At 64.2% G+C, this 114034-nt stretch carries 110 protein-coding genes, 3 tRNA genes and 1 pseudogene (2 of these 114 cut by a window edge); 65 read left to right on the top strand and 49 right to left on the bottom strand.

Annotation, left to right across the window (positions count from 1 at the left end; genetic code table 11):
• Positions 1–152: the start of a tyrosine--tRNA ligase gene (gene tyrS / locus U0023_RS21575; RefSeq protein ID WP_009490942.1), read on the bottom strand. It extends 1111 nt beyond the left edge of the window; only the first 152 of its 1263 coding nucleotides appear in the window; its start codon is at positions 150–152; its stop codon lies off the left edge, out of view.
• 82 nt (positions 153–234) lie between these two features.
• Positions 235–903 carry an alpha/beta hydrolase gene (locus U0023_RS21570; RefSeq protein WP_009490943.1) on the bottom strand — a complete coding sequence of 223 codons (669 nt, stop codon included), beginning with the start codon at positions 901–903 and terminating at the stop codon, positions 235–237.
• 234 nt (positions 904–1137) lie between these two features.
• Between U0023_RS21570 and U0023_RS21565 the strand changes: the two genes are divergently transcribed.
• From U0023_RS21565 to U0023_RS21540, 6 genes are all read left to right on the top strand, one after another.
• Positions 1138–2310, top strand: coding sequence for a cysteine desulfurase family protein (locus U0023_RS21565; RefSeq protein ID WP_009490944.1), 1173 nt, complete (start codon positions 1138–1140; stop codon positions 2308–2310).
• Between the two features lie 69 nt (positions 2311–2379).
• Positions 2380–3852: a Fe-S cluster assembly protein SufB gene (gene sufB / locus U0023_RS21560; protein ID WP_009490945.1), complete on the top strand. Its 1473-nt coding sequence runs from the start codon at positions 2380–2382 to the stop codon at positions 3850–3852.
• Positions 3853–3986: 134 nt separating this feature from the next.
• Positions 3987–4739 (top strand): Fe-S cluster assembly ATPase SufC, encoded by a 753-nt coding sequence (sufC, locus tag U0023_RS21555; RefSeq protein WP_009490946.1) that lies wholly within the window; start codon positions 3987–3989, stop codon positions 4737–4739.
• A 1-nt stretch (position 4740) separates the two neighbouring features.
• Positions 4741–6054 carry a Fe-S cluster assembly protein SufD gene (gene sufD / locus U0023_RS21550; RefSeq protein WP_009490947.1) on the top strand — a complete coding sequence of 438 codons (1314 nt, stop codon included), beginning with the start codon at positions 4741–4743 and terminating at the stop codon, positions 6052–6054.
• A gap of 118 nt (positions 6055–6172) precedes the next feature.
• Complete coding sequence (locus tag U0023_RS21545; protein ID WP_009490948.1) at positions 6173–7408, top strand: cysteine desulfurase; 1236 nt, start codon at positions 6173–6175, stop codon at positions 7406–7408.
• 19 nt (positions 7409–7427) lie between these two features.
• On the top strand, positions 7428–7802 hold the full coding sequence (locus U0023_RS21540) for an SUF system Fe-S cluster assembly protein (RefSeq protein WP_040638363.1): 375 nt from the start codon (positions 7428–7430) through the stop codon (positions 7800–7802).
• A 164-nt stretch (positions 7803–7966) separates the two neighbouring features.
• Here the strand turns inward: U0023_RS21540 and U0023_RS21535 are convergent.
• Positions 7967–8707, bottom strand: a pseudogene (locus tag U0023_RS21535) (SDR family oxidoreductase); the annotation flags it as partial.
• A 212-nt stretch (positions 8708–8919) separates the two neighbouring features.
• On the opposite strand from U0023_RS21535, the gene U0023_RS21530 reads away from it, so the two are divergent.
• Positions 8920–10143, top strand: coding sequence for an FAD-dependent oxidoreductase (locus tag U0023_RS21530; RefSeq protein WP_009490951.1), 1224 nt, complete (start codon positions 8920–8922; stop codon positions 10141–10143).
• Here U0023_RS21530 and ybaL read toward each other — a convergent pair.
• Positions 10042–11907: a YbaL family putative K(+) efflux transporter gene (gene ybaL / locus U0023_RS21525; RefSeq protein ID WP_009490952.1), complete on the bottom strand. Its 1866-nt coding sequence runs from the start codon at positions 11905–11907 to the stop codon at positions 10042–10044. The two genes, U0023_RS21530 and ybaL, sit on opposite strands and share 102 nt — an antisense overlap.
• A gap of 170 nt (positions 11908–12077) precedes the next feature.
• On the opposite strand from ybaL, the gene U0023_RS21520 reads away from it, so the two are divergent.
• Together U0023_RS21520 and U0023_RS21515 are read left to right on the top strand one after the other, a co-directional pair.
• Positions 12078–12458, top strand: a complete 381-nt coding sequence (locus U0023_RS21520; protein ID WP_009490953.1) for a HesB/IscA family protein — start codon at positions 12078–12080, stop codon at positions 12456–12458.
• Between the two features lie 18 nt (positions 12459–12476).
• Positions 12477–12860, top strand: a complete 384-nt coding sequence (locus tag U0023_RS21515; RefSeq protein ID WP_009490954.1) for a TfoX/Sxy family protein — start codon at positions 12477–12479, stop codon at positions 12858–12860.
• Here U0023_RS21515 and U0023_RS21510 read toward each other — a convergent pair.
• Positions 12853–14361 (bottom strand): DEAD/DEAH box helicase, encoded by a 1509-nt coding sequence (locus U0023_RS21510; RefSeq protein ID WP_009490955.1) that lies wholly within the window; start codon positions 14359–14361, stop codon positions 12853–12855. The genes U0023_RS21515 and U0023_RS21510 overlap by 8 nt on opposite strands.
• Positions 14362–14549: 188 nt before the next feature.
• Between U0023_RS21510 and U0023_RS21505 the strand changes: the two genes are divergently transcribed.
• The 3 genes from U0023_RS21505 to U0023_RS21495 all read left to right on the top strand — a co-directional run bounded on the left by U0023_RS21505 (position 14550) and on the right by U0023_RS21495 (position 16641).
• Positions 14550–15248, top strand: a complete 699-nt coding sequence (locus U0023_RS21505) for an alpha/beta fold hydrolase (RefSeq protein ID WP_009490956.1) — start codon at positions 14550–14552, stop codon at positions 15246–15248.
• A gap of 310 nt (positions 15249–15558) precedes the next feature.
• Positions 15559–16209, top strand: a complete 651-nt coding sequence (locus U0023_RS21500) for an outer membrane protein (protein ID WP_009490957.1) — start codon at positions 15559–15561, stop codon at positions 16207–16209.
• 81 nt (positions 16210–16290) lie between these two features.
• Entirely contained in the window at positions 16291–16641 is a 351-nt protein-coding gene (locus U0023_RS21495) for a VOC family protein (protein ID WP_009490958.1), read from the top strand.
• 143 nt (positions 16642–16784) lie between these two features.
• Here U0023_RS21495 and U0023_RS21490 read toward each other — a convergent pair whose 3' ends face one another.
• The 3 genes from U0023_RS21490 to U0023_RS21480 all read right to left on the bottom strand — a co-directional run bounded on the left by U0023_RS21490 (position 16785) and on the right by U0023_RS21480 (position 19235).
• Complete coding sequence (locus U0023_RS21490; RefSeq protein WP_009490959.1) at positions 16785–17237, bottom strand: DUF6790 family protein; 453 nt, start codon at positions 17235–17237, stop codon at positions 16785–16787.
• A 180-nt stretch (positions 17238–17417) separates the two neighbouring features.
• Complete coding sequence (gene glnA / locus U0023_RS21485) at positions 17418–18827, bottom strand: type I glutamate--ammonia ligase (protein ID WP_009490960.1); 1410 nt, start codon at positions 18825–18827, stop codon at positions 17418–17420.
• Between the two features lie 69 nt (positions 18828–18896).
• Entirely contained in the window at positions 18897–19235 is a 339-nt protein-coding gene (locus U0023_RS21480; RefSeq protein ID WP_009490961.1) for a P-II family nitrogen regulator, read from the bottom strand.
• A 178-nt stretch (positions 19236–19413) separates the two neighbouring features.
• Here U0023_RS21480 and U0023_RS21475 point away from each other — a divergent pair, with 178 nt between their 5' ends.
• On the top strand, positions 19414–20901 hold the full coding sequence (locus U0023_RS21475; protein ID WP_009490962.1) for a bifunctional ADP-dependent NAD(P)H-hydrate dehydratase/NAD(P)H-hydrate epimerase: 1488 nt from the start codon (positions 19414–19416) through the stop codon (positions 20899–20901).
• Here U0023_RS21475 and U0023_RS21470 read toward each other — a convergent pair.
• Positions 20894–22267 carry a multicopper oxidase family protein gene (locus tag U0023_RS21470; protein ID WP_009490963.1) on the bottom strand — a complete coding sequence of 458 codons (1374 nt, stop codon included), beginning with the start codon at positions 22265–22267 and terminating at the stop codon, positions 20894–20896. The genes U0023_RS21475 and U0023_RS21470 overlap by 8 nt on opposite strands.
• 171 nt (positions 22268–22438) lie before the next feature.
• Between U0023_RS21470 and U0023_RS21465 the strand changes: the two genes are divergently transcribed.
• From U0023_RS21465 to U0023_RS21435, 7 genes are all read left to right on the top strand, one after another.
• A tRNA-Leu gene (locus U0023_RS21465) sits at positions 22439–22523 on the top strand.
• Positions 22524–22633: 110 nt separating this feature from the next.
• Positions 22634–24001: a trigger factor gene (tig, locus tag U0023_RS21460; protein ID WP_009490964.1), complete on the top strand. Its 1368-nt coding sequence runs from the start codon at positions 22634–22636 to the stop codon at positions 23999–24001.
• 76 nt (positions 24002–24077) lie between these two features.
• Positions 24078–24710 (top strand): ATP-dependent Clp protease proteolytic subunit, encoded by a 633-nt coding sequence (locus U0023_RS21455; protein ID WP_009490965.1) that lies wholly within the window; start codon positions 24078–24080, stop codon positions 24708–24710.
• Between the two features lie 220 nt (positions 24711–24930).
• Complete coding sequence (gene clpX / locus U0023_RS21450) at positions 24931–26199, top strand: ATP-dependent Clp protease ATP-binding subunit ClpX (RefSeq protein ID WP_009490966.1); 1269 nt, start codon at positions 24931–24933, stop codon at positions 26197–26199.
• Positions 26200–26428: 229 nt separating this feature from the next.
• Positions 26429–28855, top strand: a complete 2427-nt coding sequence (gene lon, locus U0023_RS21445) for an endopeptidase La (protein WP_009490968.1) — start codon at positions 26429–26431, stop codon at positions 28853–28855.
• 196 nt (positions 28856–29051) lie between these two features.
• Positions 29052–29330, top strand: a complete 279-nt coding sequence (locus U0023_RS21440; RefSeq protein ID WP_009490969.1) for an HU family DNA-binding protein — start codon at positions 29052–29054, stop codon at positions 29328–29330.
• An 82-nt stretch (positions 29331–29412) separates the two neighbouring features.
• Positions 29413–29488: transfer RNA gene (locus tag U0023_RS21435), tRNA-Val, on the top strand.
• 35 nt (positions 29489–29523) lie between these two features.
• Here the strand turns inward: U0023_RS21435 and U0023_RS21430 are convergent.
• The 6 genes from U0023_RS21430 to U0023_RS21405 form a co-directional block, all read right to left on the bottom strand.
• Positions 29524–30105, bottom strand: coding sequence for a DUF1003 domain-containing protein (locus tag U0023_RS21430; RefSeq protein ID WP_083861351.1), 582 nt, complete (start codon positions 30103–30105; stop codon positions 29524–29526).
• Positions 30106–30439: 334 nt separating this feature from the next.
• A tRNA-Pro gene (locus U0023_RS21425) sits at positions 30440–30517 on the bottom strand.
• Positions 30518–30661: 144 nt separating this feature from the next.
• On the bottom strand, positions 30662–30877 hold the full coding sequence (locus U0023_RS21420; protein WP_009490971.1) for a hypothetical protein: 216 nt from the start codon (positions 30875–30877) through the stop codon (positions 30662–30664).
• A gap of 295 nt (positions 30878–31172) precedes the next feature.
• Positions 31173–31526: a lysozyme inhibitor LprI family protein gene (locus U0023_RS21415; RefSeq protein WP_009490972.1), complete on the bottom strand. Its 354-nt coding sequence runs from the start codon at positions 31524–31526 to the stop codon at positions 31173–31175.
• 206 nt (positions 31527–31732) lie between these two features.
• A complete protein-coding gene (locus U0023_RS21410) occupies positions 31733–32389 on the bottom strand; it encodes a LysE family translocator (protein WP_009490973.1) in 657 nt (218 codons plus the stop codon).
• Between the two features lie 66 nt (positions 32390–32455).
• Positions 32456–33421, bottom strand: a complete 966-nt coding sequence (locus U0023_RS21405) for a threonine ammonia-lyase (protein ID WP_009490974.1) — start codon at positions 33419–33421, stop codon at positions 32456–32458.
• A 183-nt stretch (positions 33422–33604) separates the two neighbouring features.
• Between U0023_RS21405 and argE the strand changes: the two genes are divergently transcribed.
• From argE to U0023_RS21360, 9 genes are all read left to right on the top strand, one after another.
• The gene (gene argE, locus U0023_RS21400; protein ID WP_009490975.1) at positions 33605–34759 is read left to right on the top strand and encodes an acetylornithine deacetylase; all 1155 of its coding nucleotides are present in this window, start codon (positions 33605–33607) and stop codon (positions 34757–34759) included.
• A 196-nt stretch (positions 34760–34955) separates the two neighbouring features.
• The gene (locus U0023_RS21395) at positions 34956–36509 is read left to right on the top strand and encodes an ABC transporter substrate-binding protein (RefSeq protein WP_407667420.1); all 1554 of its coding nucleotides are present in this window, start codon (positions 34956–34958) and stop codon (positions 36507–36509) included.
• A gap of 107 nt (positions 36510–36616) precedes the next feature.
• Positions 36617–37597, top strand: coding sequence for an ABC transporter permease (locus U0023_RS21390; RefSeq protein WP_009490977.1), 981 nt, complete (start codon positions 36617–36619; stop codon positions 37595–37597).
• Between the two features lie 10 nt (positions 37598–37607).
• On the top strand, positions 37608–38561 hold the full coding sequence (locus tag U0023_RS21385) for an ABC transporter permease (RefSeq protein ID WP_009490978.1): 954 nt from the start codon (positions 37608–37610) through the stop codon (positions 38559–38561).
• Positions 38562–38572: 11 nt separating this feature from the next.
• Positions 38573–39565, top strand: a complete 993-nt coding sequence (locus tag U0023_RS21380) for an ABC transporter ATP-binding protein (protein WP_009490979.1) — start codon at positions 38573–38575, stop codon at positions 39563–39565.
• Between the two features lie 38 nt (positions 39566–39603).
• Complete coding sequence (locus tag U0023_RS21375) at positions 39604–40566, top strand: ABC transporter ATP-binding protein (protein ID WP_052600505.1); 963 nt, start codon at positions 39604–39606, stop codon at positions 40564–40566.
• Between the two features lie 216 nt (positions 40567–40782).
• Positions 40783–41721, top strand: coding sequence for a bifunctional helix-turn-helix transcriptional regulator/GNAT family N-acetyltransferase (locus U0023_RS21370; RefSeq protein WP_009490981.1), 939 nt, complete (start codon positions 40783–40785; stop codon positions 41719–41721).
• Entirely contained in the window at positions 41718–42605 is an 888-nt protein-coding gene (locus U0023_RS21365) for a DMT family transporter (RefSeq protein WP_210160997.1), read from the top strand. The genes U0023_RS21370 and U0023_RS21365 overlap by 4 nt, the downstream gene beginning before the upstream one ends.
• Positions 42606–42871: 266 nt before the next feature.
• Positions 42872–43309: a hypothetical protein gene (locus U0023_RS21360; protein WP_009490983.1), complete on the top strand. Its 438-nt coding sequence runs from the start codon at positions 42872–42874 to the stop codon at positions 43307–43309.
• 120 nt (positions 43310–43429) lie between these two features.
• Here U0023_RS21360 and U0023_RS21355 read toward each other — a convergent pair whose 3' ends face one another.
• Both U0023_RS21355 and U0023_RS21350 read right to left on the bottom strand, forming a co-directional pair.
• Positions 43430–45706, bottom strand: coding sequence for a CDC48 family AAA ATPase (locus tag U0023_RS21355; RefSeq protein ID WP_040638257.1), 2277 nt, complete (start codon positions 45704–45706; stop codon positions 43430–43432).
• Between the two features lie 168 nt (positions 45707–45874).
• Positions 45875–46387, bottom strand: a complete 513-nt coding sequence (locus tag U0023_RS21350) for a bZIP transcription factor (protein WP_009490985.1) — start codon at positions 46385–46387, stop codon at positions 45875–45877.
• A 131-nt stretch (positions 46388–46518) separates the two neighbouring features.
• On the opposite strand from U0023_RS21350, the gene U0023_RS21345 reads away from it, so the two are divergent.
• Entirely contained in the window at positions 46519–47292 is a 774-nt protein-coding gene (locus U0023_RS21345) for an extensin-like domain-containing protein (RefSeq protein ID WP_009490986.1), read from the top strand.
• 65 nt (positions 47293–47357) lie between these two features.
• The gene (locus U0023_RS21340) at positions 47358–48347 is read left to right on the top strand and encodes a L,D-transpeptidase family protein (RefSeq protein ID WP_009490987.1); all 990 of its coding nucleotides are present in this window, start codon (positions 47358–47360) and stop codon (positions 48345–48347) included.
• 63 nt (positions 48348–48410) lie between these two features.
• Here U0023_RS21340 and U0023_RS21335 read toward each other — a convergent pair whose 3' ends face one another.
• Positions 48411–50186, bottom strand: coding sequence for an HWE histidine kinase domain-containing protein (locus U0023_RS21335; RefSeq protein WP_052600485.1), 1776 nt, complete (start codon positions 50184–50186; stop codon positions 48411–48413).
• A gap of 462 nt (positions 50187–50648) precedes the next feature.
• Between U0023_RS21335 and U0023_RS21330 the strand changes: the two genes are divergently transcribed.
• Positions 50649–51218 (top strand): NADPH-dependent FMN reductase, encoded by a 570-nt coding sequence (locus tag U0023_RS21330; RefSeq protein WP_009490989.1) that lies wholly within the window; start codon positions 50649–50651, stop codon positions 51216–51218.
• Between the two features lie 135 nt (positions 51219–51353).
• Here U0023_RS21330 and U0023_RS21325 read toward each other — a convergent pair whose 3' ends face one another.
• The 3 genes from U0023_RS21325 to U0023_RS21315 all read right to left on the bottom strand — a co-directional run bounded on the left by U0023_RS21325 (position 51354) and on the right by U0023_RS21315 (position 53825).
• Positions 51354–52529 (bottom strand): GNAT family N-acetyltransferase, encoded by a 1176-nt coding sequence (locus U0023_RS21325; protein ID WP_009490990.1) that lies wholly within the window; start codon positions 52527–52529, stop codon positions 51354–51356.
• Positions 52530–52605: 76 nt separating this feature from the next.
• Positions 52606–53358 (bottom strand): glycerophosphodiester phosphodiesterase family protein, encoded by a 753-nt coding sequence (locus U0023_RS21320; protein ID WP_009490991.1) that lies wholly within the window; start codon positions 53356–53358, stop codon positions 52606–52608.
• Positions 53355–53825: a RidA family protein gene (locus U0023_RS21315; protein WP_009490992.1), complete on the bottom strand. Its 471-nt coding sequence runs from the start codon at positions 53823–53825 to the stop codon at positions 53355–53357. Before U0023_RS21315 ends, U0023_RS21320 begins: the two co-directional genes overlap by 4 nt.
• A gap of 125 nt (positions 53826–53950) precedes the next feature.
• On the opposite strand from U0023_RS21315, the gene U0023_RS21310 reads away from it, so the two are divergent.
• Positions 53951–54790, top strand: a complete 840-nt coding sequence (locus U0023_RS21310; protein ID WP_009490993.1) for a cell envelope integrity EipB family protein — start codon at positions 53951–53953, stop codon at positions 54788–54790.
• Between the two features lies 1 nt (position 54791).
• Here the strand turns inward: U0023_RS21310 and U0023_RS21305 are convergent, their stop codons facing one another.
• Positions 54792–56060 (bottom strand): DNA polymerase IV, encoded by a 1269-nt coding sequence (locus tag U0023_RS21305; protein WP_009490994.1) that lies wholly within the window; start codon positions 56058–56060, stop codon positions 54792–54794.
• Positions 56061–56072: 12 nt separating this feature from the next.
• Positions 56073–56363, bottom strand: a complete 291-nt coding sequence (locus U0023_RS21300; RefSeq protein ID WP_009490995.1) for a DUF3572 domain-containing protein — start codon at positions 56361–56363, stop codon at positions 56073–56075.
• Between the two features lie 100 nt (positions 56364–56463).
• Here U0023_RS21300 and U0023_RS21295 point away from each other — a divergent pair, with 100 nt between their 5' ends.
• A complete protein-coding gene (locus U0023_RS21295; protein WP_009490997.1) occupies positions 56464–56835 on the top strand; it encodes a response regulator in 372 nt (123 codons plus the stop codon).
• Positions 56836–57472: 637 nt separating this feature from the next.
• Positions 57473–59314, top strand: coding sequence for an adenine deaminase (locus U0023_RS21290; RefSeq protein ID WP_009490998.1), 1842 nt, complete (start codon positions 57473–57475; stop codon positions 59312–59314).
• Between the two features lie 4 nt (positions 59315–59318).
• Here U0023_RS21290 and U0023_RS21285 read toward each other — a convergent pair whose 3' ends face one another.
• Both U0023_RS21285 and U0023_RS21280 read right to left on the bottom strand, forming a co-directional pair.
• Complete coding sequence (locus U0023_RS21285) at positions 59319–60455, bottom strand: FUSC family protein (RefSeq protein ID WP_009490999.1); 1137 nt, start codon at positions 60453–60455, stop codon at positions 59319–59321.
• A 74-nt stretch (positions 60456–60529) separates the two neighbouring features.
• Positions 60530–60712: a hypothetical protein gene (locus tag U0023_RS21280; RefSeq protein WP_009491000.1), complete on the bottom strand. Its 183-nt coding sequence runs from the start codon at positions 60710–60712 to the stop codon at positions 60530–60532.
• A gap of 166 nt (positions 60713–60878) precedes the next feature.
• On the opposite strand from U0023_RS21280, the gene U0023_RS21275 reads away from it, so the two are divergent.
• The 3 genes from U0023_RS21275 to U0023_RS21265 all read left to right on the top strand — a co-directional run bounded on the left by U0023_RS21275 (position 60879) and on the right by U0023_RS21265 (position 62617).
• Positions 60879–61145, top strand: coding sequence for a hypothetical protein (locus U0023_RS21275; RefSeq protein ID WP_009491001.1), 267 nt, complete (start codon positions 60879–60881; stop codon positions 61143–61145).
• 79 nt (positions 61146–61224) lie between these two features.
• Complete coding sequence (locus U0023_RS21270) at positions 61225–61860, top strand: SGNH/GDSL hydrolase family protein (protein WP_009491002.1); 636 nt, start codon at positions 61225–61227, stop codon at positions 61858–61860.
• Between the two features lie 184 nt (positions 61861–62044).
• Entirely contained in the window at positions 62045–62617 is a 573-nt protein-coding gene (locus tag U0023_RS21265; RefSeq protein ID WP_009491003.1) for a hypothetical protein, read from the top strand.
• Between the two features lie 102 nt (positions 62618–62719).
• On the opposite strand, the gene rpmG is transcribed toward U0023_RS21265, so the two are convergent.
• The 5 genes from rpmG to parE form a co-directional block, all read right to left on the bottom strand.
• Complete coding sequence (rpmG, locus tag U0023_RS21260) at positions 62720–62887, bottom strand: 50S ribosomal protein L33 (RefSeq protein WP_009491004.1); 168 nt, start codon at positions 62885–62887, stop codon at positions 62720–62722.
• 202 nt (positions 62888–63089) lie between these two features.
• Positions 63090–63815, bottom strand: coding sequence for an NUDIX hydrolase (locus tag U0023_RS21255; protein WP_040638258.1), 726 nt, complete (start codon positions 63813–63815; stop codon positions 63090–63092).
• Positions 63793–64275, bottom strand: a complete 483-nt coding sequence (locus U0023_RS21250) for a DUF983 domain-containing protein (protein ID WP_009491006.1) — start codon at positions 64273–64275, stop codon at positions 63793–63795. Before U0023_RS21250 ends, U0023_RS21255 begins: the two co-directional genes overlap by 23 nt.
• An 18-nt stretch (positions 64276–64293) precedes the next feature.
• Complete coding sequence (rnr, locus tag U0023_RS21245; RefSeq protein WP_040638259.1) at positions 64294–66618, bottom strand: ribonuclease R; 2325 nt, start codon at positions 66616–66618, stop codon at positions 64294–64296.
• 404 nt (positions 66619–67022) lie between these two features.
• A complete protein-coding gene (gene parE / locus U0023_RS21240; RefSeq protein WP_009491008.1) occupies positions 67023–69083 on the bottom strand; it encodes a DNA topoisomerase IV subunit B in 2061 nt (686 codons plus the stop codon).
• A 243-nt stretch (positions 69084–69326) separates the two neighbouring features.
• Between parE and U0023_RS21235 the strand changes: the two genes are divergently transcribed.
• Positions 69327–69515: a hypothetical protein gene (locus U0023_RS21235; RefSeq protein ID WP_040638260.1), complete on the top strand. Its 189-nt coding sequence runs from the start codon at positions 69327–69329 to the stop codon at positions 69513–69515.
• On the opposite strand, the gene U0023_RS21230 is transcribed toward U0023_RS21235, so the two are convergent.
• The 3 genes from U0023_RS21230 to U0023_RS21220 form a co-directional block, all read right to left on the bottom strand.
• On the bottom strand, positions 69516–70010 hold the full coding sequence (locus U0023_RS21230) for an MgtC/SapB family protein (RefSeq protein ID WP_009491010.1): 495 nt from the start codon (positions 70008–70010) through the stop codon (positions 69516–69518). It abuts the gene before it with no gap.
• Positions 70011–70015: 5 nt separating this feature from the next.
• Complete coding sequence (gene topA / locus U0023_RS21225) at positions 70016–72709, bottom strand: type I DNA topoisomerase (protein WP_009491011.1); 2694 nt, start codon at positions 72707–72709, stop codon at positions 70016–70018.
• A 137-nt stretch (positions 72710–72846) separates the two neighbouring features.
• A complete protein-coding gene (locus U0023_RS21220) occupies positions 72847–74484 on the bottom strand; it encodes an isovaleryl-CoA dehydrogenase (RefSeq protein ID WP_009491012.1) in 1638 nt (545 codons plus the stop codon).
• A gap of 154 nt (positions 74485–74638) precedes the next feature.
• Here U0023_RS21220 and U0023_RS21215 point away from each other — a divergent pair, with 154 nt between their 5' ends.
• The 4 genes from U0023_RS21215 to dprA are packed head-to-tail and all read left to right on the top strand — an operon-like array spanning position 74639 to position 78691.
• Complete coding sequence (locus U0023_RS21215) at positions 74639–75586, top strand: aspartate carbamoyltransferase catalytic subunit (protein WP_009491013.1); 948 nt, start codon at positions 74639–74641, stop codon at positions 75584–75586.
• Between the two features lie 8 nt (positions 75587–75594).
• A complete protein-coding gene (locus U0023_RS21210; RefSeq protein ID WP_009491014.1) occupies positions 75595–76887 on the top strand; it encodes a dihydroorotase in 1293 nt (430 codons plus the stop codon).
• A gap of 10 nt (positions 76888–76897) precedes the next feature.
• Positions 76898–77500: a glycerol-3-phosphate 1-O-acyltransferase PlsY gene (gene plsY, locus U0023_RS21205; RefSeq protein ID WP_009491015.1), complete on the top strand. Its 603-nt coding sequence runs from the start codon at positions 76898–76900 to the stop codon at positions 77498–77500.
• Between the two features lie 3 nt (positions 77501–77503).
• Positions 77504–78691, top strand: a complete 1188-nt coding sequence (dprA, locus tag U0023_RS21200; RefSeq protein ID WP_009491016.1) for a DNA-processing protein DprA — start codon at positions 77504–77506, stop codon at positions 78689–78691.
• Between the two features lie 171 nt (positions 78692–78862).
• Here the strand turns inward: dprA and U0023_RS21195 are convergent, their stop codons facing one another.
• Positions 78863–79105 (bottom strand): hypothetical protein, encoded by a 243-nt coding sequence (locus U0023_RS21195; protein ID WP_009491017.1) that lies wholly within the window; start codon positions 79103–79105, stop codon positions 78863–78865.
• A 287-nt stretch (positions 79106–79392) separates the two neighbouring features.
• On the opposite strand from U0023_RS21195, the gene arfB reads away from it, so the two are divergent.
• Positions 79393–79815 (top strand): alternative ribosome rescue aminoacyl-tRNA hydrolase ArfB, encoded by a 423-nt coding sequence (gene arfB / locus U0023_RS21190; RefSeq protein ID WP_009491018.1) that lies wholly within the window; start codon positions 79393–79395, stop codon positions 79813–79815.
• A gap of 4 nt (positions 79816–79819) precedes the next feature.
• Here arfB and U0023_RS21185 read toward each other — a convergent pair whose 3' ends face one another.
• The 3 genes from U0023_RS21185 to epmA all read right to left on the bottom strand — a co-directional run bounded on the left by U0023_RS21185 (position 79820) and on the right by epmA (position 82373).
• Positions 79820–80179: a hypothetical protein gene (locus tag U0023_RS21185; RefSeq protein WP_009491019.1), complete on the bottom strand. Its 360-nt coding sequence runs from the start codon at positions 80177–80179 to the stop codon at positions 79820–79822.
• A gap of 95 nt (positions 80180–80274) precedes the next feature.
• The gene (locus U0023_RS21180; protein WP_009491020.1) at positions 80275–81324 is read right to left on the bottom strand and encodes a lysine-2,3-aminomutase-like protein; all 1050 of its coding nucleotides are present in this window, start codon (positions 81322–81324) and stop codon (positions 80275–80277) included.
• Positions 81321–82373 carry an EF-P lysine aminoacylase EpmA gene (epmA, locus tag U0023_RS21175; protein WP_040638373.1) on the bottom strand — a complete coding sequence of 351 codons (1053 nt, stop codon included), beginning with the start codon at positions 82371–82373 and terminating at the stop codon, positions 81321–81323. Before epmA ends, U0023_RS21180 begins: the two co-directional genes overlap by 4 nt.
• A 154-nt stretch (positions 82374–82527) precedes the next feature.
• On the opposite strand from epmA, the gene efp reads away from it, so the two are divergent.
• From efp to U0023_RS21145, 6 genes are all read left to right on the top strand, one after another.
• Entirely contained in the window at positions 82528–83094 is a 567-nt protein-coding gene (efp, locus tag U0023_RS21170; RefSeq protein ID WP_040638261.1) for an elongation factor P, read from the top strand.
• Between the two features lie 199 nt (positions 83095–83293).
• Positions 83294–84478, top strand: a complete 1185-nt coding sequence (locus tag U0023_RS21165; RefSeq protein ID WP_009491023.1) for an aminotransferase — start codon at positions 83294–83296, stop codon at positions 84476–84478.
• Between the two features lie 81 nt (positions 84479–84559).
• Positions 84560–85708: a Ppx/GppA phosphatase family protein gene (locus U0023_RS21160; RefSeq protein ID WP_009491024.1), complete on the top strand. Its 1149-nt coding sequence runs from the start codon at positions 84560–84562 to the stop codon at positions 85706–85708.
• A complete protein-coding gene (locus U0023_RS21155) occupies positions 85705–86403 on the top strand; it encodes an RlmE family RNA methyltransferase (protein ID WP_009491025.1) in 699 nt (232 codons plus the stop codon). The genes U0023_RS21160 and U0023_RS21155 overlap by 4 nt, the downstream gene beginning before the upstream one ends.
• A 40-nt stretch (positions 86404–86443) precedes the next feature.
• Positions 86444–87379, top strand: a complete 936-nt coding sequence (locus tag U0023_RS21150) for a Gfo/Idh/MocA family protein (protein WP_009491026.1) — start codon at positions 86444–86446, stop codon at positions 87377–87379.
• Positions 87380–87514: 135 nt separating this feature from the next.
• Positions 87515–88024: a hypothetical protein gene (locus U0023_RS21145; RefSeq protein ID WP_040638375.1), complete on the top strand. Its 510-nt coding sequence runs from the start codon at positions 87515–87517 to the stop codon at positions 88022–88024.
• Positions 88025–88092: 68 nt separating this feature from the next.
• Here the strand turns inward: U0023_RS21145 and U0023_RS21140 are convergent, their stop codons facing one another.
• Together U0023_RS21140 and U0023_RS21135 are read right to left on the bottom strand one after the other, a co-directional pair.
• Entirely contained in the window at positions 88093–88950 is an 858-nt protein-coding gene (locus U0023_RS21140) for a dienelactone hydrolase family protein (protein WP_009491028.1), read from the bottom strand.
• A 60-nt stretch (positions 88951–89010) separates the two neighbouring features.
• A complete protein-coding gene (locus U0023_RS21135; protein WP_009491029.1) occupies positions 89011–90447 on the bottom strand; it encodes a DHA2 family efflux MFS transporter permease subunit in 1437 nt (478 codons plus the stop codon).
• A gap of 174 nt (positions 90448–90621) precedes the next feature.
• On the opposite strand from U0023_RS21135, the gene guaB reads away from it, so the two are divergent.
• Both guaB and U0023_RS21125 read left to right on the top strand, forming a co-directional pair.
• Positions 90622–92115, top strand: coding sequence for an IMP dehydrogenase (gene guaB / locus U0023_RS21130; protein ID WP_009491030.1), 1494 nt, complete (start codon positions 90622–90624; stop codon positions 92113–92115).
• Positions 92116–92136: 21 nt separating this feature from the next.
• Positions 92137–92568, top strand: coding sequence for an MAPEG family protein (locus U0023_RS21125; protein WP_009491031.1), 432 nt, complete (start codon positions 92137–92139; stop codon positions 92566–92568).
• Between the two features lie 116 nt (positions 92569–92684).
• Here U0023_RS21125 and U0023_RS21120 read toward each other — a convergent pair whose 3' ends face one another.
• Entirely contained in the window at positions 92685–92834 is a 150-nt protein-coding gene (locus U0023_RS21120) for a hypothetical protein (protein WP_009491032.1), read from the bottom strand.
• Positions 92835–92956: 122 nt separating this feature from the next.
• Between U0023_RS21120 and U0023_RS21115 the strand changes: the two genes are divergently transcribed.
• Genes U0023_RS21115 through U0023_RS21105 form a run of 3 tightly spaced genes read left to right on the top strand, consistent with a single transcriptional unit; the run spans position 92957 to position 96216 of the window.
• Positions 92957–94255, top strand: a complete 1299-nt coding sequence (locus U0023_RS21115; RefSeq protein ID WP_009491033.1) for an RsmB/NOP family class I SAM-dependent RNA methyltransferase — start codon at positions 92957–92959, stop codon at positions 94253–94255.
• Positions 94256–94308: 53 nt separating this feature from the next.
• On the top strand, positions 94309–95865 hold the full coding sequence (guaA, locus tag U0023_RS21110; protein ID WP_009491034.1) for a glutamine-hydrolyzing GMP synthase: 1557 nt from the start codon (positions 94309–94311) through the stop codon (positions 95863–95865).
• Between the two features lie 3 nt (positions 95866–95868).
• Positions 95869–96216, top strand: a complete 348-nt coding sequence (locus U0023_RS21105; protein ID WP_009491035.1) for an ArsC family reductase — start codon at positions 95869–95871, stop codon at positions 96214–96216.
• A gap of 167 nt (positions 96217–96383) precedes the next feature.
• On the opposite strand, the gene U0023_RS21100 is transcribed toward U0023_RS21105, so the two are convergent.
• A complete protein-coding gene (locus U0023_RS21100; protein ID WP_009491036.1) occupies positions 96384–98279 on the bottom strand; it encodes a TRAP transporter large permease in 1896 nt (631 codons plus the stop codon).
• Between the two features lie 39 nt (positions 98280–98318).
• A complete protein-coding gene (locus U0023_RS21095; RefSeq protein ID WP_009491037.1) occupies positions 98319–98942 on the bottom strand; it encodes a TRAP transporter small permease subunit in 624 nt (207 codons plus the stop codon).
• A gap of 288 nt (positions 98943–99230) precedes the next feature.
• Here U0023_RS21095 and U0023_RS21090 point away from each other — a divergent pair, with 288 nt between their 5' ends.
• The 3 genes from U0023_RS21090 to der all read left to right on the top strand — a co-directional run bounded on the left by U0023_RS21090 (position 99231) and on the right by der (position 101958).
• Entirely contained in the window at positions 99231–99821 is a 591-nt protein-coding gene (locus U0023_RS21090; protein WP_009491038.1) for an NnrU family protein, read from the top strand.
• A gap of 102 nt (positions 99822–99923) precedes the next feature.
• Entirely contained in the window at positions 99924–100598 is a 675-nt protein-coding gene (locus U0023_RS21085) for a tetratricopeptide repeat protein (protein ID WP_009491039.1), read from the top strand.
• 13 nt (positions 100599–100611) lie between these two features.
• A complete protein-coding gene (gene der / locus U0023_RS21080; protein WP_009491040.1) occupies positions 100612–101958 on the top strand; it encodes a ribosome biogenesis GTPase Der in 1347 nt (448 codons plus the stop codon).
• Positions 101959–102017: 59 nt separating this feature from the next.
• Here der and U0023_RS21075 read toward each other — a convergent pair whose 3' ends face one another.
• A complete protein-coding gene (locus U0023_RS21075) occupies positions 102018–103070 on the bottom strand; it encodes a DUF2125 domain-containing protein (protein ID WP_009491041.1) in 1053 nt (350 codons plus the stop codon).
• Between the two features lie 72 nt (positions 103071–103142).
• On the opposite strand from U0023_RS21075, the gene U0023_RS21070 reads away from it, so the two are divergent.
• Positions 103143–103679, top strand: a complete 537-nt coding sequence (locus U0023_RS21070) for a gamma-glutamylcyclotransferase (RefSeq protein ID WP_040638262.1) — start codon at positions 103143–103145, stop codon at positions 103677–103679.
• Here U0023_RS21070 and U0023_RS21065 read toward each other — a convergent pair.
• The 5 genes from U0023_RS21065 to ftsE form a co-directional block, all read right to left on the bottom strand.
• Positions 103667–104065 carry a hypothetical protein gene (locus U0023_RS21065; RefSeq protein WP_009491043.1) on the bottom strand — a complete coding sequence of 133 codons (399 nt, stop codon included), beginning with the start codon at positions 104063–104065 and terminating at the stop codon, positions 103667–103669. The two genes, U0023_RS21070 and U0023_RS21065, sit on opposite strands and share 13 nt — an antisense overlap.
• A gap of 279 nt (positions 104066–104344) precedes the next feature.
• The gene (locus tag U0023_RS21060) at positions 104345–105112 is read right to left on the bottom strand and encodes a lysophospholipid acyltransferase family protein (protein ID WP_009491044.1); all 768 of its coding nucleotides are present in this window, start codon (positions 105110–105112) and stop codon (positions 104345–104347) included.
• Between the two features lie 73 nt (positions 105113–105185).
• Positions 105186–105965 carry a YdcF family protein gene (locus U0023_RS21055; RefSeq protein WP_009491045.1) on the bottom strand — a complete coding sequence of 260 codons (780 nt, stop codon included), beginning with the start codon at positions 105963–105965 and terminating at the stop codon, positions 105186–105188.
• 69 nt (positions 105966–106034) lie between these two features.
• Complete coding sequence (locus tag U0023_RS21050; RefSeq protein ID WP_009491046.1) at positions 106035–107009, bottom strand: cell division protein FtsX; 975 nt, start codon at positions 107007–107009, stop codon at positions 106035–106037.
• A gap of 5 nt (positions 107010–107014) precedes the next feature.
• Positions 107015–107719 carry a cell division ATP-binding protein FtsE gene (ftsE, locus tag U0023_RS21045; RefSeq protein ID WP_009491047.1) on the bottom strand — a complete coding sequence of 235 codons (705 nt, stop codon included), beginning with the start codon at positions 107717–107719 and terminating at the stop codon, positions 107015–107017.
• A 405-nt stretch (positions 107720–108124) separates the two neighbouring features.
• Here ftsE and hpt point away from each other — a divergent pair, with 405 nt between their 5' ends.
• Positions 108125–108697 (top strand): hypoxanthine phosphoribosyltransferase, encoded by a 573-nt coding sequence (gene hpt, locus U0023_RS21040; RefSeq protein WP_009491048.1) that lies wholly within the window; start codon positions 108125–108127, stop codon positions 108695–108697.
• Here the strand turns inward: hpt and U0023_RS21035 are convergent, their stop codons facing one another.
• Positions 108698–109207 carry a TspO/MBR family protein gene (locus U0023_RS21035; protein ID WP_009491049.1) on the bottom strand — a complete coding sequence of 170 codons (510 nt, stop codon included), beginning with the start codon at positions 109205–109207 and terminating at the stop codon, positions 108698–108700.
• A gap of 73 nt (positions 109208–109280) precedes the next feature.
• Between U0023_RS21035 and U0023_RS21030 the strand changes: the two genes are divergently transcribed.
• The 5 genes from U0023_RS21030 to U0023_RS21010 all read left to right on the top strand — a co-directional run.
• Positions 109281–110432 (top strand): trans-sulfuration enzyme family protein, encoded by a 1152-nt coding sequence (locus U0023_RS21030; RefSeq protein ID WP_009491050.1) that lies wholly within the window; start codon positions 109281–109283, stop codon positions 110430–110432.
• A gap of 218 nt (positions 110433–110650) precedes the next feature.
• Positions 110651–112594 carry a bifunctional 2',3'-cyclic-nucleotide 2'-phosphodiesterase/3'-nucleotidase gene (locus U0023_RS21025; RefSeq protein ID WP_009491051.1) on the top strand — a complete coding sequence of 648 codons (1944 nt, stop codon included), beginning with the start codon at positions 110651–110653 and terminating at the stop codon, positions 112592–112594.
• Positions 112595–112950: 356 nt separating this feature from the next.
• Positions 112951–113619, top strand: coding sequence for a hypothetical protein (locus U0023_RS21020; RefSeq protein ID WP_154661009.1), 669 nt, complete (start codon positions 112951–112953; stop codon positions 113617–113619).
• Positions 113620–113707: 88 nt separating this feature from the next.
• The gene (locus tag U0023_RS21015) at positions 113708–113932 is read left to right on the top strand and encodes a hypothetical protein (protein WP_009491053.1); all 225 of its coding nucleotides are present in this window, start codon (positions 113708–113710) and stop codon (positions 113930–113932) included.
• A gap of 53 nt (positions 113933–113985) precedes the next feature.
• A protein-coding gene (locus U0023_RS21010) for a hypothetical protein (RefSeq protein ID WP_009491054.1) crosses the window boundary here: on the top strand, positions 113986–114034 show its beginning. 92 nt of this gene lie beyond the right edge of the window; the window shows 49 of its 141 coding nt (coding positions 1–49); the start codon lies at positions 113986–113988; its stop codon lies off the right edge, out of view.

Raw genomic sequence — 114034 nt, 5'->3', positions numbered from 1 at the left:
ACATGGAGCGACGGGCCGGTGCAGTCGTACCCGACATAGGTCGTCAGTCGGCTCTCGAGGGCGGCCGTATCCACTCCGTCGAAATCGGAGGTCTGGTGGATGAAGCCTCGCTCGGTAAGGACCTTGAGGAATTCGGATCGGGGCGCGTTCATCGCGGCTCTCGTCTCTGATCGATCGTCTTGAGGGAAGCGGAAAGGCCAGGAGGACGATCCCGCATGGCCTTTCCCAGAGCTCTTATTCCGACGCTTCTGCCGCGGCAGCCGTCGCTCCCAGGCGCTTGTCGAGGTATTCGTCGACGGACACCATCAGCTCGTCGACCTTGCCGTCGAAGAAGTGGTTGGCGCCCTCGATGACCGCATGCTCGAGCTTGACGCCCTTCTGGGTCTTCACCTTCTCGATGACGCTGACCACGTCCTTAACCGGGGCGACCCGGTCTTCCGAGCCGTGCACGAACAGGCCGGAGGACGGGCAGGGGGCGAGGAACGAGAAATCGTAGCGGTTCGCCATGGCGGCGATCGAGATGAAGCCCTCGATTTCCGGGCGGCGCATGAGGAGCTGCATGCCGATCCAGGCGCCGAAGGACACGCCGGCGATCCAGCAGGCGCGCGCATCCGGGTTCATGGCCTGAGCCCAGTCGAGAGCCGCAGCGGCGTCAGAAAGCTCGCCCTGGCCGTGGTCGAAGGCGCCCTGGCTGCGGCCGACGCCGCGGAAGTTGAAGCGCAGGACCGAGAAGCCGCGCTTCACGAAATCATAATAGAGGTTGTAGACGATCTGGTTGTTCATCGTCCCGCCGAATTGCGGGTGCGGGTGCAGGATGATGGCGATGGGCGCGCCCTTCTCCTTGGCAGGCTGGTAACGCCCCTCGATGCGACCGGCAGGACCCGTGAAGATGACTTCAGGCATAAACGCGAACCTCTTGATCACCTCTCCTCGGAGAGGGAAAAACCCTGACACGACCTTGACTTCAGGTCGCGGATTCTCATAAAAGAACCCTTAGAATTATTCTAAAGTGTTCCAATGTTTCATCGATCCGCGCGACGACGGCTCTCGGGAGAAACACGGGACAGATGTGGTTGGGGTGCTTTAGCACGGCAACCAGGGTCGATTGCAAGAATTTCGTGAGGCCTCTGGGCAGCTATGACGTTCAGCCCGCGCACCTATCTTGATCATAACGCGACTTCGCCCCTGAGGCCGGAGGTTGCGGAGACGGTTTTGCGCGCGCTCCAGCTTCCCGGAAATGCTTCTTCCGTTCATGCCGAGGGCCGGGCCGCGCGTGCCGAAATCGAGAAGGCTCGGGACAAGGTGGCGCGCCTCGTCGGCGCCAGGGCGAAGAATGTCGTCTTCACGAGCGGCGGCACAGAAGCGGCCAACCTTGTCTTGACGCCGGGCTTCCGCCGCCTGGGGCAGGCGGGAGCGGCGAGGCTTCTGGTGGGGGCAGCCGAGCATCCCTGCGTCCTCAACGGCCATCGCTTTCCTGACGGCGACGTCGACACCATTCCAGTCGACGACCAGGGCGTCCTTGATCTCGTCTGGCTCAGGGCCCAACTGGACAAGTTCGGCGATGAGCGCGTTCTCCTCTCGATCCAGCTCGCCAACAACGAGACCGGCGTGCTGCAGCCGGTGGCGGAAGCAGCCCGGCTGGTTCACGAGCGTGGCAGCCTGATCCACACCGACGCGGTCCAGGCGGCCGGCCGGATCCCGGTCGATATCGCCGCCCTGGGGATCGATGCGATGACCCTGTCCGCCCACAAGCTCGGCGGCCCGAAGGGGATTGGGGCCCTGATTCTGGCCTCCGACCAGTTCGAGATCGGCGACAAGCTGGTCCGTGGCGGTGGGCAGGAGAAGGGTTTCAGGGCCGGCACCGAAAACGTGGCGGCCATCGCGGGCTTCGGTGCTGCGGCCGAAGGGGCGCTTGCAGACCTCGAAGACGAGGCGGAGCGGCTTCGAGGGCTGCGCGACGAGGCCGAGGCGCAGGTTCGACGGATCGCACCGGATGCACTTGTTGTGGCTTCCGCTGCGGAAAGGTTGCCTAACACCTTCGCCTTTGCCATACCCGGCCTCAAGGCCGAGACGGCACTGATCGCTTTCGATCTGGCAGGCGTGGCCCTGTCGTCCGGTTCGGCATGCTCGTCCGGAAAGGTCAAGCGATCGCATGTGCTCGACGCCATGGGCGTGGAGCCGACCCTCGCCGAGGGTGTTTTGCGTGTGAGTTTGGGGTGGTCGACCACGAAAGAGGACGTGATCCGCTTTGCGGAGGCGTGCGAAAGGGTGGTCGGCACCTTATATAAGCGGAAGGCGAGCGCGGCCTGATTGAGCCGGTTCGAATTCCTTCAGTCATCAACCCGCGGCCCTTGAAGCCGTGAGCGGTGGGAGAGACAGATGCCTGCAGTGCAGGAAACGATCGATCAGGTCCGTTTGATCGACGTCGATCAGTACAAGTACGGCTTCGAGACCGAAGTCGAGATGGAGAAGGCACCGAAGGGCCTTTCCGAGGACGTGATCCGCTTCATCTCGGCCAAGAAGGGCGAGCCGGAATGGATGCTCCAGTGGCGTCTCGACGCCTACAAGCGCTGGCTCACCATGAAGGAGCCGAGCTGGGCGCGCGTGTCGTACGACAAGATCGACTACAACGACATCTACTATTATGCGGCGCCGAAGAAGAACCCGGCCCCGAAATCCCTCGACGAGGTGGATCCGGAGATTCTCAAGACCTATGAGAAGCTCGGCATTCCGCTGCGCGAGCAGGAGATCCTGGCCGGCGTCGAGCCGGAGCGCCGGGTCGCCGTGGACGCGGTGTTCGACAGCGTCTCGGTCGCCACGACCTTCAAGGAAGAGCTCGCCAAGGCCGGCGTGATCTTCATGCCGATTTCGGAGGCCATCCGGGAATATCCGGACCTCGTGCGCCAGTATCTCGGCTCGGTCGTTCCGGTGACGGACAACTTCTTCGCCACCCTGAACTCGGCCGTGTTCACCGACGGTTCGTTCGTCTACATCCCGCCGGGCGTCCGCTGCCCGATGGAGCTGTCGACCTATTTCCGCATCAACGAGAAGAACACGGGCCAGTTCGAGCGCACCCTGATCATCGCCGACAAGGGCTCCTACGTTTCCTATCTCGAAGGCTGCACGGCGCCCAAGCGTGACGAGAACCAGCTTCACGCCGCCGTGGTCGAGCTGATCGCCCTCGACGATGCCGAGATCAAGTATTCCACGGTCCAGAACTGGTATCCGGGCGATGCCGAGGGCCGGGGCGGCATCTACAACTTCGTGACCAAGCGCGGCGATTGCCGGGGCAAGAACTCGGTCATCACCTGGACTCAGGTGGAGACGGGCTCCGCGATCACGTGGAAGTATCCGTCCTGCATCCTGCGCGGCGACAATTCGCGCGGCGAGTTCTACTCGATCGCCGTGTCGAACGGCATGCAGCAGGTCGATTCCGGCACCAAGATGATCCATCTCGGCAAGAACACCACGAGTCGGATCATTTCGAAGGGCATCGCGGCAGGCCGGTCCGAAAACACCTATCGCGGCCTCGTGTCCGCTCACCGCAAGGCGACCGGCGCGCGCAACTTCACGAACTGCGACTCGCTCCTCATCGGCAACCAATGCGGCGCGCATACGGTGCCCTACATCGAGTCGAAGAACGCCACCGCCGTGTTCGAGCACGAGGCGACCACATCGAAGATCTCCGAAGATCAGATGTTCTACTGCCAGCAGCGCGGCCTCTCTGAAGAGGAGGCGACGGCGCTCATCGTGAACGGCTTCGTGAAGGACGTCCTGCAGCAGCTCCCCATGGAGTTCGCCGTCGAGGCGCAGAAGCTGATCTCGATCTCGCTGGAAGGCTCGGTCGGTTAATCGCCACATAGCCCCTCATCCCGAGGAGCCGCCGAAGGCGGCGTCGCGAAGGACGAGGGGCGTCTCGCTGAAGTCATCCTTCGAGACGCGCGCTGGAAGCGCGCTCCTGAGGATGAGGGTTTAGGAAAATCACAATGCTCGAAATCAAGAATCTCGTCGTCCAGATCGAGGACAAGCGCATTCTCAACGGCCTCAACCTCACCGTGAACAAGGGAGAAGTGGCCGCCATCATGGGTCCGAACGGCTCCGGCAAGTCGACCCTCTCGTACGTGATCGCCGGCAAGGAGGACTACGAGGTTCTCGACGGCGAGATCCTGCTCGATGGCCAGAACCTGCTGGAGATGGAGCCGGATCAGCGCGCCGCCGCCGGCGTGTTCCTGGCCTTCCAGTATCCGCTGGAGATCCCGGGCGTCGCCTCGATGACCTTCCTGAAGGCCACCCTCAACGCCCAGCGCAAGGCGCGCGGTGAGGAGGAGCTGACCACCCCGGACTTCATCAAGCGTGTGAACGCCGCCGCCCAGCAGCTCGAGATCCCGAAGGACATGCTCAAGCGCGCCCTCAATGTCGGCTTCTCCGGCGGCGAGAAGAAGCGCATGGAAATCCTGCAGATGGCGCTGCTCCAGCCGACCTTCTGCATCCTGGACGAGACCGATTCCGGCCTCGACATCGACGCCCTGCGCATCGTGTCCGAGGGCGTGAACGCCCTGCGCTCGCCCGACCGCGCCTTCCTGGTCATCACGCACTACCAGCGCCTCCTGAACCACATCGTGCCGGATACGGTGCACGTGATGCATGCGGGCCGGATCGTGAAGACGGGCGGCAAGGAGCTGGCGCTCGAGCTCGAGGCCAACGGCTATGCCGATTACCGGGAAAGCGAGGCCGCCTGAGATGGCTGACGTGACCCTCATGAAGACGCCGGCGGAAACCGCGCTGGTGCAGGCTTTCGAGAGCGCGAAGACCGCTTTGCCCGGCAACGGGGAAGCGCGCGCTCAGGCCTTCGAGCAGTTCAACTCGCGCGGTCTTCCGCACCGCCGGGTCGAGGAGTTCAAGTACACCGACCTGCGGGCCCTCCTGCGTGAGGTCGCGCCTTTCGCCGAGGCTCCCTCGGCCGAAGAGTCCAGGACGGCTCTAGCGAATGCCAAGGCTCTTTCGGGCGTCGATGCGCTTCAGGTGCCGTTCGTGAACGGCCATTTCGTGCGCGATGCGGTGGACTTCCATAATCTTCCCGAGAACGTCGAGATCGTTCCGCTGGCGGAAGCGATGGCGAACGGTCACGAGTGGCTGTCCCGCTTGAGCCCGGTGCCGTGGGCGAACGACAACCCGGTCTACCAGCTCAACACGTCCTTCATGGCCGACGGCGTCATGATCCGCGTGGCCGGCGCCGTGGAGCGTCCGGTTCACCTGCGCTTCGTGACGGCATCGAACGCTGCAGTCGCCACGGCGACGCGCGTGCTCGTGGTCGTCGAGGAGGGCGCCTCCGTGACCCTGCTCGAAACCCACGAGAGCACCGACGGCGCCAACCACCAGCCGAACGACGTGGTGGAGATGATCGCGGGCGATCGCACCAATGTGCAGCACGTGCGCGTCAATGCCGAGGGCGACAAGGCGCTTGCCCTGTCGACGCTCGCGGCGAAGATCGGCGGCGAGGCGGTGTTCAACAGCATCAACGTGACGGCCGGTTCGGCAACCTCGCGCCATCAGGTGTTCGCCGTTCTCAACGGTGAGAACACCAACCTGCGCGTCAACGGCACGACGATGCTCAAGGGTTCGCAGCACGGCGACTCGACCCTCGTGGTCGAGCACGGGGCTCCTCATTGCGAGAGCCGCGAGCTGTTCAAAACGGTCATCGACAACGAGGCGACCGGCGTCTTCCAGGGCAAGATCATCGTTCCACATCACGCCCAGAAGACCGACGGGCGGATGATGTCGGCGGCGCTCCTCCTGGAGGAGGGCGGCTCCATGAACAACAAGCCCGAGCTCGAAATCTTCGCCGACGACGTCCAGTGCGCCCACGGCGCCACCTGCGGCCAGCTCGACGAGGACCTTCTGTTCTACCTCATGGCCCGCGGCCTGCCGAAGAAGGAGGCCGAAAGCCTCCTGGTTCAGGCCTTCCTGGGCGAGGCGCTGGAGTTCGTGGAGAACGAAGCCGTCCGCGAGGCGCTCGTCGGCACGGTCGAGGGCTGGCTGAAGGCGCGAGCATAACCCTCCTCGTCATGCCCGGCCTTGTGCCGGGCATCCACGTCCTTGCTTCGCGCCGACGTGGGAAAACGTGGGTGGCCGGGACGAGCCCGGCCATGACGGCAGAGAAACGGTTTTGGCAATGAACGCTCCAGTGAAGCCATACGACGTCGAAGCGATCCGGACGGAGTTTCCGATCCTAAGCCAGCAGGTCTATGGCAAGCCGCTCGTCTATCTCGATAACGCCGCCTCGGCCCAGAAGCCGAAAGCCGTGATCGACGCCATGGTTGACACCATGCAGACGGGCTATTCCAACGTTCATCGCGGCCTGCATTACATGGCGAACGTGGCCACCGAGGGGTTCGAGCGCGCGCGCGAAACCGTGCGGGAGTTCCTCAATGCCGGGTCCATCGACGAGATCGTGTTCACCAAATCGGCGACGGAAGCCTACAACCTGGTGGCGGATTCCTTCGGCCGGATGAACATCGGCGAGGGTGACGAGATCATCCTCTCCATCATGGAGCACCATTCCAACATCGTGCCGTGGCATTTCCTGCGCGAGCGCAAGGGCGCGGTGATCAAATGGGCTCCGGTGGACGACGAGGGCAACTTCCTCCTCGACGAGTTCGAGAAGCTTATCTCGCCGCGCACCAAGATCGTCGCCATCACGCACATGTCGAACGTGCTCGGCACCGTGACGCCCGCGAAGGAGATCATCCGCATCGCCCATTCGCATGGGGTTCCGGTGCTGATCGACGGAGCCCAGGGCGCGGTGCACCTCCAGGTGGACGTCCGCGACCTCGATGCGGATTTCTACGTCTTCACCGGCCACAAGGTCTATGGGCCCACCGGCATCGGCGTGCTCTACGGCAAGCGCGAATGGCTCGCGAAGATGCCGCCCTATTCGGGCGGCGGCGAGATGATCCGCGAGGTGAGGCAGGACGCGATCACCTACAACGACCCGCCGCACCGGTTCGAGGCGGGCACGCCCCCGATCATCGAGGCGATCGGCCTTGATGCGGCTCTGCGCTTCATGATGCAGCTTGGCCGCGAGAACATTCAGGCCCACGAGGCTGCGCTCTCGGCTTACGCCCACGAGCGCCTCGGGGCCATGAACTCGGTCCGGATCATCGGCCGCGCCAAGGGCAAGGGCGCCATCCTGGCCTTCGAGATGAAGAACGCGCATGCCCATGACGTCGCGACCATCATCGACCGTCAGGGCGTGGCCGTTCGGGCCGGCACCCATTGCGCCATGCCCTTGCTGGAGCGCTTCGGCGCGACCTCGACCTGTCGCGCCTCATTTGGCCTCTACAACACCATGCAAGAAGTCGATAAGTTGGCTGAAGCCCTGCAGAAGGCCGAAGCCCTGTTTGCTTGAGGATTGACCTGTGAACGACATGACCCCGACCCAGGATGGGCCCAACGCGCCGCAGGTGTCGCCGGGTTCGACGATTCCGCCGGAAGAGCTCGACCGCATGACGGACGACATCATCGCCGCGCTCAAGACCGTCTACGATCCGGAAATTCCCTCGGACATCTACGAACTCGGCCTGATCTACCGGGTCGATATCGACGACGACCGCAACGTGGTCATCGACATGACCTTGACCGCGCCGGGCTGTCCGGTCGCCGGCGAGATGCCCGGTTGGGTCGAGAACGCCGTCGCGGCCGTCCAGGGCGTCCAGAGCGTCAAGGTGAACATGGTCTTCGATCCGCCGTGGGATCAGAGCCGCATGTCCGACGAGGCCCGGGTCGCCCTCGACATGTGGTGAGGTCACGTTTCACGAATTCTGTTCCTTTCATGGCCGGGCTCGTCCCGGCCATGATCGTTTCACGGCTCCTCAGCGGAGCATCGAATGAGGGCGGTGGTCCTCCGCGGTGCTCTTGAGACCTTTGCCGCATCCTGAGCGCAGGGGCGCGCCCTCGTGCCCGGCATTCAGGTCCGGTTGATCGATACGCCGCCGTCGACGAGCAGGGCCGTACCCGTGGTGAAGCTCGATGCGTCAGAGGCGAGATAGAGCGCCGTGCGGGCGATCTCTTCAGGACGGGCCCTGCGCTTCAGGGCATGCAATCCCTCGACGAAGGCAAGGGCTTCCGGGGTGCTGACCCAGGCCTCCGCCAACGGCGTGTCCGTGCCGCCCGGCAAGAGCGCATTGACCCTAATACCCCGTGGCCCGAACTCGCTGGCAAGGGATTGCGTCAACCCAATCAATCCCGATTTGCTCGCGGCATAGGCCGCGACGCCCGGCATGCCTGCCGTGTAGCCGACGAATGTGGAGGTGAAGATGAGGGAGCCTCCGCCCCGGTCTAGCATGGCCGGGATCTGATGCTTGGCGCCGAGAAAAGCGCCCGTGAGATTGACCGAAAGCGTCTCGTTCCAGCCGGCAAGCGACACGTCGGGCGTAGGTGCCATTTCCCCATTCGTGCCCGCATTGTTGAACGCGATGTCGAGCCCGCCGAAACGCCCGATGGCGGTTTCGACAAGGGCCTTGGCCAGGGCTTCGTCCCGGATATCGCCGGCGACGGCGACCGCATGCCCGCCGTCGCTTTCGATCTCGGCCACGAGCGCGTCGAGCGCATCGGATCGCCGAGCGGTGGCGACGACGTTCGCACCCTCCCTGGCGAACAGTCGGGCCGTCGCATAGCCGATTCCGGAGCTTGCCCCCGTCACGATGGCGTCTTGTTCTGAAGTGTCGTCAAGGCTCGATCCTTTTCTTCCATGAGCTGACTGCTCACGGACTGGGATCTCAGATCGGGCCGGTGCTTCCGACCCGTTTCCTGCGCCCGATTTCTGTGATGATCGTGACAGCTGATTGGGTCTTAGGCGGAAAAGCGCTAGGCTTCGCAGGCGCGATGACGGTTCGGAGAATGTCTACCGGGAGATCACCCATGAACACGCCTCATCCCCCTGAAACCTTGCACACCCGCTGCTGCATCGTCGGCGGCGGGCCGGCCGGGATGATGCTGGGCTTTCTGCTGGCCCGACAGGGGATCGACGTCATGGTCCTCGAAAAGCATGCCGATTTCCTGCGGGATTTCCGCGGCGACACGATTCATCCCTCAACGCTCGAGGTCATGTATGAACTCGGCCTGCTGCAGGAGTTCCTCGCCCGGCCGCATCAGGAGACGCAGACCGTCAGCCTCGTCATCGGGGGCGAGACCTTGAAGATGGGCGACTTCTCGCATCTGCCCACGCAGTGCAAGTTCATCGCCTTCATGCCGCAATGGGACTTTCTCGACTTTCTGGCCGATCACGCGCGGGCCTACCCGCATTTCCAGCTGCGGACGCTGGCAGAGGCGACGGACCTGATCGAGGAGCAGGACAAGGTCGTGGGGGTGCGGGTTACGACCGCTGACGGGCCTCTCGATGTGCGAGCCGATCTCGTCGTCGCAGCCGACGGTCGCCGTTCCGCGCTGCGCGAGAAGGCGGGGCTCGAAGTCCTGGATCTCGGCGCGCCCATGGACGTGCTCTGGATGAGGGTGTCGAAGCTGCCGGGCGATCCCAGTCAGCTGCTCGGTCGGATCGAGGCCGGGCAGATGCTGGTGATGATCGATCGCGGCGAGTACTGGCAATGCGCCTATCTCATCCCGAAGGGAACGGTAGAGCAACTCCGACAGGAGGGGCTTGCTGCCTTCCGGGCAAAGCTCGCAGGACTGGCTCCTTTCCTTGGAAGCCGGGTCGAGGAACTGCAATCCTGGGATGAGATCAAGCTTCTGACCGTCGCCGTCGACCGGCTGAAGCAATGGTCCAAGCCTGGCCTTCTGTGCATCGGCGATGCCGCCCACGCTATGTCGCCGGCCGGCGGGGTTGGGATCAATCTCGCCATTCAGGACGCGGTCGCGACGGCCAATATCCTGGGACCCCTGCTGAAGCAGGGCGAACCGATAGGACCCGAATCTCTCGCCCTTGTGCAGAAGCGGCGCGAATGGCCGACGCGAATGACCCAGGGGTTCCAGGTTCTGCTGCAGAACCGGCTGATCGATCCGGTCCTGAAAAGCAGGAAGCCGGTCTCAGCGCCCTGGATCGTCCGCCTGCTGGCCCATTGGCCGCTCTTCCGCAGGCTGCCCGCCCGCCTGATCGGAATCGGATTCCGGCCCGAGCACGTCCGGTAGCGGCTCCTCGCCATCGGGCATGCCGTCCGCGTCCTCGACGGACGACAGGACGGGGGAGCGGGGCGCGTCGGGTACGGCCGCAAACATGGCGCGGGCGATCTCTTGCTCGCCCATCACGACCCGGGATGCGCCGTATTTCATCACGTGCTCCTCCTGGGCGTCGGAGTGAACCCGGACGATGATCGGCAGCTCCGGGTTGATCCGGCGCGCCTGTTCGACGACCTGCCCGCTCTCGAAAGCGTCGGGAATCGCCACCAGGAGGCAGCGGGCCTCCTTGAGATTGGCGGCGGCGGCCACATCGGGAGCAGCGGCGTTGCCGACGATGATGGAATGGTTGTCCCGCTGCAGTTCGGCAAGCTGGTGCTTGTTGGTCTCGATGACCAGAAAGGGCGTTCCGGAGGTCGTCAGCTTCCCCGTGATGAACTTGCCGACACGCCCGTGGCCTACGAGGACCACGTGATCCGTGAGAAGGGTCATGGGCAGTGGCTCGTCCGCAAGCGGGGCCGGCTCTTCCGGCACCACGACGGCCGCGCTCTCGGGAGCCGGTGGCTCGACCCTCGGCGCGGGAGGCTTGGCGCCCTCCCGCTTTGCCGTCCACCGGTCCAGCAGGGCGAACAGGAACGGGTTCGTCAGGATCGACAGCATGGAACCGGCCAGGATCAGGTCGCGGCCTATTTCCGGCATGAGCCCGAGGCCTACGCCCAAGCCTGCGAGAATGAAGGAGAACTCGCCGATCTGCGCGAGGCTCGCCGCAATGGTCAGCGCTGTCGCGTCCGGGTGCCGGAAGAGCCGGACGATGGCGAAGGCCGCGAGCGACTTGCCCACGACGATGATCAGGAAGGTCACGAGGACCGGCCCGAACTGGTTGATGAGAATCATCGGGTCGAACAGCATGCCGACCGAGACGAAGAAGAGGACCGCGAACGCATCGCGCAGCGGCAGGGTCTCCGAAGCGGCCTGATGGCTGAGTTCGGATTCGCTCAGCACCATGCCGGCGAAGAAGGCCCCGAGGGCGAAGGATACGCCGAACAGCTGCGCCGCTCCGAAGGCGGCGCCCAGGGCGATGGCGAGGACCGCCAGGCGGAAGAGCTCGCGCGAGCCGGTATGGGCGACGTAGTGGAGGATCCAGGGAATCACCCGTCGGCCGACGATCAGCATGACGGCCACGAAGGCGATGACCTTGCCGAGGGTCATGCCCAGCGAGACCGCGATGGACTGGAAATCGGCCGAGGCGCCGGAGGTCGCATGGGCGAAGGCGGGCAGGAGCACCAGCGTCAGGACCATGGCCAGGTCCTCGACGATCAGCCAGCCGACTGCGATATGGCCGCGCTCGGTCTCGACGAGGCGCCGTTCCTGCAGGGCGCGCAGCAGCACGACCGTACTGGCGACGGAGAGCGCCAGACCGAAGACCACGCCGGCGGTGACGCCCCACCCCATCGCCCAGGCGAGCCCCATCCCGAGAAGCGTCGCGCTGGCGATCTGGACGATGGCGCCCGGAATCGCGATGGCCTTGACGGACAGAAGATCCTTCAGCGAGAAATGAAGCCCCACGCCGAACATCAGCAGGATCACGCCGATCTCGGCGAGCTGGTTGGCAAGCCCCTGGTCCGCCACGTAGCCCGGCGTGAACGGGCCGGCGAGGACGCCGGCGAGAAGGTAGCCGATGAGCGGGGAGAGGCGGAAGCGATGGGCGATGGCGCCGAGGGTGAATGCCATCACGAGGCCGATGACGATGGTCGAGATCAGCGGCGTGTGATGCGGCATCTGCACTCCTTGGAAAGCGGGGCTTTGGGCGGGATAGATCCGATATGATCGACCGCGGCCCTCGGAGCAACCCTGAAACGGTCTCGACGTTTGCCGTTTCAGCTCTTATTTATGGCGTATGAAACTCGTTCTGCCCGGGCCTTGAACCCGGCCGTCAGGAGAGAGGGCTTATGGCACTACCCGGCTTCAAGGTCGTCACCTTGACCGACGCGGCGGCGACCCGCGTCAAGGACATCATCGGCAAGGCGGATCGCCCCATCGTGGGCGTGCGCGTCGGCGTCAAGAACGGCGGCTGCGCCGGCATGTCCTACACCATGGAATACGCTGAAAGCGTCAACCCGCTCGACGAGGTGGTCGAGGATAAGGGCGTGACGGTCCTGATCGATCCCAAGGCCGTGCTGTTCCTGCTCGGCACGGAGATGGATTTCCAGACGACCAAGATGTCGTCCCAGTTCGTGTTCAACAATCCGAACCAGACCTCGGCCTGCGGCTGCGGCGAGTCGGTCGCCATCACGCCGGCGACGCCCGCGGCCCTTCAAACGGCCAATTAGCGTAAGCGAACGCGCGCCATGGACGCCGAGGACCTTCGCGACATCTTCCGCAGCCTCGGCCCGGTCCATGTCCGCCGGATGTTCGGCGGGCAGGGGATCTACCAGGGTGAATTGATGTTCGCCCTCGTGGCTTCCGGAGAGGTCTATCTCAAGGCCGACGATGAGACGGCCGGGTTCTTCCGCGACCGGGGCTCGCGCCCCTTCGCCTATGAGACCCGGGACGGCCGCAGGAGCATCATGGGCTACTGGCTCATGCCGGAATCCGCCCTCGACGATCCCGATGAGGCGGCCGAGCTGGCCACCATGGCCGTGGCGGCTGCCCGGCGGGCGAAGTCCGCCCAGGTGCGGAAGGGCAGCCGGACCCGCAAGGCCCGGAAGGCGGCCGAGGAGACCGCTACTTAGCCTTCTTCGTCGTCACCGGCCGCATGAGGAAGGCCGGGACGTGATCGCCGAGGCCGATCACCTTCTCGTCCATGTCGTCGTCGCGGCGCGACCGTCCCTGATAGCCCCGATCCGACGAGCGCTCTTGGCGCTCTTGGCGCTCTTGGCGTTCATGACGGTCTTGGCGCTCATGACGATCCTGCCGGGGCCGGCGGTTCTCGTGCTCCTCGCGGGCAGGCTGGGCCGCGCGCGGGGCGGGGGCCTCCTCCCGCGCCTCCTCGGAGGAACCGCGGCTCTTACCTCCCGAGCGGACCTTGACCTTGCGGCCGCGCGAGCGCTCCTCGCCTCGTCCGCCGCCGCGACGGCGCGAGGAACCTTCCGAGGCCGGGCGCTCGGCGAGCGTCGGCCCTTCCCATTCGATCGGCTGGCCGATCAGCTTCTCGATGGCGGCCAGGGATTTCTCGTCGCCCGGACCCACCAGCGTGAAGGATTGACCGCTGCGTCCGGCGCGGCCCGTCCGGCCGATCCGGTGGACGTAATCCTCCGCGTGGTGCGGAATGTCGTAGTTGAACACATGGCTGACGGCCGGAATGTCCAGGCCGCGGGCCGCCACGTCGCTGGCGACCAGGATCGGCATCTCGCCGCTGCGGAAGCTGTCGAGGGCTGCCATGCGGGCGTGCTGGTCCATGTCGCCGTGAAGCGCCACGGCGTCGAAGCCGTGCTTCTGCAGGGACCGATGGAGAACCGCCACGTCGCGCTTGCGGTTGCAGAACACGATGGCATTCTGCAGGTCCGTGGCGCCCCGGATCAGCTCGCGCAGGGTCTCGCGCTTCTCGTAATCCTCGCGACCGGTCGCCACGAGGCGCTGGGTGATCGTCGAAGCCGTCGAAGCGGCGCGGGCGACCTCCACCTTCACCGGATTGTGAAGGAAGGCGTCGGCAAGGCGCTGGATCTCCGGTGGCATGGTGGCGGAGAAGAACAGGGTCTGGCGGGTGAACGGCACCAGCTTCACGATCCGCTCGATATCCGGGATGAACCCCATGTCGAGCATCCGGTCGGCCTCGTCGATCACGAGCAGCTCGACGCCGGTGAGCAGGAGCTTGCCGCGCTCGAAATGGTCGAGCAGGCGGCCCGGGGTGGCGATCAGAACGTCGACGCCCCGGGTGATCTTCGCGTCCTGGTCGCCGAAGGACACGCCGCCGATCAGCAGGGCGACGGACAGCTTGTGGTTCACGCCGTACTTGTCGAAATTCTCTTCGACCTGGGCGGCCAGCTCGCGCGTGGGCTCGAGGATCAGCGTGCGCGGCATGCGCGCCCGGGCCCGCCCGGTTTCGAGCAGGGTCAGCATCGGAAGGGTGAAGGCGGCCGTCTTGCCCGTGCCGGTCTGGGCGATGCCCAGCACATCGCGGCGGGAGAGCACGTGCGGAATGGCCTGGGCCTGGATCGGCGTCGGCTCCGTATATCCGGCGGCTGCTACGGCCTGTTGAACTTTATCGCTAAGTCCGAGTTCGGCGAACGACATGAATGCTAATTACCGTTGAGGGGCTAGGCGCGCTCTTAAGTGCCGGCCGCGCTCTACGGCAACAAACAGGCGCGAGACTGGTTTCACCTGAGGTTCTTGCTCAAGTTAAGGAGTGGCGGGACCATAGGACAAGCTATGAGCTTGTCAATCCAGGGAAACTTGCCGAGAGGCGACAAAGGAAAGTTTGAATGGTCGAAACACTCGTTCTGATTCCCGGATTGGCCTGCACGGCCCGACTCTTCGCGCCTCAGATCGCGGCTCTGTCCACGGGCTGCACCATCGTCGTGGCGGACAACGCCCAGGATGATTCGATTGCCGCGATGGCCGGTCGACTCCTTCGGGACGTGCCTGGGACATTCGCACTCGCGGGCCTCTCCATGGGCGGTTACATCGCCATGGAGGTGATGCGGCTGGCGCCGGAACGGGTGGAGCGGCTTGCCTTGCTCGATACCAGCGCGCGCCCGGACACGCCCGAAGCGAGCCGGGACCGCGAGCGGCTGATCGCCCTGGCGGAGGCCGGACGACTGGACGAGATCCATTCGGCGCTCTGGCCCCGCCTCGTCCATCCCGATCATCGGAACGACAGGGATCTCCAGGACGCCCTGGTCGGAATGATGCGGGAAACAGGTGCCGAAGCCTATATCCGCCAGCAACGGGCCATCATGGCGCGCGCCGACTCACGCCCTTCACTGCCGGGAATCGAAATTCCCACCCTGGTGCTCGTCGGGGAGGGCGATTCGATCACGCCGCCCGAGATTGCCCGGGAAATGGCCGAGATGATCGAATGGGCCTCCCTGGTCGTGGTGCCGGACGCCGGTCATATGTCGACTCTCGAGCAGCCCGACCGGGTGATTCAGGCCATGCAATTGTGGCTGAGCCGCAGTTAACCACGAATTCGCCAGATGCTTGCGAAACTCCTCGTGAGCATGGTCAACAAGTGGTTACCAAGCCTCCCGAGGGGCTGAAAAATCATCCGTGTTCTCCGTAAGTTACTGTCGATACAGGGATATTTTCAGGGACCGTCCTGGTTGAACATAGGCCCGGGACGGGTCGTCAATGCGGTCAGATCCGCCTACTTTCGGTTGCGCATGCGAAAAGCCGTGCTTCTTGTCTTAACTGTGGCAGGAAAGTGACAGACGCTGGGGCAGGTCTCAGCTACAAGCGCCTCACATCCTTCTAACAGATGGACCAAGACAAATGAAAAAGATCCTCCTCTCCTCGGTTGCCCTCCTCGGCCTCGCCTCCGGCGCTCTGGCTGCTGACCTTCCGTCCCGCCGCGCTCCGGCTCCGGTCATCGCTGCCGTTCCGGTCTTCACCTGGACCGGCTTCTACGTCGGTGTGAACGCCGGCTACGGCTGGGCTGACAGCTTCGACGTCACGCTCCCGAACGGTGCCGTGGTTCGTGCTGACAGCGAAGACGACGGCGGCTTCATCGGCGGCGCCCAGATCGGCTACAACTACCAGATCGGTTCGTTCGTTGTCGGTATCGAAGGCGACATCCAGTACGCCGACCTCGGCGGCGCGACCTACATCGTCGCTCCCGGCACGGTCGTCTCCTACGACAACAGCGACTGGTTCGGCACGGTTCGTGCTCGCGCTGGTGTGGCCTTCGATCGCGCCCTTGTCTACGCAACCGGCGGTTTCGCTTTCGCTGACAACCGCACCGGCTGGACCGTCGGCGGCGGCGTCGAGTACGCAGTCACCAACAACCTCAGCCTGAAGGTCGAAGGTCTGTACGTGAACCTGCAGGACGACGACTTCAACTTCGGTGGCATCAACTACCGCGGTGGCGACTCCGACTTCGGCGTGGTTCGTGCTGGTCTGAACTACCGCTTCGGCACCTACTAAGATCCATCGCTTCGGCGATCGAAAAGGCCCGGTGGCAACACCGGGCCTTTTTTGTTTTCGGACTTATCGAGGAGGCGATCCATGGCGGTGAGGCGGATTGTTGCGAATGTGGCGGCCGACCGGGTCGATGCCGCGAAACTCTTCTATGGCGACGTGCTTGGAATGGATGTTGCCATGGATATGGGGTGGATCATGACCTTCACCGCCGACGGCAGCATGACACCACAGATCAGCGTGATGACCGAAGGCGGATCGGGAACGGCCGTGCCTGACATCTCCATCGAAGTCGATGACCTCTCGGACGTTCATCAGAGAATGCAGGCGGCCGGATTTGCGATCGAATATGGTCCGGCATCCGAGCCGTGGGGCGTGACCCGCTTCTACGTCCGTGATCCGGTCGGACGCTTGGTCAATATCCTGGCGCATCGCTGACGAGCGCCAGGCGGGAACGGCTGGACCGCACGTTTTCTACCCATCGGCCGTGAATGGATCGACGAAATCGTTCGTTCAACTCGGGAGTGAAACGTTGGGCACGAAGCACTTCGCTTGAACGCCGAGGCAGCTCGTCGTTCGAGTCACGCGGCGGTCAGATAGAAGATTGCGATGGCTGCGATCCACAGGTCGGACGCCATGGCGATGTTCTCCGTGCCGGTCCGCTGGCGGTTGCGCAGGTGTTGCAATCCCGCGAGGCCATAGAAGACGGCGCCCACGAGGGCCGCGGGCGTTACCCAATCGGCCCAATGCACCGAGAGAAGCGCGAGCGACGCTATCGCGACATTGCCGAAGCCGAGTTCCACGACGACCTTGCGCGCATCCGGATCCTCGATCTTGAAAATCGTAGCGGCCGTAAAGGCCGGATCGAAGATCTGACGCAGCCCGGCGAGCAGGAGCCGCACGCCCACGGCCCAGAACACGAACCATTTCCCGATCAGGAACACCGGATCCTCATCGGGTGCGAGGGCATATTCGGTGCCGATCGACAGCAATGGCAGGACGATCATCGTCAGGGCAATCATGCCCGGATACATCGGCGCCTCCATCGCAGCATGGTCCTGGAGCTCGTCCGGCCGGACCAGCGGCCTGATGTTACGCGAAAGTCCGGGCCTCGCGATTCCTCTCCGGAGGTAGGCGATAAAAAAACCGGGGCTCGAGAAGAGCCCCGGTGAAGGGAGGCTGCGGTTCCGCAGCCGGGAGGAAACTGCGTCCGATTAGACGGAGTAGTACATCTGGAACTCGACCGGATGCGGGGTCATTTCGAAGCGAGCGACCTCCGTCATCTTCAGCTCGATGTAGCTGTCGATGAAGTCGTCGCTGAAGACGCCGCCGGCCTTGAGGAACGCGCGGTCCTTATCGAGGCTGGCGAGGGCTTCGCGCAAGCTGCCGCAGACCGTCGGGATCTTCTTCAGCTCGCGCGGAGGCAGATCGTAGAGATCCTTGTCCATCGCCTGGCCGGGATCGATCTTGTTCAGGATGCCGTCGAGACCGGCCATCATCAGCGCCGCGAAGGCGAGGTACGGATTGGCGGTCGGATCGGGGAAGCGAACCTCGACGCGCTTGGCCTTCGGCGAGGTCGTCCACGGAATACGGCAGGAGGCCGAACGGTTACGGGCCGAGTAGGCCAGCAGGACCGGAGCCTCGTACCCTGGGACGAGACGCTTGTAGGAGTTCGTCGACGGGTTGGTGAAGGCGTTCAGGGCCTTGGCATGCTTGATGATGCCGCCGATGTACCACAGGCATTCCTGGCTGAGGTCGGCATACTTGTTGCCGGCGAAGAGGGGCTTGCCGCCCTTCCACAGGGACTGGTGCACGTGCATGCCCGAGCCGTTGTCGCCGTAGACCGGCTTCGGCATGAAGGTGGCCGTCTTGCCGTAGGACTGAGCGACGTTGTGGATGCAGTACTTGTAGATCTGCATCTCGTCGGCGGTGCGCACGAGGGTGTTGAACTTCGTGCCGAGCTCGTGCTGGGCGGAGGCGACCTCGTGGTGGTGCTTTTCGACCGTGACGCCCATGGCCTTCATGGCGGCCAGCATTTCGCCGCGCATGTCCTGAGCGGAATCCAGCGGCGGAACCGGGAAGTAGCCGCCCTTGACCGGAATGCGGTGGCCGAGGTTGCCGCCTTCGTACGGCGTGTCGCCGTTGATCGGGAGCTCGGAGGAGTCGAGCTTGAAGCCGGTGTTGTAGGGATCGGCCATGAACTTCACGTCGTCGAACACGAAGAACTCGGCCTCGGGACCGACATAGACCGTGTCGGCGATGCCCGTGGACTGGAGATAGGCCTCGGCCTTCTTGGCGATGCCGCGCGGATCGCGGTTATAGGGCTCGCCCGTAGCCGGCTCGAGAATGTCGCAGTTGATGACCAGGGTGGAGGCCGAGAAGAACGGATCCATCTGGGCGGTCGTCGGGTCGGGCATGAGGGTCATGTCGGACTCGTTGATCGCCTTCCAGCCGGCGATGGACGAACCGTCGAACATGATGCCGTCGGCGAACATGTCCTCGTCGACCATCGAGACGTCGAAGGTCACATGCTGCCACTTGCCGCGCGGGTCGGTGAAACGGAAGTCGACGTATTGGACGTCGTTATCTTTGATCGCCTTGAGCACATCCTTGGCGGTCTGCATGATCGTCTGGTCCTCTTCTGCCCTTAGAGATAGTCCTCGGCCCTAAGGCCTTGGCTTGGGAAAGCGAGCTTAGATCGCGTCGGATCCGGTCTCGCCCGTGCGGATGCGAACGGCCTCTTCGACCGTCGAAACGAAAATCTTGCCGTCGCCGATGCGTCCGGTCTGAGCGGCCTTGCGGATCGCCTCGATGGCGCTCTCGGCCATGTCGTCGTTCAGAACGATCTCGAGCTTCACCTTGGGGAGGAAGTCCACAACGTATTCCGCGCCGCGATAGAGCTCGGTGTGGCCCTTCTGGCGGCCGAAGCCCTTCGCCTCGATCACGGTGATGCCCTGAAGGCCAACTTCCTGGAGAGCTTCTTTGACTTCATCGAGCTTGAAGGGCTTGATGATGGCTTCGATCTTCTTCATCCCGGTCAACCGTTTCGTTCGAGGTTTTGCCGCTTTTAGCACCAGCCCGGAGCGCCTTCCATGCGATCGTCGATTCAAAGTGGGCCAATCTGCCGAGTTGATGGGCATATTGTGATCAAAGTTTGTGCAGTTGCGGAAAAGCTCGCCAAATCCTCCAAAACGGGCTCATTTTGCTCCCATGACAGCCCCTGAACTCGTCCTGACCCCGTCCGAAATGAAGCAAGCCGACCTGGAAGCCATGGCGAGGGGCATTCCGGGCATCGAGCTCATGAGGCGGGCAGGGCGCGCGGTTGCCGATTCTGCCGAAAAATTAGCCTCTCCGGGCAGCAGGATCGCGGTCGTCTCCGGGCCCGGGCAGAATGGCGGCGACGGCTTCGTAGCGGCGACGATCCTGGCCGGGCGGGGCTACCGGGTGAGCCTCGGCCTTCTGGGTTCCCTCGACCGCCTGACGGGCGACGCAGCGGAAGCGGCGCGGGACTGGACGGGAGCGGTCGTGCCGATCGAGGAACTGCCCCTGCAGGAGGCGGACCTGATCGTCGACGCCCTCTTCGGAACCGGCCTGTCCCGCGATCTCGATGGCGCCACCCGGCATGCGGTCGATCGCATGAACGGATCCGGCAGGCCGATCCTGGCCGTGGATCTGCCTTCCGGCATCGACGGCGGGACAGGGGCGGTGCGCGGCATCGCGGTCAAGGCGGTCCGCACCGTGACCTTCGCGGCCCGAAAGCCCTGCCATCTCCTGATGCCGGGGCGGGCCCATGCGGGGCTTGTCGAGGTGGCGGATATCGGGATCGGACGGGACATCCTCGCGGCCAAGGGCGGCAGCCTCTTCGGCAACGACCCGGCCCTGTGGCTCGCGTCCCTGCCGCGGCCTGGCCTCTCGTCCCATAAATACGAGCGTGGCCACACCCTCGTCGCCTCCGGGGGCGCGACACGCACGGGCGCGGCGCGGCTCGCCGCCCGGGCGGCTCTCAGGATCGGCTCGGGGCTCGTCACGGTCGCATCCCCGCCGGAAGCACTCGGGGTCAATGCCGCCCACCTCACGGCCATCATGCTCAAAGGCTGCGACGGTCCCGAGGGTCTGCATGCGATCCTTCAGGATGCTCGCTTCAACGCTGTCGTCCTGGGGCCGGCGCTCGGCGTCCATGCCGGCACCCGCGCCATGGTGGCCGTCGCCGTCCAGGCGCGGCGCAATCTCGTCCTGGACGCGGATGCCCTGACCTCCTTCGAGGGGCTGGCTTCGGAGCTTCACGGGGCGTTCCGCCACGCCCCGACGGTGCTCACCCCCCATGACGGCGAATTCGCCCGGCTGTTCAAGGGGCACCCGGACATTCTCGACCCGGAATCGAAAATCGAACGCGCCCGCCGGGCCGCCGCCTATTCGGGGGCCGTGGTCCTGCTGAAGGGGGCTGACACCGTCATTGCCGCTCCAGACGGCAGGGCGGCTATCAACGCAAATGGGACGCCCTACCTGGCAACTGCCGGTTCGGGCGACACGCTCTGCGGCCTCATCGCAGGCCTCATGGCGCAGGATGTGCCAGCCTTCGAGGCGGCCTGCGCAGGCGCCTGGATCCACGGCGAGGCCGGAGCGAGCTTCGGCCCGGGTCTGATCTCGGAAGACTTGGCGGAACTGGTTCCCGGCGTCCTGCGGGGCCTGCTCAGGTAACCTCGATCCAGGTCCACATGCCGGCGTCGAACCGCTCCATCACGGTGGAGGCGAGGAGCCATCTGCCCGGATTGTCGGCCACGAAGGCGATCCGGATCGTCTTGTTTTCCGGTACTTGGACGGTATCCAGCCAGTACGGCTCCCATCCGTCGTCAAGGGGATGCAGCAGCCGAAAGGAATGGCCGTGCAGGTGCATGGGCTGGACGAACCCGGTCTCGTTCCTGAGAGCCAGCACGACCGGCGTGCCGCGCTTCACCTTGACCAGGGGCGGTCCGGATGAGGTGCCCGACGCTCCGTTGAGGGACCAGGGAACGTTGGGGGCCTTCGGGTCGCCCTTGATCACCACGTCTTTCCGGCTGGCACTCTGGAGCTTGATGGCTTCCGGGAGCTTCGGATTGGCCAGGAGCGGTGCGATCGCCGGAAGTTCCGGCTGCTTCTCTCCCGCGGTCACGATCTCGACGAGGGGCATCCCGTCGCCGATCAGGGCCATCACGGCGCCAGAAGCGCCGGGTTCCGGGGCCAGGTCGACCAGGAGGTCGTAGCGGCTCCCGGGTGCGAAGGGAAGGGAGGCCTTGAGGGGTTCGAAGGTGCTGCTCGGCTGCCCGTCGATGGCGATCACATAGGCCCTCATGCCGTCGAAGCGCAGGCGCAGGATCCGGGCATTGCAGGCATTGGCGAGCCGCAGGCGAAGGCGCCCGCCTGGCGGCGCCTCGACCCGCTGAGGCGTCGCCTTGCCGTTCACGCTGAGCCAGCTTCCGAGCCGCCCGGCAGGGGCGGTGTCCGACGGCTTCTCGAAGGGGGCAAGGGACCCGTCATCGTTCAGGCGCCAGTCGTCGACGAGCAGGGCGAGATCCCGATCCACCTGTGGAGGCTCGTGCTCCTCGACGACGAGAAGCGCCGACAGGCCACGTTCCAAGGGCTCGGCGCTGCCGCCCAGGATGCAGGGGCGGATCAGGAAGGTCCCGGCGTCGGGAGGGGTGAAGGTATAGTTCGAGCTCTCACCAGGAGCGATGGGTTTCTGAGTGAGGCCGCCGACGCCATCTATGTCGTTCGGTCCACGAACCCCGTGGAAATGCAGCGATAAGGGTTGGGGTGTCTCATTCTGGAGCGATAGCCGCACATCCGCCCCGTGCTTCATCCTGAAAACCGATGCCAGTTCATCGTTGAGGGTCCAGACACCGGCGTCCGCGCCTGCGCCAGGGAACAGGCGCCTTGAGCGGGGTTTGGCGGTGACCGTCCAGCTCAACCCATTGCCCTTCAAACCCTCCACAATGGGAGAGGACGAGGAGGTTTGGGCTCCTGCTCGCCCACTCAGTCCGATCAGCGTTGTGGCGAGGCCTGCAGCGGCGGCGCGGCGGGTGATCATGGGTGAGGCTGCCTTGAGCTGAAACTATTGAAACGGAGATACAATCTTGAACGTGAACGGCCAAGTTTGGTTGCTATCCGGCCGTACACGAACTTTTTTGATGCACTGTCTTTTAACCGTGCTATAGAGCCGCGTCCCGGAAGAGGGGTGCGCCTCGCGCGCCGCTCCCGCGCGGGCGTGGCGGAATTGGTAGACGCACTGGATTTAGGTTCCAGCGACGAAAGTTGTGGGGGTTCGAGTCCCTCCGCCCGCACCAATCCCGTCAGGGTTGGTAATCCGGAGGCTCCGAGTGGCCTGGTTGACGGCGGATGCCGCATCGGCCGGAGCCTGACAGAAATTTTCGAGTGAATGAAGGCGAACAGAACCATGCAGGTGACGGAAACACTGTCCCAAGGCTTGAAGCGAGAGTTCAAGGTCGTGCTCCCGGCCACCGAGTTGGAAGAGCGCCTGAACAGCGAATTGACGACCCTCAAGGATCGCGTGCAGATCAAGGGCTTCCGTCCCGGTAAGGTGCCGGTGGGACATCTGCGTCGGGTCTACGGCCGTTCCGTCATGGCCGACGTGCTTCAGAACGCCGTCAACGAGGCCAACCGCAAGATCGTCGAGGACAACGACCTGAAGCTCGCCAACGAGCCACAGATCCAGTTCCCCGAGAGCCAGGAAGAGGTCGAGAAGGCCATGGAAGCCAAGGGCGACCTGGCGTTCACCGTGGCCCTCGAGGTGCTGCCGGTCTTCGAGCTGGCCGACCTGTCCGACGTGTCGGTCACGAAGCCGGTGGCCGAGGTCACCGATGCCGAGATCAACGAATCGCTCGAGCGCATGGCCAAGCAGAACCGCTCCTTCGAGACGAAGGAAGGCGCTGCGGCCGATGGCGACCGGGTCGTGGTGGATTTCGTGGGCCGTATCGACGGCACGGAGTTCGAGGGTGGCAAGGGTGAGGACATCCGGGTCGAACTCGGCTCGAACACCTTCATTCCCGGCTTCGAGGATCAGCTCCTCGGCCTGAAGGCCGGCGACACCAAGCTCGTGAAGGTCACCTTCCCGGTGAACTACATGGCGGCCCATCTGGCCGGCAAGGAGGCCGAGTTCGATGTGACCGTGAAGGAAGTCGAGGCTCCCGGCGAGCTGAAGATCGACGACGAGATGGCCAAGGGCTTCGGCATGGAATCCCTGGACAAGCTCAAGGACGCGATCCGCGACGCCATCAAGCGCGACTTCGACGCCCAGTCCCGCCGCAAGGTGAAGAAGGATCTCCTCGATTCTCTCGACTCCAAGTACAGCTTCGAGCTGCCTCCGACCCTGGTCGAGCAGGAGTTCTCGGCCGTGTGGGCGCAGGTCGTCGGCGACATGAAGTCGAACAACCGGACCTTCGAGGACGAGAGCACCACGGAAGACGAGGCCAAGGCCGAGTACCGCAAGATCGCCGAGCGTCGTGTTCGCCTCGGCTTGGTCCTTGCGCAGATCGGTGAGAAGTCCGATATCAAGATTTCCGACGACGAGGTGACTCAGGCCCTCATCGAGCGGGTCCGCCAGTATCCCGGCCAGGAGCGGCAGGTTTGGGAGTTCTACCAGAAGAACCCGCAGGCCCTCGCTGAAATCCGGGCTCCTCTGTTCGAGGAGAAGGTCGTCGACCAGATCCTGTCCCAGGTGAAGGTCAACGAGGAGACCGTCTCCAAGGACGCCCTCTTCAACGACGAGGACGAGGGCGGAGAGAAAGCCGGCAAGGGCGAGTAACGCTCTCTTAAGCGTCTCGCTGCTTGCTGAAATGCACGGCCGCGCATTCGCGCGGCCGAATTGGAGCAGTGAGACAATGAGAGATCCGGTAGCGCTCTTTAACAATACGCTCGTCCCGATGGTGGTTGAGCAGTCGAACCGCGGCGAGCGCGCATTCGACATCTATTCGCGCCTTCTGCGCGAACGGATTATCTTCCTCACGGGTCCGGTTGAAGATTACTCGGCCTCGCTGATCGTGGCACAGCTTCTGTTCCTCGAGGCCGAGAACCCCAAGAAGGAAATCTCCTTCTACATCAATTCGCCCGGCGGCGTCGTGACCTCGGGCTTGTCGATCTACGACACGATGCAGTTCATCCGCTGCCCCGTCTCGACCCTCTGCGTCGGCCAGGCGGCCTCCATGGGCTCCCTCCTGCTGACGGCCGGCGAGAAGGGCATGCGCTTCGCCCTCCCGAACGCCCGCATCATGGTCCACCAGCCCTCCGGCGGCTACCAGGGCCAGGTCACGGACATCATGATCCACGCCCGCGAGAGCGAGGCCCTCAAGCGCCGCCTGAACGAGATCTATGTCGGCCATACCGGCCGGAACTACGAAGAGATCGAGCGGGCCCTCGAGCGGGACAACTTCATGACTGCCCAGGCGGCCCAGGAGTTCGGCCTCATCGACCAGGTGATCGAGAAGCGTCCCGAGCCGGCCGCCACCCCGGCTTAACCCTTAAAACCTGGGGACAAAATTCCCCGGGTGCGTCTTTTTGCCGAGTAATCTCGTTTCTATTGATCAGGCGGCCTCCGCATGATTGCATATGGATTCGGGAGCATGGCGATTTGGGCGTTCAATTCTTAGCGACGGAACATTTTGTTAGTTTCGTCGCCTATAACCTAGGAGTGTTGGGTCGGCAGGGGCTGTCCCGGCACGGATTGGAGATGTGATAATGACCAAGGCTGGCGGCAACGACTCCAAGAGTACGCTGTACTGCTCCTTCTGCGGCAAGAGCCAGCATGAGGTTCGCAAGCTGATCGCTGGCCCGACGGTTTTCATCTGCGATGAATGCGTCGAGCTGTGCATGGACATCATCCGCGAGGAGTCGAAATCGTCCCTCGTGAAGTCCCGTGACGGGGTGCCGACCCCCAAGGAAATCAGCCGCGTTCTGGATGACTACGTGATCGGCCAGGAGCACGCCAAGAAGGTGCTCTCGGTAGCGGTCCATAACCATTACAAGCGCCTAGCCCACGCGACGAAGCACAACGACGTGGAACTCGCCAAGTCCAACATCCTGCTGATCGGGCCTACCGGCTCGGGCAAGACCCTGCTTGCGCAGACCCTGGCCCGAATCCTGGACGTGCCGTTCACCATGGCGGACGCGACGACCCTGACCGAGGCGGGCTATGTCGGCGAGGACGTGGAGAACATCATCCTCAAGCTGCTCCAGGCCTCCGATTACAATGTCGAGCGGGCCCAGCGCGGCATCGTCTATATCGACGAGATCGACAAGATCTCCCGCAAGTCGGACAACCCTTCGATAACCCGCGACGTGTCGGGCGAGGGCGTGCAGCAGGCGCTCCTGAAGATCATGGAAGGCACCGTGGCCTCCGTGCCTCCCCAGGGCGGCCGCAAGCACCCTCAGCAGGAGTTCCTGCAGGTCGACACCACGAACATCCTGTTCATCTGCGGCGGCGCCTTCGCCGGGCTGGAGCGGATCATTTCCGGCCGCGGCAAGGGGACTTCGATCGGTTTCGGTGCGACCGTCCAGGCTCCCGACGACCGCCGGACGGGCGAGATCTTCCGGTCCGTCGAGCCTGAGGACCTGTTGAAATTCGGCCTCATCCCCGAATTCGTCGGTCGTCTGCCGGTTCTGGCGACCCTCGAGGATCTGGACGAGGAAGCCCTCAAGAAGATCCTCCAGGAGCCCAAGAACGCCCTGGTTAAGCAGTACCAGCGTCTCTTCGAGATGGAGAACGTGAGCCTGACCTTCCAGGACGAGGCCCTGTCCATGATCGCCCGCAAGGCGATCGAGCGGAAGACGGGCGCCCGCGGCCTGCGCTCCATCATGGAAGGAATCCTTTTGGAGACCATGTACGATCTCCCGGGGCTGGATTCCGTCGAGCAGGTGGTGATCGGGCCCGAGGTCGTGGAGGGCAAGGCCAAGCCGCTCTTCATTCACGGCGAGCGCAACGAGCAGGCCGCAAGCGCCAGCGCTTAAGGGCCGTCGGGGATCCTTCGATGAACAGAAGCGTTGCGGGCGATCTCCTTGAAACCCAGGTCCCGCAACGCCACATTGTCTCTTGCGTCGGTGCTGTCCGCTCATCGTTCGAGGGAGAGCCCGGCGTACCGGATGCAGCCCATAACAAAAGCCTGAGCATTCCGGTTATCCGTCTGGCTTCCAGCTCATCCGAGGGGATCGTCGGACGCAGTCAAAAGGATACCGTTCCATGACACAATCGAAGCCACGTCAGCCTGTCGTTCCAGGCTCGACCGGAACCTATGCGGTTCTGCCTCTGCGCGACATTGTTGTCTTCCCACACATGATCGTGCCGCTCTTCGTCGGCCGTGAGAAGTCGATCCGAGCGCTTGAGGAAGTGGTCAAGGGGGACCGTCACATTCTTCTGGCCACCCAGATCGATGCGACGGACGACGATCCGTCCACTGAAGCGATCTACAAGGTCGGGACCCTGGCCAACGTCCTGCAACTGCTGAAGCTGCCCGACGGTACCGTGAAGGTGCTGGTCGAAGGCGCGAGCCGGGCTCAGGTGAAGGCCTATACCCGCACGGACGAATACTACGAGGCCGAAGCCGAGGCGCTTCCGGATTCCCTCGGCGATCAGGTGGAGGCCGAGGCTCTCGCCCGCTCCGTCGTGTCCGAGTTCGAGAACTATGTGAAGCTGAACAAGAAGGTGTCGCCGGAGGTCGTGACCGCCGTGACCCAGATCGACGAGCCCGCGAAGCTCGCCGACACCATCGCTTCGCATCTGGCCATCAAGATCGCCGACAAGCAGGCGATCCTGGAGACGCCGACCGTCGCCCAGCGCCTGGAGAAGGTGCTCGGCATGATGGAGAGCGAGATTTCCGTCCTCCAGGTCGAGAAGCGGATTCGCACCCGCGTGAAGCGTCAGATGGAGAAGACGCAGCGCGAGTACTACCTCAACGAGCAGATGAAGGCGATCCAGAAGGAGCTCGGCGACGATGAAGGTCGCGACGAGCTGGCCGAGCTCGAGGAGAAGATCGAGAAGACCAAGTTCACGAAGGAAGCCCGCGAGAAGGCGATGGGCGAGCTGAAGAAGCTGCGCCAGATGTCGCCCATGTCGGCGGAAGCGACCGTCGTGCGCAACTATCTCGACTGGTTGCTCGGCATTCCGTGGAACCGCCGTTCGAAGATGAAGAAGGACCTCAAGGCGGCCCAGGATCTGCTCGACGCGGATCATTACGGCCTCGACAAGGTCAAGGAGCGCATCGTCGAGTACCTGGCCGTGCAGCAGCGCGCCAACAAGCTCACGGGCCCGATCCTGTGCCTCGTCGGTCCTCCGGGTGTGGGTAAGACCTCGCTCGGCAAGTCGATCGCCAAGGCTACCGGCCGCGAGTTCGTCCGCATGTCGCTCGGCGGCGTCCGGGACGAGTCGGAGATCCGTGGCCACCGTCGGACCTATATCGGCTCGATGCCCGGCAAGATCATCCAGTCGATGAGGAAGGCCAAGACATCCAACCCGCTCATCCTGCTCGACGAGATCGACAAGATGGGAATGGACTTCCGCGGCGACCCGTCGGCGGCCCTGCTCGAGGTCCTGGATCCTGAGCAGAACTCGACCTTCAACGACCATTACCTGGAAGTCGATTACGACCTATCTAACGTAATGTTCGTGACGACGGCCAACACGCTCAACATCCCGGCTCCGCTCCTCGACCGTATGGAAGTGATCCGCATCGCGGGTTACACGGAAGAGGAAAAGGCCGAGATCGCCCGCACTCACCTGATCCCCTCGGCTATGCAGAAGCACGGCCTGGCGGAGAAGGAGTGGAAGATCGGCGATGAGGCTCTGCTCATGCTGATCCGCCGCTACACCCGCGAGGCGGGCGTGCGTAACCTGGAGCGCGAGATCGCCAACCTCGTCCGCAAGGCCGTGAAGGAGATCCTGATCTCCAAGGTCAAGACGGTCGAGGTCACGACGGACAACCTGCCCGAGTTCCTCGGGCCGCCGCGCTATCGCTACGGCGAGGCCGAGACGGAGGACATGGTCGGGGCCGTCACGGGTCTGGCCTGGACCGAGGTCGGCGGCGAGCTGCTCACCATCGAAGGCATCATGATGCCGGGCAAGGGCAAGATGACCGTCACGGGCAACCTGCGTGACGTCATGAAGGAATCGATCTCGGCGGCGGCATCCTATGTCCGCTCCCGCGCTCTCGATTTCGGCGTCGAGCCGCCCCTGTTCGACCGCCGGGACATCCACGTGCACGTGCCGGAAGGCGCGACGCCCAAGGACGGCCCGTCCGCCGGTATCGCCATGGCGACCGCCATCGTCTCCGTCATCACGGCTATCCCGGTTCGCCGCGATATCGCCATGACGGGCGAGGTGACGCTGCGGGGCAGGGTGCTGCCCATCGGCGGCCTCAAGGAGAAGCTCCTGGCAGCCCTGCGCGGCGGCATCAAGAAGGTGCTGATCCCCGAGGAGAACGCCAAGGATCTGGCGGATATCCCGGCCAGCGTGAAGAACGGCCTCGAAATCGTGCCGGTCTCCATGATGGATCAGGTCCTCCAGCACGCCCTCGTGCGCATGCCGGAGCGGATCGAGTGGGATGAGGCCGCGGAGCTCAAGGCTCACAAGCGTGGCGTCGAGGACGATTCGGCCGGGGTGATCGCTCACTAAAGCCGCGTTCCTTCCGTAACGAAAGAGGCCCCTGGACCCCGGTCCAGGGGCCTCTTTTTTGATGAAAACTGCAAATAAATGCCTGATTTCAGCCACTTCGGGACTTGCGTACGGACAAGCTTTGCGCCAAACGGGTTGTCCCTGAAACGGTGGACCATTTCCTTTGCGACTGCCGTGATCACTGGAGGATAGGACTATGAATAAAGGCGAGCTCGTTGCGGCCGTCGCCGACAAGGTGGGCCTTTCGCGTGGCCAGGCTGGTGACGCGATCGACGCCGCCATCGAGGCGATCACTGGCGCTCTGAAGAAGGGCGATGAGGTCAAGATCGTCGGTTTCGGCACGTTCGTTGTGACCAACCGCGCTGCCGGCGAGGCGCGCAATCCGCGCACCGGCGAGAAGGTCAAGGTTCCCGCTTCCAAGACCCCGAAGTTCCGCGCCGGCGCGGGCCTGAAGGATGCCGTCAACGCGAAGTAATCGCTGTCCTGGCGAACTTCCCTGCTAAAGAGGGCCGACGACGCTTGCGTTGTTGGCCTTCTCTTTTTATGTCAGGTCCATCGGGCGGTTAGCTCAGTTGGTAGAGCTTCGGTTTTACACACCGCAGGTCGGGGGTTCGAGTCCCTCACCGCCCACCATTTCTCCGAGATCCCGAGCCGCGATCCCCGCGCCTTCAAGGCGAGCGGCGACTTTCGCCGTCCGTCAGCCTGTCGAGCACTTTCTCAGGCGCGACGTGTCGCTCCAATTCCTCCAGGTCCGGATCGTTTGCTTCCCTGATGCCCAGATGTGCGGCAATGGCGCGGGTCAGGGTCAGCAGGCGCGTAATCTCGTGTTCCGATAGCAGGTTTGTCTGGAGATCCAGCTCCGCGCGCCTGTCGGCCTCCGCTGCGGCGCGATTCTGGCTGATCAGCACGAAGGTCGAGAGGAAGATCGCCTCGACGGAGGCAAAGGTCGCGAGGATGACGAATGTCGGATCGAAGACCGGCCCCCCCGGAATGAGCCCGAGATTGACCGCGACCCAGCCCGCCACGAGCAGCAGGTGCACATAGACGAAAGCCATGCTGCCCGAGAAGCGGGTGATGACTTCCGCGATGCGATCCTGAAGACTCGCCTTCCGCTCCTCCTCCCGCCGCTTGTGGCGCAAGGCGTCGATATTGCGCTCAAGAACCGACGCCAGGACGCTGGGCTCGATGGGAGGAGTGCTCGGGCTCACGCGCTCCTCCTCCATTTTGTACACGGACTCGGTTTCCTTCACGGCAAGATCCTTCGTTCCCGCCCGCGGCTGGATATGAACGACTGTTGCTTCGAAGAAGTTCGGCTTCCCGTAGGACCGAAAAACACGGGCCCGCGCGATGGGCCGGAACGCCGCACCCCGGCCGATGAAACATTCCGGTCCGGATCGAGTTTGGATGTGATCCCTCCAAGGATTGCTCCTGAGACTCACCCGCTTCAGCCTCGGCTGAGGCGGGTTTTTCGTTCGGTCTACCCGCCGGGGATCGATGCTAGGCCCGCTGTCCGGAATGGAGGTTCGACAGCAAAAAGCCGGCCTTGCGGCCGGCTTGGACAACTTTCGAGCTTCAAGAAATAAATGGTCGGAGCGAGAGGATTTGAACCTCCGACCCCTAGTCCCCCAGACTAGTGCGCTAACCGGGCTGCGCTACGCTCCGACTGCCGAAAGGCTTGGTTGATCTAACTTTTAACGGCCTCTGGCGCAACCCCTGAAATCGCATGCGGCGTGGAAAGTCGCGGTCGGCGAACAACCGTAAGGAACATCTCGCACCTTCTGTGGAGACTTGGGACCGGCGGGACAGTTATTGGCGTGAGCCGGTCCAGGCTTCGACGGCTTGCTTCAAACCTTCGGGCAGGTCGGTCGCTGTTTCGATGCTGGGTGACGTGTCCCAGGAGGCAAGCTCGGACAGGAACGCCCGATACCTCTCGGTCTTCTCTTGGGTCGCGTCGAAACCTTCCGCCGGTGTGTCGTCCGGCAGGCCCGAGAAGAGGCAAAGCAGTGCGAGGATGGCGCGCATGTTTCGTCCCGTGTGGTTGACGTTAAGGAAGTGCGGCCAAGGTGGCATTTTCACGGCGGGGCAGGCGTGTGCCAAGACACTTCATCGCGGATCCCTCCCATGAGTGAGACGGAAGCTTAACCATTTCCGCGAAGATATGTAGGTTATAACGCCAGGAAGGGGTATGAGCTGTCTTGAGAGCGCCCCACGGCGCCCCCAGTGCCACAGCGCTCTCGGCAATCGCTTATCGCGTTTGCTCGACTCCTGCGTTGTTGCGCAAGACCCCGCCTCCGTGCGGGGCTTTTTGTTGGTGCGATCAGAAGGGACCCCGCTTCGCGAGGGCCTCGAACCCGCCCCTCAGCTGCAATACGCGTTCCTCATAGACTCTTCCCAGACATGCTCTGTCGCCGCCGCAGGATTCTCGCCGTTTGAGCCAGGCGACCTGCGCGTCCTCCATGTCGCCCCGCGCTCCCATGCCCAGCAGGGGCTTGAGTTGCGTATAGAGAACGGACATCTCGACATCCTGATCGTTCAGCGCCCGATCCGCGCAAACCGCTTTCTCATCGGGCGTCTCCGCCTTGGCGCAATCGAAGCTAGCGGCCCGCGCGGGCTGCCATCCGGCTGCCAGAGCAAGCGCCAGAATGGCGAAGCAGAACGAATTTCCCTTCATGGTGGCTTTCCTCGAAAGAACTCACTCTGGTGAGAGAACGGTTCCTGCCCAAGGAGGCTCCATGGAGGGCGGTACGCTTTCGAAACAGCCTTAATGAAAGGTAAGGCGAGGGACCTGGAGGTGATTCCACTTGCGAGGAATCACCTCACTTCTTTGCCGAGCCGCATTGTTTGACGGCGAACCGGGTCCACTTCGCCGAAAATGCTCTAGCGGCGCAGGGCCGAGGCGTCGCCGGACAAGGCGAGGCGAAGGCCGAGTCCCACCATGATGAGCCCGGCGCACCTCTCCTGCCAGGCGATCAGGGCGGGTCGCCGGGCGAGCCACTCACCGATCGTTCCGGTCCCGACCGCGACGGCGCCGAGAATGAAGAATCCCGAGATCTTCTGGACGCCGCCCAGGAACAGCAGCTGGGCCGTCACGGGCCATCCGTTGGCGGGATCGACGAACTGAGGAAGGAAGGCCAGCATGAACACCATGGCCTTTGGGTTGGTCAGATTGTTGATCATGCCTTGTCTTAGGGCCGCCAAGTCCGAGACGGGCTGCGGGGCCTTGCGGACGAGGCTGTGGGGGCCGAACGAACCGATCAGCAGCTTGGCTCCGAGCCACACGAGATAGGCGGCGCCGGCCCACCGAAGCAGCTCGAACGCCAGAGGCGAGGCCTTGATCAGGGACGTGACGCCCAGGGCCAGGAGAGGCAGCTGGACGAGGCCGGCCAGCAAGGTCATGCCGATGGCCGTCAGCACGGCCGTCCGCCGGCCCTGTCCCACGCCGCGACTGAGCAGGAGAACCATATCGGGGCCGGGGGCGAGCTGGAGGGCCAGCACGGCGGCATAGAATGTGAGGAAGGTCGATAGATCCGGCATGCCGTGGCCTCCGCACAGCCCCAGGGTCCGGTATGGGAGTAGGGCAGGGTGTTACGAGAACCTAATCTAGACGGATCGACGGCGCCAAGCGTCGAGATCCTCCAGGGACAGGTTGGAGCCGCAGAGCACGAGGCCGATGACGCTGTCGTCCGGCAGGGATGGGGCAACGGTCTCGGCGGCGGTCAGGACGCAGGCGGCTGCCGGCTCGCAGAGGAGCTTTTCCGTCTGGAGGAGCCAGCTCACGTCGGCGATGACCGGTTCATCGTCCACAAGCAGGATCTCGTTCAGGAAGAGCTTGGCGGCCGCGACGGTGCGATGGGTGGCGAAGGGCGCCGCGAGGGTTCGGGCGATGGAGGTCGGGCGGATCGTGACCGGCTGATCCGCCTTGAGAGCTTCCGTCATGGTCTGTGCGCCCGTCGGCTCCACGCCGTAGACCGTCAATGACGGGCGCTTCGCCTTCAGGGCGGCCGCCACGCCGGACATGAAGCCGCCGCCACCGATGGAAACGAACACATGGGTCAGGTCCGGAATGTCCTCGAGGAATTCGAGGCCGAGCGTCCCATGCCCGGCGATAATGGCCGGGTCGTCATAGGGATGCACGAAAAGCCGTCCATGGCGCTGATAATCCTCGGCCTTGGCGAAGGCTTCCGCCGCATCGTCGCAGAGTTCCACCCGGGCGCCGAACTTCGTGGTCAGATCGATGTTGAACCGGGCCGCCGTCTTCGGCATCAGGACGAGAGCATCCAGTCCGAGCGTTCCCGCTACGCGTGCAACCGCAATGGCGTGATTGCCGCCCGAGACGGTGACGAGGCCGCGACCGCGCTCCTCGGCACTGAGGGTCAGCACCTTGTTGAAGACGCCTCTCACCTTGAAGGATCCCGCAAGCTGCAGCGCCTCCATCTTCAGCGCGGTGCGCCGGCCGAGCCGAGCGGAAACATCGGCGCTTTCGTAAGCCGGAGTGCGCCTGACGCGTCCCGCGATACGGCTGCGGGCAGCTTCGATGTCGGAAAGCGTCACGTCGAATGCGGTCATGTGTGTATCCGTGGGAGCGGCGGGCGAGGTGAGAGCCGTTCGGTCGAGGCAGGCGACGGGATCATGCGAGCGGCGTCGCTGCTTCGTCAACGGGCAGGGATTGAAATAAGCGCCGATAAAACCGGCTTGACCGCGAGCTCGATAGGATCGGATGCTTACGTCTGATCCAAGGAGATGTGCCTGATGTCCCTGTCACCTCGTGAAATGCTCGCGCGTCTGGTTGCCTTCCCGAGCATTTCGACCAGCAGCAATCTCGACATCATCCATTTCTGTCGAGACTGGCTGAACAGTCACGGCGTCGAAAGCCGCATGGTCATGAGTCCGGAGGGCGACAAGGCGAACCTCTATGCCACCATCGGGCCGCAGGTGGAGGGCGGCATCGTCCTGTCCGGTCATACGGACGTGGTGCCGGTGGAAGGGCAGAACTGGACCACCGATCCTTGGACTCTCACGGAGAAGAACGGTCGCCTTTACGGTCGTGGCGCAACCGACATGAAAGGCTTCGATGCCCTCGTTCTGGCGCTGGTGCCCGAGATGGTGCGCGCACCTCTCAAGCGGCCCATTCATATCGCTCTGTCCTACGACGAGGAGATCGCCTGCCGCGGTGCACCGTCGATGGTGAAGGCAATGGCGGAGACCATCCCGGCGCCTTCCGCCGTGATCGTCGGCGAGCCCACCCGTCACGCGGTGGTGACGGGGCACAAGGCCTCCGTGCAGCTGCGCACCCAAGTGACGGGGTACGCCATCCATTCCAGCCGAATCGACCAGGGCGTGAGCGCCGTCATGAATGCGGCGCGCCTGATCGCCTGGCATGAGGACGTGATGGAGGAGAACCGGCGGAACGCGGATCCGGGCAATCCGTTCGAGCCGCCTTACACGACGCTGCATTGCGGCATGATGGCGGGCGGCAACGCCGCCAACGTGGTCTCGTCCTCCGCATGGTTCTTCAGCGACATCCGGGCGATCCCGACGGAGAGTCCCATGGATTATCTCGCCCGCTACGAGGCCTATATCCGCGAGATGATCGAGCCTCGGATGAAGGCGATCGCGCCCGACACGGGCGTCGCCGTCGAACTCATCGCCGAGGTGCCGGGGCTCAGGCCGGAAACGGACGGGGCGGCCGAGCGGCTGATGCGGCGCCTGACCGGGGACAACGGAACCCATGTGGTGTCCTACGGGACGGAGGCCGGGCTGTTCCAGCGCGTCGGCTGGTCGACGGTCGTCTGCGGGCCCGGCGACATCGCGCAGGCTCACCAGCCGGACGAATATATCGAGGTCAGCGAGTTCCAGGCCGGAGAGGCGACCCTGCGCCGTCTGATCGGCGATCTCTGTGCCTAAATGCTGAGCAAGACGGGCCAAGTCAGGGCTAGACCGTCGGCCACTTTCCTGCCTAACTTCATGCCCGACGGAAGAAACAACGGAAAATCCGGGCTTCCGACAAAAGAACATCGCGCAAAGACGCGGGACCTCCAGAGGAGAAAGACACACCATGACGATCCGTTCGAAGTTTCTCGTCGCGAGTGTTGCGACGCTCATGGCCGGCGTTGCTTTTCCGGCCATGGCCGTGACGCTGCGCTACGCAAACCAGGGCGACCTGAAGTCGCTCGATCCCTATACCCTGAACGAGACGACCACCATCGCGCATCACGGGCACGTCTATGAGGGCCTGACGAAGCGTGGAAAGGACCTGTCCATCGAGCCGGGCCTGGCGGAGCGCTGGGAGATCAGCGAGGATGGCCTGACCTGGCGGCTCTTCCTGCGCAAGAACGTGAAATTCCACAACGGCAATCCGTTCAACGCCGACGATGTGATCTTCTCCGCTGATCGTGTGCGGGCCACGGGCTCGAACTTCCAGACGCGCGTTCCCAGCGGCTCGGAATGGGTGAAGGTGGACGATTACACGGTCGACGTGAAGTTGAAGTCTCCGAACCCGATCATGAATGCCCAGTGGGATACCTGGTACATCATGGACAAGGAATGGGCGGAGGCCAATAACAGCGTGGCGCCGACCCCGGCTGCCGCGACGACTCCGAGCTTCGCGTCCCTGAATGCCAATGGGACGGGCCCTTTCAAGATCGAAAGCCACCAGCCCGGCGTGAAGACCGTCTTCAAGGTTAACAAGGATTGGTGGGGCAAGGTCGAGCACAATCTCGACGAGATCGTCTTCACTCCCATTGCCTCCGATGCCACGCGCGTCGCCGCGCTGCTCTCGGGTGAAGTGGACGTGATCGAACCGGTTCCGCTGCAGGACGTCCAGCGCGTCAACGGCACCGCCAACGCGAAGGTGCTCGCGGGCCCGGAACTGCGCACCATCTTCCTCGGATTCGACCAGACACGCGACGAACTCCTGTTCTCGAACGTGAAGGGCAAGAACCCGTTCAAGGACAAGCGCGTCCGCGAAGCCTTCTACAAGGCGATCGACATCGAGACGATCAAGTCCCGCGTCATGCGCGGCATGTCGACCCCCTCCGCCCTCATGATCGCCCCGCAGCTCTTCGCCTTCTCGAAGGATTTCGAACGGCCGAAATACGATCTCGAAGGCGCCAAGAAGCTCCTCGCCGATGCGGGATATCCGAACGGCTTCGAAGTCGGGCTGGACTGCCCGAACGACCGCTACGTGAATGACGAAGCGATCTGTCAGGCTGTCGTCAGCATGTTGGCGCGTGCCGGCGTCAAGGTGAACCTGATGTCCCAGCCGAAGGCGCAGTATTTCGGCAAGGTGCTGAAGTCGGGCAACTACAACACCTCCTTCTATCTGCTGGGCTGGACCCCCGGCACTTTCGACAGCCACAACGTGCTGTTCGACATCGAAGGTTGCCGCGACAATCCGCAATCGTCCCGTGGCGAGTCGAACCTCGGCAACTTCTGCAACAAGCAGCATGACGACCTGACCGACAAGATCCTGGTCGAGAGCAACAAGGAAAAGCGCGATCAGCTGATCAAGCAGGCCTATCAGATCACCTTCGACGAGTACGGATACATCCCGCTGCACCAGCAGGCCCTCGCCTGGGGCGTGTCGAACAAGGTGACGCTGCCGCAGCGCGCCGACAACCAGGTGCTGCTCTACTGGGCGCAGAAAAAGGAATAGTCCGCGCCTGATCGCTCGTCCCGGACAGCCTGTCGCTGTCCGGGACAGTTCTTTCGAATGTCTCGGGCAAACGTTTTGTCCGGGGCGCAGCGATCAAGAGATTGTGCATGTTCGCATTCATCATCCGGCGCGCCCTTCAAGCCATCGGCGTTCTGCTGGCCGTCGGAATCATTTCGTTCGCTATGTTCCGGTTCGCCGGGGATCCGGTGAACCAGATCGTTTCCCTCGATACTCCCGCCGCCGAACGGGAGCAGGTCCGCCGTTCCCTGGGTTTCGACGATCCCGTTCCGGTGCAGTTCGCCCGTTACCTGACACGTGCGGCCACGGGCAATTTCGGCGTGTCCTACCAATTCCGCCAGCCGGTCTCGACGCTTCTCGCGGAGCGGATGCCGGCAACGCTCGAACTCGCATTCTGCGCCACCCTCTTCGCCACGGGTTTCGGCGTGCTTATGGGCGTCTATTCCGGTCTGAAGCGGGACAGCTTCCTGGCGAAGATCTTCCAGACGGTTTCCCTCATCGGCATATCTCTCCCGACGTTCCTGATCGGCATTCTGCTGATCTACCTCTTCTCCGTCACCCTTGGATGGCTGCCGTCCTATGGGCGTGGCGACACCGTGCGGATCGGCTGGTGGACGACCGGCCTCCTCACCCTGTCGGGCTTGAAGGCGCTCATCATGCCGTCGATCACGCTGGGCCTGTTCCAGATGACTCTGATCATGCGCATCGTCCGGGCCGAGATGCTGGAAGTCCTGCGCACAGACTACATCAAGTTCGCGCGGGCGCGGGGGCTCACGACTCGGGCCATCCATTTCGGGCATGCGCTCAAGAACACCCTCGTGCCGGTCATCACCATCGTGGGCCTGCAGTTCGGCTCCGTGATCGCCTTCGCGATCATCACGGAGACCGTATTCCAGTGGCCGGGCATGGGCCTGCTGTTCGTCCAGGCCGTTCAGAACGTCGATATCCCGATCATGGCCGCCTATCTGATGCTCGTGGCACTGATCTTCGTGGCGATCAATCTCGCGGTCGATATCCTCTACACCATCGTCGATCCTCGCCTGAGGACGTCGATCCGGCAACCGGCCTGAGGAGGCGGAGATGGCGGAAGCAGTTCAAGCGGCGCCCGCGCCTCAATCGCAGCCGATGACATGGGTGGGCCGTTTCTTCGACAGCGACATCTGGGCGAGTTTCAAACGGTCGAAGCTGACGATGGCGGCAGCCTTCGTGGGGTTCCTGTTCATGGCGGCGGCCGTTCTCGCCGGCCTCGCGCCGCAGGATCCCTTCGATCCGGCGCAGCTCGACCTGCTGAACAGCCGGTTGCCGCCGCTCTGGGATGCGGAAGGGCAGGCGCCTTTCCTGCTCGGCACGGACGAGCAGGGGCGCGACATCTTCTCGGCCATCCTCTACGGCCTGCGGATCTCGCTCGCCGTCGGCTTCCTGGGCGTCGCCTTCTCGGCCACGCTCGGGATCGCGCTCGGGCTCATCGCGGGCTATGTGGGCGGCACCACGGACGCGATCATCATGCGCGTCGCCGATGTGCAGCTCACATTCCCGGCGATCCTCATTGCCCTTCTCGTGGATGGCGTGGTGAAGTCCGTGCTCGGTGGGCAGCTCGACGGCGTGACGACGTTGTCCGTCCTTGTGTTCTCCATTGGACTGAGCTTCTGGGTGCAATATGCCCGCACGGTTCGCGGCTCGGTGATGGTGGAGAAGAACAAGGACTATATCGCCGCCGCGAAGCTCATCGGCCTGCCGGCGCCGGTGATCATGTTCCGGCATGTCCTTCCGAATGTGCTCGGCCCCGTGCTCGTCATCGCCACGATCAACCTCGCGCTCGCGATCATCACGGAAGCGACCCTGTCCTTCCTCGGCACAGGCATGCCGGAAACCATGCCTTCGCTCGGCACTCTCATCCGCATCGGCAACAATTACCTATTCTCCGGTGAGTGGTGGATCATCGCCTTTCCGGGCATCGCCCTCGCGCTGCTGGTGCTCGCCATCAACCTCCTGGGTGATTGGCTGCGCGATGCGCTCAATCCGAAGCTGCGATGAGAGGATCGCTCATGACGCAACCTGTCCTCTCCGTTCGTGACCTGCGGGTCGAGTTCGTGACCCGGCGCGGGGTCCTGAAAGCCATCGACGGCATATCCTTCGACATCGCGAAGGGCGAAGTGCTCGGTGTCGTCGGCGAATCCGGCGCGGGCAAATCCGTGACGGGATCGGCCGTCATCGGCCTCATCGACCCTCCCGGGCGGATCGCCGGCGGCGAAGTCCTCCTCTCGGGGCTTCGCATCGACAATCTGCCGCCGGAGGAGATGCGCAGGGTGCGCGGCAAGCGCATCGGCATGATCTTCCAGGACCCGCTCACCAGCCTTAACCCGCTCTACCGGGTCAGCGAACAGCTTGTCGAGACCATTCGCACGCATACGAATCTCTCGTCCGCAGCCGCGAGGAAGCGTGCCATCGATCTTTTGGCCGAAGTCGGCATTCCCGCACCTGACAAGCGGATCGACAGCTACCCGCATGAATTCTCGGGCGGCATGCGCCAGCGCGTCGTCATTGCGCTGGCTCTGTGCGCCGAGCCGGAACTCATTATCGCCGACGAACCGACGACTGCCCTCGACGTCTCGGTCCAGGCGCAGATCATCGCGTTGCTGAAGCGGCTCGGCCGCGAGCACGGCACGGCCATCATGCTGGTCACGCACGACATGGGCGTGATCGCCGAAACGGCGGATCGGGTCGCCGTCATGTATGCGGGCCGAATCGCGGAGATCGGGCCCGTGCGCGAGGTGGTGCAAAACCCGCTTCATCCCTACGCAAAGGGCCTGATGGGCGCGATTCCATCCCTTGAAAGCGACACGGATCGTCTCGTGCAGATCCCCGGCTCGATGCCGCGCCTCTCGGCCATTCCGCCAGGATGCGCCTTCAACCCGCGTTGTCCCTATGTATTCGACCGCTGCCGGGTCGAACGGCCGGAGCCCGTCCAGCACAGCGATCATCGCGTCGCCTGCCATCTCTACGATCAATCTTCCGTCCGGTCGGAGGCCGTCGCGTGACCGAGAACTCTTATGTCGAAGTCAAAGACCTGCGCCGTGTGTTCGACGTTTCCAAGCCCTGGCTCAACCGAGTTCTCGAGGGCGGAGAGAAGCAATACCTGAAGGCGGTCGACGGCGTTTCCTTCAGCATCGCCAAGGGTGAGACCTTCGCTCTCGTCGGCGAATCCGGCTCGGGCAAGTCGACGGTGGCGCGGATGGTCGTCGGTCTCCTGCCGCCCACGAGCGGAGAGGTGATGATCGACGGCGTCTCCATGTCGAGCAGGGCCGCGTCTGCCGAGCGCCAGCGCCTGCGGCGCCGCATCCAGATGATCTTCCAGGACCCCTATGCAAGCCTCAACCCGCGCTGGCAGGTCGACCGCATCGTCGCCGAGCCGATCCGGGCTTTTCACCTGATCGAGAGCGAGAAGGACATCGCAGACCGGGTGGGTGAGCTCCTGTCGCTGGTCGGATTGCATCCGGCGGACGGCCGCAAATACCCGCATGAATTCTCCGGTGGTCAGCGTCAGCGCATCGCCATCGCACGCGCTCTTGCATCCAACGCGGAGTTCATCGTCTGCGACGAGCCGACCTCCGCGCTGGACGTGTCGGTCCAGGCGCAGATCCTCAACCTCATGCGCGACCTGCAGGATCGCCTCGGGCTGACCTACCTGTTCATCAGCCACAACCTCGCTGTCGTGCGCCATATGGCGAGCCGCATCGGCGTGATGTATCTCGGACGCATCGTGGAGATCTCCAATGGCCGCGAGCTCTTCGCCCATCCGAAGCATCCCTATACCCGCATGCTGCTGGATGCGGTGCCGGATATCGGGATGACCGGGCGCCAGCGCATCCCCGTGCGCGGCGAGATCCCCAACCCCATCAACCCGCCGACCGGCTGCACCTTCAACCCGCGCTGTCCCTTCGCCAACGAGCGGTGCCGGGCCGAAATCCCGCCCCTGGTCGGGGGAGTGGCCTGCCACGCAATCCATGAGGGACGTCTGGCCATCGACGCGGCTGCGTGAGCGGGACGAGCATCCGCCCCGTCATGGCCGTCCCCGGACTTGATCCGAGGATCATCTCCGGCCATCCCGGCGCTGAAAAGCGCCGTGCCTCTCCGATCGAGGCCACCGGCACAGGGCCGAACATGACGTCATGAGGCAAGTTGCAACAGGCTTTGCCGATCGCGAAAATAGTTGACTAAGTCAATAATTGGCGAGAATCTTCCGTGGGAGGCCGCCATGTCGCACATGCCGAATTTGCCCACGGACGAGCAGATCGAGAAGGTCAGAAGCTTCAACCGCTTCTACACGCGCCAAATCGGCCTTCTGAACGAGGGGTTGTTGGAGAGTGCATTCTCGCTGACGGAAGCGCGCGTGCTCTACGAACTCGCCCACCGCGACCCGGTGACGGCCGCCGATCTGGGGCGAGAGCTCGGCCTCGATGCCGGCTATCTCAGCCGCCTGCTGAAGCGGTTCGACGCAAAAGGCCTGCTTCGGCGCTCCCCCTCCAAGGATGACAGGCGCCAATTTCTCTTATCCCTGACGGAAAAGGGCCTTGCCGCATTCGCGCCGCTGAACCAGGCTTCCGCGATCCAGGTGGCCGCCATGCTGTCGGAACTCTCGTCCGGCGAGCGGGAGCAACTCGTCCAATCCATGGCCACGGTTGAACGTCTGATCGGCGATGGTTCGAGATCTGATCCTCCCTACAGCCTGCGCCCACACCGGATCGGAGATATCGGCTGGATCGCGCACCGACAGGGGCTTCTGTACGCCCAGGAATATGGTTGGGACGAAACCTTCGAGGCTTTGGTGGCTGAGATTGCCGCGGTCTTCGTCAAGAATTTCGACCCGCAATGGGAACGCTGCTGGATCGCCGAGCGGCATGGAGAGATCATCGGCAGTGTCTTTCTCGTGCGCGCTTCCGATCAGGTCGCGAAGCTCCGGCTGCTCTATGTGGAGCCTTCGGCCAGAGGGCTCGGCCTCGGCAGAAGACTGGTCGACGAGTGCATCAGCTTTGCCAAGGCGAAGGGCTACAAGACGTTGACCCTGTGGACGAACGATGTGCTCGTGGCAGCGTGCAGCATCTATCGGGCAGCGGGCTTCACGCTGGTGAAGGAAGAGGGGCATCATTCCTTCGGAAAGGATCTCGTCGGGCAGACCTGGGATCTCGCTCTGTGAGGCGCCGGGAGGCGCTTGCCCTGATGGCGGCCGCCGCGACGGGCGTTCAGGTCGGCGCCGCCATGGTGGCGACGCGCTTCGTCGTCCAGGAGATCGGCCCGGCATCGCTGGCTTTCCTGCGCTACGCCATTGCGGTTCTCTGCCTTGTTCCGCCCTTGCTGATGAGCGCGCGGGTCCGGTTCGCCGTTCGCGACCTGCTGGTCGTCATGGGGCTCGGCATCGTGCAGTTCGGGATTCTGATCGCGCTGTTGAACCTTGGGCTCCGGTTCATCCCGCCCACCCGAGCGGCGCTCCTGTTCTCGACCTTTCCACTGATGACCATGATCATCGCGGCTGTATCGGGCCGCGAGAATCTCAGCGGGACCAAAGTCGCCGGTGTTGTCCTAACGATCATCGGGGTCGGCGTGGCCCTGGGCGAGGGGCTCGCTGTGCAGAGCGCGACCGGTGAATGGCTGGGGGTTCTGCTGGTGCTCTCTGCCGCTCTGTGCGGCGCCCTGTGCTCCGTGCTGTATCGACCTTATCTCGCCCGTTACCCGACCCTGCCCGTCGGGGCTTGGGCCATGCTGGCCTCTGTGGTCTTTCTGGCGGGCCCTGCCGGAGTTGAAGGGCTCTTTACCCAGGAACTGCGCCTTGCTTCATCAGCGTGGGGCGCGGTTCTGTTCATCGGCGTGTCGAGTGGTGTCGGCTATGTCCTCTGGCTTTGGGCGCTCAAGCATACGACCCCGACCCGAGTGACGGTGTTCCTGTCGCTGAGCCCGATCACGGCGGCGCTGCTCGGTGTCTGGCTTCTCGGTGAACCGTTGACACCCGGTGTCTTGCTCGGACTCGCCGGCGTCGCGGCCGGGCTTTGGCTGGCCACCAGGCATCAGCGAAGTCCCAGGTAGCGGCAAATCGGTATCCGGCTGCGCCGAAATTTTGAATAGCTAAAGTGTATGACGATTAATAGTGCTATATTTGTAAGTAAGTATTTGAATATTTCTCGCAGGTCTTCACTCTCAAGCTTAACGTTGACGAAGCTGTGCTTTATTCATGTGCGACAATCACAACTCTGTGTGGTCCAATTACGGTTGGAAACGAATTGCTTCCCATGCGTTTAGCCTGTGTCTTGCGTGGCGAACAGCCATCCTCAATGAAAGCACTGGAGACACCGATGAAGAAGCTCGCGATTTTCGCTGGCGCTGGATTTATGGTTCTTAGCGGCATGGGTGCTGCGTTGGCGCAGTCCTCTCCGGCGATTTCCGGAACGCCCGGCTCGCTCTTCCCGGAGGCCGCTCCGCATGAGATCCGCTATTTCAACGGCGTGCCTTGCCGCACGGTGCTCGACCCAAGCAATCGAAGCTCGCGTATCCCGATCGCTTGTGCCGGTCAGGTGAGCAGCGTCGTTGCGCCGGTGGGTGGCGACGTGGTCTCGACGGGCAGCATTGCTCCCGCACCGGTTGGTCCCATGATGGTAGCTCCCGTGCCGATGGGCTCGCCCGATCCCTATGCGGCTCCGCATGAGATCCGCACGGTGAATGGCGTGCCTTGCCGGACGGTTCTGGACCCGAACACCCGGGATACCCGCATTCCCGTCGCCTGCGGCTACTAAGCCCGAAACAATCCATGAAAGGCGCGGGCGGCAACGCCCGCGCTTTTTTCATGAGAGAATCAAGAAAACCCGATGGCATAGACGGCGTGCCATCGGGTTTTTGATGGTAGCGATCCGGACCTACTCGGCCGCCTGTCTCAGCGGAAGGAAGCCGATGGACTGACGCTGAGGGCCTTCCTGCTTGAGAGTCCGCAGCATGTCCTCGTATTCCCGCTCCATTTCCGGTGTGACGGAGGGGCGGGTTTCGCGCAGAGCCTGTTCGAAATGGGCCATGGTCACGTGCTCCGCCTGGAGCGATTCCCTTAAGGCGAGAAGGCCGGCACGACGGGTGAGATCCTCGAGGTCCGCTCCTGTGAAGCGGCTTGTCCGCTCCGCAATCGCATCGAGATCCACGTCCGGGCCGAGCGGCATCGCCTTGGTGTGGATCCCCAGGATATGGCGACGTCCCTGCGCATCGGGAACCGGGACGTAGATCAACTCGTCGAAACGCCCCGGGCGGAGCAGGGCCGGGTCTATGAGGTTCGGTCTGTTCGTGGCCGCCATGACGACGACGCCCTGCAACTCCTCGAGGCCGTCCATTTCCGCCAGGATCGTGTTGACGACCCTCTCCGTCACCGCAGGCTCGCCCAGGCCGCCGCCGCGGACCGGAGCAAGGGAGTCGATCTCATCGATGAAGATCACGGTCGGCGCGACCTGACGGGCCCGGGCGAAGAGGCGGGACACCTGCTGCTCGGATTCGCCATACCATTTCGAAAGAAGGTCGGAGGATTTCGTCGCCACGAAATTGGCCTGGGCCTCACGGGCGACGGCTTTCGCCAAAAGCGTCTTGCCGGTGCCGGGAGGCCCGAACAGGAGAAATCCCTTGGCCGGGCGAATGCCGAGGCGGCGGAAGGATTCCGGGCTCTTGAGAGGCAGTTCCACCCCCTCGCGCAACCGGGTGCGGGCCTCTTCGACCCCGCCGATATCGTCCCAGGTCACGTTGGGCACTTGGATCATGATTTCGCGCAAGGCCGAGGGCTGAACGCGCTTCATGGCGTTCATGAAGTCCTGACGCGTCACCTGCAGGCTCTCGAGCACGTTGGACGGGATCCCGTCCTTGAGATTGATGCCGGGCAGGATGCGCCGCAGGGAATCCATGGCGGCCTCGCGGGCGAGGGCGGCCAGATCGGCCCCGACGAAACCATAGGTCGTGCGGGCGATGTCTTCCAGATCCACGTCCTCGCCCAGGGGCATGCCCCGGGTATGGATGCCGAGTATTTCCCGGCGCCCCAGTTCATCCGGCACGCCGATCACGATCTCCCGGTCGAAGCGGCCCGGGCGGCGGAGAGCCTCGTCGATCGCTTCGCGCCGGTTCGTCGCACCGATGACCACGATGTTCTGGCGCGGCTCCAGGCCGTCCATGAGCGTGAGCAGCTGGGCCACGATCCGCCGCTCGACTTCTCCCGTGACCTCTTCGCGCTTGGGCGCGATGCTGTCGATCTCGTCGATGAAGATGATCGCGGGGGCGTTCTGCTGCGCTTCCTGGAAAACCTGCCGCAGCCGCTGCTCCGACTCGCCATAGTGGCTTCCCATGATCTCGGGACCGGCAATGTGGAAGAACTGCGCCTCCGTCTCGTTGGCGACGGCCCGCGCGAGCCTGGTCTTGCCCGTGCCGGGAGGTCCGTAGAGCAAGACGCCCTTCGGGGGATCGATGCCGAGGCGCTGGAAGAGCTCCGGGTGGCGAAGCGGCAGTTCCACCATCTCGCGCACCTGATCGACCGTGCTGCCGAGGCCGCCGATATCGTCATAGGTCACATCGGCGCGGCGCGCCTCCCGCGGCTCCTCGAATTGCGGGCGCAGCTCGATCTCGGTTTCGGCCGTCACATGTACGATGCCGCGCGGCTGGGTCGAGACCACGACAAGGCGGATTTCCTGGAGCCCGTAGGCGGGAATGTTGAGGAAGCCACGCATTTCCTCCGGCAGCCGCTGGCCGGACGAGCGTTGCGAATAGACCGAAGTGGAAATCACGTCGCCTGCCGCCAGGGGACGCTGGTAGAAGGTTCTCTTCAGGGCATCGCCCGAGCCTTGAAGACGCAGTCCCTTCTGGGCCGGAGCAAGCACGACCCGGGTTGCCGGGCGAACCTCCGCCCGCTTCACCTCTACGTGATCGCCACTGCCCACGCCCGCATTGACGCGCTGCAGACCGTCGAGGCGAATGATGTTCAGGCCTTCATCCTCGGGATAGGGGGAGACGGCGATGGCGGTGGTGTGACGCTTGCCGACGATTTCGATGGCTTGGCCCTCCTGGATGCCGATCTCGGCGAGGGCTTGGCGGCTTATGCGCGCAAGTCCACGGCCGGAATCGTCCGGCCGGGCGTTCGCGACCTGAAGGCGTACACTCTGCCCATCGTCTGCCATGGCTGTCATCCCTTGCTCGAGCGCTTTTGATACGGTGGCAGACGAGGGGAAGGGCATACACAGTCAGGCTTCCCGCATGCCACGCGTTCAGGCTTCGCAGGCGGCGAAGCCGCAGGGCCAACGCGACATACTTGGAATTGTTGCAGGCGATGTTCTCCGGAGTCGGCGCTACGACGTGACCCGGTTCGCAGGCGCCCAAAGCTGCTTGAGCGCTTCTTCCACCTCGACCTCTTCGGAGTGCGACGTGAGCAGAGCGGTCGTCCTCGGCATGAAGGGCGCGATCATCGGCAGCCTCGCGGAACCCTCGGCAGCCTCGTCCGCCGGCGCATCGATCAGTTCCCAGCTGTCGAACAGGTCCATGGATGAGTGGCCCGGCAGGTTCGGGCCGAGATAGGGGACGATCTCCACCCACGGCCTGCCATTGGGCCGGGGTGTGACCCTGGTGACCTGCCCGAAGAAGTGGGTAAGGGGGCAGCGAACGAAGTCGCCAGGCACCGGCGTCCGGGCCTTCTCAAGCTCCAAAGCCGCCGTGGCGTCGTCAAGTTCGGCGCGAAGCCTGGCAACGCGTTCTTCCAGCTCCTGGATGCGCTTCGTGCAGGGACTTCCATGCTCCCCGCTCACGGTCGAGACGAGCGACAAACTCGTAGCGGAATTGATATCCGTCACCGGAACTGCCCTCATGACGGCCCTCCATCGATCCATCAATTGTGGAGCGTCCTGCTCTGAGAGCAAGGCGCGCGAAAGACTCAGATGGAACCCAACCTTAGCGCATGGGGGTTATAGACAGAGGTAGCTTGAGAGTAGGAGGCGGCATGAAGCGTAGTCGCCGCACGGTTGTCGGGATGATGAGCATCATTGGAGGAATGGTGCTGGCTTCCGTCGTCTTGGCTCAGGATGCGCCGCCGCTCCCTCCGCCCAGGCCCGATCATCTCGCCGAGCCGGCGCCACTGCCGCCGCCAAGGCCGGATCATTCCGCCGCTCCTGAGCCCAGTGCCGAAAAAGTGCCGGAGAATGAAGCTCCTCCGGAACAGAAAGCCGAAACCGGAAGCGCGGCAGAAGATGCCTGCCTCCAGCGCCTCACGCAGCTCGGTCTGCGCTTCGAGAGCAGGCCGCCGGTCCAGGAAAACAATTGCAGGATCGAAAATCCGGTCCTGGTCTCCGCATTGCCGAACGGCGTTGCGGTGGTGCCAGCATCCCTCATGGGTTGTCCGGTGGCCGAGAGCATGACCCGCTGGATGAACGACGTCGTCGCCCCTGAAGCGGAGCGCCAGTTCCAGAGCGCGCCGACGAAAGTCCTCATCGGCACGTCCTACCAGTGTCGTGATCAGCGCAACGGAGCGAAACTGAGCGAACATGCCTTTGGCAATGGTCTCGATGTCATGGGGTTCGAGTTCGCCAAACGGCCGGCGCTGACGGTCGGCAGCCATGAGGAGAATTCTCCGGAAGCGACGTTCCAGTCTGCAATCCGCAAAGCCGCCTGTCCGATCTTCAACACGGTGCTCGGTCCGGGCTCAGATGCGGACCATGGCAACCACCTTCACCTCGATCTGCGCCAGCGCAAGGGCGACTACAGGATTTGTCAGTAGATCCGTGGGAACAGAGGGTACCTCCCGCGGCTTTTCTGTCCACGACCTTGCCGGTGGAGTTGGTCATGAAACGCGTTGCGTATATCGCCCTTGGAATCCTGTGTCTGCTGCGGCCGGCGATGGCTGCGCCTCCGGAGTTGAACCTGGAAGCCGTGAACAAAGCCGAGTGGTCGGCCGAGAGCGGCAGGAGCAAGGAGACCGATCCGGCTATCGTCAAGATTCAGGTTCTGCTCGATAGAGCCCGCTTCTCGCCCGGCGTGATCGATGGGCGCAACGGAGAGAACCTGCGGAACGCGATCAAGGCGTTCGAGGCGGCGCACGATCTCAAACCCGACGGGAATCTCGACGAGGATGCCTGGTCCAAGCTCAAGGAGACATCGTCCGATCCAGCCCTGGTCGAGTACACGATCAAGGGGGAGGACGTAAAAGGTCCTTTCATGACCATTCCGGAAAAGATGGAAGACCAGGCCAAGCTCGATTACCTCGGCTATTCAAGTCCTGAGGAGCTTCTGGCCGAGAAGTTTCACATGGACATGGACCTGCTCAAGGTCCTGAACCCCGGCAAATCCTTAGACAAGGCCGGGACATCCATCCTCGTCGCCAATGTCGCGGCGAAACCGGCGGATTCGGAGAAAGCCGAAAAGGCCGCCAAGATCGAGATCGTGAAGAACGAACACATCCTGCGCGTCCTGAACAAGGACGGGTCGGTCGTCGCCACCTATCCGGCGTCCATCGGCAGCGAGGAAAAGCCTGCACCCAGCGGATCGTACAAGGTTCGCGCGGTCGCCCCGAACCCGAACTACACGTACAACCCGGATTATGGCTTCAAGGGCGTCAAGGCCAAGGAGAAGTTCGAGATCAAGCCCGGGCCGAACAATCCTGTCGGAAGCACCTGGATCGACCTCTCCATCGAATCCTACGGCATCCATGGGACGCCGGAACCCGAGAAGGTCGGAAAAGCCTATTCCCACGGCTGCGTGAGGTTGACGAACTGGGACGTGCAGGCCCTGTCCAAGATGGTCGAGAAAGGAACACCTGTCGATTTCATCGACTGAGAATGACCGAACCAAAAGGCCGTGGTGTCGAGACAGCATGAACCGGCGGGCTGCCGGTTCATGCTAGATTTGAGCGATGGGCGCATCGACCGTACAGATGACGCCTGACGGGGCGAATGCGATCTGTACGTCGCCGTTGAGATCCTGTGCCAGGCTTCGCTCGATCAATCGGGTCCCGAAGCCACGTCGCGGAGGAGGCTGGACCGGCGGTCCGCCACTTTCGGACCAGGTCAGATGCAGGCGCTTCTCGCTCTTCCGTTTGACAAGCCAAGAGATCTGCACCTCACCGCCCACGTTCGAGAGCGCACCGTACTTCACTGCGTTGGTGGCGAGTTCCTGCAGGGCCATCGCAATCGCGAGCGCCATGCGCGGCGTCAGGCGGACATTCGGACCTTCCAGATGCAGGCGGTTCTCGCGCTCGTGGCGATAGGGAGCCATGGCTCCCCTGACGATCTCGATCAGGCTGGCGCCCTCCCAGTTTTCACGCGTGAGCACGTCGTGAGCCCGGGACAGGGCGAGCAGGCGCGCTTCCATGGCCGCTCGCGCCGCTTCCGGATTGTCCGCGTTCCGAAGGGTCTGGAAAGCGATGGACTGGACGGTCGCCAGGGTATTCTTCACCCGATGATTCAGTTCATTGATCAGAAGCTCACGGTGCTCCTCGGCCTTCTTCCTCTCGGTGATATCGACGGAGATTCCTGGAAACCTGACGGGCTGGCCGCCCGCGTGATAGCAGCGCCCCTGTGCGAAGACCCAATGAATTTGGCCCCTCTTGTCGATCGTGCGGTACTCCGCAGCCAGCGTCCCGCCTTTTTCCACACTGCGCCGGATCTCTTCTTCGATCCGGCTATGGTCGTCCGGGTGAATGCCGCTGACGAAATTGGCGATGGGAGCTCCCGCCGCAGCGGCCTCGGGATCGACACCGTAGAGGGAGGAGAAGCGCTCGTCCGCGTAAACGAGATCCGATTGAATGTCCCAATCCCAGGTTCCTACGACGCTCGCGGCGTCCAGGGCCAGTTGGAGCCGTTCCTCGCTTTTGCGCAGGGCCGCTTCTGATCGGAGCCTTTCGACCGCATCCCAGGTGCGCTCGGCCACATCCTCGATGAGCTTGATCTCGCCCGGACTCCAGTGGCGGGGCCTCCTGTCATGAACATAGAGAGCGGCAACCATGTGTCCGCGCTTGATCAGGCTGACCGTGACGACGGCAGCAAGTTCGAGAAAGACGAAGGCGCCAAGCTGTTCGGACGAGTTGACGCGCGGGTCTGAAGCTGCGTCATGGACGGCGAGCGTTTCACCGCGCTTGAGAGCGCCATGGATCTCCGGGCCGAACGCCGCAAGGTCGTGGGTCCCCGTCCGATGGGCAACGGAGCCATCCGTCCAGTTCCGCTCCGTCGTAAAGAAGCGGGCCGTGGCTTCGACCTCGCCATAGCCGACACGGCTCGCTTTGAGATGCCGGCCGAGCATTTCCTGCGCCGCCGCGATCACCTCGACGGGCTCGTTCAAGCCGCGCAGGCGGTCGCTCAGGCCTACGAGAAACTCGAGGCGACGTTCGCTGAGAACCTTCGCGGTCGTGTCATGAACGATGCAGAGGATCCCGCCGACACGGCCCGTCTCGTCGTGGATGGGGCTGTACGAGAAGGTCCACCATGTCTGCTCCGGATAACCGTTGCGCTCGATGGTGATGGGGAGGTCTTCAAAATAGCTGGCCTGTCCGAGAAGGGCCTTTTCGGCAATGGGGCCGACCGTCTCCCAGGCTTCCGCCCACACGGCGCGAAAGGGGCGTCCCAAGGCGTCCGGCTTCGAGCCCAGGACCGGCGTATAGGCATCATTGTAGAAGCTCACCAGCTCCCGACCCCATATCAAGTAGGTCGGGAACTTCGAGTGAAGCATGATGCTTACGGCCGTACGCAGGGAATGCGGCCAAGTCTCGATGGGGCCAACAGATGTAGATGACCAATCGTGATGGCGAATGCGATCGCCCATGGCCCCCCCATTTGCAAGGAAGTCGGGTCCCCAGGTCCCAGGCTCCCGCATCAGATGGGCTCGCTCAATACGCTGACGTGGACAATGTTCATGAACAACTGGCAGTTCGGGAGAGGAACGTGACGGGCATAGTCCACATATGAAACGGCGTCCCGCTTTTTCCAGAGCTTGGCTCGCGTTGTGGTGGCGCGGAACGCAATTGCACCGTTTGCAAGTCCTCTCATTTGACTTGCATCGTTCCATACCGATAGCCTTGAGGGGCGGTGCTGAAGCAGAAATCATTAATCTGTGATTGGGTTTCCGCCAAGCGATGAGGTTGATGTGACGAAGCTGATTGGTCTCTCGGGAAGCCTCCGCCAAGCCTCGTACAACTCCGCGCTGCTGCGAAACGCGGCCGGCCTCATGCCCGAGGGTGCGGAACTCGTTGTCGAGTCGATCCGGGGCATCCCGCTTTACGATGCCGATGTCGAAGTGAATGAGGGCATTCCCCTTCGGGTCACGGAGTTGAAGAACGCCATCACGGCCGCGGACGGCCTGCTTCTCGTCACGCCGGAATACAACAACTCCATTCCCGGTGTGTTCAAGAACGCCATCGACTGGCTGTCCCGGCCGGATTCGGACATCAAGCGTGTCTTCGGCGGCAAGCCTGTCGCGGTTATCGGGGCCTCGCCGGGGGGCTTCGGGACGATCCTGTCCCAGAATGCGTGGCTTCCCGTCCTGCGGACTCTCAGGACCGATTTCTGGGCCACGGGTCGCCTGATGGTGTCGCGCGCGCAGACGGTCTTCAACCAGGATGGCACTTTCGCGGATCAGAAGATCGAAGAGCAACTGCGCCAGTATCTCGCGGGATTCACAGCCTACGTCCGGTCCTCGCGCCAAAGCGCGCCTTGAGGCACGAAAAGCCCCGACGGGCATCGCGACCCCACGCCATCACCGGCCTTGGACCGGTGATCCTGGCCGGGCGAAGTCCGGCCAGGACGTGAGCGGGATTCCGAAGAGCAAAGTGCTGCCGCTGGGGCTCCGATCTCAATCCTCGTCGCGGTGCCGGAACGGAGTGGACTCAGACAACTCCTCGGCGGCCTCGGACACGTAGAGGCGCTCCTGCTCCAGGTAGTCCTGGACCGCGCGGCGAAGGGACGGATCGGCGATGTCGTGGGCGGACGACGTGATCACGGGCCTGTAGCCGCGGGCGAGCTTGTGCTCTCCCTGCGCTCCCGCTTCGACGCGGTCCAGGCCGCGCGTGATGGCGAACTCGATGGCCTGATAGTAGCAGACCTCAAAATGCAGGAAGGGATGGTCCTCGATGCAGCCCCAGTTGCGGCCATAGAGGCGCTTGTCGCCGATGAAGTTGATCGCTCCGGCGACGTGTCGCCCGTTCCGCTTGGCCATGACGAGCAGGATCCGATCGGCCATGCGCTCCCCGATGAGGGAGAAGAAGCGGCGGTTCAGATAGGGACGGCCCCATTTGCGCGAGCCCGTATCCATGTAGAACGCGAAGAAGGAGTCCCAATGGGCTTCCGTGATATCGCGACCCGTCACCCAGTCGATGGAGATGCCGTCCGCCAGGGCATCGCGCCGCTCCCGCCGAATGACCTTGCGCTTGCGGGATGCAAGTGCGGCCAGGAAATCCTCGAAGCTGCCGTAATGGTCGTTGAACCAGTGGAATTGCTGGTCGTCCCGGCGCAGAAACCTCTCCGACGTCAGCGCCTTCAGATCCTCTTCCTGGAGGAAGGTCGCGTGGATGGAGGACGCGCCCGTCTGCTCCCGCAGCGCTCGTAATCCCCCGATCAGATAAGAGCGGATCTCGCTCGCCCGAGGGCCGTGGGGCACGAGAAGGCGGGGACCCATTGCCGGCGTGAAAGGCACCGCGACCTGGAGTTTCGGGTAATAATGTCCGCCTGCGCGGGTATAGGCGTCGGCCCAGGAATGGTCGAACACATATTCGCCCATCGAGTGGGACTTGAGATAGCAGGGGGCCGCGCCGAGAATCGTCCCGGCCTCGTCCTCGAACAGGACATGAAGAGGAGCCCAGCCCGTCTTTGCCCCTACGCAGCCGGAATCTTCCAGCGCGGACAGAAAGGCATGGGACACGAAGGGGTTGTGCGGGTCGTCGTCGCCCGAGCCACTCCCGAGGGCGCAAGCGTCCCAGTCGGCGGCGGAAACCGCACCGAGACCTTGGGCAATTTTGACCTGGATCGTCACTGGGTGGAAGGATCTCGCCTTTGCGGGTTAAGAGCTAAGCGCTTGGCGGGATCCTTGCAACCATTGCGGCAAAGCGTCAGGGTATGAAGCCCTCGAAGACCATCTGGTCGGCGTGCTTCTCCGCGCGGGCGCGGTCTTCCGGATTGCGCACGGTCCAGGTCATGACCGGCAGATGGCCCAGGAGCCGGATCAGATGGGTCGAAGCGCAGGGAATGTCCTTCACGCGCCAGGACAGGAAGTGCGGCTGCGTTTCGGAGAAATGCAGCAGGTTCGCCATCCGGTGCTTCTGCTCCGGGGACAGGAAGCTGTCCGACTTGGAGGCATATTCCAGCTCTCCGATGAAGCCGCGGGTGATGTTCGGCGCATTCTCGCGAAGATAGGCGACGATATCCGGATCGAACGACTTCACGACGAAGGGGCCGCCGTAATCCGCCAGGATTTCGATGACCCGCTTGGTGAGCCGCATGTCGCCGTTGAACTTGCTCTTGATCTCGATGACCAGGGGCGTGCGTCCGGCGATCGTGGCGAGATAATCCTTGAAGGACGGAATCTTGTCGCCGCCGATCGTGCCGGAGATGTCGATTCCGGTCAGGGCGGACAGCTTCCGCTCGGCCACCAGGCCGGTCTCGCCCGTGAGGCGGTCGAGCTCGAAATCGTGGAAGACGATGGCCTCGTTGTCGGCGGTCAGCTGAACGTCGAGCTCGATGGGGAAGCCGCGCGCGATGGCGGCCTCCGCGGCCGAGACCGTGTTCTCGATGATGCCGTTTGTTTTGTTATGGAGGCCGCGATGGGCGATGGGCTTCGCGACGAGCCAGCTCGGGGTGCTCATTGGACTTCGAACATTCCTTCGACTTCGACGCAGGCATCGAGGGGCAGTTCCGCGACGCCGATGGTGGAGCGGGCGTGACGGCCCGCATCGCCGAGAACCTCGACCATCAGGTCCGACGCGCCGTTCATGACCGGGGCGAGGGCCGCGAAGGTCGGCACCGCATTGATGAAGCCGCCGAGACGGACGCAGCGGGTGACCTTGTCGAGATCGCCGACGGCGGCCTTGAGCTGGGCGAGCAGATTGATGGCGCACAGGCGGGCCGCTTCCTGGCCGATCTCGGGCGAGATCTCCGCGCCGAGCTTGCCCTTGTGGCCGTCGGCGAGCTTGCCGTCGAGGCCGAGGCAGAGCTGCCCGGAAATGACGATCAGGTTCCCGGTCCGAACGAACGGGACATAATTCGCAACCGGCGCGGCCGGCGTCGGGAGAGTGATACCCAATTCCTGAAGTTTCTTGTCGACTGCGCTCATGGAAGCCTCGTTCCGTGACATCATCCGTGCGGAGTAGTGGCGGATGAGCCGTAAGGACGCAAGCGGGAACATTGCCCTGTCCGCAAGAGGATCCTATCTTGGCTGCCATAGGATCGGGAGTTGAGATGCGGTTCCTCGTTGTAGCCTCGGGTCTGTCCATCGCCGCGCTGGTGCCGGCTTCTGCAGAAACGGCAAAGCCGCCCGTTCAGCTGGTGCCTCATAGGGCGGTCTATGACCTCACCCTCCTGCGGGGCGGCAACTCCAATGGCGTCGACAATGCGAGGGGTCGCATCGCCATGGAGTTCGGCGGCGACGCCTGCGACGGCTACACCCTCAAATACCGTCAGGTCACCATCCTCAACAGCAGCGAGACCGGTTCGAACACCGTCGACATCCAGACCGCGACCTACGAGGCGGGCGACGGTCGTTCCATGCATTTCAAGTCCACGTCGCTTCGTCAGGGCATGATCAAGGACGGGGAAGTCGACGGCGATGCCAAGCTCACGCCCCAGGGCAGGCTCAATGTCGATCTCAAGCAGCCGAAGAGGAAGGCGTTCGAGGCGACGGGCGAGACGGTGTTCCCAACCGAGCACCTCAAGCGCCTGATCGAGGCCGGACGGCGCGGGGACAGCACTCTGTCCGTGAAGGTCTATGACGGCTCGAACAAAGGCGACAAGGTCTACGACACCCTGGGCCTGATCGGGCGGAAGATCGAGGCGGGCGCCGCGACCGCGTCGCTCGAGGACGTCGCCCAGGGCGAGAAGCTCGCCTCGGTCGCACGCTGGCCCGTGACCATCAGCTACTTCGAGGAAGGCAAGGGCGACCGGGGGCCGGTCTATACGATCTCGTTCGAGCTCTACGAAAATGGGGTCAGCCGCAACCTGAAGCTCGATTACGGCGATTTCGCCTTGAAGGGCGAGTTGAAGAGCCTGGACGTACAGGCCCCGAGCGCCTGCCAGCGCTGATTCAGGTCTTGCGCAGCACGATTCCCTTCAGCACCGCGTTGGCTCCGAACTTGTCGCGGATCTTGTCGATGGCGGCCTCCATATGGGCTTGCCGCACCACGCTCTGATCCGCCAGATCGCCCTTGTCAGCGTCGGCCGCATCGCAGAGATCGGCCGCCCCGATGCCGATCAGGCGGAAGGCCGTGCCGTCGCAGGAGGCCTTGAGGAGCTGCCGGGCCGGATCGAACAGGCGGGCGGCGAGCTGGGTCGGCGCGAGGCCTGACCGGGTGCGCGTCAGAAGCCGGAAATCCTTGTCCTTGAGCTTCAGGGTCACGCTACGTCCCGCGAGGCCGGCAGCCTTGAGGCGGCGGGAGACTTTTTCCGAGAGCCGCCACAGGATCGGCTCCAGATCCTCGAACGCACGCAGATCCGTCTCGAAGGTGGTTTCCGCCGAGACGCTCTTCGTCTCCCGCTCCGGATTGACCGTTCGGCGGTCCTCGCCCCAGGCCAGCCGCGAGAGGCGCTGCGAGTCACGGCCCAGGGCCTCGAACAGGGTCTTGAGGGGAACGTCGCGCAGATGGGCGATCTGCGTCACGCCGACCTTGGCGAGCCGGGCCTGAGCCGAGGCGCCGATCCCCGGGATGATCCCGACCGGCTTGTCGGCCAGGAAATCCGCCGCCCCCTCGCGCCCGATGATGGAAAACCCTCGCGGCTTCTGGAGGTCCGAGGCGATCTTCGCCAGGAACTTGTTGTAGGAAAGCCCGACGGAGATGCTGATCCCGATCTCCGTCTCCACCTTGTGGGCGAAGCGGGCGAGGGTGAGAGCGGGGCTTCCGTGATGCAGCCGCTCGGTCCCCGTCAGGTCGAGAAAGGCCTCGTCGATGGAAACGGGCTCGACCAGCGGGGTCAGCTCGCGCATGAGCTGGCGCACCTCGCGCCCGGCCTTGCTGTATTTTTCCCCATTGGGCTTGATCACGGTGGCGTGGGGACAGAGCTTGAGCGCCTGGAACATGGGCATGGCCGAGCGCACGCCGTAGGTGCGCGCCACATAGCACGCCGTGGAGACGACCCCGCGCTTGCCGCCGCCGATGATCACGGGCTTGTCCGCGAGGCTGGGATCGTCCCGCTTTTCCACAGCCGCGAAGAAAGCATCGCAATCCACATGGGCGATGGAGAGGCTGTCCCGTTCCTTGTGCCTGAGAAGGCGAGGGGAACCGCAGGCCGCGCAGCGTTCCACCAGCGGGCGGGCGGAAAGCGTCAGGCAGTCACGGCAGAAGGGCGCTTCGCTCATGGGCTCCAGGAGCTACTCGAACTCGGACGGTGAAAGGGTCCAGTGAGCCTGCACGATGTGTTCCGGCTTGGTATTCAGGTCCTTGGCGAGCGCGAGCAGCAGCGGCTCGTCGGAGACGACGTAGTCCAGGATTCCGGCAAAGAAGCCAGGAGACGAAGCGGCCGAGCGGATGGTATCGGGCCTCAGACCGGACACCGCCAGGAAGCGGCTGAGGCGCTCCTCATCGCCCGTGAGAAACGAAAACGCCCCGAGTGCGACATTTTCGGCCTCCTCGCGGGTAACTCTTTTTAAGGGAGTGTTCATGCTGTCAATTTGCATTTCATCAATAGGTTTGGACCTAACTATACCATCAAATGAACCATTGGGCCGGTGAAGTACATCCGGAGCCCCGGGGAAAGCGGCCATGAAGAAGACTGTGCTCATCGTTGAGGACAACGAACTCAACATGAAGCTCTTCAACGACCTCCTCGAGGCCCATGGCTATGCGACCTTGAAGACCAGTCACGGGATCGAGGCGATGGAGCTTGCCCGGGCCCACAAGCCCGACCTGATTCTCATGGACATTCAGCTGCCCGAAGTGTCCGGTCTCGAAGTGACCCGGTGGCTCAAGGCCGATGACGAGCTGAAGTCGATCCCCGTGATCGCCATCACGGCTTTCGCCATGAAAGGCGACGAGGAGCGGATCAGGGAAGGGGGCTGCGAGGCGTATATGTCCAAGCCGATCTCCGTTTCCAAGTTCATCGCAACCGTGAAAACGTACCTTGAGACGGACTGAAAGCCGGCTCAACTGGGTCGAATCCATGGCGGGACCCGAGGGGAAACTTCAAGAGGCCGAGTCATCTCTTTGAGAAGTCTTGGCTTTAACTTTTTTGGGAAAATGCCGCTTTTTGGCCACATAGGAGCTTGCATCGCTCCTTGTTTCCTATACGTTCAGCCTAAATTTCCGCCTTGGCGCATCATACGGAAAATTGGATCCGGTTTTCCGAACTCGACGATGCGCTCACCAAGGAGCGGAGCACCGGATGGATCCACGTTTGGATCCGATGCTCTCAAGCGGAAGAAATGCCCTACGGATGCTCAGGTCCGCCGCATCTCCTGGGAGTTCGTGGGCTCGGCCAGCCTGGGGGCAGATCGTTGCCTCCTCAACGCTGCTCCCGGCTGGCCACCAATTCCTTTATGTCTTTTCCTCATCCAGGCGCCGAAAGGCGCCTTTTTGTTTTTCAGGTTCCGCTTCCAGTCTCTGCCGAATGACCTGGATTCTGACCGAATCGCCATATCCTCACACCTTACCCAAGCTTGGCAGTAAGAAAACTTATCCTTAGGGAAGGGGCTCACTCCAAGCCCGATCCGGGATGCGGTTCCCGGTTCGCCCTGCTAACGTGGATAAAACTGACCTAACGGGATGAGGGATCATGGATCATCGCACACCTTCGCTGCCGCCCAAGACGGCGCTGACCCGCTTTTCGGTGGCGCCCTTGTCGACGATGACCCGCCGTCTAGCGGATGTCGCGTCGGGACGCGCTCCCGCCGATGTGGTGATCACGGGCGCCCGTGTGCTTTCGACCTATAGCGAGCGCATTGCTCCCGAGCGGGAGATCTGGATCGCAGGCGGACGCATCGCTGCCGTGAAGCCGGCCGGAGCCTATCGTCAGGTCGCCGGGACGCCGGGCAGAATCTATGACGCGAAGGGCGGCATCGTTGCTCCGGGCCTCGTCGATCCGCATATTCATATCGAAAGCAGCATGATCACGGCCTGCGCCTATGCGGAGGCGGCTCTCCTCAACGGCACGACCACGATTTTCTGCGACAGCCACGAGATCGGCAACGTGATGGATGCAGCCGGCATCGAAATGATGCTGGAGGATGCCCGCCACGCGCCGCTTTCCATTTTCCTGACCGTTCCGAGCACGGTGCCTGCCACCTCGCCGGACCTCGAAACCGCGGGCGGCGACCTCACGCCGGACAAGATCGCGGCTCTCTTCGACCGCTGGCCGGAGGCCGCGGCCCTCGGCGAGAAGATGGACTTCGTGCCCGTCACCATGGGCGACGAGCGAAGCCACGCGATCCTCGCGGCGGCCCTGGAGCGCGGCAAGCCGGTCTCGGGCCATATCTACGGCCGTGAGTTCGTGGCCGCCTACGCGGCAAGTGGCGTCACCGATACCCATGAGGCCATCGACCGGGACATCGCGGACGATCTGCTCGATGCCGGCGTCTGGATCTTCCTGCGCGGCGGCCCGCCGACGACCCCGTGGCATTCGCTGCCCGAGGCCATCAAGACCATCACGGAGCTGGGCTCCTCGCATAAGCGGATCTGCGTCTGCACGGACGACCGCGACGCGGACGATCTTCTGATGTTCGGAATGGATTGGGTGACGCGGGAAGCACGCCGCGCCGGCATGAGCCGCGAACAGGCTTGGAGCATGGGCTCGCTCCATCCGGCCACCCGCTTCGGCATGGAAGGGGAGATCGGCGGACTCGGCGGCGGTCGCCGAGCCGACGTGGTGCTGCTCAACGACGAACTCGAAGTGCAGAACACCTGGTATGGCGGCGAACTCGTGGTCGAAGGCAGGGCCATCACGCCGGTCCTCGATCAGGCCCTTTCGAACCGGTACCGCTATCCCGCGGAGGCCTATCGCACGGTTCATGTCTCCAAGCGGCCGAAGCTCATTCCCGAGCTGCCCGCAACGGCCTGCGAGGCCAACGTGATCCGCGTGGCGCTGCCCGGCATCGTGCTCTTCCACGACAAAGTGCAGCTCCAGCCTGAAAAGGACTGGGACACGCTGCTTTCCAAGAACGGTCTCACATTCGTGTCGGTCATCGAACGCCACGGACGTACGGCAGGCGCCGGCATCGCCCATGGCCTGCTCAAGGATTTCGGCCTGAAGAGCGGCGCGGTCGCGAGCAGCGTCGGGCACGATTCCCACAACCTGATCGTGGCGGGAACGAACGAAGGGGATATGCAGGTCGCCCTCGATGCGATCATCGAGGCGCAGGGCGGTGTGTGTGTCGTGGACCAGGGCAGGGTCGTCGCCATGGTGCCGCTTCCCATCGCGGGCCTCCTGTCCGACAAGCGTGTCACGGAAGTGGCGGAGGAGACGCGGGCCTTGAAGGCCGCCTGGGAAAAGGCGGGCTGCAAGATCCCCTATATGGGCTTCAACCTCATTCCCCTCTCGGTCATTCCGGAGATCCGCATCACCGACAAGGGATTGGTGCTCGTGCCGGAGATGGAGCTGGTGCCGCTCTACGAAGGATGAGCCTTCAGGCGGCGCGCTGATGGGATTCCGTGTCTGCAGCGCCCCGCCGAAGGGACAACTCCTCGGTGCGTTCGAGCAAGTCCCCGAGATCCTGCCTGAATTGCTCGAATGCGAAGCCGAGGGCAAAGATCTGCCCGAAGGTCTTTCCCGGCAGCTCATGAATGAGAGCATCCGTCCTGAGCGCCTCCGCTTCGGTACTGAAGGCGCTCAGGGCATCCTCGAAGGCGGCTGGTTCTGGCGGAGCCTTGCGGTGCTGAAGCGCCTGCGCGAGGTCCAGGAGAAGCCTTTGGGTTGCCTCATGCAAGGCCATCAGCGAAGGGGAGAGCTTGTCCCGGGCCGGGGCGGGCAGAGGACTCGAGGAGGCGCGGCCGATCATCACGAGATCGTGGCGGACCCGGTACAAGGTGCGGATGAGCGGCTCTGGATCGGGCGCTTCGGTCAGGTGGCTTCTGCGCTCTCGTGTCGCTTCCTCGGCGGCCGCCTCCGCCTTCTTCAGGGCGGAACGGATCTGCGGATGGAGCTTCTGGAGAGCGGACCGGCCTTGGGGGCTGGCCGTCAGCTCTGCCATGAAGATCGAAAACAGCTCGGCATTGAGGGACACGACCCGGGCGGCCGCGTCCGTCAGCAGAACATGTGCCCGCGCAGGCAGGATGAACAGCGACACGACGACGCCGACGATATTCCCGAGGGTGATCTCCAGAACCCGATCGAAGGCGGAGGCGAGGGGGCCGATCGCCTGTCCGGTCGGGGGCAGGAGCATGATCAGCGAGGTGATGGGCGCGACCCGGAACGCCGGCTTGACCGCGGCCAGAAGCGCCAAGGGAAACAGCGCCACGACGATGGCGACCCCTAAGCTCAACGGCGAATTGTGCGGAACGAAGGCGGCGACGAGACCGCCATAGATGGCCCCGGCCAGGGTGCCGCTGAACCGCTCGACGGCGGCCTTGAGCGAGGCGCCGACGCTGGCCTGCATCACGACCACGGCGGTAATCACGGCCCAGTAGCCCTGCGGCAGGTCCAGAATCCTCGTGACGACATAGGCGAGCGTGCCCGCAATGGTGACCCGGAGCGCCAGCTTCAGTTCGGCGGACCGCGCCCCGATGCGGTCGCCTATGCGTTCGATCCACCCAGGCAGCGCCATGCGATTCTCCGGGCGCTGAGCATAGAAGGTGGTCGGCGCAGCCCGCTACGGAAAAGTCCAGCCTGTGGCGGACGCTATTCGCGCGTCAGGACGACCAGGTCCGAGCCGCATTCTTCGCAGATGCCGAGCGTGGGCGACGCGATCATCTGCGTCGTCTTGCATTCGGGGCAGCCCTTCAGGGCCATATGGAGCGATCCCTGCATCTGATCCGCGCTTTGACGGAACGCCTCACTCACTTGGACGGCCTGCTCGAACATGGACGCCTCCCTCGGGGGCTTCCATGCTGCGCCTGTCGGAAACGACCGTCAATCAAGCTTCCCGACTTCCGTACGGGAATGAGAGCCATTTTTTGCCGACGCGGTTCCTTAGGTCCGTATGACGCGTTGGTTCGCGAGGACGGATAGGCGAGCGGCGGGAGCGTGAATGGACAGAATTCGTTGGCAACAGGATCAGGTGGCCGGTGTGCCGCTCAACCGCCATGTCGGTTTCGTCGGGCCCATCGAGGTCGGGAACGTGGCCTACGACGGGAGCAATCGGTTCTGGATCTGGTCGACGCCGCTCCAGGAGGACATCTGGGGGTATGGGCCGACGGAGCAGGCCGCCAAAGCGGCCCTGGAAGCCTGGCTCGTGTCCTGGCTCGCCAATTTCAGGCCCTTCTTCGAGGCGCTTGGCAATCTGCACTCGACGTGAAGTGGACTGCGTGAATGGTCCCCGTAACCTGCAGGAACCAGGATGAGCTTCGCCCTGTTGTTGCGCCAGGGAGAGCCTGATGGGTCATATCGTTCTTCTGGGCGACAGCATCTTCGACAATGGCGCCTATGTGGAGCCCGGTGAGCCGGATGTGGTGACGCAGGTTCAGGCCAAGTTGCCCGGCGGGTGGAGGGCCACACTCTGCGCCATCGATGGTGCCGTCGCAGCCGGGATCTTGCCACAGATGGCCCGGGTTCCTGACGATGCGACGCATCTGATCGTCAGCGTCGGAGGCAACGATGCCTTGCGCCACAGCGGAATCCTGCGGGAGCCTGCCCGCTCGGTGGCGGAAGTGATGACCAGGCTCGCCGATGTGCGGGACGAGTTCGCCGGCGATTACCGGGCCATGTTGAGCGCCGTGTCGGACCGGCGCCTGCCGACGGCGGTCTGCACCATCTACGACGCCCGTTTCCCGGAGCCGGAGGAGCAACGCCTCGTCGTCACGGCCCTGTCGATCTTCAACGACATCATCACGCGGGAAGCCTTTGCGCGAGGCCTCGATCTCATCGACCTGAGGCTGATCTGCGACGAGGCCGACGACTACGCCAATCCCATCGAACCCTCGGCCAAGGGAGGTGACAAGATCGCCGCCGTCATCGTCCAGGTGGCGGCAGGCCGCGCGTTCTTGCCGCGCTCGCAGATCTACGCCCGGTAAGGAAGGCCCATGCACCGGAACAAGCGAGGTCCGGGGCGCAATTCGGATGAATATGAACAAATTGTCAGAATTAGATATGAAAACCCAAGAAAACGATTAAATATCCGGCCAAGCTGCGAACCAGATTTCAGGTTCCGAATTGATCTTCATGGCTTTCTGTTCGCCACTTCTCAAGAGGTCGACCATGAAGAAGTTTGCTTTAGTGGCTGGCGCGGCGGTGATTACGCTGGCAAGTGTCGGTAGCGCTCAAGCTCAGTACTGGCGTGGGGGCGGGTGGCATGGTGGTGGCTGGCGTGGCGGCTATTACCCTGGCTACTATCGTGGCGGTGGCTGGAACAACGGCGGCGCTGTCGCCGCAGGCCTGGTCGGCGGTGCCGTCCTGGGCGGCCTTCTGACGGCAGCCGCTACGACCCCGGCCTATTCCTATCCGGCCTACGGTTACCCGGCCTATGGTTACGGATATGGATACGGCTACCCGGCAGCTTACAACTACCCAGCCTATAACTACCCTGCTTACGGCTATTACTCCGCTCCCGTGACCCGCGTCGTCTATCAGCCCGCGCCGGTCTATCGGACGACCCGTGTCGTCTATCGCGAGCCCGCGTATCGAACCCGAGTCGTCTACCGGCAGCCTCGCGTAGCGACACGTGTCGTCTATCGCGACCAGACCCGAGTCGCCCGCCCGGTGGTCCGGCGCGACGTGGTGACAACAGGCTCCGTCAACCGGGTCCACAGGGTCCATGGCGTATATCGCTAAAGGCCGGCGAGGGCCGCCCGACGGCCTGCCTCGGATCCTGAGCAACAAAAAACCGCCCCGACGAGGGGCGGTTTTCTGTTTGATCGGCTCCGTCGAGAGGCCTTACTTGATCTTGGCTTCCTTGAACTCGACGTGCTTCTTCGCGACCGGGTCGTACTTCTTCAGGTTCAGCTTCTCGGTCATCGTGCGCGAGTTCTTCTTCGTCACGTAGAAATAGCCCGTGTCGGCGGTGGAGACGAGCTTCACTTTGATCGTTGCGGCTTTGGCCATGGTCGGGACCTCTTATACGGTTCAGGCGCTCGGTTGGCCCACGGCATGGCCGAAACGCAAAGGCCGGGCGAGCCCGGCCGGAAAATCGTGGGTTTCCCATGCCTGATTATCGCAGGTCAGTCAAGGGCGAAGGGCGGTTTCTTCGATGCTTCCGGTGCCACCCCACCGGCCATGTGCCGGTCGGGAATGCCTGGAAAACCCGCTAGAGCAGCTCCCTCACGAAGCGGCCGCGCTGCTGATAATAGAAGGGAACCGGCAATTGGTGGCTGAAGCCGGCCGCGATCCGGGCTTCCAGTTCATCCAGAATCACCGTCGTGATCGGGGGCAGGTCCAGCGCTTTGGCTTGGGAAATGGTGACCCAGGCGAGCTCCACGAGTTCCGCCTCCGGACCGACGATTCCCTCAATCTCCTCGGCGATGGCCGCGCGGTCCACGGCGAAGAAGCGGGTGTCGAAGCGCCGGACGCGCTTCGGCGGCGTGACCGCCCGGCCGATGAAGTGCAGCGCCTCCAGATCGGGGAAGATGCCGCGCTCCTGGAACGTCGTCCAGGCGGTGCCGGTCGGCACGCTTTCCGGCCCGCCGTAATCCTTGGTCCCGAGCAGGAGCCCGGTTTCCTCGAAGGTCTCGCGGATGGCTGCGAGCGCCAGGGCCCGGCTGCGCTGGGTCGAGGGGCGGGTCACGCGGGCCATCAGGGCCTGTTCGGTCCGAGGGTGGAGAGCGCCGGTCACCGTCATTGAGCGGTCGCCGGCCTCGATCCGCCCGCCAGGGAAGACGAACTTTCCGGGCATGAACTTCAGGCCCTCATGGCGCCTGCCCATAAGCACCTTCGGGTTCCTGCCCTTGCGGTCGATGATGATCAGGGTCGCGGCGTCGGCGGGGCGGAGGGTCGGAAGCTTGGGATTGGTCTCAGCGGAAACGAGGCGATCCATCCTCGCCAAGGTCTCGGTGTCCGTCACGGGCATCATCCTGGTCGGCGTTCTTCCTGGCTCGGGCCGCCCCGAAGCCGTGCATACCTAGCGCGTATTGCAGTCCCACGACAGCGCCTTTCACAGGCTGGAGCAGGACGAGGCAGAGAATCAGCGTGAGGGCCGGCCAGAGCGCCAGATGCAGCCACATGGGCATCTCGAGCTTCGTCTCGCTCATGAGGATTCCATAACCGATCAGGTGGCCGACGAGGAAGATCACGATGTAAGGCGGCAGATCGTCGGCCCGATGATGGTGGAATTCCGTCCCGCACGCCTCGCAACGGTCCACCACCTTGAGGAAGCGACCGAAGAGCCTGCCTTTGTCGCAGGCGGGGCAATGCCCCAGAAAGCCGCGCTTCATGGCCGGAATGGCCTTCACCTCTTCCGTCATGGCCGCAGACGGCGTCTCGATCGTCAAGGACATTTTCGATCCCTCAAAACATCAGGTGCGGCCACGCCGCTTGACCTTCACGCGGGTCGGAGTGCGGCCCTTAGGAGCCGGCGCCTTGCCGGCCTTGAAGCCGCGCGGCGGGCGCTTGGCGCCGCTCTTGGACGGCCCGCTCCGGCCGGTGACGCGGCCCCGGGTGAGAATCTCGAAGCGCAGCGCGCCGGCGACGGGCGCCGCCTCGACTAGCTTGACCTCCACCTTGTCGCCGAGCCGATATGTTTCCCCCGTATCGTCCCCGCGCATGGAATGGGTGCGCTCGTCGTAGCGATAGTAGTCGTCGCCGATGGTGGCCGCCGGGACGAAGCCGTCGGCGCCGGTCTCGTTCAGCTTGATGAACAGGCCGGCCTTCGACACGCCCGAGATCTGCCCATCGAATGTGGCCCCGATCCGGTCGGCGAGGAAGTGCGCGATCAGGCGGTCGATTGTCTCACGCTCCGCCGCCATGGCCCGGCGCTCCGCGGCCGAGATCTTGGCGCTGATCTCGATCAGCTCGGCCCGGGTGGCATCCGGCGGCAGCCCGTCCTTGCCGAGTTCGAGCGCCGCGATCAGGGCGCGGTGCACGATGAGATCGGCATAGCGGCGGATCGGGGAGGTGAAATGGGCATAGCGTCGGAGATTGAGGCCGAAATGGCCGTAATTCTCCGCCGAGTACTCGGCCTGCGACTGGGAGCGCAGCACCACCTCGTTGATGAAGACCTGATGCTCCGTGTCCTCGACGCTGCGCAGGATGCGGTTGAACAATTCCGGCTTCAGCGCCCCCTGGCTCGGAACCTTCAGCCCGATGGAAGCCAGAACCTCGCTCAGGGCCCGCATCTTCTCGAGGGAAGGCTCATCGTGGACGCGATAGATCAGGTCGCTCTCCGCCTTCTCCAGGCTCTCGGCCGCCGCCACGTTGGCGAGGATCATGAATTCCTCGATGAGCTTGTGCGCCTCGAGCCGCTCGGGCACGAAGATCCGGTCCACGGTGCCGTCGGGCTTGAGCACGATCTTGCGCTCGGGCAGGTCGAGGAACAGCGGCTCGCGGATGTCGCGGGCCCTCTTCACCAGCTCGTACCCGGCCCAGAGGGGCCGCAGGATCGTGTCGAGGATCGGCTTCGTGACGTCGTCCGGTCGGCCGTCGATGGCGGCCTGGGCCTGCTGGTAGGACAGCTTCTCTGCCGAGCGCATCATGATCCGGTGGAAGCTGTGGCGAATTTTCCGCCCGTCTGGACCTATCACCATGCGGACGGCCAGGGCAGGGCGGTCCTCCCGCGGCCTCAAGGAGCAAAGGTCGTTGGAGATGCGTTCCGGCAGCATCGGGACGACTCGGTCGGGGAAATAGACCGAATTGCCGCGCTCCTGCGCTTCCCGGTCCATGGCCGAGCCGGGACGGACATAGGCCGCCACATCGGCGATCGCCACGGTGACGATGAAGCCGCCCGCGTTGTTCGGATCTTGATCCGGAACGGCGTGAACGGCGTCGTCATGGTCCTTGGCGTCCGGGGGATCGATGGTGACCAGGGGAAGGTCGCGCCAATCCTCCCGGCCATCCAGGGATGCGGGCTTGGCCTTCTCGGCCTCTTCGAGAACCGTCTTCGGAAACTCGTTGGGAATGTTGTGGGCGTAGATTGCAATCAGGCTGACGGCCTTCTCGGATGCGATCGTCCCGAGCCGCTCCTTCACCTTGGCAGTCGGCAGGCCGAAGCGGCCGTGCTTCACCACGGAGACGGAGATGAGGTCGCCATCCCGAGCCTCGCCCTCGTCGCCGGGCCGGATCTGCAATTCCTGGTCCCGGGCCTTCTTGTCCACAGGCACCAGCCGTCCGCCGCCCTCGGGCAATGCCCGGAAGAGGCCGAGCACCTGCGCCTGCTTCTTGGCGATGATCTTGGTCACGCGGCCGGAATAGCGGTGGATGTCGCCGGGCTGGAGCGGGTCGACCCGCAGCAGGGCCCGGTCGCCGACGCCCGCGACGGGCATGCCGGGACGGGGCTTGCGGGGCGCCGCGAGGATGATCGTCGGGATGGGGCCGTGCTCCTCCTCGTCCCATTCGGTCGGGACGGCGATCAATTCCCCGTCCCGGTCCCGCTTCGTGATGTCTGCCAGGACGACAGGCGGCAATTGACCCGCCTTGTGGACGGTCTTGCCTCGCCTGTCGACGATGCCCTCGACCTCCAGTTCCTTGAGGATCTGCTTCAGCCAGATCCGGTCGCTGCCCTTGATGCCGAAACGCTGTGCGATCTCGCGCTTGCCAACCTTGCCCTGGGCATGGGTGATGAAGGAGACGACCTCCTCGCGGGAGGGCAGGGTGGCCGATGGGGCGGCTTTCGAACGTTTGACCAAAGGAGAAGCTCGTCGGTTATGCCGGGTCTTGTCGCATGCGAGCGTGGCCACGGCTAGCCCGGACCTCTCGGCATCCATGATGACGCTTGGAGCACAGCAAGAGATCCATGCGGCGGCGGCGCCATGGGACCAAAAAATAAGGCCCCGATGACGGAGCCTTGAGGGACCGGCCCGTGGGGGCAGAATGAGCCGGTGAGTTCATAAAACGTGTGGGACGGGGGTTGGTTCCGCCGGTTTCGAAAATTTTTGAAAAATTTTCTGGAGCCGGAGCACTGCCTTCCCAAGTCATGGCCGGGCTTGTCCCGGCCACCCCGATACGGAAATCGCTACGCTTCAGAGAGATGGGATCACCGGCAAGAGGCCGGTGATGACGTGATGGTCGTCAGGTCCCTTGCGGCCTGGGCTCAGATATCCAGGTCCGCCTCGTCCGCGAACGCGGCGCGTTCCTGGATGAAGGCGAAGCGGGCTTCGGGCTTGTTGCCCATCAGGCGCTCGACGGTGTCGCTGGCTTCCGGCTTGTCGTCCGCCTCCACGACGACCTTCAGAAGCAGGCGCTTCTTCGGGTCCATGGTGGTTTCCTTCAGCTGGGCCGGGAGCATCTCGCCGAGGCCCTTGAAGCGTCCGATCTCGACCTTGCCGCTGCCCTTGAACACCGTTTTCATCAGCCTCTCCCGGTCGGCATCGTCGCGGGCATAGGCCGATTTGGAGCCTTGCGTCAGCCGGTAGAGGGGCGGGACCGCGAGATAGAGGTGGCCGCCGTCGATGAGGCGCGGCATCTGCCGATAGAAGAAGGTGATGAGCAGCGAGGCGATGTGGGCGCCGTCCACGTCCGCGTCGGTCATGATGACGACCTTCTCGTAACGCAGGTCGGAATCCTTGTAATGGGAGCCCGTGCCGCAGCCCAGTGCCTGGACCAGATCGGAAAGCTGCTGGTTCTGGTGCAGCTTCTCCCGGCCTGCCGAGGCCACGTTGAGGATCTTGCCGCGCAGGGGGAGGACTGCCTGGGTGGCGCGGTCGCGGGCCTGCTTGGCGGAGCCGCCCGCCGAGTCGCCCTCGACGATGAAGAGCTCGGAACCCTTGGCGCCGGCATTGGAGCAATCCGCCAGCTTTCCGGGCAGACGCAGCTTGCGGGTCGCCGTCTTGCGGGCGACTTCCTTCTCCTGGCGGCGGCGAAGGCGCTCTTCCGCCCGGTCGATCACCCAGTCGAGGAGCTTGTTGGCCTGCTGCGGCGCCGCCGCGAGCCAGTGATCGAAGGTGTCGCGGATCGCGTTCTCGACGATGCGGCCGGCCTCTACCGTCGCCAGCTTGTCCTTGGTCTGGCCCTGAAATTCCGGCTCGCGGATGAAGACCGAGAGCATGGACGCGCAGGTGGCCATCACGTCGTCGGTGGTCACGGCCGCCATGCGCTTCGACTGGCCGACGCGCTCGGCATGCTCACGCAGCGCGCGCAGAAGCGCGATGCGCAGGCCGTTCTCGTGGGTGCCGCCTTCGGGCGTCGGCACCGTATTGCAGTACGAGATGGAGAACCCGTCCTCGTTGGTCATCCAGGCGACCGCCCATTCCAGCGAGCCGTGGCTGCCGGGCTTGGTGATCTTGCCGGAGAAGAGCTGGTCCGTGACCAGCTCCTTCCCCTCGATGTCGTGGAGCAGGTAGTCCTTCAGGCCGTTCGGGAACTTGAAGGTCGCCTCGGCCGGAACGTTCTCCGTTCCTTCGATCAGCGAGGGGGCGCATTTCCAGCGAATCTCGACGCCGCCGAAGAGATAGGCCTTGGAGCGGGCCATCTTGAACAGGCGGCGGGGCTGGAAATGGGCGTCCTTGCCGAAGATCTGCCAGTCGGGCTTGAAGCGCACCTTGGTGCCGCGCCGGTTGAGGACGCGCCCGACGGTTTCGAGCTTGCCCTGCGGGATGCCGCGCGAGAAGACCTGGCGGTAGAGCTGCTGGCCGCGCGCCACTTCGACCTCGAGGATCTCCGAGAGGGCATTCACGACCGATACGCCGACGCCGTGCAGACCGCCGGAGGTCTCATAGACCTTCGAATCGAACTTACCGCCCGCATGGAGCGTGGTCATGATGACCTCGAGGGCCGACTTCCTCGGGAATTTCGGGTGCGGATCGACCGGGATGCCGCGGCCGTTGTCCGTCACGGAAAGCCAGCCGCCTTCCTCCAGCTCCACCTCGATGAAGGTCGCGTGTCCGGCGACCGCCTCGTCCATGGAGTTGTCGATCACCTCAGCGAAGAGGTGGTGCAGCGCCTTCTCGTCCGTGCCGCCGATATACATGCCCGGACGGCGGCGGACGGGCTCCAGCCCCTCCAGCACTTCGATGGCGGACGCGTCATAGCCGGCTTCCCCCGGCGTCCCCTGAGGGGGCGCGGTGCGGGACACCTTGACGGCGGCGTTGCGGGCCGAGGCGGGCGCGGCGCGCTTAGGCCCGGCGCCCCCGAAGAGATCGTCATTGTCTGTCATTGGGACTTTGGTCCGGGATGATGATTCGCGTTTCTTTACACTATTTCTCATTCCGTTTTTATACGAGAACAAAACGGAAACGAAAAGAGCTGTGTGATGGCAATCCATAAATTCGAAAATCAGGTTAGGCCTTAAAGGTTACCAGCTGTTTCCCTCTAAAGGATGTCTTCCGGCTGTCATGAGGAACTGTTTAAATTCCATTCACGTTGGATGGTTAAGCATGAGCTTAACGGGAGAGACGGTGTGACGACGCGGACGACCTTGAGACCGGCACAGAAGCTTCACCTGGACCGCGCCGCACGCAACGCCGGCGAGGCCTTCGCCTTCGACGAGCCGGATGCCGCCCCCATCGCCCAACGCTCCTATGTGTCGAGCCTGCTCTGGCTCGGAATCGCCGCCGTGGCCGTGATCGGCCTCGGGCTGACCTTCTGATCATTCGCCGCCCGGCTTATCGCCTGACGAGAACAGCCGGGTGAGCATATCCTCGAGAGACTTTCCGAGGGTCAAGACCAGCAGCGTGACCACTGTCCCGGCAATGGTGACGAACCAGGCGCCCAGGCCCGCCGCGACGCCGAGACCGGCGGCGATCCAGACGGTTGCCGCGGTCGTGAGCCCGTGAACCTCCATCTTGTCCGGGGCTCTCAGCACGGCGCCGGCGCCGAGGAAGCCGAGGCCGGTCATGATGCCCTGGATCACGCGGCTGACCGCATCCTGCCCGAAATGCGTACCTTCATAGACTGACCCGGCCAGGATCACGATGGCCGAGCCGAGCGAGACGAGGCCTAAGGTCCGCATCCCGATGGGCTTGTCGTGAATGTCCCGGTTGATGCCGATCGCCATCCCGGCGATTGTCGCCGCGCAAAGGCGCAGCGACATCTCGATCTGGTTCGCGTAGTCGGTCGAGAGTGAGGAAAGCCACTCCGACATCGTGCTCAGCCCGCCTTGGCAGCCTTCTTGGCCGGTGCCTTCTTCGCAGCGGTCTTTTTTGCAGCTGCTTTCTTCGGCGCGGCCTTCTTCGCGGCGGTCTTCTTTGCGGCCGGTGCCTTGGTGGCCGCCTTCTTGGCAGGAGCCTTGCGTCCGCGAGCCGCCTTCTTCGACGGCCCCGCCGCGCGGCGGGCCTTGAGAAGCTCCACGGCCTCCTCCAGCGTCACCGCCTCGGCCGCCATGGCGCGGGGCAGGGTGGCATTGGTCTCGCCGTCGGTCACGTAGGGGCCGAAACGGCCGGCCTTCACCACGATGGGCTTGCCGGATTCCGGATCATCGCCCAGGGGGCGCCCCGGATCGGCCGCGCGACGTCCGCCGCCGCCACCGCTTTCCTTTGTGACGATCAGGTCGATGGCCCGGTTGGCGCCGATCTCCAGCACGTCGTCGCCGGGGCCGAGATTGGCGTAGACCTTGCCGTGCTGAACGTAAGGCCCGTAGCGGCCGATGCTCACCAGGATCGGCTCGCCCGATTCCGGATGGGTCGCCACCTGACGCGGCAGCGCCAGGAGCTTCAGGGCCTTCTCCAGATCGACCTGAGCCGGCGTCATTCCCTTGGGCAGGGACGAGCGCTTGGGCTTCTCGCCTTCACCGAGCTGCACGAAGGGGCCGAAGCGGCCGTCGCGCAGGGTGACTTCGAGGCCCGTCTCCGGATCCGTGCCCAGGACCTTCACGCCGGGCTGGCCGCCGTTCTCTGACGAGCCGTCGCCCTCGCCCTCGACGCCGCTGGCGGCGAGCTGGCGGGTGTACTTGCACTCGGGGTAGTTCGAGCAGCCGATGAAGGAGCCGAACTTGCCGAGCTTGAGCGAAAGCTGGCCCGTGCCGCAGGTCGGGCAGGTGCGCGGGTTCGAGCCGTCGCCCTTGTCGGGGAAGATGTGCGGCCCGAGCAGGTCGTTGAGGGCATCGAGCACCTCGGTCATGCGCAGTTCCTTCGTCTCGCCGATGGCGGCGGAGAAGTCGCGCCAGAAGTCGCGCAGCACCTGCTTCCAGTCGATCTCCGAGTTGGAGATACGGTCGAGCTGCTCCTCCAGGTCCGCGGTGAAATCGTATTCAACGTAGCGGCGGAAGAAGCTTTCCAGGAAGGCCGTGACGATGCGGCCCTTGTCCTCGGGCACGAGCCGCTTCTTCTCGATCTTGACGTATTCGCGGTCGCGCAGGGTCTGAAGCACGGCCGCGTAGGTCGAGGGACGGCCGATGCCGAGCTCTTCCATGCGCTTCACCAGGGAGGCTTCCGAGTAGCGCGGCGGCGGCTCGGTGAAGTGCTGGCTCGCATTGATGCGGCGGCGCTCCAGGGGATCACCCGCCTTCATCGGGGGCAGGCGGCCCTCGTCCTCGTCGGCCTCGTCGTCCTTGCTCTCGTTGTAGAGCGTGAGGAAGCCGTCGAACTTGATCACCTGGCCGGTGGCGCGAAGGTCGAGCTTGCGCGGGCCGACCTGGGCCGTGATGTCGGCCGTGGTACGCTCGAGCTCGGCCGATTCCATCTGGCTCGCGATGGTGCGGGTCCAAATGAGGTCGTAGAGACGGGCCTGCTCGGGCTCCAGGTACTTCGACACATGCTTCGGGAGGCGGCTCATATCCGTCGGGCGGATCGCCTCGTGGGCCTCCTGCGCGTTCTTGGCCTTGGTCGAGTACTTGCGCGGCGCGCCCGGCACGTAGCGGTCGCCGTATTCCTTGCCGATCACCCGGCGGGCGGACTGAACGGCTTCCGGCGCCATGTCGACGCCGTCCGTACGCATATAAGTGATGAGGCCGACCGTCTCGCCGCCGATGTCGACACCTTCATAGAGACGCTGCGCGATGCGCATGGTCTGGGCAGGCGCCAGGCCCAGCTTGCGCGAGGCCTCCTGCTGCAGGGTCGAGGTGGTGAACGGCGGGTAGGGGTGCCGCTTGGCGGGCTTGGCCTCGATGTTCGCGACCGAGAAGGTCGCAAGCTCCAGGTCCTTCTTGAAGGCCTCGGCGTCCTTGCCGTTGCCGATGTCGAGGCGCTGGATCTTCTTTCCGTCGGCACCCACGAGGCGCGCGTCGAACACCGCGCCGTCCTTGGTGGCGAGCGTCGCGATCAGGGACCAGTATTCGCGCGGCTTGAAGGTCTCGATCTCGAGCTCGCGGTCGCAGACGAGGCGCAGAGCCACCGACTGAACGCGGCCGGCCGAGCGGGCGCCGGGCAGCTTGCGCCAGAGCACGGGAGAAAGGGTGAAGCCGACGAGATAGTCCAGCGCCCGGCGGGCCAGATAGGCGTCCACGAGCGCCTGGTCGATCTCGCGCGGCTGGCGCAGGGCCGTCTGGACGGCGTCCTTGGTGATGGCGTTGAAGGTCACGCGCTCGACCGGCAGGTCCTTCAGGACCCGCTTTTCGCGCAGCGCCTCGACCACGTGCCAGGAAATCGCCTCGCCCTCACGGTCCGGGTCGGTGGCCAGGATGAGCTTCTCGGCTCCCTTGATCGCCTTGGCGATCTCGGAAACCCGCTTCGAGCCCCTGTCCTCGAGCGTCCAGATCATGCGGAAATCGGCCTCGGGGTCGACCGAGCCGTCCTTGGCGGGCAGATCGCGGATATGCCCGAAGGAGGCCAGGACCTCGTAATCCTTGCCGAGATATTTGTTGATCGTCTTGGCCTTCGCAGGCGACTCGACGACGAGGACTTTCATGAACGAGTTCCTAAAAGCGGGAGCAGACGGAGGCCCTGCGGACATGGCAGACCCGACGGTCAGCCCCTGACTGTCGCAGGGCGCGATAAGTGGTTGATGATCGCCGACAAGTCAAATCGGACTTGTCCGTACCGTCACTATATGGCCGTGGAGGCTCTCTCCAACAAGGGATCCTCCACCGCCCCGAGGTCGTTGGCGCCGATCATCCGGGCCGAGGAGGCGAGGCGCGACAGGGCATAGGCCTGCGTAATCCCGGCGGGGGCGGAGCGTGCCAGGGCTGCCGTCGCGGCGAGGACGAAGAGCCGTTCGGCCACGAATCTCGCCTTCGCCTCCGCGTCGTCGGATTGAAGGGCCAGCACGATGTCGCGCGCCGCGTCCGAGGCCCCTGGAAGGTCGGCGACATCGTCCATCAGGCGCTCCAGAACGGACGCGGCGACCTCCGGCTCCCGATTCTCGGCGCGCAGGATGTCGAGGGCGATCACGTTGCCGGATCCCTCCCAGATCGCGTTGACCGGCGCCTCCCGGTAAAGCCGGGGCAGGGTGCTCTCTTCCACGTAGCCGTTGCCGCCGAGGCATTCCATGGCCTCGTAGAGGAGGCGCGGGGCAGCCTTGCAGATTCCGAACTTGGCCGCTGGGGTCACCAATCGGGCATAGGCCGCCTCGTGACCGTCGTTGGGCGCGAGGTCGAAGCTGCGGGCCGCCCTCAAGGAGAGCGCCGTCATGGCCTCGTTCTCCAGGGCGAGGTCCGCCAGCACCATCCGCATGGGCGGCTGGTCGATGAGCTTCTTCTGGAAGACGCTGCGGTGGCGGGCATGGTGCATGGCAAGGACCAGCCCCATCCGCACGAGGCCCGCCGAGGCCACGGCGCAGTCGAGGCGGGTCAGCTGCACCATCTCGATGATGGTGCGCACCCCGCGGCCTTCCTCGCCGATTCTCCACCCGAACGCGTCCTGGAACTCGACCTCCGACGAGGCATTCGAGCGGTTCCCGAGCTTGTCCTTCAGCCGCTGCAGGCGCAACGCGTTGAGCGATCCGTCGGGTCGGAAGCGGGGGACGAGGAAGCAGGTGAGCCCGCCGGGAGCCTGGGCGAGCATCAGAAAGGCGTCGCACATGGGGGCCGACATGAACCATTTGTGCCCGGTAAGGACATATTCGTCCCCGGCCCTCGAGGTCGCCCGGGTCGTGTTGGCCCGGACATCGGTGCCGCCCTGCTTCTCGGTCATCCCCATGCCGAGGGTGACGGCCGTCTTCTCCCAGAACGGAATGAAGCGGGAATCGTAATCCCGCGATCGGATCCTCGGCAGCCATTCCGCGAGCCGATCCGGCGCGGCGGCCAGCGCCGCCACGGAGGCATGGGTCATGGTGATGGGGCAGATATGCCCGCTCTCTACGCTCGCCGCCGTATAGATCCGGGCTGCCCGCGCCACATGGGCGTGTCCGTTCCTGGGCTCGTCCCAGGTCGAGGCATGAAGGCCGTCCTCCATGCTGGCACGCATCAGCACATGATAGGAGGGATGAAACTCGACCGCGTCGATCCGGTACCCTCTCGGATCATGGGTCCGCAGATTCGGTGGATTTTCATTGGCGAGCCGGCCGATATCGAGCCGCTCCGCCGAACCCCAGGCTTCGCCGAAGGTCATGAGGCCCTCCGCCTCCGCGTCGACGCCGTTCACCCTGAGAGCGTCGAGCAGAGGGCGGTTGCCGGCGACCAGATTGACGTTGCCGAACGGGGGCGTCTGATTGAAGACCTCGTGGGTGTCGTTAGCGGGCGACATGGCGTGACCCTCGAAGGGATGGTCCAGTTATATTAGGGTAGCACGACCGATCCGCATGCACTTGCTTCCACGAGCTGGCCATGACGTCGGACAGGATGGACGAGAATGTTGGCTTGCCGCCGTTTCCCGGAGCGCCTATAGCCATCGCTTTAAGATGAGCGACGCCCCCCGATCCATTTTTCCCCACCGGCATCTCCTCGGAATCGAGGGGCTGTCTCCCTTGGACATTCAGGCACTTCTCGACCTCGCCGACGAGCAGGTCGAGGTGAGCCGCCAGATCGAGAAGAGCAAGTCGAGCCTTCGCGGCCGGACGCAGATCAACCTCTTCTTCGAAGCCTCCACCCGCACGCAATCGTCCTTCGAGATCGCAGGCAAGCGCCTGGGCGCCGACGTGATGAACATGCAGGTCGCCTCGTCTTCGGTGAAGAAGGGCGAGACCCTGATCGACACGGCCGTGACGCTGAACGCCATGCGGCCCGACATCATCGTCGTGCGCCATCACGCGGCTGGGGCCGTGCACCTGCTGGCCCAGAAAGTCGATTGCTCGGTGGTCAACGCGGGCGACGGCGCCCACGAACACCCGACGCAAGCCCTGCTCGATGCCCTCACCATCCGCCGCAACAAGGGGCGGATCGCTGGTCTCACCGTGGCGATCTGCGGCGACATCCTGCATTCCCGCGTGGCGCGATCGAACATGATCCTGCTCGCCGCCATGGGCGCGCGCGTGCGCCTCGTCGCGCCCTCGACGCTCCTGCCGCCCGGCATCGCACGCCTCGGCTTCGAGACCTTCACCAGCATGGAGCAGGGACTGAAGGATGCGGACATCGTCATGATGCTGCGCCTGCAGCGCGAGCGGATGAACGGCTCGTTCGTGCCCTCCGTGAAGGAATACTTTCGCTTCTACGGCCTCGACCAGGAAAAGCTCGCCTTCGCCAAGCCGGACGCGCTCGTGATGCATCCGGGCCCGATGAACCGGGGCGTGGAGATTTCCTCGGACGTGGCGGACGGTGCGCAATCCCTGATCCGCGAACAGGTCGAAATGGGCGTCGCCGTGCGCATGGCGGTGCTGGAGGCTCTGGCGAGCCATCTGCCGAACAGGTGAGAGGCGTCATGAGCAACCAACCCATTCTCTTCAAGAACGCCCGCCTCATCGACCCTGCCAGCGACCGCGAGGAGCGCGGCGGCGTGCTGGTGCGCGATGGCGTGATCCAGGCCGTCGGTCCCCAGGTGTCTGAAGCGGCCGACGCGCAGGTGATCGACTGTGCGGGCCAGGTGCTCGCCCCCGGCCTCATCGACATGCGCGCCTTCATCGGCGAGCCGGGCGGTCCCTATCGCGAGACGCTGAAAAGCGCCGGCGAGGCGGCGGCGGCGGGCGGGGTCACGACCGTCGTGTCCATGCCCGATACGAACCCGGTGCTCGACGATCCGGCGGTCATCGATTTCATCGTGCGCCGCGCGCGCGACACGTCCATCGTCAACATCTGCCCTGCCGCCGCCCTGACGAAGGGATTGGAAGGGCAGGAGATGGCGGAGATCGGCCGCTTGAAGGAGGCCGGCGCCATCGCGTTCACGGACGGTGCCCGCTCCGTCACGAATGCCCAGGTCATGCGCCGGGCGCTCACCTATGCCCGCGACTTCGACGCCCTGATCGTCCATCACGTGGAGGATCCCGACCTCGTCGGGCAGGGCGTGATGAACGAGGGCGAGTTCGCCTCGCGGCTCGGGCTGCCGGGCATCCCACGCGAGGCCGAGACGGTGATGCTGGAGCGCGACGTCCGCCTCGTGCGCCTCACCGGGGGGCGCTACCACGCGGCGATGATCTCCTGCGCCGATTCGGCCGAGATCGTCCGCGCCGCCAAGGGAAAGGGGCTTCCGGTCACCTGCGGCGTCTCGATCAATCACCTGGCGCTCAACGAGAACGATATCGGCGATTATCGGACCTTCATGAAGCTCTCACCGCCCTTGCGTCATGAGGATGACCGGCAGGCGATGATCGAGGCGCTGGCCGACGGCACGATCGACGTGATCGTCTCGGACCACAATCCACAGGATGTCGAAACCAAGCGCCTTCCCTTCGCCGAAGCGGCCGATGGCGCGGTGGGGCTCGAGACGCTTCTCTCGGCTGCCCTGCGTCTCGTCCACGAGGGTCGCATCTCACTGCCGAGGCTCCTGCGGGCCCTGTCCAGGAGACCCGCTGAAATCCTTGGGCTTCCCGGCGGTCGCCTGAGCGTCGGAGCGCCTGCCGATCTCATCGTCTTCGATCCGGATGCGCCTTACGTGCTGGATAAGCGCCATCTCCGGTCGCTGTCCAAGAATTCTCCCTTCGACGAGGCGCGCCTCGAAGGTCAGGTCTCCACGACGATGGTGGCGGGCAGGGTGGTCTTTCGGCGCGATACGATGTAACGAGAGATGAATGTCTGACGAAGCCAACCTCCTGAACATGCTGGCCGCCCTGATCTTCGGCTATCTTCTGGGCTCGATCCCATTCGGCCTGATCTTCACCCGCATGGCGGGCCTCGGCGACGTGCGCAAGATAGGCTCCGGCAATATCGGGGCGACGAACGTTCTCCGCACCGGCCGGAAGGGCTTGGCGGCCGCGACCCTCATAGGTGACGCCCTCAAGGGGACCGTCGCGGTGCTGGTCGCCGCGCAATGGGGCCCGCAATTCGCCGTCGTCGCCGCCCTCGGGGCCTTCCTGGGGCACCTTTTCCCCGTATGGCTGAAGTTCAAGGGCGGCAAGGGAGTCGCTACCTTCATCGGCGTGCTGCTCGGCCTCAAGCCGCTGGCGGCGCTGATCTTCTGCCTGATCTGGCTCGCTGTCGCCTTCGTCAGCAAGTACTCCTCACTCTCGGCCCTGATCGCGAGCGCCGCGACCCCGGTGGTCCTCTGGCTTCTCGGTCAGCCCGGCATGGCCGGCGTGTCGGTCATACTCGTAGCGCTGCTCTGGTGGAAGCATAGCCAGAACATCAGCCGCCTGCTGGCCGGGACCGAGGGCAAGATCGGGCAGAAGGGATAATTCATGATCCTGACGGATGAGCAGCGTCTCGAATGGCTTCGTCTCATCCGCTCAGAGAAAATCGGGCCGCGCACCTTCCGCGCCCTCGTGAACCAATATGGCGGCGCAGCTGCCGCCCTGGAGGCGCTGCCCGATCTCGCCCGTCGTGGCGGGCGCCTGATGCTGAAGGTCTGCACCCGGGCGGAGGCCGAGAACGAGATGGACGCCGCTGCGCGCCTCGGCGCCCGTTTCATCGCCATGGGCGAGCCTGATTATCCGAAGACCCTGAAGGCCATCGATACCGCCCCGCCTCTGATCGCCGTTCGCGGGACCGCCTCCATCCTCGCCCGCCCGTCGGTCGCGATCATCGGTTCGCGCAACGCATCCGCCTCCGGCCTCACCTTTGCCGAGCGGTTGTCACGCCAGCTAGGCGGGGCGGGCTACGTCGTCGTGTCCGGGCTGGCCCGCGGGATCGACACCAGAGCGCACAAGGCGAGCCTGGAGACCGGGACTGTCGCTGTGCTGGCCGGCGGGCACGACCGCATCTATCCGTCCCAGAACGAGCCGCTGCTGCAGGCCATCGTGGAGCAGGGCGGCGCGGTGGTCTCCGAGATGCCGATGGGCTGGGAGCCTCGCGGGCGCGACTTTCCGCGCCGGAACCGGATCGTTTCGGGTCTGTCCTATGGCGTCGTGGTGGTCGAGGCCGCGCGCCGCTCCGGCTCGCTCATCACGGCACGCTTCGCCCTGGAACAGGGGCGCGAGGTCTTCGCGGTCCCGGGCTCCCCTCTCGACCCCCGGGCCGAGGGCACGAACGATCTCATCCGCGAGGGCGCTACTCTCTGTGCCGGAATCGACCATGTGACGAGTGTCCTGGATCCGCTGATCGCCTCCGGTCCGGATCTCGACCGGGGTGCGGAAGAACCGCATCACGTGATCGGTGTCGAGGAGCTTTGGGACGAGCTGGATCTGCCCGATGTCCTCCGTCCGCCCGTGAGGCAGGTCGTGCCCGATCCGGGCTTCGAGGAGGAACGTGGTGACGGGGGGGCCGACCTGATCGCGTTTCTAGGCCCATCCCCCGTGGCCATCGACGATCTCGTCCGTCAATCGGGCCTTTCCATTCGTAACGTGCAGATGGCCCTGCTGGAACTCGAAATGGCGGGGCGTCTGGAACGCCACGGCGGCAACGCGGTGTCGCTCATCCTCGGGCACTAAAGCAACGGACCCAAAGGTGGAATCCACGTTTGGGATCCAATCCGATGCTCCCTTCTGTGATGAGAGCATCGTTCCGAGCGGAAAGCCGGATCCACTTTTTCGCACGATGCCCTGGAGCTGCCTGGTCGCCTCTTTTGAAGGTGAACCGGACTCACGTCACCGAAAAATGCTCTAGCCCTTCATGGAATCCCGGTCGACTGCCTGAAGGGTCCTGACGGCCTCCAGGCGCGCCATGTCGAGGAGATAAGCCAGGAGGTCGAGTTTCGTCTCGCGGGCGAGATAGGACAGCTCGGCCGAAAACTCGGAAATATACTGGGCCGTTTCTCGGGTAGACATGCTCGCCCGGTTCGGAGGGGCGGTCTCCTCCTGGTTCGGGGTCGGGACGTTCGGGGAGTAACGCGAGGATTTCGACATTGAGCCTGCCGCTGTCTCCTTGTTTCAATGTTCCTAGATAGCAATACAACCGATAATAAAACAAGATGGTGCTATATAATCCAGGGTTGTAAAATATTCCCGAAGGAGATCATCAGTCGCCCCGGAGCGAGTATCCAGCGGGCGTGAGAACTGGAAGATCTGCTCCTGAGCTTCTGAATCGAGGTACCGAAAATCTCTCAGACCCGTCGACAGGAGACGAATTAGCTTGCATTGGAGTCCCGACCTCTCACTCCAGCTGTGTTGTCCGCGTAAGGTCCGAGGCCTCGATGATCCATGTGACGAATTCCATCGCCCTCGATGAGGCGGAGCTCCAGGAGAGCTTTATCCGTGCCTCGGGGCCAGGCGGCCAGAACGTCAACAAGGTTGAGACGGCCGTTCAGCTGCGGTTCGACGTACGCAATTCGCCCTCGCTGCCCGATTACGTGAAGGAAAAGCTGGAACGGCTCGCCGGAAAGCGCCTCACCAACGAGGGTGTTCTGATCATCACCGCGCAGCGTTTCCGCACACAGGAACGGAACCGCGAGGATGCGGTGGAACGTCTGGTCGAGCTGATCCGCCAGGCGACCGAGCGCCCGAAGACGCGCCGTCCCACCCGGCCGACGCTGGCCTCGAAGAAACGCAGGCTCGAAGCGAAGGGTCGGCGGGCGGAGATCAAGAAGGGCCGCAGCGGCAAGCCGGGCTTCGATTGAAGCGTCACCCCTGAAGGACGATACCGCGCAAGCCGACAAGATCGGCGAAGACCGCAAGCACGACGCCAAGCCCGACGAGGATGAGGCCGGTGAGGAAGAACCGGACGGAGCGGTTGTACCATTTGAGCTGGAGCGAGGAGATCAGCAGAAGATCCGCCAGGGCCTTCACCTGAAGGGAAAGCCCCAACGTGATCAAGGCAACCGACACGAGGTCCGAATGGGTCCATTCCCCGGGGAGGGCCGACCAGCGGCTCAGGAACCCGAGGGAGAAGCCGACGACCACGCCGATGGCCGTGATGGAGCCGTTGCGGAAGGTGGAATCGACCCGCTGCAGCTCTTCGGACTCGACATGTTCCTTCGCCATCGTCAGGCTCCACATTCATGGAAGGACCGCAGGCCATGCCGTGCGATCTTATCCTAATCTGCTGCGAGCCATGAGGTAAAACCCGTGGTGGCGCCTCACTCCGAGGGAGGATAAGCGTGCTCGCCGCCCTTGAAATCAGAGACCGTGATGGAGCCCCCATCCGCGCGGAGGGCGTCGGGACCTATGACGGCTTTCCCGTACCCGCCGGGTATGTCGAGGATGTAGGTCGGCTGGCAAAGCCCTGAGATCCGGCCACGCAGGCTCGCCATCAGGGCCCGGCCCTCTTCGATCGAAAGCCTGAAATGGCTCGTGCCGGGAGCGAGGTCCGGATGGTGGAGGTAATAGGGCTTCACCCTCGTCTCCACGAAGGCCCGCATGAGGGCCGCGAGCGTATCGGCATCGTCGTTGACGCCCTTAAGGAGGACGGACTGGCTGATCATCGCGATGCCGGCATCCACCAGCCGGGCACAGGCTGCACGGGCCTCAGGCGTCAGTTCCCGCGAGTGATTGGCATGGAGGGCCACATAGGTCGTCTTGCCGCTCGCCTTCAGGGCCGAGATCAAGGCCTCGTCGATGCGCTCCGGCTCGACCACAGGCACGCGCGTATGGAAGCGAACGATCTTCACGTGATCGATGGCGGCAAGCCGCGCCGTGATCTCGCCGAGACGGCGGGGCGAGAGCACCAACGGATCGCCGCCGGTGAGGATCACCTCCCAGACCTCCGGGTGGTCGGCAATATAGGAGAAGGCCCTATCCATGGCCTCCGGCGAGAGGGTGCCGAGCCCCTGCGGGCCGACCATCTCGCGGCGGAAGCAGAAGCGGCAATAGACCGGACAGACATGCACGGCCTTGAGCAGGACCCGGTCGGGATAGCGGTGCACGATTCCCTCGACGGGACTGTGCGCGAGGTCTCCGATGGGGTCCGCGCGCTCGTCGGGCGTGACGTTCAGCTCCGCCGGATCGGGCACGAACTGGCGTGCGATGGGATCCGACGGATCGTGCCGGTCGATGAGCGCCGCCATGGCCGGGCTGATCGCGATGGCGTAGCGCTCGGCCACCGCTTCGATCCCGGGAAGGTCACGAGTCGCGGCCAAACCGGTATCGACCAGCTCGGCAGGCGTGCGGATGGGGCGGCTCGCGTTCAACGGCCCGTCTCCGGCACGGGCGCCCAGATCACCTGGTCGATCCGTGATGCGCCGGTGGCGAGCATCGCGAGCCGGTCGAATCCGAGGGCGATGCCGCTCGCCTCGGGCATCTGCGCCAAAGCGGCGAGGAAATCCTCGTCCACAGGATAGCTTTCGCCGTAAATCCGCATCTTCTCCGTCATCTCGGCCTCGAACCGCCGCCGCTGCTCGGCCGCATCCGTCAACTCGCCGAACGCGTTGGCGAGTTCCACGCCGCAGGCATAGAGCTCGAACCGTTCCGCCACCCGCGGATCCCGGGCGGTGGGACGGGCAAGGGCTGCTTCCGCGACCGGGTATTCGTCCAGGATCGTGGCGCGCCCGAGGCCGAGCTGGGGCTCGACCCGCTCGACGATGACGCGGCTGAACATGTCCGCCCAGGTATCATCCCCGGCCACCCGGAGGCCTGCCGCGCCAAGATCCGAAGCCAGACGGTCCCGGTCCGTCGCGCCGCTCCGGTCGATGGAGGCGAGAAGGTCGATACCGGCGAAGCGATGGAAGGCCTCGGCCACGCTCAGGCGCTCCGGCTCCAGGAACGGATCGGTCTTCCGGCCGCGATAGGCGAGGGTGCGGGTGCCTGCGGTCTCGGCCGCGAGGCCCAGGATCTCGGCACAATCCTGCATCAGCGTCTCGTAGCTCTCGCCCGCACGGTACCATTCGAGCATGGTGAATTCCGGGTGGTGCAGAGGGCCGCGCTCCCGGTTCCGGTACACGTGGGCGAAGCAGGCGATGCGGGTCTCGCCGGACGCCAGCAGCTTCTTGCAGGCGAATTCCGGGGATGTGTGCAGGTACAGGGGCGTCCGCGCCCCGTCATGGCCGATGGCCTCGGTCGCAAAAGCATGGAGATGCGCCTCGTTCCCCGGCGAGGTTTGGAGCGTGGCCGTATCGACCTCCACGAAGTCTCGGGACGCGAAGAACCCGCGCAGGGCCGCCTGGATCCCGTTCCGGCCCATCAGGAACGGGCGCCGGTCCGCATGGACATGGGGCGTCCACCAGGGAGAGGGGGCAGGTATTGATCGATCCATTCCAAAGGCGCTCGTAAAGGTCGGACTGGTGATTTGCGCGAAGATAGGCTACTTGCGGCTCCGAAACCGTTTTTCGGCGCCACTGGGGCAGGACGACCCGACCCTCACGACGCGCCCCTATCTGTCACAAGGAAAGCTTCTCGTGAAGGTCATCGCCTCTACGCTCCGCAAAGGCAATGTCGTCGATATGGACGGCAAGCTCTATGTGGTTCTCACCGCCCAGAACATCCACCCCGGCAAGGGCACGCCCGTCACCCAGCTCGATATGCGCCGCATCTCCGACGGCGTGAAGGTGTCGGAGCGTTACCGGACCACCGAGCAGGTCGAGCGGGCCTTCGTCGAGGACCGGGAGCACACCTTCCTGTATCAGGACGGCGAGGGCTTCCACTTCATGAACCCAGAGACCTACGACCAGGTGGTCGTGCCGGAGGACATCATCGGCGACCAGAAGGCCTATCTCCAGGAAGGCATGGCCGTGATGCTCTCGACCCACAACGGCGTCGCGATCGCCATCGAGCTGCCGGCCCGCGTGACTCTCGAGATCACCGAGACCGAGCCGGTCGTGAAGGGCCAAACGGCGTCCTCGTCCTACAAGCCCGCCATGCTGTCCAACGGCGTGCGCACCCTCGTGCCGCCCCACATCCAGGCCGGCACCCGCGTCGTGATCATGACGGAAGACGGCTCCTACGTGGAACGCGCGAAGGACTAAGGGTTCCCTCCTGAGCACGTCATCACCGGCCTCGTGCCGGTGATCTCGACCGGGGAGGTGTAGCGCTTCGAGCAATCGGGATAGCCGGGACAGGCCCGGCCATGCCGGACGCGGTGTCCAGTCAGGTCTTGAAGGGCAGGCGGTTTCGGTGGAGGGTCACCGGGCGTCCTGCCCTTAACTTTTGGAGTCGAACGGTTTCATGGCGTCCGGTCCCGTAACCCCCATCAACCCACTCGTCGCGGATGTGGGAAGCCCTCCGATCCCCGAGGCGCAGAGCTGGATCAGGCGATATGACGGTTCCTTTGGGCCGCTGATCAACCTGTCCCAGGCCGTTCCGGGCAATGCGCCCCATGCGGGCCTGCTGGAGCGGATGGCTGCCGCCGCAGGCTCGGCGGCCGGTTCGCAATATGGGCCCATCAACGGCGATTCCGGCCTCCGGCAGTCTTATGCGGACGATCTTTCGCGCCTCTATGAGGGGCGGATCGCCCCCGAGGATACGGCGATCACGGCCGGCTGCAACATGGCGTTCTTCGCCGCCATGATGCTGCTCGCCCATCGCGGGGAAGCGGTGGTGCTGCCGACCCCCTGGTACTTCAACCATCAGATGACCCTCGACATGCTGGGCATCGAGCCGCGTCCGCTGCCCTGCCGCCCCGAGAACGGTTTTGTGCCTCGGGTGGAGGACGCGGAGGCGTTGATCGACGGGGCTGTGCGGGCCATCGTCCTCGTCACGCCCAACAACCCGACTGGGGCCGTTTATCCCGCTCATGTCATCGAGACCTTCGCGCAGCTCTGCCGCAGGCGCGGTATTTATCTCGTAATTGATGAGACTTATCGGGATTTCCTGCCGCAAGGGATGAATCGCGCGCACGGATTGTTCACGACCGAGGAATGGCGGGACACGGTGATCCAGCTCTATTCCTTCTCGAAATCCTACGCGATCCCGGGGCACCGCACCGGAGCCGTTACGGCGGACGCCAAGCTCGTCGACCAGATCGCCAAGATTCTCGATTGCATCCAGATCTGCGCTCCGCGGACCGCTCAAGGAGCGCTGCCTTGGGCCATCGACGCTCTGCGCGATTGGCGCGAGGACAACCGGGCCGAGATCAATCGACGTGCACAGGTTTTTCAGGATGCTCTCGCGGCTCTGCCGGAATGGAGGATCGAGTCGGTCGGTGCCTATTTCGCCTATCTGCGTCATCCGTTCCCGGGCGCCAGGGCGCAGCAGGTGGCGGAGAAACTCGCCACGGAGCGGGGCGTTCTGTGCCTGCCGGGAAGCTATTTCGGACCCGGTCAGGAGGGGCATCTGCGCGTCGCCATCGCCAATGTCGGGGCCGATGTTCTGAGCGGTCTGACGGAGCGCTTTCGCGGTCTGTCGCTCTGACCCTCCCCGTGAGGATGAGGCACAATCTGCGGACCTGCCCTTGGCAGGATGGCAGGGCGATGGTTACTCTCTCCTGCAAACATGGCATCCGGCAGGGATGTCCGGGGATTCGTTTTGACCGTCAAAGTGGACGTGACAGCAGAGCCAGGAGACCGACATGCGGAGCCGTTGGGCGGTTCTGCAAACGGCGCTGCCTTGGTTGCGGAGCGTCCCGCGCCGGTGCGGACCGACTACAGGCGGCGCTCCTCCAGAAGCTATGCGGCCCTCGACCTCGGAACGAACAATTGCCGCCTTCTTATTGCGGAACCGGCTCATTTCGGTTTTCGCGTCGTCGATGCATTCTCGCGCATCGTGCGGCTCGGCGAAGGCCTGGGCCTTGGCAATCGCCTGAGCGAGGATGCAATCTCGCGCACGCTCGATGCGCTGCGCGTCTGCCGTGAGAAGATGGCGGCGAAGGACGTGACGCGGGCGCGCCTCGTGGCAACGGAAGCCTGCCGGCTGGCCGAGAACGGTCCGTCTTTCATAGAGCGCGTGCGCGACGAGCTCGACCTGGAGCTCGAGGTCGTCGATCGCAAGACGGAAGCCTATCTCGCCGTCACGGGCTGCGCGTCCCTGGTCGATCCCAAGGCCCATTCCGTCATCGTATTCGACATCGGTGGCGGTTCCACGGAGATCGCGTGGCTCGATGGTCAGGCGCCTCACGCCTTTGCCGATCCCTGCAAGCGCATCCGCGCGTGGGACTCGCTGCCCGTCGGTGTGGTGACCCTGGCCGAGCGCTACGGCGGGATCCATGTCACGCCGAAGACCTTCGAAGGCATGGTCGAGGAAGTGTCCGAGCTTCTGCTCGATTTCGCGCTCGTCGCGGCTCCTGCGGGGCGGGCGCACAACTTCCATCTGCTCGGGACCTCGGGAACCGTCACCACGGTCGGGGGCATTCACTTGGGCCTTGCGCGCTATGACCGGCGCAGGGTCGACGGAATGTGGATGCGCAACGGCGAGATCTCGACAGTGATGCAGCGGCTGTTGCATTCGGACTTCAGGCAGCGGGCGGAGAACCCCTGCATCGGCAAGGATCGCGCCGATCTGGTTCTCGCTGGCTGCGCCATTTTGGAAGCGATCCGGCGGGCTTTTCCCTCGGAGCGCCTGCGCATCGCGGATCGCGGACTGCGCGAAGGAATTTTGATGAAAATGATGCGAGAGGATTCGGTGTGGCGAGGGGGCCAGCGGTGAGCGCCAAGACAGGTTCCGGGGTCCGCAATCTCAAGCAGCGCGTGAAAACCGCCAACAAGCGGTCTCTTTCATCCCAGAAATGGTTGGAGCGCCAGCTCAACGATCCGTATGTCGCGCGTGCGAAGCGCGAAGGCTACCGGTCGCGGGCGGCTTTCAAGCTGATCGAAATCGACGACAAGTATAAGATCCTGAAGCCCGGCCAGCGCATCGTCGATCTCGGCGCCGCACCCGGCGGCTGGTCGCAGATCGCCGCCAAGAAAGTGGGGCCGAAAGGCAAAATCGTCGGCATCGACCTCCTGCCCATCGACCCGATGGCGGGCGTCGAGTTCATCGAGCTCGACTTCCTGGACGAGAGCGCACCGGCCAGGCTGATCGAGATGCTCGGCGGTCCGGCCGATGTGGTCATGTCCGACATGGCGGCCAACACGACCGGTCACAAGAAGACCGACCACCTGCGCATCATCGGCCTGGCGGAGGCGGCGATCTATTTCGCCCGCGAGATTCTCGCGCCCGGCGGCGCCTTCGTGGCCAAGGTCTTCCAGGGCGGCACCGAGAACCAGCTCCTGGCCGATCTCAAGCGCGACTTCGCCGTCGTCCGTCACGTGAAGCCGGCAGCGAGCCGGGCCGATTCAGCGGAACTCTATGTACTGGCGACCGGTTTCCGGGGGCGGGCGGAGGAGACGCCGGCCGCCTGACGGGATCCTGCCCGACGCCTTCGATCACAAGGAAACGACCATGGCACCGCACCAGATCGGCATCATCGGCCTCGGCAAGATCGCTCAGGACCAGCATCTACCGGTGATCAAGGCCAATCCGGATTTCCAGCTCCTTGCCGTCGCGAGCCAGCGCGGATTGCAGCCGGACGAGGCCAAGTTCAGTTTCCAGGATTATCGGGAGCTCCTGAAGGTTCCCGAGTTGGAGGCGGTGTCCATCTGCACGCCGCCCCAGGTCCGTCACCAGATCGCCCGGGACGCACTCCTGGCGGGAAAGAGCGTGCTTCTCGAAAAGCCGCCTGCCGCCACCTTGAGCGAACTCGAGGATCTCAAGGAACTCGCCGCGAAGGTGGGAAAGGTCGTCTTCACCACTTGGCACGCCCAGTACAACAAGGCGGTCGAAGAGGCGAAGAAGGCGCTCGCCGGCTGGACGATCAGGCGCCTACTCGTTACCTGGAAGGAAGACGTGCGGCATTGGCATCCGGGCCAGCAATGGATCTGGCAGGCGGGAGGTTTCGGCGTCTTCGACCCGGGGATCAACGCGCTCTCCATCGTAACCCGCATCATGCCCGAGCCGATCTTCATCAAAGCGTCGAACCTGGAATTCCCGGCCAACCGCGATGCCCCGATCGCTGCCCATCTCACATTCTCCATGAGCCATGGCCAGGGCGACCTGGAGGCGGTGTTCGACTGGCGTCAGACAGGTCCGCAGACCTGGGACATCGAGGTGGAGACGGAAGCGGGCTTAAGCCTCAAACTCACCCATGGCGGAAGTTGTCTCGAGATCGGCGGCCGCCAGGTCGTTCAGGAAGAGCCCGAGGAATACCAGGGGATCTACCGCCGGTTCGACGAGTTGCTGAATGCCCGCCAATCGGAGGTGGACGATGCTCCGTTCCGCCTTGTGGGAGACGCGTTCATGATCGGGAAACGGGTCCAGGTCGACCCGTTCGAGGACTGAGCTGGAGCCTTGCAGGGAACCTATCCGGTTCTTCCGACATGGTTTAAGGGCGCGCCTGTCGAGCTGCGACAGGAAGCATGGCCCCCCGGCATGCAAGGTGCGTTGCCCGACTGGCGAGCCCGTTCATTCGGGAGGTTGATCATGCAACGGCATCTCATCGTGTCTGCCATCCTGGCTGGGACCGCAGGACTGGTCCTGGCTCATCCGACCCCTGCCTCCGCGCTGACCATGAAGGAGTGCAGCGCTAAGTATAAGGCCGCCCAGACGGCCGGAACGCTCGGCTCGACATCCTGGAACGACTTCCGCAAGGCGCAATGCGGTTCGACCGCATCGGCGGCTCCGGCTCCGGCTCCAACGGCGACCAGTCCAACGCCTCCGGCGACGACGGGAGCTGTCGCGCCCCCGACCCACACCAACCCGTCGGCGGCGAGGCCGGCAGCCCCCATGGCGCGGGGCAACGCGGTCTTCCCGACCGCCGTTTCCTCGAAATATTCGACGGAATCGGCCGGCAAGGCGCGGATGCATACCTGTCTCGATCAGTACAAGGCCAATGAGACAGGCGGCGGAAACGGCAATGGTGGGCTGAAATGGATCGAGAAGGGTGGCGGCTACTACTCACAGTGCAATGCCCGCCTCAAGGGTTGATCCCGAGGCCCGATGACCGTCATTCCGGGTAGCCCTCAGTCGCAGCCCGGAATGACGGTCTTGCTCCGTCAAGCCAAGTATTTCTTGAGAAACGCCACCGTGCGGCTCCAGGCCAAGTCTGCGGCTTCCTTGTTGTAGCGGGCGGCGCCGGTGTCGTTGTTGAAGGCGTGATTGGCGCCCTCATAGACGTAGATCTCGTAGGTCTTGCCGGCCTGCTTCAGGGCCGCCTCGTAGGCGGGAATTCCGGCGTTTATGCGCTCGTCGAGCCTGCCATAGTGCAGCAGCATCGCGGCCTTGATCTTCGGAACGTCGTCCGCTTTCGGCTGGCCACCGTAATAAGCCACGCCCGCATTCAGGTCAGGGTCGTTGACGGCGAGGTTGTTCACGGCGCCGCCGCCCCAGCAGAAGCCGATGGCCCCGACCTTGCCGTTGCCGTCCGGGAGCCCCTTCAGGTAGGCCACCGCCGCCTTGCCGTAGGCGGTCACGTCCGGTGTCTTGAGCTGGCCGATCATCTCGCGGCCCTTGTCCTCGTCTGCGGGTGTGCCGCCCATGGGCGAGAGGTAATCGAGGCCGAGCGCAATGAAGCCCTGGGTTGCCACGCGCCGGGTCACGTCTTTGATGTGGGGATTGAGACCTCGATTCTCGTGGATCACGATCACGGTCGGCAGCTTGCCCGCCGCATCCTTCGGCTTGACGAGATAGCCCTTCAGGCCAGGGACGCCTGGAATATCGACCGTCTGGGCGGTAATCCGCGGGTCGTCTTCCTGAACGGTCTGGGCCATCGCGTAATTGCTCTGCAGGACCGACAGCAGAGTCGTGGCGGCGGCGGTGCTGCCTGCCAGGGCGGCAAGCTTGTCGAGAAAGTTGCGGCGGCTCAGGCCGCCGTGAGTGAAGTCGTCGTAAAGGTCGATGATGCGCTGATCCACTGGCCGCCTCCCGGCATCGGGTTTGTCCGATGCGTTTTTCCGGCCCGAAGGTAGCGCAGCCTAGCGGCCCGAAATACCGTCCCCGAGACCCGTGGAGGCGGGTTTGCCATTCACAATCTTGTGTCCGGACATCTCGGCGCCGGCCGTCGGAGACAGTCCGAGGAAAACGAAGCCGGACAAGGCGGATATCGTCGCAACTGCCCAGAAGGCCGGACCGAAATCGGAGGCCGTGATGGCGGAATTGCCGTCGAGCCCTGCCACCGCTTCCAGCACGAACGCCCCGAAAGCGACGCCGATGCTGAGCGAAACCTGCTGCAGGGCGCTCGACAGGCTGGTGGCATAGCTCATCTCCCGGTTGGAGATCTCCGCATAGGCGATGGCGTTGAGGCTGGTGAACTGAAGCGACCGGAAGCAGCCGCCGACCAGCAGGATGACCATCATGAGCCAATGGGGCGTCTCGGGCGAGAAGAAGCCGTTGGCAGCCACGAAGCCGGCCCCGATGAAGGCATTGATCGTGAGAAGGCGGCGGAAGCCCGTCCGTTCCAGGATGCGCTTGGCCATGGTCTTCATGAACAGGGCGCCCACCGCGGCGATGAAGGTGAGGGAGCCGGAGGCGAGAGGGCTCAGGCCGAAGCCCACCTGCAGCATCAGGGGCAGGAGGAAGGGGATGGCCCCGATGCCGATCCGGAACAGAAACCCGCCGACCACGCTGATGCGGAAGGTCGGGATCTTCAGCAGGCTCAGCCGCAGGACGGGATGAGGCGTGCGCCGCGCATGGAAGACGTAGAGGACGAGGCAGACCGCCCCGATCACGACGCAGCCGAGCGAGATCTCCTCCGGAATCAGATGCCGTCCGCCCGAGGCGAATCCGAGCATGAGCAAGGCGAAGCCGAAGCCGGAGAGCAGGAATCCGATGAAGTCCAGCGGCGGCGTATCGTCTTCCTTGATGTTCGGTACGAACATCGTCGCCATCACGATGCCGAGAATTCCGATGGGGATGTTGATGAAGAAGATCCAGCGCCAGTGGAGGAATTCCGTGATGAAACCCCCGAGCGGCGGTCCGATGATCGGGCCTACCAGGGCCGGAATCGTCAGGGTAGCGAGTGCCTGCACCACCTCGCTGCGAGGGACGCTTCGCAGCAGCACGAGGCGACCCACGGGGACCATCATGGCCCCGCCGGCGCCCTGGATGAAGCGTGCGATCACGAACCATTCGAGAGAGTTGGAGGCCGCGCAGGCGAGCGAACCCGCCATGAACACCCCGATGGCCGCGGTGAAGATCGTGCGCGCCCCGTACTTGTCCGCCATCCAGCCCGAGATTGGAATGAAGATGGCAAGGCTTACCAGATAGGAGGTGAGAGCCAGCTTGAGGGCGATAGGATCCGTCCCCAGGCTTTGCGCGATCATCGGAAGGGACGTGGAGATGACGGTGGAATCCGTGTTCTCCATGAACAGGGCTGTGGCGATGATCAGCGGGAGAAGGCGGGATTGACGCATGACTCGTGGGACTTAGCGCTCGGCAAGCCTCTTGCAAAGACCAAAAGGGCGCAAGGCAGGTCTTCAGGAGAAGCGGCACTCGACCCTTTGCTAATTGACAGCCCCGTGCTACGGACCCGTGCCAACTCGCCGAAGCGTTATTCTCTTAAATCCGCACCCTTGAAGGAGTTGGTTATGGCCTCTGTATTCGCCGATAAGTTCATCGAAGGACTGACCTTCGATGACGTGCTCCTCCGGCCCGGCCGCTCCGAAGTCCTGCCCGGAGACGTCGAAGTCGCGACCCGGCTGACCCGGACCATCCGCCTCAACATGCCGATCATCGCCTCCGCCATGGATACCGTGACGGAAGCCCGTATGGCCATCGCCATGGCCCAGAACGGCGGCCTCGGCGTGATCCACCGCAATCTCGAGCCCGAAGCCCAGGCCGAGCAGGTCCGTCTCGTGAAACGTTACGAGTCGGGCATGGTGATGAACCCGATCACCATCCATCCCGACGAGACTCTGGCCGAAGCCCTCGCCATGATGAAGCATCACGGCATCTCCGGCATCCCAGTGGTGGAGCGCGGCCCCGGCGGCACGAAAGGCAAGCTCGTCGGCATCCTGACCAATCGCGACGTGCGCTTCGCCAACAATCCCGGTCAGAAGGTCTCCGAGCTGATGACCAAGGACCGCCTGATCACGGTCCGCGAGGGCGTGAGCCAGGACGAGGCCCGCCGTCTCCTGCACCAGTTCCGGATCGAGAAGCTCCTGGTCGTCGACGATCATTACCGCTGCATCGGTCTGATCACCGTCAAGGACATCGAGAAGCAGGTCGCCTATCCCAACGCCGCCAAGGATGCGCAGGGCCGACTCCTGGTTGCCGCCGCCACGACGACGGGCGAGCAGGGCTTCGAGCGCGCCGAGCGCCTCATCGATGCGGGTTGCGACGTGGTGGTGGTCGATACCGCCCACGGCCATTCCGTGAAGGTCCTGGACAGCGTCACCCGCGTCAAGAAGCTCTCCAACGCCGTCCAGGTGGTGGCCGGCAACGTGGCGACTCGCGAAGGCGCTCAGGCGCTCATCGATGCGGGCGCGGATGCGATCAAGGTCGGCATCGGTCCCGGCTCCATCTGCACCACCCGCATCGTGGCCGGCGTCGGCGTGCCCCAGCTCACGGCCATCATGGAAGCCGTCGAGGCGGCCTCGCAGGCGGACGTGCCGGTGATCGCCGATGGCGGCATCAAGTTCTCGGGCGATCTCGCCAAAGCCCTTGCGGCCGGCGCCTCCTGCGCCATGGTCGGCTCCCTGCTGGCGGGAACGGACGAGACGCCGGGCGAGGTGTTCCTCTACCAGGGCCGTTCCTACAAGTCCTATCGGGGCATGGGCTCGGTCGGCGCCATGGCCCGCGGCTCGGCGGATCGCTACTTTCAGGCGGAGGTGCGCGACACCCTCAAGCTCGTGCCGGAAGGCATCGAGGGGCAGGTGGCCTACAAGGGGCCGGTTTCGGCCGTGCTGCACCAGCTCACCGGCGGCCTTCGTGCCTCCATGGGCTATGTGGGCGCCGCGACCCTGCCGGAATTCCAGGAAAAGGCGACCTTCATCCGCATCACCAGCGCGGGCCTGCGTGAAAGCCACGTCCACGACGTGACGATCACCCGGGAGAGCCCTAACTACCCGACTCGTAGCTAAGCTTCAGTCGAGTTCTCGCCCATGAGCATCACCGCCATCCTTCTCCCGGTCTATGTCCAGGTCGCCATGACCGTCCTGCTGCTGCTCTGGATGGGCAGTTCGCGGGCTGGCAGCCTTCGAGCGGGGGAGGTGAAGGTGAAGGACATCGCCCTGGGCGAGCGCAACTGGCCAACGCGCATCCTGCAGGTCCAGAACTCGTACCATAACCAGTTCGAGCTGCCGGTCCTGTTCTACGTGCTGGTGGTGCTGGCGCTGATCACCCGCAAGGCCGATATGCTCTTCGTGGTGATGTCCTGGATGTTCGTGGCGAGCCGCCTCGTCCATGCGGCCATCCACACGACCTCGAACAAGGTGCCCCAGCGTTTCATGGCCTTCGTGGTCGGGGTGCTGATCCTGGTCGCGATGTGGGTCATCTTCGGCATTCGGGTGCTGGCAGCCGAGACAGGGATATAAGTGGGCCGGCCAAGCGCTTCCTTCGACGTCATGGCCGGCCATGTGCCGGCCATCTCGATCCGAGAGTCGCCAACAAAGGGCCGGCCAGACTTTTGAACTGCGAATGTGTTAGACGCTCAGTACTTCCGGCCGCTCTCGAGCTGCGTCTTGGCATCCATCTGCTTGACGGGAGGCGGGGTGAGATCGGCAGCAGGGGCGGTGGCGCAAGCGGCGATGGTCAGGGTAAGGCCGACGGCAACGAGGCCGCGCGTCAGTCGGGTCAACATCGAGAGTGGCTCCAAAGAGGATTCGTGCGGATTGCACGCACCTTCACCATCCACTCCCGATGAGGACGAAATATAGGTAACAATGTGTCGTTTATACGGCCAAGCTTGAGTGTACTCTTTCAATGACACCTGCAGCCCGCATCTCCGCCGCCATCGAGGTCCTAGCCGATATCGAGGCCCGGCGCCGTCCGGCGACCGAGGCCCTGAAGGATTGGGGATTGTCCCATCGCTTCGCCGGCTCCAAGGACCGGGCCGCCATCGCGAGCCTCGTTTACGATGCCTTGCGGCGGAAGGCGTCCGCGACCTGGGTCATGGGCGAGAACACGTCCCGTTCCGTCGTGCTCGGCATGCTGCGGTTGCAGCGCGGTCTTGGTGTGGAAGCCATCGCGGCGCTCTGCTCCGGCGAGCGTTTCGCGCCGGAGCCGCTCTCGGCGGACGAGCGGGAGCGCCTGGAGAAGGCGGATCTCAGCGGTGCCCCGGCCCATGTGGCAGGCGACTTCCCGGACTGGATCGAACCATCGCTCCAAGGTCTCTTCGGCGGTGATCTCGTGGCCGAGATGCAGGCGCTTGCGACCCGCGCCCCGCTGGATCTGCGGGTGAACACCCTCAAGGTCTCATCCCGCGAGGAGGCGCACGATGCCCTGCCGCATCTCGGCGCCGTCGAGACGCCGCTCTCGCCGCTGGGCTTGCGGATCGCGCCGAGCGAGGACGGACGCGGGCCGGCCGTGCAGTCGGAGCCCGAATTCCTGAAAGGCTGGATCGAGATCCAGGACGAGGGCTCGCAGCTTGTGGCGCTGCTGTCGGGCGCCAAGCCCGGCGAGCAGGTGGTCGATCTATGCGCCGGCGGCGGCGGCAAGACCCTGGCTCTGGCGGCCATGATGGAGAACCACGGCCAGATCTACGCCACCGACAACGATTCCCGCCGCCTCGCGCCGATCCACGACCGGCTGGCGCGGGCAGGGGTGCGCAATGTCCAGGTGCGGACACCCCGGGCGAAAGCCGATGCGGTGACGGATCTCGACGGCAAGATGGATTGCGTCCTGGTGGACGCGCCCTGCACGGGCGTCGGCACCTGGCGGCGCAACCCGGATGCGAAATGGCGCCTGCGCCCCGGCAGCCTGGAGACCCGGCGCAAGGAGCAGGAATTAGTCCTCGACCGGGCGGCCCGGCTGGTGAAGCCCGGCGGCCGCATCGTCTACATCACCTGCTCGATCTTGGCCGAAGAGAACGATGAGGCGCTGTCTACCTTCATGGAGCGTCATGACGGCTTCAAGCCCGTGCCCGCCGACAAGGCCCTGGAAGCGGCGCAGCTAGGCCATCTGAAGAACCTCGTACGCCCGACCGCCCATGGGCTCCAGCTGACGCCGCATAGGACCGGGACCGATGGCTTTTACGCCGCGATCCTGGTGCGAAACCCATGAAAAGCATCATATTCCGATTGTCGCTCCGACCCTGAAAGCCGTAAGAACCCGCCATGACCCAGACCCACGATAAAATCCTCATCGTCGATTTCGGCTCCCAGGTGACCCAACTCATCGCACGGCGCGTGCGGGAGGATGGCGTCTACTCGGAAGTGGTGCCGTTCCAGAAGGCCGCCGAGGCGATCCGGACCATGAAGCCTAGGGGCGTGATCCTCTCGGGCGGGCCTGAATCGGTGACGACCGATGCTTCGCCCCGGGCGCCCCAGGAACTCTTCGACACGGACCTCCCGGTCTTCGGCATCTGCTACGGCCAGCAGACCATGGCGGCGCAGCTCGGCGGCGAGGTCGAGAGCGGGCACCATTCGGAATTCGGCCGCGCAGAGGTCGAGGTGCTGACCGAGAGCCCGCTGTTCCAGGGCGTCTGGCAGGTCGGCAAGAAATATCCCGTCTGGATGAGCCATGGCGACCGTGTCACCCGGCTGCCGGAAGGCTTCGAGGTGCTGGCGATCTCCGAGAACGCCCCCTTCGCGGCCGTCGCGGACGAGGCGCGGAAGTTCTATGCCGTGCAGTTCCACCCGGAAGTGGTGCACACCCCGCAGGGCGCCCAGCTCATCCGAAACTTCGTGCGCGACATCGCCGGCTGCAAGGGCGACTGGACCATGAAGGCCTTCCGCGAGGAGGCCATCGAGCGCATCCGCGCCCAGGTCGGCACCGGCCGGGTGATCTGCGGCCTGTCCGGCGGCGTCGACTCGGCCGTCGCGGCGGTGTTGATCCATGAAGCCATCGGCGACCAGCTCACCTGCGTGTTCGTGGATCACGGCCTGCTGCGCGCGGCCGAGGCCGAGCAGGTGGTCACGCTCTTCCGTGACCATTACAACATCCCGCTCGTGCACGTGCAGGCGCAGGACCTCTTCATCGGCGCCCTCGAAGGGGTTTCGGACCCGGAGGTGAAGCGCAAGACCATCGGCAAGCTCTTCATCGACGTGTTCGACGAGGAGGCCAAGAAGATCGGCGGGGCGGATTTCCTGGCCCAAGGCACCCTCTATCCGGACGTGATCGAGAGCGTCTCCTTCACCGGCGGTCCTTCGGTCACCATCAAGAGCCACCACAATGTGGGGGGCCTGCCCGAGCGCATGAAGATGAAGCTCGTGGAGCCCCTGCGCGAACTGTTCAAGGACGAGGTGCGGGTGCTCGGGCGCGAGCTCGGCCTGCCGGATGCCTTCGTGGGCCGCCATCCGTTCCCCGGACCCGGTCTCGCCATCCGCGTTCCCGGCGAGATCACCCGCGAGAAGCTCGACATCCTGCGCAAGGCCGACGCGATCTATCTCGAAGAGATCCGCAATGCCGGCCTCTACGACGAGATCTGGCAGGCCTTCGCCGTGCTGCTTCCCGTGAAGACCGTGGGCGTGATGGGCGATGCGCGCACCTACGACCATGTCTGCGCCCTGCGTGCCGTCACCTCCATCGACGGCATGACGGCCGACTTCTATCCCTTCGACATGAAGTTCCTTGGCCGGGTCGCGACCCGCATCATCAACGAGGTGAAGGGCATCAACCGCGTCACCTACGACATCACCTCGAAGCCGCCCGGCACCATCGAGTGGGAATAAGCGATGGCGGTCACGATCTACGGCATCAAGAACTGCGACACGATGAAGAAGGCGCGCGCCTGGCTCGATGCCAATGGCGTGCCCTACGCCTTCCACGACTACAAATCGGACGGCATCGACCGGCCGCGTCTTGAGGCCTGGGCTCGCGATGTGGGCTGGGAGACGCTGCTTAACCGGGCAGGAACCACCTTTCGCAAGCTGTCTGACGCCGACAAGGCCAGTCTCGACGAGCCTAAGGCGCTGGCGCTCATGCTCGAGCAGCCGTCCCTGATCAAGCGTCCGGTGCTGGATCTCGGCGGGCGCCTTCTCATCGGCTTCAAGCCGCAGCTTTACGAAGGGGCGGTCCGGTAGCGCTGGAAAGTTCGACGCATTCGCTGCTTCGTCATGGCCGGGCTTGTCCCGGCCATTTCGTTTTCGTAGAGCGCTGCGCCATTTGCAATGCTCGTGTGAACCCATTCTGCGCAAACGAAAAAGGCGGGCCGCAAAGCCCGCCTTTTCAATGTTGGCGTGAACCGCCCTTACTGGATCTTCGGCGGCTCGTCGAAGTTCAGGCCGGGGAGGCCGCCCGGTTCGCTGCCGGGGGCGCCGAGGCCCGGCACCAGCAGCTCGTCGAGCTTCTTCTGCACCGCTGCCGGGTCCACGGTCGGACCGGCCGCCTTGTAGTGCATCACGATCTGCGGGAAGGCGATCACGATGGCCACCATGATCAGCTGGATGCACACGAAGGGAACGGCGCCCCAGTAGATCTGGCCTGTCGTGACCGGCTCCATCTTCTTGCCCGTCACGCGGTCGATATACGGCAGCTTGGGAGCCACCGAACGCAGGAAGAACAGGGCGAAGCCGAAGGGCGGGTGCATGAACGAGGTCTGCATGTTCACGGCCAGGATCACGCCGAACCAGATCAGGTCGATGCCGAGCTTGTCGGCAGCAGGCCCGAGGAGCGGGATGATGATGAAGGCCAGCTCGAAGTAATCGAGGAAGAAGGCCAGGAAGAACACCAGGATGTTCACGAAGACCAGGAAGCCGACCTGACCGCCGGGCAGCGAGGTGAGCAGATGCTCGACCCAGATGTGGCCGTTCACGCCATAGAAAGTGAGCGAGAACACGCGGGCGCCGATCAGGATGAACAGCACGAAGGCCGAGAGCTTCGCGGTCGCTTCCGTCGCCTGCCGGACGAGCGTCCAGTTGAAGCGTGCCGGGTTGTTGTCGAGCTTGCGCTTGACGGCCGCGAGGATCACCGAGCCCAACGCACCCATGGCGCCGCCCTCGGTCGGCGTCGCGAGGCCGATGAAGATTGTACCGAGCACGAGGAAGATGAGCAGGAGCGGGGGCACCATGACGAAGGTGACCTGCTGGGCCATGTTGGACATGAGGCGCAGGCCGGTGAATCGCTCTATGATGCCGACGATCAGCGCATAGATCGTGCCGGCAAGGATCATTTCGAAGGCGAGCGCGGCACCTTCATGTCCCTGGCTATGAAGGTAGGCGTATAGGGCTACCAGGACGGCCGTCAGGACGGCCGAGACCGCGATGCGCTTGGCACCCAGCATCTTGTTCATGAGGGCGCAGATCAGGGCCACGACGGTGGCGACGCAGATCGTCAGAATGACGAAGTCGGCGCCGGCCTTGGTGCCGGTCTGCGACATCACGTAATAGCCGACGAAACCGGAGAACACGACCAGGATGCCGAGCTGCCACACGCCGCGCGCCCCGTCGGGCTCGCGGTAGCCGATGGCTTCCGGCGGGAGGCCAGGGGCCGATTTCGGGAACACGATCGACATCATCATGATGTAGGCGGCATAGAGACCGGTCAGGATCAGGCCGGGAAGGAACGCGCCCTCGTACATGTCGCCCACCGAGCGGCCGAGCTGGTCGGCCATGACGATGAGGACGAGGGACGGGGGGATGATCTGGGCAAGCGTACCGGAAGCCGCGATCACGCCGGAGGCGAGGCGGCGGTCATAGCCGTAGCGCAGCATGATGGGCAGGGAGATCAGGCCCATGGAGATCACGGAGGCCGCAACGACGCCCGTGGTGGCGGCGAGCAGCGCACCCACGAAGATCACCGCGTAGGCGAGGCCGCCGCGCACCGGCCCGAAGAGCTGACCGATGGTGTCGAGCAGGTCTTCCGCCATGCCCGAGCGTTCCAGCACCAATCCCATGAAGGTGAAGAACGGGATCGCCAGCAGGACCTCATTCGACATGGTGCCGAAGATGCGGTCGGGCAGGGCCTGGAGCAGCGGCCAGGAAAGGGTGATGGTCTCGGGGGCCAGCGGAGCGAGCTCCACGGCGATGAAGAAGAACAGAAGGCCGTTGGCCGCCAGGGCGAAGGCGACCGGGTAGCCGAGCAGGAGGAAGACCACGAGCGCCGCGAACATGATCGGCGCGAGGTTCTGGGCAATCAATGCAGCCATTGATGGAAACTCCGGAAAACTGAGGTTTGGCGCCGAGGATCAGCTGACGCCGTCGCCTGGGGGCGTTCCGCCCGCGCCGGGCGTGTTGACAGTGCCGATTTCTTGGATGAGGCGCTCCGCCTCCGCTTCGACGCTATGGCCGCTGGCCTCCTCGTCGACGAGCTGGCCCTGCATGATGGCGACGCGCTTGATCAGCTCGCTCATCCATTGGAAGAACATGGAGAGGAACCCGAGCAGGATGAGGCCCTTGGCCGGCCAGATCAGCAGGCCGCCGGCGTTCGAGGAGACCTCGCCGGAGCGATAGGAGTTGATGAAGTAGGGAATGCAGAGCCAGAGCAGCAGGGCCACGAAGGGGAAGAGGAAGAAGACGTGGCCGAACACGTCGATCGAGTCCCGGCCGCGCTTCGACAGCCTGCTGGAGACGATGTCGATCCGGATGTGCTCGTTCGCCTTCAGTGTCCAGGCGGCGCAGAGCATGAACACGGCACCGAACAGGTACCATTGCAGCTCGAGCCAGGCATTGGACGAGACGCCGAAGACGCGCCGGATGATGGCATTGACGGCCGAGACCAGGATGGCCACCACGATGGCCCAGGCAGCGACCTTGCCGATGCGTTCGTTGATCGAGTCGATGACCCGGGATAGCCCAAGAAGCGCCGTCACCTGTCTCCCCCTTGAATTGTTGAAATGTTGCGGCCTAGCTATCGGACTTCCTGCGGTATCGCTAGTGCCGTTTTAGTCTAAGCATGGGTCGCGGCCCTCGTAGCGGGGAAATTTTCGTGCTGCAAGATGGTCCATTGTTAAAAGTTTAGGCAGAGTAAGGCTTTGAAGGCGATAGGAAACTTGCGGCTCCGGCATCCAGGCTTTCCATCTCACGTTGCGGCACATCCTAGTTCCCCTTGGTATCTCGGGTTCTCGATGGCTATAAGTTCCTAGAACTCGGAGGTGACAGTGACGCTGCTGATCGTTGGACTTGTGCTCTTTCTCGGCATCCATTCCTTCAGCATGGCGCGTGGTCGCCGGGCCGAGCTGATCGGGAGGATCGGGGAGGGGCCGTACAAGGGTCTCTACTCGATCCTGTCCCTGGCCGGCATCGTGCTGATCGCCATCGGGTTCGGCCATTACCGGGCCAACGGCTACATCCCGGTCTGGGACCCGCCGGTCTGGACGCGTCATCTCGCCCTTCTCCTGGTCTGGCTCGCCTTCATCTGCATTGCCGCCGCCTATCTGCCGGGGCGGATCAAGACCGCGCTCAAGCATCCGATGCTCGCCGGTGTGAAGATCTGGGCCGTGGCGCATCTTCTCGCCAACGGCGATCTCGGATCGATCCTCCTGTTCGGCTCCATCCTGATCTGGGCCGTGCTGGCCCGCATCAGCGCCAAGCGCCGCGACGTGGCGGCCCAGCACGGCGGGACGGCGGCGCCCGCGGGATGGCGCAACGACGTCCTGGCGGTGGTGATCGGGACGCTCGCCTATCTGGCCTTCGCTTTCTGGCTCCATCCTTGGCTGATCGGAGTCCCGGTCCTGCCCACGAGGGCGTGAGAATTCTTGGGCATGAAGCCTCTCGCCTTGCGCGGGAGCCTGTGCTAGGCGACCTCCTTCGATTGCAGGAGGCGGCTGCCTTTAGGCCGCATGAGTGAGACGATGGCCCCGAACGACGAGTTCATTCGCGAAGTCGATGAGGAATACCGCCGCGACCAGATCGCGCAGATCTGGAATCGCTACAACGGAATCATCATCGGCGTGGTGGTGCTGGTCGTGGCCGGCGTGGGTGGCTGGCGCTTCTGGGAGCATACTCAGCAGACTCGGGCCCAGGAAGCGGCCGTGCGTTACGAGGAGGCTCTGCGCCTCTCGTCCGAGGACAAGGGCCAGGACGCGCAAGCGGCCTTCGAGGCCGTGGTGAAGGAAGACGGCGAGACAGGCTATGCGATGCTCGCACGTTTCCGTCTGGCGGCCGAGCTTGGCCAGCAGAATGCCGAGAACGGCGCATCGGCCTTCGACGCGCTCGCCAACGATGCCTCCGTGCCGCCTCTGTGGAAGGATCTCGCGCGCCTCCGCGCGGCTTGGTTGCGTGTCGATACGGTCGAACCAGCCAAACTGCGTCAGGCCGTGGAGCCGCTCGCGGCGCCGTCCGGCGCCTGGCGCCACTCCGCACGGGAACTCTTAGGCTTATCCGGCCTTAAGGCCGGTGATATGGATTATGCCGGTCGCTGGTTCGACCAGATCGCCGCCGATCGCGAGACGCCGTCCTCCCTGAGGCAGCGCCTTGCCGTCTACACCGCCCTCGTGGCGGGCGGTCCCGTCCAGGCGACGCAGTAGGATAGGACAGGACATGACGGCGACCGTCGCCATTGTCGGGCGGCCGAATGTCGGCAAATCGACTCTTTTCAACCGTCTGGTCGGCAAGAAGCTGGCGCTCGTGGACGACCGGCCGGGCGTGACCCGCGACCGGCGCGAGGGCGAGGCCAAGCTCGGCGATCTCGAATTCCGCATCATCGATACGGCAGGCCTCGAGGAGGCGACCGAAGAATCGCTCCTCGGGCGCATGCGCGCGCAGACCGAGGCAGCCATTGCGGATGCCGACGTGATCCTGTTCGTCGTCGATGCCCGGGCTGGGATCCTGCCCGCCGACCGGCCCTTCGCCGAGATGGTGCGCCGCTCCGGCAAGCCCGTGATCCTCATCGCCAACAAGGCCGAGGGCGGCTCCGGCATGGCCGGCGCCTACGACGCCTTCTCGCTCGGACTGGGAGATCCGGTTCCGCTTTCCGCGGAGCATGGGGAAGGCATGGCCGACCTCTTCGAGTCGCTCATGCCCTACTTCCCCGATCCGAACGACATGGAGGACGAGGAAGACGACCCGAACAAGCCGCTGCAGGTCGCGATCGTCGGGCGTCCGAACGCGGGCAAGTCGACCCTCATCAACCGCATGGTCGGCGAAGAACGCCTGCTGACCGGGCCCGAAGCCGGCATTACCCGCGATTCCATTTCCCTCGATTGGGAATGGCGCGGTCGTCCGATCAAGCTGTTCGACACGGCGGGCCTGCGCAAGCGCGCCCGGGTCGAGGACAAGCTCGAGAAGCTCTCCGTCGCCGATGCCTTGCGCGCCGTTCGCTTCGCCGAAGTCGTGGTGGTGCTGCTCGACGCGACGATTCCGTTCGAGAAGCAGGATCTGTCCATCGTCGATCTCGTGGAGCAGGAGGGCCGCGCCCTCGTGATCGGTCTCAACAAGTGGGACTTGGTCGCCGACCAGCAGGGCCTCCTGAAGGATCTGAAGGAGAAGGCGACCCGGCTCCTGCCGCAGGTGCGCGGAGCCCCGGTGGTGCCGCTCTCAGGGCTCGCCGGCAGCGGCATCGACCCCCTCATGAAGGCCGTGTTCCAAGTCTACGAGAAGTGGAACACCCGTATCCCGACCGCGAAGCTGAACCAGTGGCTGTCCGAGGCCCTTGAGGCCAACCCGCCGCCCGCCGTTTCGGGCCGCCGGATCAAGATCCGCTATATGACGCAGGTGAAGTCGCGCCCGCCGCATTTCGCCGTGTTCGGCAATCAGCTCGATGCCCTGCCGAAGAGCTATACGCGCTATCTCGTCAACGGCCTGCGCGAGGCCTTCGACCTGCCCGGCACCCCGATCCGCGTATCCCTGCGCATGGGCCAGAACCCGTTCGACAAGGAACGGAAGTAGGCGCGTTCCGCCGCCCCGCCGTGGCCGGCATGAGGCCGGCCACGGCATAGAGGCATTCCTCAATAGAGCGGCTGCAGTCTCAGGTTCGGGATCACGAAGGGTCCCATCGACAGAAAGCCTTTCTCAAGGCGCAGGGGCGGCAGGGAAGCAAGTTGCGGCTTCGCATTGGGCTGGCCCTGCGGCGAGCGCGGCCCCTGTCCGAGCAGCATGCCCAGAAGATTGCCGCCGACACGTCCGCCGGTCAGGTTGCCAAGAAGGCCATCGAGGCCCGCGGCCGAGACGGTGAGCTGGCCCGCGGGCCGATGTTGCTCGTCGAGGCGCAGCTCGCCCTTGGTCTCGATCTGGCGGGCGCCTTTGGTGGCCGAGAGCATCAGGATGTCGAGCTTGCCGCCGGCGTTGCGCCAGAGTTCCAGCTCCTCGACGATCGTGCCGCCCTTGAAGCCATCGGCTTGAGTCACGGTGAGGTCCGCGTTCAGGTTGGTGGGCTCCGCTCCGCCGACCAGGGCATCGAGGATGGGGATGCGGGCCTCCGTCACCGAAGCGGCCACGTCGCCTGCGAGTTCGGCCCTGCGCGAGGGGTTCGGGCGGAGATGGAGTTCGAGATGCCTGCCGGATCCGGCAATCTCGCCGTTCCCGAGGCCGGTCACGGACACCTTGGGAGAATCGGCCGCCAGGGACAGGCGCTGCAGGCCTGTCTGCGAGGCATTGATGCTGGCCTGCAGGAGGCTCCAACTGCCGTCGACAGTCACCGTCCCGTCCGTCACGCGTAAGGGGCCGGCGACCTCCACGATCACCCGCCGGGGTTGATAGATCTGAGCGACCGCCTCCGTGCGCCCGAACGACGCGGACACTGAACCGCGCTTCAAGTCGAGGGACTCGCAGATGATCTCGATGCGGAAAGGGTAACCCGCGATGCTGCGGTCGCCGCAGGTCCATTGCCGTCCGTTCCTGGCCTCCGCGGCGATCCAGCCGTCGAGCGCCTCCGCCGTGCGGTTGCGGATGACGAACCACGCGATACTCCAGGCGACCGCGATGAGGAGCAGCAAGACGAAGGGGGTGTAGAGCCAGAAACGGCTGCGGCGAACGCTCGCCGTCGGGGCAGCCTGATCCATGCGCGATCTCCTGTTGTGCTGGTGTGTGGTTACTGGTAGCGCCGGATGCAGGCAAGGTTCGGGCGCGGCGACATGAAGGATCACACTGAGGATTTATGGGTTTTCGGCTACGGGTCGCTCATGTGGCGTCCGGGCTTTCCCTATGTTGAGCGGGCCCATGCTCACCTCTACGGCTATCACCGCTCCCTCTGCGTCCTTTCCCACGTTCATCGCGGCACGCCGGAGCATCCGGGCCTGGTCATGGGCCTCGACCGGGGCGGGCGTTGCCATGGGGTCGCCTTCCGGGTTGCGCCCGAGGAGGCGGAAGCGACGATCCAATACCTGCGCGAGCGCGAGCAGGTCACGTCCGTCTATCTGGAGAGGCATCTGCCCGTGCGCCTCGCCGATGCGCGCAGGGTTCGCGCATTAGCTTACGTGGTCGACCGCAACCATGGCCAGTATGCGGGCCGGCTGTCCTATGACGAGGTGATCCGGTTCGTGCGGCAGGGACAAGGCATCTCCGGACGCAATCCCGATTACGTGCGCTCCACCTACGAGCATCTCATCGGCATGCACGTGGTCGATCCCTTGCTGCACCGGATCGTCAACGATCTCGATCAGGAAGCTTGAGTCTCGTCTTCCCGCAGGTCTTCGAAGATCGCGCGCCGGTCGTCCTCGGTCGCGGCAAGGCGGTGGATGTGGAGTTCCGTTGCGCCTCGCTCCTGAACCTTGGTAAGCCAGCGCAGGCGGGGCTGTTCGCTCGGATCGGAGGCTGCCATGGCGGCGTCGACGACGATGCCGTTTCCGGCATGGTCCCGCTTCACGGCCAGGATGACCGCATCGGTGACCTCGAGAAGCTCCGTCTCGTTCAGCGCATGGACGCCGACGATGTAACGGCGTCCCGAACGGCCGCGCCAGGAACTCAGGGTGGAAGAGGAGCGAAGCCCAGCGGTCGCCCGTAGCCTTTCCTCGCGCACACCAGCCCTCCGCATTCGGTCATTGCGGAGATCCCGCATGGCCGCATTCCAGGATATGGTTCGTTTGTTCGCCATATGTTCTTATATGTAAGAACGGTCGGCTGAGTCGTCAAGGATGCTGAAAGCTTGGCTGGACTTGGGTTTGCGGGTTTTTGAGTGCCCTTGTGGAAGCGTCGGCATAGCCCACCTCCCGACGTCGCCCCCGGCCTTATGCCGGTGGCTTCGATCAGGAAAGCGCACCGTTTCACCAAAGCACCATGGCCGGCACACAGCCCGCCATGACGTTGGGGAGGCAGCAATCAGCTTGAAGCTGCCTCGTCACACCTTCGACAGCGACGTCTCCGATGAGGAAGCGGGGCCCATGCCGAGCTCCGCCCGGCCTTCTTCCAACAGCCGGTTGGAGGCCGTCTCGATCCGCTCCTGGACCAGCTTGAAGAATTCCTCCCGGGCCAGCCCCGGAGGGATGGCGTCCTGAACCTCGATTCGCACCGTTCCGGGGCGGCGGATGAACTGGCGGCGGGGCCAGTAGAGGCCCGAGTTCATGGCGATCGGAACGCAGGGGAAGCCAAGGTTCTGGTAGAGATGCGCCACGCCGTACTTATAGGCCGGAGGGGCGCCCGGCGGTCGGCGAGTACCTTCGGGGAAGATGATGATCTGCCGGCCGTGCTGGGCCTCTTCCTTGGCCCGCGCCGTCATCTGGACCAACGCCATCGATCCCGCCTTGCGGTCGATGGGGACGCAACGCGCCTTGGCCAGGTACCAGCCGAAGAACGGAATCCACATCAGCTCGCGCTTCAGAATGTAGGTCGGATCGTCGAGAAGCGGCAGCAGGGCGAAGGTCTCGAGGAACGACTGGTGCTTGGCGGCGACCAGCGCACCGCCTGCCGGAATCTTCTCCTGCCCGGTGATCACGACGCGGATCCCGGCGACAACGCGCAGGAGCCAGACCGATGTGCGCGCCCACATTTTCACCAGTTCCATGAACTGGCGGCGGGGCACCAGCGCGCCCGGGATCAGGATGATCTGCCACAGGATCAGGTTGGCGTAGAAGGCGGTGTTGAAAAGCAGGGAGCGGACGATCAGCATGGCTTCTTGAAAGCGAAAAGCGGAGCATCGTGCTCCGCGGGCGCGGCACCTTAATGGGTTTTCGCCGAGTTCTCTAGCGCCAGAGTGGATCGGCGACGATCTGCGCCTTGATGGGCGCGCCGCCGCTGATGATCTTCGCTACCGAGGAACGCTCCGGATCCTCCTCGAAGCGGGTGCGGATCCAGACCGCCAGGAACTTCACGTATTCGGTGAAGACCAGCCGGGCCACGGCCGGCTTGTGCCACCACTCGTGCGGGTCGATCGTAGCCGCGACCGGATAGGGGATCTTCTGGAGGTTCGGCAGTGCGTGCTCGAGTTCCACCAGGGTGCGGGGCATGTGGTAGTTCGAGGTCACCACGATGATGGTGTCGAACGAGTTCGCCTCCGCCCAGCGTCGCGTTTCGATGGCGTTGCCGATGGTGTTGCGGGCCCGGTAATCGAGATCCACGCAGCAATCGAAGAGCCGCCGCTGGCCCGGATTGAGGCGGGCGATCTGGTCCCTGCTGGTGTTCTCGTTGACGCCGGAGATCAGCAGCCTCTTGGCATAGCCCTTGGCAAGAAGGTCGATGGCGTCGCCGATGCGCTGCGCGCCGCCGGTCATGGCGACGATGCCGTCCGCCCGGGTCTCGGGCGGCTGCTCGAACCGGTCGAGGCTGTAGACGAAGCCCAGGAACCCGAGAAAACCGATGACCAGGATGGCAATGAAGCTCCAGAACCCGAGCGCGAGCAGACGGCTCAAAAGTGACCGCTCGACAGGGTGCCTAGTCGATGCCGGCATCGTCCAGCCCCAGCCCACAGCCTCTGTGGAATCCACGGCGCCCGGCGCTACCCAACTCTGCGTTCGCGAGGTCATCTTGGACGAACATAACGGAGAATGCGGCAATGGAGAGGCAACCTGCTCTTTCCTTGTTAACCCTCACCATCAACCACTTTCGTTAAGAAACCGTCTCACGGTCAAGCGCGAGACGATGCCTGCGATGAGCGCAACCAGGAGCGCGATGAGGACCACGACCGTATAGCCGCTCCAGCTGATCGTGAAAGCGCCGAACAAGGCTTCGAGCTGATCGCCGGTGGGACTTGCCCGCCAGGAGCGGGTCACGAACCCCAGGATCAGGGTGAGCGCCAAGGCGGCGGCTGCCCCGATGGCGCTGCCGCGAAGGCCGAGGCGAAAGAAGCGGCGCTGGAATTCCTTGGCGATGAAATCGTCGTTCGCACCGACGAAATGCAGCACCTCCACGACTTCCCGGTTGCCCGCCATGGCACCTCTCGTGGCAAAGATGACAGCCAGCCCTGCGGCAAGGAGCACGAGGCCCACGAGGAAGACCCCCACGCCGATGATCGTGTTGGCCATGGTCGAGAGCCGGGAGACCCAGAGGGCATGGTCGTCGAGGCTGGCGCCGGGCACGTCGCGCTGCAGGGATTGCCGCAACGGCCCGAAATCGGGCTTCGCATCCTGCTTGATCTTGATCACGATCAGGCGTGGAACCGGCAGGTCCTTGAAATCGAGGCCGGTTCCGAGCCACGGCTCCAGCAGGCGCTCGGATTCTTCCCGAGTGAAGGCCTGGGCCTGCTCCACGCCCGGTGCCTGTCGGGCCAGGGCCACGGCGCGCTCCACGTCCTGATCGATGGGCCGCTGGGCATTGGGCCGGATCTGGATCGTGACCTCGCGGGCGATCTCGGACCGCCACTGTGCCGAGCTCGCGGAGACGAGTTCGGCGCCGCCGGCGCAGAGCGCTGCGAGGAAGGTCAGGATGGCGATGACGGCGGCAAGGGCCTGACCGCCCGCCGAGTCCACCGGCACGAGCGGGGCGTTCCGGCTGAGGGAGGCGGGCAGGGTGCGTTTCTGTCCCTCGACGGCTGCGGCCTTCTTGGGGCGATGTTGAGGCGCGGCGTTCATCCGGCTCACTCGTCGATATGCAGCCGGCCGTCGCCGAGCACGAGGCGGCGTACGTCGAGCTGATCCATGAGGCTGAAATCGTGGGTCGCGATGACGACCGAGGTCCCGAGCCGGTTGAGTTCGATGAAGAGGCGGAGCAGGCGACGGGCGAGCGACGGGTCCACGTTGCCCGTAGGCTCGTCGGCGAGCAGCAGGTCGGGGCGTACGATCAGCGCGCGGGCGATGGCGGCGCGCTGCTTCTCGCCGCCGGAGAGAACCGGCGGCAGCATGTGCATGCGGTCGCCGAGGCCGACCCAGCGCAGGAGCTCGACGACCTCCGCCCGGTAACTCGATTCCTCCTTGCCCTGGACGCGCAACGGCAGAGCCACGTTCTCATAGGTGGTCAGGTGGTCGAGCAGGCGGAAATCCTGGAAGACCACGCCCATGCGGCGGCGGACGTTCGTCAGCTCGTCCTTGGAGATCCGGGACACGTCCTCGCCGAAGAGCGAGATCAGGCCGCGGGTGGGCTTCACCGAGAGCAGGATGAGGCGCAGCAGCGTCGTCTTGCCGGCGCCCGAGGGGCCGGTGAGAAACTGGAAGGAGTTGGGCTCGATGGAAAACGTCAGGTCGCGCAGGACCTCGGGCCCCATGCCGTAGCGCACGCCCACATTCTCGAAATGCACGGCCGGGGCCGCACCCTCGTCATAGTCCTCGTCGTAAAGCGCCTTCACGCGTGCTCAAGCCATCCTTGGAGGTTTGCCGGTTCTTGTGGCGGAGAAAGACCGCGATTCGCCTCCTTATCGCCCCAGTATGGTTAGCAAGCCATAAACTCGGCGGCGGACGACGGAAAGCGAGCGTTTCGCGGGACATTGCCGCAGGAGAGGCCGTTCGGGATGTCGCCACCGTCCCCGCGCCGGCGACTGCGAGGGCAAAGGTGCGGCAGTTCGAGGGAGGGGCATGCCGGCACGAGGCCCGCCAGGACATGGCAGGTCCATCCATGGTCTTCCTAGGCCGGGACTGACGCAGGAACCCCTGTATCGGCCCGAAATCCATCGAGTCGGTTTGACATCCTCGCCCAAGCATGGTCGTGAAGAGGCACGCCCAAGGCTTTTGCATATTTTGCTGGATTGATGACGATGAGCACTGCCCCCCGGATCCGGGTTCTTTTCGACGAAGACACCATTGCCAAGCGCAACGAAGCGCTGGCCCAGGAAATCGCTGCCGCCAAGCCCGAGAACCTGCTCGTCGTCGCCGTGCTCAAGGGCAGCTTCATGTTCGCCGCGGACCTGATCCGCGCCCTTCACCGCAGCGGGTTGGCGCCGCAGGTCGAGTTCGTGCACCTGTCGAGCTATCTCGACGGCACCGTCTCCACCGGCAACGTGACGATCCTGCGGGACGTGGAGAGCGACGTGCGCGGACGCGACGTGCTGCTCGTGGACGACATCTTGGAATCCGGCCGCACCGTCACCTTCGCCAAGGACCTGCTGATGGCGCGGGGCGCCAAGAGCGTGAAGACCGCCGTGCTCCTGGAAAAGCCCGGCAAGCGCGCCGTGCAGATCCATCCGGATTACGTGGGCTTCACCTGCCCCGACGTGTTCGTCGTCGGCTACGGCATGGACGTGGCCCATTCCTATCGCCAGCTGCCCTTCGTCGGCGTCGTCGACCACCTCGACAACAGCCCGGACCTGTTCGACAAGCCGGGAGCCTGATTATCCGTTGAGCCGCCAGATCGTCCCGTTGAGCAGCGTGGCGTAGGACACCCAGGCGAGATAGGGCACGAGCAGCAGGCCCGCGGTCCGATCCAGCTTCCAGAAGGCCCTGATCGTGGCGATGATCGCCACGATCAGGGCGACGATCACGACCAAGCCCGCAATCGGGCTCCTTCCGCCGAAGAAGGCGAAGGACCAGAGGCCGTTCAGAACGAGCTGCACGAAGAAGGCCACGATCGCCGATGAGCGTCCTGGTCGGTTTTCCGGCAAGGCCAGGATGCGCCAGAACGCGTAGGCCATCATGGTATAGAGCAGCGTCCAGGCGACCGGAAAGGCCCAGTTCGGGGGCGTGAAGCCGGGCTTATGGAGGCTGGCATACCAGGTCGGGATGTTCGGCTGTGTCACGAGGCTCGCCGACACGGCCACTGCGACCACGGGCACCACCGCCACCAGGAAGCGCGGCAGCGGCCGCATTGCATGGCTGGCCGGCGCAGTTTGATCTGTATGCATGGTCGGAATCTCTTTATGACGGGCGCATTGTCATCCTTGTGACGCAACCTGTCACGCTTGCGGAGGTTCCCTCATGCCGTCATCGCGTTCCCCATGGTCGAAGCGCAGCCTGACCGCCCAGGCCATGGGCCATGTGGATCCGATCACGAAAGCGATCGTGCCGCCGATCCATGTGACGACGACTTATATCCGCGACGAGGACAACGCCTATTCGTCCGGCTTCGTCTATGGCCGCCCGGACAACGCCACCATCCGCGAGGCCGAGGAAGTCCTGGCCATGCTGGAGGAGGCCGAGGCCGGCGCGCTGCTGTTCTCGTCGGGCATGGCGGCGGCGACCGCCGTGTTCCAGGCCCTCGACCCGGGTGATCACATCGTGGCTTCCAAGGTCATGTACTGGGCCCTGCGCAACTGGCTGATGACGGAAGCCGTGCGGTGGGGGCTCAAGGTCGATTTCGTGGAAACCGACGACCTCGAAGCGCTGCGCGGCGCCGTGAAGCCCGGCGTGACCAAGCTGGTCTGGGTCGAGACGCCCTCGAACCCGCTCTGGACCATCACCGACATCGCTGCCGCCGCTGAGATCGCTCATGCGGCCGGGGCGCGGATCGCCGTGGATTCGACCACCGCCTCGCCGATCCACACCCGCCCGCTCACCCTGGGCGCGGACATCGTCATGCATGCGGCCACCAAGGTGCTGAACGGCCATTCCGACGTGGTGGCGGGCGTGCTCGCGGGCGCCAAGGCCGACGCGTTCTGGGCCCGGGTCGCGTCCATCCGCAAGATGCAGGGCGCGATTCTCGGTCCCTTCGAGGCCTATCTCCTGATGCGCGGCATGCGCACGCTCCATGTGCGAACCGCCGCCCAGGCCAAGAGCGCGCTCGACCTGGCGCAGCGCTTCTCCTCCCATCCGAAAGTAGCCCGCGTTCTCTATCCGGGACTGCCGCAGCACCCTGGCCACGACATCGCCGCTCGGCAGATGGAGAACGGCTTCGGCTACATGCTGTCGATCCAGGTTTCGGAAGGCGAAGCTGCGGCGATCCGCGCCGCCGCACGGGTCGGCCTCTGGAAGCGGGCGACCTCGCTCGGCGGTGTCGAGAGCCTGATCGAGCACCGCGCCTCCATCGAGGGGCCCGGCACTCCGTGCCCGCCTGACCTGCTGCGTCTCTCCACGGGCATCGAGGATGTGGAGGACCTGTACCGGGATCTGGACGAGGCACTGAGGGGCTAACGTCCGCGACGTCGGGACCGGCTTCGGGCCGGCCATCCCGATATGATGGCCTCGGCGCTCGATGGCATCGGGAGCACCGGCGCAAGTCCGGTGACGACATGAACAGGCGGTGGATTGCGGGTGCTCTTAGCCAGCTATCTTGATCCTGTCACAAAACCTGTGCTTCTCTCCGCTAAAGGCGAGCCCCGTTTCGCAAGAAGACCAGCCGAGGGAAGACCATGACACAATCCATCACCCGCCGCCGCGCCCTGCAGACCGGCGTGGCCGCCGTCGCCATTGCCGGAATGCCCCGGTTCGCCTGGGCGGCCGGCCCGGTCGTGAAGCTCCGCATCCTGGAGACGACCGATCTTCACGTGAACATCTTCCCTTACGACTACTACCGTGATGCGGCCGACGACACGGTGGGCCTGGCGCGCACCGCGACCCTGGTGAAGGGCGCCCGGGCCGAGGCCAAGAACAGCCTGCTCTTCGACAATGGCGACCTGATCCAGGGCTCGCCTCTCGGCGACTTCATCGCCTATCGTCGCGGCATGAAGCCCGGCGACCTCCACCCCATGGTCGCGGCCATGAACGAGCTGAACTACGATTGCGGTACGCTCGGCAATCACGAGTTCAACTACGGGCTCGAGTTCCTGCAGAACTCGCTCGGCGCCGCGAAATTCCCGCTGGTCTGCGCGAACGTCATCAAGGCGAACGGCGAGACGCTGCTGAAGCCGTGGCTCGTTCTCGACCGCGAGTTCGTCGACGAAGCCGGCACGAAGCAGAAAATCAAGGTCGGTGTGATCGGGTTCGTGCCGCCGCAGATCGTGCAATGGGACAAGGCCAATCTCGACGGCAAGGCAACAACCATCGACATCGTCGATGCGGCGAACAAGCATGTGCCCGACCTCAAGAAGGCCGGTGCCGATATCGTGGTGGCGCTGTGCCATTCCGGCATCGCGGGCGGCGAACGCAAGGGCGGCGAGGAGAACGCGGCGCTGCACCTCGCCAAGGTCGACGGCATCGACGTGATCCTCACGGGTCACCAGCACTTCACGTTCCCGGGCGGCAAGGAGTTCAACAACATCGAGGGCGTCGACGTGAAGGCGGGCACGCTGCACGGCAAGCCTGCCGTCATGGCCGGTTTCTGGGGCAGCCATCTCGGCCTCATCGATCTCGAGCTCGCCAAGGATGGGAACGCCTGGAAGGTTGCGAACTTCCGCACGGAGGCGCGCCCGATCTATGATCGCGTCGACCGCAAGGTCGTGGCGAAGGTCGATTCCGACGCGGCCGTGATGGCGGCGGCGCAAGCGGGCCACGATGGGACGCTGAAATACGTGCGCGAGCCCGTCGGCACGACGGCCGTTCCGATCCATTCCTATTACTCGCTCGTGGCGGACGACGCTTCCGTGAAGCTGGTTGCCGAAGCGCAGGCTTGGTACGTGGCCGACCAGCTCAAGGCGTCACCCTTCAAGGACCTCCCGATCCTCTCGGCGGCGGCGCCCTTCAAGGCCGGCGGACGCGGCGGCCCGAACTACTTCACCGAGATCAAGCCCGGCCCGCTCGCCATCAAGGACATGGCGGACATCTACATCTATCCGAACACGATCCGCGTGGTGAAAGTCACCGGTGCGCAGGTGCGCGAATGGCTGGAACGCTCGGCAGGCATCTACAACCAGATCGATGTCGCCAAGGGTGGGGAGCAGGAGCTCATCAATCAGAAATTCCCCGCCTACAACTTCGACGTGATCGCGGGCGTGCAGTACAAGATCGATCCGACGCAGGCCTCGCGCTACGACGACAACGGCAAGGTCGTGAATGCCGACGCCCATCGCATCAAGGACCTGACCTATAACGGCAAGCCCGTGACGGAGGATCAGCAGTTCATCGTTGTAACCAACAACTATCGCGCGGGCGGCGGCGGCAACTTCCCCGGCGCGGACGGCACCACCATCGTGTTCGAGGCGCCCGACCTGACCCGCGACGCCATCATGCGTTACATCATCGAGAAGAAGGAAGTGGCTCCGAAGGCGGATGGGTCCTGGTCGCTCGTCGCGCCCGCAGGCGTCACCATGACCTTCACCACCGGCCCGAACGCCGCCCAGTATCAGCCGGCCGGCATCAAGATCGAGAAGATGGGCGATGCGCCGGAAGGCTTCGTGAAGTATCGCATCGTGAGCTGATCACTCCCCACGGGGAATGACGAAGCGGCCGGGCCCATGCCCGGCCGTTGTCGTTTATGTAGCGATGATGGGAAGAGGAACATCACACCTGCGTGAGGACGCGCTGCGTCATTATGCCTATTGATGCCGATTAAGGCAGCAATTTCGACCATGTAGCTGAAGTGATGGCCGAAATCGTCTGGCATATATTGCCTGGAAAAGCGCCACTCCCCGCGCTTGAAGCAAAATGAACCTCACGTTAACCAGCGACACTCCTCATGACCGCACCATTGCGTTTCTAATCTCAGTTTTATTCTGGTTTCACGATGATTTTGCTTCTCCGCAGATTGGTCTGCCTTCTGGTCGTTTCAACCGCGATGACGACGCATGCCGTCGCGAACGAGGACGAGATCTGGAGCAAGAACATCACGCCCGCTTGGCTTGACGAGCATGTGGCGGCGAAGCGCGCCAGCCATACGCGGCCGGTGCCCCGGTTGAGCCGCACGCAGGTCTGGACCAACGGCCTTGCGCGTTCCGACACGCAAGCCTTCGTGCCGACGGATTTCGACCGGACGGTCGGCGCCAAGCTGCAGCCGTTCCAGGACTACAACTTCCTCGTCGGGACCGAACTGGTCCGCAGCGGCGCCGAGTCCAGCGTCGTGTCGTCCAAAGCTTCCTGGGAGGCTTTCCTGAAGCGGGACTGGCAATCCCTCGGCGTGACCGTGGAGGTGTCCACGGCCGGCTTCGTCGACAGCATGCAGAACGGCTATTCGCAATCCATCAGCGGCAGCATGGAGATCCCGTTCGAGATTCCTCTTGCCGCGTGGAGCACGCAGCTTCGACTGTCGCCCAGCATGAATCTGGACAGCGTGAGCGGCGCCGTCGGCACGGGCCTGCTGTCCGAGATCATCGGGGAGACCCGGTTGAGTTCCCAGTCGAATCGTTTCCGGTCGGACCTGAACGTCAGGATCGGCTACGGCGTGGCGCCGAGCACGCGCCCGACGGCTTCCGCAAGGCTCGAATTGCGAATCGCCCCCAATCTTTGACGGCGTATCCGGCGTCTCGCTCCGGCGGCCGTTCCGAACCTGTCAGGCTTTCGCCCGTTGACGGTGAGGCTTGTGACGGGAGAGACATGTGGGACAGCTGACCTTCGATGGCCTCGGGCCTTACGATCTGCCCGATGCGACCCATGCGGACGCGCAAAAGGACGGCGATGGGTTCATGATCTCATTCCGGTTGTGGAAGTCGGCGAGCGCCTGGACACTGGTCCGGGTGCGCGTGAGCGACGAGGAGGCGGTGAAGCTCGCCCGCCAGATCGGCGATGCCCGTATGCGGTCGGACGGGTCGACCGTCATCTAGCCTCGGGAAAGCAGCGTCATACAACTGAGATCGTCCGACGCTATGCGCGTCGTATGACGAACCAATTCAACAAGTCCATTTTCGACGAGCGCCTCGATTCCG

Source organism: Microvirga lotononidis (assembly GCF_034627025.1).
GTDB classification, from domain to species: Bacteria; Pseudomonadota; Alphaproteobacteria; order Rhizobiales; family Beijerinckiaceae; genus Microvirga; species Microvirga lotononidis.
This window is presented reverse-complemented; position numbering and strand designations above follow the sequence as displayed.

Bases quoted from the DNA above. Each gene is read 5' to 3' on its own strand.
- U0023_RS21065 (WP_009491043.1), bottom strand. From the start codon at position 104,065: ATGCGGGATCTCCGCAATGACCGAATGCGGAGGGCTGGTGTGCGCGAG.
- U0023_RS21565 (WP_009490944.1), top strand. From the start codon at position 1,138: ATGACGTTCAGCCCGCGCACCTATCTTGATCATAACGCGACTTCGCCC.
- hpt (WP_009491048.1), top strand. From the start codon at position 108,125: ATGAGCACTGCCCCCCGGATCCGGGTTCTTTTCGACGAAGACACCATT.
- U0023_RS21380 (WP_009490979.1), top strand. From the start codon at position 38,573: ATGACGCAACCTGTCCTCTCCGTTCGTGACCTGCGGGTCGAGTTCGTG.
- U0023_RS21470 (WP_009490963.1), bottom strand. From the start codon at position 22,267: ATGATCACCCGCCGCGCCGCCGCTGCAGGCCTCGCCACAACGCTGATC.
- argE (WP_009490975.1), top strand. From the start codon at position 33,605: ATGTCCCTGTCACCTCGTGAAATGCTCGCGCGTCTGGTTGCCTTCCCG.
- U0023_RS21410 (WP_009490973.1), bottom strand. From the start codon at position 32,389: ATGCCGGATCTATCGACCTTCCTCACATTCTATGCCGCCGTGCTGGCC.
- U0023_RS21280 (WP_009491000.1), bottom strand. From the start codon at position 60,712: ATGTTCGAGCAGGCCGTCCAAGTGAGTGAGGCGTTCCGTCAAAGCGCG.
- U0023_RS21135 (WP_009491029.1), bottom strand. From the start codon at position 90,447: ATGCGTCAATCCCGCCTTCTCCCGCTGATCATCGCCACAGCCCTGTTC.
- U0023_RS21355 (WP_040638257.1), bottom strand. From the start codon at position 45,706: ATGGCAGACGATGGGCAGAGTGTACGCCTTCAGGTCGCGAACGCCCGG.
- U0023_RS21540 (WP_040638363.1), top strand. From the start codon at position 7,428: ATGACCCCGACCCAGGATGGGCCCAACGCGCCGCAGGTGTCGCCGGGT.
- U0023_RS21490 (WP_009490959.1), bottom strand. From the start codon at position 17,237: ATGTATCCGGGCATGATTGCCCTGACGATGATCGTCCTGCCATTGCTG.
- topA (WP_009491011.1), bottom strand. From the start codon at position 72,709: ATGAAAGTCCTCGTCGTCGAGTCGCCTGCGAAGGCCAAGACGATCAAC.
- U0023_RS21390 (WP_009490977.1), top strand. From the start codon at position 36,617: ATGTTCGCATTCATCATCCGGCGCGCCCTTCAAGCCATCGGCGTTCTG.
- U0023_RS21035 (WP_009491049.1), bottom strand. From the start codon at position 109,207: ATGCATACAGATCAAACTGCGCCGGCCAGCCATGCAATGCGGCCGCTG.
- ybaL (WP_009490952.1), bottom strand. From the start codon at position 11,907: ATGCCGCATCACACGCCGCTGATCTCGACCATCGTCATCGGCCTCGTG.
- U0023_RS21230 (WP_009491010.1), bottom strand. From the start codon at position 70,010: ATGTCGGAGTGGCTTTCCTCACTCTCGACCGACTACGCGAACCAGATC.
- U0023_RS21385 (WP_009490978.1), top strand. From the start codon at position 37,608: ATGGCGGAAGCAGTTCAAGCGGCGCCCGCGCCTCAATCGCAGCCGATG.
- U0023_RS21570 (WP_009490943.1), bottom strand. From the start codon at position 903: ATGCCTGAAGTCATCTTCACGGGTCCTGCCGGTCGCATCGAGGGGCGT.
- U0023_RS21165 (WP_009491023.1), top strand. From the start codon at position 83,294: ATGGCGTCCGGTCCCGTAACCCCCATCAACCCACTCGTCGCGGATGTG.
- parE (WP_009491008.1), bottom strand. From the start codon at position 69,083: ATGACAGACAATGACGATCTCTTCGGGGGCGCCGGGCCTAAGCGCGCC.
- U0023_RS21085 (WP_009491039.1), top strand. From the start codon at position 99,924: ATGGCCCCGAACGACGAGTTCATTCGCGAAGTCGATGAGGAATACCGC.
- U0023_RS21530 (WP_009490951.1), top strand. From the start codon at position 8,920: ATGAACACGCCTCATCCCCCTGAAACCTTGCACACCCGCTGCTGCATC.
- U0023_RS21270 (WP_009491002.1), top strand. From the start codon at position 61,225: ATGGGTCATATCGTTCTTCTGGGCGACAGCATCTTCGACAATGGCGCC.
- U0023_RS21100 (WP_009491036.1), bottom strand. From the start codon at position 98,279: ATGGCTGCATTGATTGCCCAGAACCTCGCGCCGATCATGTTCGCGGCG.
- U0023_RS21125 (WP_009491031.1), top strand. From the start codon at position 92,137: ATGAGCATCACCGCCATCCTTCTCCCGGTCTATGTCCAGGTCGCCATG.
- glnA (WP_009490960.1), bottom strand. From the start codon at position 18,827: ATGCAGACCGCCAAGGATGTGCTCAAGGCGATCAAAGATAACGACGTC.
- U0023_RS21030 (WP_009491050.1), top strand. From the start codon at position 109,281: ATGCCGTCATCGCGTTCCCCATGGTCGAAGCGCAGCCTGACCGCCCAG.
- dprA (WP_009491016.1), top strand. From the start codon at position 77,504: ATGATCCTGACGGATGAGCAGCGTCTCGAATGGCTTCGTCTCATCCGC.
- U0023_RS21350 (WP_009490985.1), bottom strand. From the start codon at position 46,387: ATGAGGGCAGTTCCGGTGACGGATATCAATTCCGCTACGAGTTTGTCG.
- U0023_RS21265 (WP_009491003.1), top strand. From the start codon at position 62,045: ATGAAGAAGTTTGCTTTAGTGGCTGGCGCGGCGGTGATTACGCTGGCA.
- U0023_RS21055 (WP_009491045.1), bottom strand. From the start codon at position 105,965: ATGACCTCGCGAACGCAGAGTTGGGTAGCGCCGGGCGCCGTGGATTCC.
- U0023_RS21500 (WP_009490957.1), top strand. From the start codon at position 15,559: ATGAAAAAGATCCTCCTCTCCTCGGTTGCCCTCCTCGGCCTCGCCTCC.
- sufD (WP_009490947.1), top strand. From the start codon at position 4,741: ATGGCTGACGTGACCCTCATGAAGACGCCGGCGGAAACCGCGCTGGTG.
- U0023_RS21305 (WP_009490994.1), bottom strand. From the start codon at position 56,060: ATGAGCGAAGCGCCCTTCTGCCGTGACTGCCTGACGCTTTCCGCCCGC.
- U0023_RS21545 (WP_009490948.1), top strand. From the start codon at position 6,173: ATGAACGCTCCAGTGAAGCCATACGACGTCGAAGCGATCCGGACGGAG.
- U0023_RS21300 (WP_009490995.1), bottom strand. From the start codon at position 56,363: ATGAACACTCCCTTAAAAAGAGTTACCCGCGAGGAGGCCGAAAATGTC.
- U0023_RS21505 (WP_009490956.1), top strand. From the start codon at position 14,550: ATGGTCGAAACACTCGTTCTGATTCCCGGATTGGCCTGCACGGCCCGA.
- U0023_RS21320 (WP_009490991.1), bottom strand. From the start codon at position 53,358: ATGAGCACCCCGAGCTGGCTCGTCGCGAAGCCCATCGCCCATCGCGGC.
- U0023_RS21480 (WP_009490961.1), bottom strand. From the start codon at position 19,235: ATGAAGAAGATCGAAGCCATCATCAAGCCCTTCAAGCTCGATGAAGTC.
- der (WP_009491040.1), top strand. From the start codon at position 100,612: ATGACGGCGACCGTCGCCATTGTCGGGCGGCCGAATGTCGGCAAATCG.
- U0023_RS21475 (WP_009490962.1), top strand. From the start codon at position 19,414: ATGACAGCCCCTGAACTCGTCCTGACCCCGTCCGAAATGAAGCAAGCC.
- rpmG (WP_009491004.1), bottom strand. From the start codon at position 62,887: ATGGCCAAAGCCGCAACGATCAAAGTGAAGCTCGTCTCCACCGCCGAC.
- U0023_RS21060 (WP_009491044.1), bottom strand. From the start codon at position 105,112: ATGCTGATCGTCCGCTCCCTGCTTTTCAACACCGCCTTCTACGCCAAC.
- U0023_RS21075 (WP_009491041.1), bottom strand. From the start codon at position 103,070: ATGGATCAGGCTGCCCCGACGGCGAGCGTTCGCCGCAGCCGTTTCTGG.
- U0023_RS21340 (WP_009490987.1), top strand. From the start codon at position 47,358: ATGAAACGCGTTGCGTATATCGCCCTTGGAATCCTGTGTCTGCTGCGG.
- U0023_RS21395 (WP_407667420.1), top strand. From the start codon at position 34,956: ATGGCCGGCGTTGCTTTTCCGGCCATGGCCGTGACGCTGCGCTACGCA.
- U0023_RS21185 (WP_009491019.1), bottom strand. From the start codon at position 80,179: ATGGCGAAGGAACATGTCGAGTCCGAAGAGCTGCAGCGGGTCGATTCC.
- clpX (WP_009490966.1), top strand. From the start codon at position 24,931: ATGACCAAGGCTGGCGGCAACGACTCCAAGAGTACGCTGTACTGCTCC.
- U0023_RS21050 (WP_009491046.1), bottom strand. From the start codon at position 107,009: ATGAACGCCGCGCCTCAACATCGCCCCAAGAAGGCCGCAGCCGTCGAG.
- U0023_RS21255 (WP_040638258.1), bottom strand. From the start codon at position 63,815: ATGGATCGCCTCGTTTCCGCTGAGACCAATCCCAAGCTTCCGACCCTC.
- U0023_RS21415 (WP_009490972.1), bottom strand. From the start codon at position 31,526: ATGAAGGGAAATTCGTTCTGCTTCGCCATTCTGGCGCTTGCTCTGGCA.
- U0023_RS21025 (WP_009491051.1), top strand. From the start codon at position 110,651: ATGACACAATCCATCACCCGCCGCCGCGCCCTGCAGACCGGCGTGGCC.
- U0023_RS21020 (WP_154661009.1), top strand. From the start codon at position 112,951: ATGACGACGCATGCCGTCGCGAACGAGGACGAGATCTGGAGCAAGAAC.
- U0023_RS21420 (WP_009490971.1), bottom strand. From the start codon at position 30,877: ATGCGCGCCATCCTCGCACTGCTTTGCCTCTTCTCGGGCCTGCCGGAC.
- U0023_RS21105 (WP_009491035.1), top strand. From the start codon at position 95,869: ATGGCGGTCACGATCTACGGCATCAAGAACTGCGACACGATGAAGAAG.
- tig (WP_009490964.1), top strand. From the start codon at position 22,634: ATGCAGGTGACGGAAACACTGTCCCAAGGCTTGAAGCGAGAGTTCAAG.
- U0023_RS21370 (WP_009490981.1), top strand. From the start codon at position 40,783: ATGTCGCACATGCCGAATTTGCCCACGGACGAGCAGATCGAGAAGGTC.
- U0023_RS21210 (WP_009491014.1), top strand. From the start codon at position 75,595: ATGAGCAACCAACCCATTCTCTTCAAGAACGCCCGCCTCATCGACCCT.
- lon (WP_009490968.1), top strand. From the start codon at position 26,429: ATGACACAATCGAAGCCACGTCAGCCTGTCGTTCCAGGCTCGACCGGA.
- U0023_RS21360 (WP_009490983.1), top strand. From the start codon at position 42,872: ATGAAGAAGCTCGCGATTTTCGCTGGCGCTGGATTTATGGTTCTTAGC.
- U0023_RS21295 (WP_009490997.1), top strand. From the start codon at position 56,464: ATGAAGAAGACTGTGCTCATCGTTGAGGACAACGAACTCAACATGAAG.
- U0023_RS21440 (WP_009490969.1), top strand. From the start codon at position 29,052: ATGAATAAAGGCGAGCTCGTTGCGGCCGTCGCCGACAAGGTGGGCCTT.
- U0023_RS21345 (WP_009490986.1), top strand. From the start codon at position 46,519: ATGAAGCGTAGTCGCCGCACGGTTGTCGGGATGATGAGCATCATTGGA.
- guaB (WP_009491030.1), top strand. From the start codon at position 90,622: ATGGCCTCTGTATTCGCCGATAAGTTCATCGAAGGACTGACCTTCGAT.
- U0023_RS21515 (WP_009490954.1), top strand. From the start codon at position 12,477: ATGGACGCCGAGGACCTTCGCGACATCTTCCGCAGCCTCGGCCCGGTC.
- U0023_RS21070 (WP_040638262.1), top strand. From the start codon at position 103,143: ATGAAGGATCACACTGAGGATTTATGGGTTTTCGGCTACGGGTCGCTC.
- U0023_RS21495 (WP_009490958.1), top strand. From the start codon at position 16,291: ATGGCGGTGAGGCGGATTGTTGCGAATGTGGCGGCCGACCGGGTCGAT.
- guaA (WP_009491034.1), top strand. From the start codon at position 94,309: ATGACCCAGACCCACGATAAAATCCTCATCGTCGATTTCGGCTCCCAG.
- U0023_RS21150 (WP_009491026.1), top strand. From the start codon at position 86,444: ATGGCACCGCACCAGATCGGCATCATCGGCCTCGGCAAGATCGCTCAG.
- U0023_RS21220 (WP_009491012.1), bottom strand. From the start codon at position 74,484: ATGTCGCCCGCTAACGACACCCACGAGGTCTTCAATCAGACGCCCCCG.
- U0023_RS21315 (WP_009490992.1), bottom strand. From the start codon at position 53,825: ATGAGCGCAGTCGACAAGAAACTTCAGGAATTGGGTATCACTCTCCCG.
- U0023_RS21285 (WP_009490999.1), bottom strand. From the start codon at position 60,455: ATGGCGCTGCCTGGGTGGATCGAACGCATAGGCGACCGCATCGGGGCG.
- U0023_RS21215 (WP_009491013.1), top strand. From the start codon at position 74,639: ATGAGCGACGCCCCCCGATCCATTTTTCCCCACCGGCATCTCCTCGGA.
- arfB (WP_009491018.1), top strand. From the start codon at position 79,393: ATGATCCATGTGACGAATTCCATCGCCCTCGATGAGGCGGAGCTCCAG.
- U0023_RS21250 (WP_009491006.1), bottom strand. From the start codon at position 64,275: ATGTCCTTGACGATCGAGACGCCGTCTGCGGCCATGACGGAAGAGGTG.
- U0023_RS21120 (WP_009491032.1), bottom strand. From the start codon at position 92,834: ATGTTGACCCGACTGACGCGCGGCCTCGTTGCCGTCGGCCTTACCCTG.
- U0023_RS21310 (WP_009490993.1), top strand. From the start codon at position 53,951: ATGCGGTTCCTCGTTGTAGCCTCGGGTCTGTCCATCGCCGCGCTGGTG.
- U0023_RS21115 (WP_009491033.1), top strand. From the start codon at position 92,957: ATGACACCTGCAGCCCGCATCTCCGCCGCCATCGAGGTCCTAGCCGAT.
- U0023_RS21510 (WP_009490955.1), bottom strand. From the start codon at position 14,361: ATGTCGTTCGCCGAACTCGGACTTAGCGATAAAGTTCAACAGGCCGTA.
- sufB (WP_009490945.1), top strand. From the start codon at position 2,380: ATGCCTGCAGTGCAGGAAACGATCGATCAGGTCCGTTTGATCGACGTC.
- U0023_RS21290 (WP_009490998.1), top strand. From the start codon at position 57,473: ATGGATCATCGCACACCTTCGCTGCCGCCCAAGACGGCGCTGACCCGC.
- U0023_RS21455 (WP_009490965.1), top strand. From the start codon at position 24,078: ATGAGAGATCCGGTAGCGCTCTTTAACAATACGCTCGTCCCGATGGTG.
- U0023_RS21520 (WP_009490953.1), top strand. From the start codon at position 12,078: ATGGCACTACCCGGCTTCAAGGTCGTCACCTTGACCGACGCGGCGGCG.
- U0023_RS21160 (WP_009491024.1), top strand. From the start codon at position 84,560: ATGGCATCCGGCAGGGATGTCCGGGGATTCGTTTTGACCGTCAAAGTG.
- U0023_RS21405 (WP_009490974.1), bottom strand. From the start codon at position 33,421: ATGACCGCATTCGACGTGACGCTTTCCGACATCGAAGCTGCCCGCAGC.
- sufC (WP_009490946.1), top strand. From the start codon at position 3,987: ATGCTCGAAATCAAGAATCTCGTCGTCCAGATCGAGGACAAGCGCATT.
- plsY (WP_009491015.1), top strand. From the start codon at position 76,898: ATGTCTGACGAAGCCAACCTCCTGAACATGCTGGCCGCCCTGATCTTC.
- U0023_RS21195 (WP_009491017.1), bottom strand. From the start codon at position 79,105: ATGTCGAAATCCTCGCGTTACTCCCCGAACGTCCCGACCCCGAACCAG.
- U0023_RS21275 (WP_009491001.1), top strand. From the start codon at position 60,879: ATGGACAGAATTCGTTGGCAACAGGATCAGGTGGCCGGTGTGCCGCTC.